The sequence below is a fragment of the Kribbella polygonati genome, from assembly GCF_050320105.1.
Classification (GTDB): domain Bacteria; phylum Actinomycetota; class Actinomycetes; order Propionibacteriales; family Kribbellaceae; genus Kribbella.
In genome coordinates, this window is the sequence record NZ_CP190129.1 from 4843407 (window position 1) to 4956460 (window position 113054).

The 113054-nt window shown below is 69.5% G+C and carries 107 protein-coding genes (2 of these 107 cut by a window edge); 48 read left to right on the plus strand and 59 right to left on the minus strand.

Annotation, left to right across the window (positions count from 1 at the left end; translation table 11 throughout):
- Nucleotides 1-95, minus strand: the 5' portion of a protein-coding gene (locus ACQHIV_RS22960) for a DUF4129 domain-containing protein (protein WP_427885044.1). The gene continues 622 nt to the left of window position 1, outside the view; only the first 95 of its 717 coding nucleotides appear in the window; the start codon lies at nucleotides 93-95; its stop codon lies beyond the left edge, outside the window.
- Between the two features lie 17 nt (nucleotides 96-112).
- Nucleotides 113-1321 (minus strand): GNAT family N-acetyltransferase, encoded by a 1209-nt coding sequence (locus ACQHIV_RS22965; RefSeq protein WP_427885045.1) that lies wholly within the window; start codon nucleotides 1319-1321, stop codon nucleotides 113-115.
- 86 nt (nucleotides 1322-1407) lie between these two features.
- Here ACQHIV_RS22965 and ACQHIV_RS22970 point away from each other — a divergent pair, with 86 nt between their 5' ends.
- Both ACQHIV_RS22970 and ACQHIV_RS22975 read left to right on the plus strand, forming a co-directional pair.
- Nucleotides 1408-1800 carry a hypothetical protein gene (locus ACQHIV_RS22970; RefSeq protein ID WP_427885046.1) on the plus strand — a complete coding sequence of 131 codons (393 nt, stop codon included), beginning with the start codon at nucleotides 1408-1410 and terminating at the stop codon, nucleotides 1798-1800.
- 55 nt (nucleotides 1801-1855) lie between these two features.
- A complete protein-coding gene (locus tag ACQHIV_RS22975) occupies nucleotides 1856-2929 on the plus strand; it encodes a CobW family GTP-binding protein (RefSeq protein WP_427885047.1) in 1074 nt (357 codons plus the stop codon).
- On the opposite strand, the gene ACQHIV_RS22980 is transcribed toward ACQHIV_RS22975, so the two are convergent.
- From ACQHIV_RS22980 to ACQHIV_RS22995, 4 genes are all read right to left on the minus strand, one after another.
- A complete protein-coding gene (locus ACQHIV_RS22980) occupies nucleotides 2926-3615 on the minus strand; it encodes a maleylpyruvate isomerase N-terminal domain-containing protein (protein WP_427885048.1) in 690 nt (229 codons plus the stop codon). The two genes, ACQHIV_RS22975 and ACQHIV_RS22980, sit on opposite strands and share 4 nt — an antisense overlap.
- A 247-nt stretch (nucleotides 3616-3862) precedes the next feature.
- Nucleotides 3863-4639, minus strand: a complete 777-nt coding sequence (locus tag ACQHIV_RS22985; RefSeq protein ID WP_427885049.1) for an HpcH/HpaI aldolase family protein — start codon at nucleotides 4637-4639, stop codon at nucleotides 3863-3865.
- 14 nt (nucleotides 4640-4653) lie between these two features.
- Nucleotides 4654-6183 carry an acyl-CoA carboxylase subunit beta gene (locus tag ACQHIV_RS22990; protein WP_427885050.1) on the minus strand — a complete coding sequence of 510 codons (1530 nt, stop codon included), beginning with the start codon at nucleotides 6181-6183 and terminating at the stop codon, nucleotides 4654-4656.
- Nucleotides 6184-6190: 7 nt separating this feature from the next.
- Nucleotides 6191-7354 (minus strand): acyl-CoA dehydrogenase family protein, encoded by a 1164-nt coding sequence (locus ACQHIV_RS22995; RefSeq protein WP_427885051.1) that lies wholly within the window; start codon nucleotides 7352-7354, stop codon nucleotides 6191-6193.
- 52 nt (nucleotides 7355-7406) lie between these two features.
- On the opposite strand from ACQHIV_RS22995, the gene ACQHIV_RS23000 reads away from it, so the two are divergent.
- Complete coding sequence (locus ACQHIV_RS23000; RefSeq protein ID WP_427885052.1) at nucleotides 7407-7826, plus strand: MerR family transcriptional regulator; 420 nt, start codon at nucleotides 7407-7409, stop codon at nucleotides 7824-7826.
- Here ACQHIV_RS23000 and ACQHIV_RS23005 read toward each other — a convergent pair.
- From ACQHIV_RS23005 to ACQHIV_RS23045, 9 genes are all read right to left on the minus strand, one after another.
- Nucleotides 7794-8963: a hypothetical protein gene (locus ACQHIV_RS23005; protein WP_427885053.1), complete on the minus strand. Its 1170-nt coding sequence runs from the start codon at nucleotides 8961-8963 to the stop codon at nucleotides 7794-7796. The two genes, ACQHIV_RS23000 and ACQHIV_RS23005, sit on opposite strands and share 33 nt — an antisense overlap.
- Nucleotides 8964-9084: 121 nt before the next feature.
- Nucleotides 9085-9513 (minus strand): SRPBCC family protein, encoded by a 429-nt coding sequence (locus tag ACQHIV_RS23010; protein WP_427885054.1) that lies wholly within the window; start codon nucleotides 9511-9513, stop codon nucleotides 9085-9087.
- A gap of 17 nt (nucleotides 9514-9530) precedes the next feature.
- Nucleotides 9531-9764 (minus strand): DUF5652 family protein, encoded by a 234-nt coding sequence (locus tag ACQHIV_RS23015; RefSeq protein ID WP_427885055.1) that lies wholly within the window; start codon nucleotides 9762-9764, stop codon nucleotides 9531-9533.
- A gap of 41 nt (nucleotides 9765-9805) precedes the next feature.
- Nucleotides 9806-10510 carry a sirohydrochlorin chelatase gene (locus tag ACQHIV_RS23020; RefSeq protein WP_427885056.1) on the minus strand — a complete coding sequence of 235 codons (705 nt, stop codon included), beginning with the start codon at nucleotides 10508-10510 and terminating at the stop codon, nucleotides 9806-9808.
- Nucleotides 10507-11631 (minus strand): uroporphyrinogen-III synthase, encoded by a 1125-nt coding sequence (locus ACQHIV_RS23025; RefSeq protein ID WP_427885057.1) that lies wholly within the window; start codon nucleotides 11629-11631, stop codon nucleotides 10507-10509. The genes ACQHIV_RS23020 and ACQHIV_RS23025 overlap by 4 nt, the downstream gene beginning before the upstream one ends.
- On the minus strand, nucleotides 11624-11941 hold the full coding sequence (gene nirD / locus ACQHIV_RS23030; RefSeq protein ID WP_427885058.1) for a nitrite reductase small subunit NirD: 318 nt from the start codon (nucleotides 11939-11941) through the stop codon (nucleotides 11624-11626). Before nirD ends, ACQHIV_RS23025 begins: the two co-directional genes overlap by 8 nt.
- Nucleotides 11938-16089: a nitrite reductase large subunit NirB gene (nirB, locus tag ACQHIV_RS23035; RefSeq protein WP_427885059.1), complete on the minus strand. Its 4152-nt coding sequence runs from the start codon at nucleotides 16087-16089 to the stop codon at nucleotides 11938-11940. The genes nirD and nirB overlap by 4 nt, the downstream gene beginning before the upstream one ends.
- Nucleotides 16086-18206, minus strand: coding sequence for a molybdopterin oxidoreductase family protein (locus ACQHIV_RS23040; RefSeq protein ID WP_427885060.1), 2121 nt, complete (start codon nucleotides 18204-18206; stop codon nucleotides 16086-16088). Before ACQHIV_RS23040 ends, nirB begins: the two co-directional genes overlap by 4 nt.
- Entirely contained in the window at nucleotides 18203-19570 is a 1368-nt protein-coding gene (locus tag ACQHIV_RS23045) for an MFS transporter (RefSeq protein ID WP_427885061.1), read from the minus strand. The genes ACQHIV_RS23040 and ACQHIV_RS23045 overlap by 4 nt, the downstream gene beginning before the upstream one ends.
- Nucleotides 19571-19718: 148 nt before the next feature.
- Between ACQHIV_RS23045 and ACQHIV_RS23050 the strand changes: the two genes are divergently transcribed.
- Complete coding sequence (locus ACQHIV_RS23050) at nucleotides 19719-21836, plus strand: MMPL family transporter (RefSeq protein WP_427885062.1); 2118 nt, start codon at nucleotides 19719-19721, stop codon at nucleotides 21834-21836.
- Nucleotides 21837-21846: 10 nt separating this feature from the next.
- Entirely contained in the window at nucleotides 21847-22287 is a 441-nt protein-coding gene (locus ACQHIV_RS23055; RefSeq protein ID WP_427885063.1) for a YdeI/OmpD-associated family protein, read from the plus strand.
- On the opposite strand, the gene ACQHIV_RS23060 is transcribed toward ACQHIV_RS23055, so the two are convergent.
- Nucleotides 22274-25273, minus strand: a complete 3000-nt coding sequence (locus tag ACQHIV_RS23060) for a helix-turn-helix transcriptional regulator (RefSeq protein ID WP_427885064.1) — start codon at nucleotides 25271-25273, stop codon at nucleotides 22274-22276. The genes ACQHIV_RS23055 and ACQHIV_RS23060 overlap by 14 nt on opposite strands.
- A gap of 97 nt (nucleotides 25274-25370) precedes the next feature.
- Here ACQHIV_RS23060 and ACQHIV_RS23065 point away from each other — a divergent pair, with 97 nt between their 5' ends.
- The gene (locus ACQHIV_RS23065) at nucleotides 25371-26807 is read left to right on the plus strand and encodes an Nramp family divalent metal transporter (RefSeq protein ID WP_427885065.1); all 1437 of its coding nucleotides are present in this window, start codon (nucleotides 25371-25373) and stop codon (nucleotides 26805-26807) included.
- On the opposite strand, the gene ACQHIV_RS23070 is transcribed toward ACQHIV_RS23065, so the two are convergent.
- The 3 genes from ACQHIV_RS23070 to ACQHIV_RS23080 form a co-directional block, all read right to left on the minus strand.
- Entirely contained in the window at nucleotides 26794-27567 is a 774-nt protein-coding gene (locus tag ACQHIV_RS23070; protein WP_427885066.1) for a hypothetical protein, read from the minus strand. The genes ACQHIV_RS23065 and ACQHIV_RS23070 overlap by 14 nt on opposite strands.
- Before the next feature lie 99 nt (nucleotides 27568-27666).
- Nucleotides 27667-30012 (minus strand): ATP-binding protein, encoded by a 2346-nt coding sequence (locus ACQHIV_RS23075; RefSeq protein WP_427885067.1) that lies wholly within the window; start codon nucleotides 30010-30012, stop codon nucleotides 27667-27669.
- A complete protein-coding gene (locus ACQHIV_RS23080; protein WP_427885068.1) occupies nucleotides 30005-30934 on the minus strand; it encodes an SMP-30/gluconolactonase/LRE family protein in 930 nt (309 codons plus the stop codon). The genes ACQHIV_RS23075 and ACQHIV_RS23080 overlap by 8 nt, the downstream gene beginning before the upstream one ends.
- Nucleotides 30935-31052: 118 nt before the next feature.
- Here ACQHIV_RS23080 and ACQHIV_RS23085 point away from each other — a divergent pair, with 118 nt between their 5' ends.
- Complete coding sequence (locus ACQHIV_RS23085) at nucleotides 31053-32426, plus strand: three-helix bundle dimerization domain-containing protein (protein ID WP_427885069.1); 1374 nt, start codon at nucleotides 31053-31055, stop codon at nucleotides 32424-32426.
- Here the strand turns inward: ACQHIV_RS23085 and ACQHIV_RS23090 are convergent.
- A complete protein-coding gene (locus ACQHIV_RS23090; RefSeq protein ID WP_427885070.1) occupies nucleotides 32417-33319 on the minus strand; it encodes an SMP-30/gluconolactonase/LRE family protein in 903 nt (300 codons plus the stop codon). The genes ACQHIV_RS23085 and ACQHIV_RS23090 overlap by 10 nt on opposite strands.
- A gap of 76 nt (nucleotides 33320-33395) precedes the next feature.
- Between ACQHIV_RS23090 and ACQHIV_RS23095 the strand changes: the two genes are divergently transcribed.
- Together ACQHIV_RS23095 and ACQHIV_RS23100 are read left to right on the plus strand one after the other, a co-directional pair.
- Nucleotides 33396-33830, plus strand: coding sequence for an Lrp/AsnC family transcriptional regulator (locus ACQHIV_RS23095; RefSeq protein WP_427885071.1), 435 nt, complete (start codon nucleotides 33396-33398; stop codon nucleotides 33828-33830).
- A gap of 64 nt (nucleotides 33831-33894) precedes the next feature.
- Entirely contained in the window at nucleotides 33895-35667 is a 1773-nt protein-coding gene (locus ACQHIV_RS23100) for an acetyl/propionyl/methylcrotonyl-CoA carboxylase subunit alpha (protein ID WP_427885072.1), read from the plus strand.
- A gap of 679 nt (nucleotides 35668-36346) precedes the next feature.
- Here ACQHIV_RS23100 and ACQHIV_RS23105 read toward each other — a convergent pair.
- Nucleotides 36347-38203 (minus strand): DUF222 domain-containing protein, encoded by a 1857-nt coding sequence (locus ACQHIV_RS23105; RefSeq protein ID WP_427885073.1) that lies wholly within the window; start codon nucleotides 38201-38203, stop codon nucleotides 36347-36349.
- A 357-nt stretch (nucleotides 38204-38560) separates the two neighbouring features.
- Between ACQHIV_RS23105 and ACQHIV_RS23110 the strand changes: the two genes are divergently transcribed.
- The 3 genes from ACQHIV_RS23110 to ACQHIV_RS23120 all read left to right on the plus strand — a co-directional run bounded on the left by ACQHIV_RS23110 (nucleotide 38561) and on the right by ACQHIV_RS23120 (nucleotide 42573).
- Nucleotides 38561-39034 (plus strand): NUDIX domain-containing protein, encoded by a 474-nt coding sequence (locus ACQHIV_RS23110; protein ID WP_427885074.1) that lies wholly within the window; start codon nucleotides 38561-38563, stop codon nucleotides 39032-39034.
- Between the two features lie 772 nt (nucleotides 39035-39806).
- Nucleotides 39807-41714, plus strand: coding sequence for a CASTOR/POLLUX-related putative ion channel (locus ACQHIV_RS23115; RefSeq protein WP_427885075.1), 1908 nt, complete (start codon nucleotides 39807-39809; stop codon nucleotides 41712-41714).
- A gap of 13 nt (nucleotides 41715-41727) precedes the next feature.
- Entirely contained in the window at nucleotides 41728-42573 is an 846-nt protein-coding gene (locus tag ACQHIV_RS23120; RefSeq protein ID WP_427885076.1) for a peptidylprolyl isomerase, read from the plus strand.
- Here ACQHIV_RS23120 and ACQHIV_RS23125 read toward each other — a convergent pair.
- The 3 genes from ACQHIV_RS23125 to ACQHIV_RS23135 form a co-directional block, all read right to left on the minus strand.
- On the minus strand, nucleotides 42570-43664 hold the full coding sequence (locus ACQHIV_RS23125) for a glycoside hydrolase family 76 protein (protein WP_427885077.1): 1095 nt from the start codon (nucleotides 43662-43664) through the stop codon (nucleotides 42570-42572). The two genes, ACQHIV_RS23120 and ACQHIV_RS23125, sit on opposite strands and share 4 nt — an antisense overlap.
- 190 nt (nucleotides 43665-43854) lie before the next feature.
- Nucleotides 43855-45033 (minus strand): SpoIID/LytB domain-containing protein, encoded by a 1179-nt coding sequence (locus tag ACQHIV_RS23130; protein ID WP_427885078.1) that lies wholly within the window; start codon nucleotides 45031-45033, stop codon nucleotides 43855-43857.
- Nucleotides 45030-46397: an N-acetylmuramoyl-L-alanine amidase gene (locus ACQHIV_RS23135; RefSeq protein ID WP_427885079.1), complete on the minus strand. Its 1368-nt coding sequence runs from the start codon at nucleotides 46395-46397 to the stop codon at nucleotides 45030-45032. Before ACQHIV_RS23135 ends, ACQHIV_RS23130 begins: the two co-directional genes overlap by 4 nt.
- 161 nt (nucleotides 46398-46558) lie before the next feature.
- Here ACQHIV_RS23135 and ACQHIV_RS23140 point away from each other — a divergent pair, with 161 nt between their 5' ends.
- Entirely contained in the window at nucleotides 46559-47401 is an 843-nt protein-coding gene (locus ACQHIV_RS23140; protein ID WP_427885080.1) for a hypothetical protein, read from the plus strand.
- 51 nt (nucleotides 47402-47452) lie between these two features.
- Here ACQHIV_RS23140 and ACQHIV_RS23145 read toward each other — a convergent pair whose 3' ends face one another.
- Both ACQHIV_RS23145 and ACQHIV_RS23150 read right to left on the minus strand, forming a co-directional pair.
- Entirely contained in the window at nucleotides 47453-48364 is a 912-nt protein-coding gene (locus tag ACQHIV_RS23145; protein ID WP_427885081.1) for a hypothetical protein, read from the minus strand.
- Between the two features lie 7 nt (nucleotides 48365-48371).
- Nucleotides 48372-49232: a hypothetical protein gene (locus ACQHIV_RS23150; protein WP_427885082.1), complete on the minus strand. Its 861-nt coding sequence runs from the start codon at nucleotides 49230-49232 to the stop codon at nucleotides 48372-48374.
- 103 nt (nucleotides 49233-49335) lie between these two features.
- Between ACQHIV_RS23150 and ACQHIV_RS23155 the strand changes: the two genes are divergently transcribed.
- The gene (locus tag ACQHIV_RS23155) at nucleotides 49336-50226 is read left to right on the plus strand and encodes a hypothetical protein (protein WP_427885083.1); all 891 of its coding nucleotides are present in this window, start codon (nucleotides 49336-49338) and stop codon (nucleotides 50224-50226) included.
- 1 nt (nucleotide 50227) lies between these two features.
- Here the strand turns inward: ACQHIV_RS23155 and ACQHIV_RS23160 are convergent, their stop codons facing one another.
- Nucleotides 50228-51607, minus strand: coding sequence for an NAD(P)H-quinone dehydrogenase (locus ACQHIV_RS23160; protein WP_427885084.1), 1380 nt, complete (start codon nucleotides 51605-51607; stop codon nucleotides 50228-50230).
- A gap of 31 nt (nucleotides 51608-51638) precedes the next feature.
- Between ACQHIV_RS23160 and ACQHIV_RS23165 the strand changes: the two genes are divergently transcribed.
- The gene (locus ACQHIV_RS23165) at nucleotides 51639-52100 is read left to right on the plus strand and encodes a gamma-glutamylcyclotransferase (protein ID WP_427885085.1); all 462 of its coding nucleotides are present in this window, start codon (nucleotides 51639-51641) and stop codon (nucleotides 52098-52100) included.
- A gap of 9 nt (nucleotides 52101-52109) precedes the next feature.
- The gene (locus tag ACQHIV_RS23170) at nucleotides 52110-53732 is read left to right on the plus strand and encodes a phospho-sugar mutase (protein WP_427885086.1); all 1623 of its coding nucleotides are present in this window, start codon (nucleotides 52110-52112) and stop codon (nucleotides 53730-53732) included.
- Nucleotides 53733-53762: 30 nt separating this feature from the next.
- On the opposite strand, the gene ACQHIV_RS23175 is transcribed toward ACQHIV_RS23170, so the two are convergent.
- The 4 genes from ACQHIV_RS23175 to ACQHIV_RS23190 all read right to left on the minus strand — a co-directional run bounded on the left by ACQHIV_RS23175 (nucleotide 53763) and on the right by ACQHIV_RS23190 (nucleotide 56905).
- Nucleotides 53763-54212, minus strand: a complete 450-nt coding sequence (locus ACQHIV_RS23175; protein ID WP_427885087.1) for a hypothetical protein — start codon at nucleotides 54210-54212, stop codon at nucleotides 53763-53765.
- A 174-nt stretch (nucleotides 54213-54386) separates the two neighbouring features.
- Nucleotides 54387-55310, minus strand: coding sequence for a neutral zinc metallopeptidase (locus ACQHIV_RS23180; RefSeq protein ID WP_427885088.1), 924 nt, complete (start codon nucleotides 55308-55310; stop codon nucleotides 54387-54389).
- A 157-nt stretch (nucleotides 55311-55467) separates the two neighbouring features.
- On the minus strand, nucleotides 55468-56340 hold the full coding sequence (locus ACQHIV_RS23185; RefSeq protein WP_427885089.1) for an alpha/beta hydrolase: 873 nt from the start codon (nucleotides 56338-56340) through the stop codon (nucleotides 55468-55470).
- Between the two features lie 4 nt (nucleotides 56341-56344).
- On the minus strand, nucleotides 56345-56905 hold the full coding sequence (locus tag ACQHIV_RS23190) for a PH domain-containing protein (RefSeq protein WP_427885090.1): 561 nt from the start codon (nucleotides 56903-56905) through the stop codon (nucleotides 56345-56347).
- Between the two features lie 46 nt (nucleotides 56906-56951).
- On the opposite strand from ACQHIV_RS23190, the gene deoC reads away from it, so the two are divergent.
- The 5 genes from deoC to ACQHIV_RS23215 are packed head-to-tail and all read left to right on the plus strand — an operon-like array spanning nucleotide 56952 to nucleotide 62485.
- Entirely contained in the window at nucleotides 56952-57920 is a 969-nt protein-coding gene (gene deoC, locus ACQHIV_RS23195; RefSeq protein WP_427885091.1) for a deoxyribose-phosphate aldolase, read from the plus strand.
- Between the two features lie 5 nt (nucleotides 57921-57925).
- On the plus strand, nucleotides 57926-59362 hold the full coding sequence (locus ACQHIV_RS23200; protein ID WP_427885092.1) for an aldehyde dehydrogenase family protein: 1437 nt from the start codon (nucleotides 57926-57928) through the stop codon (nucleotides 59360-59362).
- A gap of 19 nt (nucleotides 59363-59381) precedes the next feature.
- Complete coding sequence (locus ACQHIV_RS23205; RefSeq protein ID WP_427885093.1) at nucleotides 59382-60227, plus strand: aldehyde dehydrogenase family protein; 846 nt, start codon at nucleotides 59382-59384, stop codon at nucleotides 60225-60227.
- A 3-nt stretch (nucleotides 60228-60230) separates the two neighbouring features.
- Complete coding sequence (locus ACQHIV_RS23210; RefSeq protein WP_427885094.1) at nucleotides 60231-61244, plus strand: S66 family peptidase; 1014 nt, start codon at nucleotides 60231-60233, stop codon at nucleotides 61242-61244.
- 56 nt (nucleotides 61245-61300) lie between these two features.
- A complete protein-coding gene (locus ACQHIV_RS23215) occupies nucleotides 61301-62485 on the plus strand; it encodes a phospholipase D-like domain-containing protein (protein WP_427885095.1) in 1185 nt (394 codons plus the stop codon).
- Here the strand turns inward: ACQHIV_RS23215 and ACQHIV_RS23220 are convergent.
- Together ACQHIV_RS23220 and ACQHIV_RS23225 are read right to left on the minus strand one after the other, a co-directional pair.
- Nucleotides 62478-63071 (minus strand): hypothetical protein, encoded by a 594-nt coding sequence (locus ACQHIV_RS23220; RefSeq protein WP_427885096.1) that lies wholly within the window; start codon nucleotides 63069-63071, stop codon nucleotides 62478-62480. The genes ACQHIV_RS23215 and ACQHIV_RS23220 overlap by 8 nt on opposite strands.
- A 17-nt stretch (nucleotides 63072-63088) precedes the next feature.
- Entirely contained in the window at nucleotides 63089-64096 is a 1008-nt protein-coding gene (locus ACQHIV_RS23225) for a serine/threonine-protein kinase (RefSeq protein WP_427885097.1), read from the minus strand.
- A 160-nt stretch (nucleotides 64097-64256) separates the two neighbouring features.
- Between ACQHIV_RS23225 and ACQHIV_RS23230 the strand changes: the two genes are divergently transcribed.
- A complete protein-coding gene (locus ACQHIV_RS23230) occupies nucleotides 64257-64796 on the plus strand; it encodes an RNA polymerase sigma factor (protein ID WP_427885098.1) in 540 nt (179 codons plus the stop codon).
- 148 nt (nucleotides 64797-64944) lie between these two features.
- Here the strand turns inward: ACQHIV_RS23230 and ACQHIV_RS23235 are convergent, their stop codons facing one another.
- Nucleotides 64945-65310, minus strand: coding sequence for a hypothetical protein (locus tag ACQHIV_RS23235; RefSeq protein WP_427885099.1), 366 nt, complete (start codon nucleotides 65308-65310; stop codon nucleotides 64945-64947).
- On the minus strand, nucleotides 65307-66188 hold the full coding sequence (locus ACQHIV_RS23240; protein WP_427885100.1) for a LysR family transcriptional regulator: 882 nt from the start codon (nucleotides 66186-66188) through the stop codon (nucleotides 65307-65309). Before ACQHIV_RS23240 ends, ACQHIV_RS23235 begins: the two co-directional genes overlap by 4 nt.
- An 82-nt stretch (nucleotides 66189-66270) precedes the next feature.
- On the opposite strand from ACQHIV_RS23240, the gene ACQHIV_RS23245 reads away from it, so the two are divergent.
- Both ACQHIV_RS23245 and ACQHIV_RS23250 read left to right on the plus strand, forming a co-directional pair.
- Nucleotides 66271-67014 carry a sulfite exporter TauE/SafE family protein gene (locus tag ACQHIV_RS23245; protein ID WP_427885101.1) on the plus strand — a complete coding sequence of 248 codons (744 nt, stop codon included), beginning with the start codon at nucleotides 66271-66273 and terminating at the stop codon, nucleotides 67012-67014.
- Nucleotides 67011-67268, plus strand: a complete 258-nt coding sequence (locus ACQHIV_RS23250; protein ID WP_427885102.1) for a hypothetical protein — start codon at nucleotides 67011-67013, stop codon at nucleotides 67266-67268. The genes ACQHIV_RS23245 and ACQHIV_RS23250 overlap by 4 nt, the downstream gene beginning before the upstream one ends.
- Here the strand turns inward: ACQHIV_RS23250 and ACQHIV_RS23255 are convergent.
- The gene (locus tag ACQHIV_RS23255) at nucleotides 67252-67752 is read right to left on the minus strand and encodes a YkvA family protein (protein WP_427885103.1); all 501 of its coding nucleotides are present in this window, start codon (nucleotides 67750-67752) and stop codon (nucleotides 67252-67254) included. The genes ACQHIV_RS23250 and ACQHIV_RS23255 overlap by 17 nt on opposite strands.
- 21 nt (nucleotides 67753-67773) lie before the next feature.
- Nucleotides 67774-68607 (minus strand): aldo/keto reductase, encoded by an 834-nt coding sequence (locus tag ACQHIV_RS23260; RefSeq protein WP_427885104.1) that lies wholly within the window; start codon nucleotides 68605-68607, stop codon nucleotides 67774-67776.
- Between the two features lie 55 nt (nucleotides 68608-68662).
- On the opposite strand from ACQHIV_RS23260, the gene ACQHIV_RS23265 reads away from it, so the two are divergent.
- From ACQHIV_RS23265 to ACQHIV_RS23275, 3 genes are read left to right on the plus strand one after another with little or no spacing between them, the layout of a single operon-like run.
- A complete protein-coding gene (locus ACQHIV_RS23265) occupies nucleotides 68663-69706 on the plus strand; it encodes a DUF5937 family protein (protein WP_427885105.1) in 1044 nt (347 codons plus the stop codon).
- 48 nt (nucleotides 69707-69754) lie between these two features.
- Nucleotides 69755-70177 (plus strand): SRPBCC family protein, encoded by a 423-nt coding sequence (locus ACQHIV_RS23270; RefSeq protein ID WP_427885106.1) that lies wholly within the window; start codon nucleotides 69755-69757, stop codon nucleotides 70175-70177.
- Nucleotides 70174-70605: a MarR family winged helix-turn-helix transcriptional regulator gene (locus ACQHIV_RS23275; RefSeq protein ID WP_427885107.1), complete on the plus strand. Its 432-nt coding sequence runs from the start codon at nucleotides 70174-70176 to the stop codon at nucleotides 70603-70605. Before ACQHIV_RS23270 ends, ACQHIV_RS23275 begins: the two co-directional genes overlap by 4 nt.
- Here ACQHIV_RS23275 and xylB read toward each other — a convergent pair.
- Genes xylB through ACQHIV_RS23300 form a run of 5 tightly spaced genes read right to left on the minus strand, consistent with a single transcriptional unit; the run spans nucleotide 70602 to nucleotide 76685 of the window.
- Nucleotides 70602-72044, minus strand: coding sequence for a xylulokinase (xylB, locus tag ACQHIV_RS23280; protein WP_427885108.1), 1443 nt, complete (start codon nucleotides 72042-72044; stop codon nucleotides 70602-70604). The genes ACQHIV_RS23275 and xylB overlap by 4 nt on opposite strands.
- 9 nt (nucleotides 72045-72053) lie before the next feature.
- The gene (locus ACQHIV_RS23285; protein WP_427885109.1) at nucleotides 72054-73511 is read right to left on the minus strand and encodes a mannitol dehydrogenase family protein; all 1458 of its coding nucleotides are present in this window, start codon (nucleotides 73509-73511) and stop codon (nucleotides 72054-72056) included.
- Nucleotides 73508-74353, minus strand: coding sequence for a carbohydrate ABC transporter permease (locus ACQHIV_RS23290; RefSeq protein WP_427885110.1), 846 nt, complete (start codon nucleotides 74351-74353; stop codon nucleotides 73508-73510). Before ACQHIV_RS23290 ends, ACQHIV_RS23285 begins: the two co-directional genes overlap by 4 nt.
- Complete coding sequence (locus tag ACQHIV_RS23295; RefSeq protein ID WP_427885111.1) at nucleotides 74350-75312, minus strand: carbohydrate ABC transporter permease; 963 nt, start codon at nucleotides 75310-75312, stop codon at nucleotides 74350-74352. The genes ACQHIV_RS23290 and ACQHIV_RS23295 overlap by 4 nt, the downstream gene beginning before the upstream one ends.
- Nucleotides 75313-75317: 5 nt before the next feature.
- On the minus strand, nucleotides 75318-76685 hold the full coding sequence (locus tag ACQHIV_RS23300; protein WP_427885112.1) for an ABC transporter substrate-binding protein: 1368 nt from the start codon (nucleotides 76683-76685) through the stop codon (nucleotides 75318-75320).
- Between the two features lie 126 nt (nucleotides 76686-76811).
- Here ACQHIV_RS23300 and ACQHIV_RS23305 point away from each other — a divergent pair, with 126 nt between their 5' ends.
- Both ACQHIV_RS23305 and ACQHIV_RS23310 read left to right on the plus strand, forming a co-directional pair.
- Nucleotides 76812-77759, plus strand: a complete 948-nt coding sequence (locus ACQHIV_RS23305; RefSeq protein WP_427885113.1) for a sugar-binding transcriptional regulator — start codon at nucleotides 76812-76814, stop codon at nucleotides 77757-77759.
- Between the two features lie 6 nt (nucleotides 77760-77765).
- The gene (locus ACQHIV_RS23310) at nucleotides 77766-78554 is read left to right on the plus strand and encodes a phosphotransferase (RefSeq protein WP_427885114.1); all 789 of its coding nucleotides are present in this window, start codon (nucleotides 77766-77768) and stop codon (nucleotides 78552-78554) included.
- On the opposite strand, the gene ACQHIV_RS23315 is transcribed toward ACQHIV_RS23310, so the two are convergent.
- Both ACQHIV_RS23315 and ACQHIV_RS23320 read right to left on the minus strand, forming a co-directional pair.
- Nucleotides 78508-78939, minus strand: a complete 432-nt coding sequence (locus ACQHIV_RS23315; RefSeq protein WP_427885115.1) for a hypothetical protein — start codon at nucleotides 78937-78939, stop codon at nucleotides 78508-78510. The genes ACQHIV_RS23310 and ACQHIV_RS23315 overlap by 47 nt on opposite strands.
- A gap of 31 nt (nucleotides 78940-78970) precedes the next feature.
- Complete coding sequence (locus ACQHIV_RS23320) at nucleotides 78971-79390, minus strand: hypothetical protein (RefSeq protein WP_427885116.1); 420 nt, start codon at nucleotides 79388-79390, stop codon at nucleotides 78971-78973.
- Between the two features lie 60 nt (nucleotides 79391-79450).
- Between ACQHIV_RS23320 and ACQHIV_RS23325 the strand changes: the two genes are divergently transcribed.
- Nucleotides 79451-80050 carry a uridine kinase family protein gene (locus ACQHIV_RS23325; protein ID WP_427885117.1) on the plus strand — a complete coding sequence of 200 codons (600 nt, stop codon included), beginning with the start codon at nucleotides 79451-79453 and terminating at the stop codon, nucleotides 80048-80050.
- A gap of 97 nt (nucleotides 80051-80147) precedes the next feature.
- Entirely contained in the window at nucleotides 80148-80810 is a 663-nt protein-coding gene (locus ACQHIV_RS23330; protein ID WP_427885118.1) for a hypothetical protein, read from the plus strand.
- A gap of 432 nt (nucleotides 80811-81242) precedes the next feature.
- Here ACQHIV_RS23330 and ACQHIV_RS23335 read toward each other — a convergent pair whose 3' ends face one another.
- The 6 genes from ACQHIV_RS23335 to ACQHIV_RS23360 form a co-directional block, all read right to left on the minus strand.
- Nucleotides 81243-82520, minus strand: coding sequence for a thymidine phosphorylase (locus ACQHIV_RS23335; protein WP_427885119.1), 1278 nt, complete (start codon nucleotides 82518-82520; stop codon nucleotides 81243-81245).
- A 3-nt stretch (nucleotides 82521-82523) separates the two neighbouring features.
- Nucleotides 82524-82913 carry a cytidine deaminase gene (locus ACQHIV_RS23340; RefSeq protein WP_427885120.1) on the minus strand — a complete coding sequence of 130 codons (390 nt, stop codon included), beginning with the start codon at nucleotides 82911-82913 and terminating at the stop codon, nucleotides 82524-82526.
- Nucleotides 82914-82968: 55 nt separating this feature from the next.
- Nucleotides 82969-84270: an ABC transporter permease gene (locus ACQHIV_RS23345; protein WP_427885121.1), complete on the minus strand. Its 1302-nt coding sequence runs from the start codon at nucleotides 84268-84270 to the stop codon at nucleotides 82969-82971.
- Nucleotides 84267-85466: an ABC transporter permease gene (locus tag ACQHIV_RS23350; protein ID WP_427885122.1), complete on the minus strand. Its 1200-nt coding sequence runs from the start codon at nucleotides 85464-85466 to the stop codon at nucleotides 84267-84269. The genes ACQHIV_RS23345 and ACQHIV_RS23350 overlap by 4 nt, the downstream gene beginning before the upstream one ends.
- The gene (locus tag ACQHIV_RS23355; RefSeq protein WP_427885123.1) at nucleotides 85466-87016 is read right to left on the minus strand and encodes an ABC transporter ATP-binding protein; all 1551 of its coding nucleotides are present in this window, start codon (nucleotides 87014-87016) and stop codon (nucleotides 85466-85468) included. Before ACQHIV_RS23355 ends, ACQHIV_RS23350 begins: the two co-directional genes overlap by 1 nt.
- A gap of 93 nt (nucleotides 87017-87109) precedes the next feature.
- On the minus strand, nucleotides 87110-88189 hold the full coding sequence (locus ACQHIV_RS23360) for a BMP family lipoprotein (protein WP_427885124.1): 1080 nt from the start codon (nucleotides 88187-88189) through the stop codon (nucleotides 87110-87112).
- Between the two features lie 264 nt (nucleotides 88190-88453).
- On the opposite strand from ACQHIV_RS23360, the gene ACQHIV_RS23365 reads away from it, so the two are divergent.
- The 5 genes from ACQHIV_RS23365 to ACQHIV_RS23385 all read left to right on the plus strand — a co-directional run bounded on the left by ACQHIV_RS23365 (nucleotide 88454) and on the right by ACQHIV_RS23385 (nucleotide 92532).
- Nucleotides 88454-89635: an amidohydrolase gene (locus ACQHIV_RS23365; RefSeq protein ID WP_427885125.1), complete on the plus strand. Its 1182-nt coding sequence runs from the start codon at nucleotides 88454-88456 to the stop codon at nucleotides 89633-89635.
- A gap of 279 nt (nucleotides 89636-89914) precedes the next feature.
- Nucleotides 89915-91177 (plus strand): hypothetical protein, encoded by a 1263-nt coding sequence (locus ACQHIV_RS23370; protein ID WP_427885126.1) that lies wholly within the window; start codon nucleotides 89915-89917, stop codon nucleotides 91175-91177.
- A complete protein-coding gene (locus ACQHIV_RS23375; RefSeq protein ID WP_427885127.1) occupies nucleotides 91174-91782 on the plus strand; it encodes a hypothetical protein in 609 nt (202 codons plus the stop codon). Before ACQHIV_RS23370 ends, ACQHIV_RS23375 begins: the two co-directional genes overlap by 4 nt.
- 88 nt (nucleotides 91783-91870) lie before the next feature.
- Nucleotides 91871-92155 (plus strand): hypothetical protein, encoded by a 285-nt coding sequence (locus tag ACQHIV_RS23380; protein ID WP_427885128.1) that lies wholly within the window; start codon nucleotides 91871-91873, stop codon nucleotides 92153-92155.
- Complete coding sequence (locus ACQHIV_RS23385) at nucleotides 92152-92532, plus strand: PIN domain-containing protein (RefSeq protein ID WP_427885129.1); 381 nt, start codon at nucleotides 92152-92154, stop codon at nucleotides 92530-92532. The genes ACQHIV_RS23380 and ACQHIV_RS23385 overlap by 4 nt, the downstream gene beginning before the upstream one ends.
- Before the next feature lie 390 nt (nucleotides 92533-92922).
- Here the strand turns inward: ACQHIV_RS23385 and ACQHIV_RS23390 are convergent, their stop codons facing one another.
- Nucleotides 92923-94497 (minus strand): acyl-CoA mutase large subunit family protein, encoded by a 1575-nt coding sequence (locus ACQHIV_RS23390; protein WP_427885130.1) that lies wholly within the window; start codon nucleotides 94495-94497, stop codon nucleotides 92923-92925.
- Between the two features lie 181 nt (nucleotides 94498-94678).
- Between ACQHIV_RS23390 and ACQHIV_RS23395 the strand changes: the two genes are divergently transcribed.
- The gene (locus ACQHIV_RS23395; protein WP_427885131.1) at nucleotides 94679-95593 is read left to right on the plus strand and encodes a hypothetical protein; all 915 of its coding nucleotides are present in this window, start codon (nucleotides 94679-94681) and stop codon (nucleotides 95591-95593) included.
- A gap of 2 nt (nucleotides 95594-95595) precedes the next feature.
- Here ACQHIV_RS23395 and ACQHIV_RS23400 read toward each other — a convergent pair whose 3' ends face one another.
- The 3 genes from ACQHIV_RS23400 to ACQHIV_RS23410 are packed head-to-tail and all read right to left on the minus strand — an operon-like array spanning nucleotide 95596 to nucleotide 99134.
- Nucleotides 95596-96813, minus strand: coding sequence for a hypothetical protein (locus ACQHIV_RS23400; RefSeq protein WP_427885132.1), 1218 nt, complete (start codon nucleotides 96811-96813; stop codon nucleotides 95596-95598).
- Nucleotides 96814-96843: 30 nt separating this feature from the next.
- Nucleotides 96844-97527, minus strand: coding sequence for a response regulator transcription factor (locus tag ACQHIV_RS23405; RefSeq protein ID WP_427885133.1), 684 nt, complete (start codon nucleotides 97525-97527; stop codon nucleotides 96844-96846).
- Nucleotides 97524-99134 carry an ATP-binding protein gene (locus ACQHIV_RS23410; RefSeq protein WP_427885134.1) on the minus strand — a complete coding sequence of 537 codons (1611 nt, stop codon included), beginning with the start codon at nucleotides 99132-99134 and terminating at the stop codon, nucleotides 97524-97526. The genes ACQHIV_RS23405 and ACQHIV_RS23410 overlap by 4 nt, the downstream gene beginning before the upstream one ends.
- 159 nt (nucleotides 99135-99293) lie before the next feature.
- On the opposite strand from ACQHIV_RS23410, the gene ACQHIV_RS23415 reads away from it, so the two are divergent.
- From ACQHIV_RS23415 to ACQHIV_RS23435, 5 genes are all read left to right on the plus strand, one after another.
- The gene (locus ACQHIV_RS23415) at nucleotides 99294-100100 is read left to right on the plus strand and encodes an ABC transporter ATP-binding protein (RefSeq protein ID WP_427885135.1); all 807 of its coding nucleotides are present in this window, start codon (nucleotides 99294-99296) and stop codon (nucleotides 100098-100100) included.
- Nucleotides 100097-100918 carry an ABC transporter permease gene (locus ACQHIV_RS23420; RefSeq protein WP_427885136.1) on the plus strand — a complete coding sequence of 274 codons (822 nt, stop codon included), beginning with the start codon at nucleotides 100097-100099 and terminating at the stop codon, nucleotides 100916-100918. Before ACQHIV_RS23415 ends, ACQHIV_RS23420 begins: the two co-directional genes overlap by 4 nt.
- Nucleotides 100919-100944: 26 nt before the next feature.
- Nucleotides 100945-102012, plus strand: a complete 1068-nt coding sequence (locus ACQHIV_RS23425) for an ABC transporter substrate-binding protein (RefSeq protein ID WP_427885137.1) — start codon at nucleotides 100945-100947, stop codon at nucleotides 102010-102012.
- A 125-nt stretch (nucleotides 102013-102137) separates the two neighbouring features.
- Entirely contained in the window at nucleotides 102138-103262 is a 1125-nt protein-coding gene (locus tag ACQHIV_RS23430) for a glycosyltransferase family 4 protein (protein WP_427885138.1), read from the plus strand.
- Entirely contained in the window at nucleotides 103259-104458 is a 1200-nt protein-coding gene (locus ACQHIV_RS23435) for a glycosyltransferase (protein ID WP_427885139.1), read from the plus strand. The genes ACQHIV_RS23430 and ACQHIV_RS23435 overlap by 4 nt, the downstream gene beginning before the upstream one ends.
- A 108-nt stretch (nucleotides 104459-104566) precedes the next feature.
- Here the strand turns inward: ACQHIV_RS23435 and ACQHIV_RS23440 are convergent, their stop codons facing one another.
- Nucleotides 104567-105397, minus strand: a complete 831-nt coding sequence (locus tag ACQHIV_RS23440) for an MBL fold metallo-hydrolase (RefSeq protein WP_427885140.1) — start codon at nucleotides 105395-105397, stop codon at nucleotides 104567-104569.
- 188 nt (nucleotides 105398-105585) lie between these two features.
- Here ACQHIV_RS23440 and sdhC point away from each other — a divergent pair, with 188 nt between their 5' ends.
- The 5 genes from sdhC (at nucleotide 105586) to ACQHIV_RS23465 (ending at nucleotide 110080) form a co-directional block, all read left to right on the plus strand.
- The gene (gene sdhC, locus ACQHIV_RS23445; RefSeq protein ID WP_380192218.1) at nucleotides 105586-105963 is read left to right on the plus strand and encodes a succinate dehydrogenase, cytochrome b556 subunit; all 378 of its coding nucleotides are present in this window, start codon (nucleotides 105586-105588) and stop codon (nucleotides 105961-105963) included.
- 1 nt (nucleotide 105964) lies between these two features.
- Nucleotides 105965-106381, plus strand: coding sequence for a succinate dehydrogenase hydrophobic membrane anchor subunit (locus tag ACQHIV_RS23450; RefSeq protein ID WP_427885141.1), 417 nt, complete (start codon nucleotides 105965-105967; stop codon nucleotides 106379-106381).
- 10 nt (nucleotides 106382-106391) lie between these two features.
- A complete protein-coding gene (gene sdhA / locus ACQHIV_RS23455; RefSeq protein WP_427885142.1) occupies nucleotides 106392-108134 on the plus strand; it encodes a succinate dehydrogenase flavoprotein subunit in 1743 nt (580 codons plus the stop codon).
- Nucleotides 108134-108838: a succinate dehydrogenase iron-sulfur subunit gene (locus tag ACQHIV_RS23460; protein ID WP_427885143.1), complete on the plus strand. Its 705-nt coding sequence runs from the start codon at nucleotides 108134-108136 to the stop codon at nucleotides 108836-108838. Before sdhA ends, ACQHIV_RS23460 begins: the two co-directional genes overlap by 1 nt.
- 129 nt (nucleotides 108839-108967) lie before the next feature.
- Nucleotides 108968-110080, plus strand: a complete 1113-nt coding sequence (locus ACQHIV_RS23465) for a WD40/YVTN/BNR-like repeat-containing protein (RefSeq protein WP_427885144.1) — start codon at nucleotides 108968-108970, stop codon at nucleotides 110078-110080.
- 5 nt (nucleotides 110081-110085) lie between these two features.
- Here the strand turns inward: ACQHIV_RS23465 and ACQHIV_RS23470 are convergent, their stop codons facing one another.
- Entirely contained in the window at nucleotides 110086-110499 is a 414-nt protein-coding gene (locus ACQHIV_RS23470) for a DUF2000 family protein (RefSeq protein WP_427885145.1), read from the minus strand.
- A gap of 129 nt (nucleotides 110500-110628) precedes the next feature.
- Nucleotides 110629-111456: a M55 family metallopeptidase gene (locus tag ACQHIV_RS23475; protein ID WP_427885146.1), complete on the minus strand. Its 828-nt coding sequence runs from the start codon at nucleotides 111454-111456 to the stop codon at nucleotides 110629-110631.
- Between the two features lie 23 nt (nucleotides 111457-111479).
- Between ACQHIV_RS23475 and ACQHIV_RS23480 the strand changes: the two genes are divergently transcribed.
- Nucleotides 111480-112334 carry an AraC family transcriptional regulator gene (locus tag ACQHIV_RS23480; protein ID WP_427885147.1) on the plus strand — a complete coding sequence of 285 codons (855 nt, stop codon included), beginning with the start codon at nucleotides 111480-111482 and terminating at the stop codon, nucleotides 112332-112334.
- On the opposite strand, the gene ACQHIV_RS23485 is transcribed toward ACQHIV_RS23480, so the two are convergent.
- Entirely contained in the window at nucleotides 112306-112536 is a 231-nt protein-coding gene (locus tag ACQHIV_RS23485) for an SCO4848 family membrane protein (protein WP_427885148.1), read from the minus strand. The genes ACQHIV_RS23480 and ACQHIV_RS23485 overlap by 29 nt on opposite strands.
- On the minus strand, nucleotides 112537-113054 hold the end of the coding sequence (locus ACQHIV_RS23490; protein WP_427885149.1) for an AAA family ATPase. The gene runs 2245 nt beyond the window's last position; the window shows 518 of its 2763 coding nt (coding positions 2246-2763); the start codon falls outside the window, past its right edge; it ends in the stop codon at nucleotides 112537-112539.

The window sequence follows — 113054 nt, forward strand, 5'->3', positions numbered from 1 at the left end:
CCGCTCGCCGACGCCAGCACGACGAAGCCCGCCACCACGATCCCCACGAACACCACGACGGCCGCCGCGAGCGCACCCCTACGCTGCGTCTGCATCTCGGCAGGTTACCCCTTCAGAAGGCTGTGTCGAGGAACGGAAGCCAGGTTGTGGAAAACGCTTGCGAGGTCGCGGCCAGTGCGCCCGGGGTGTGTTCGGCGACCAGGCCCGCCCGGCCGAGCCGCGCGAGCGACGGCCGGCCGAGGTACACAGCACCCAGATCGCGTACGTCGAGCGTGAGGTCGGCGTCCCGCTGGACCTGCTCACAGGACGCGCCGTCCGGACCGCCGGACAGATGCCAGCGGCCCGCGTTCCAGGGCAGGAACTCGTCGACGACCTCGATCACCACGTCGAGGTCCCGCGCGTACGTGCGCCCCGCCAGCGCGCGGCCGACGTCGACCGGCCGCAGCCACAGCCCGTCCCGCGTGATCGCGCCCGGCGCCCGCGGGTCGAGCAGCAGGTCCAGCAGCGGGTCGTCGGACGCGAGCATCTCGCAGTGCGTCTCGCTGAGCAGGTCCGGCTCGAGCAGGTACCGCCAGAGCGCGGCGTGCGCCGCCAGGTCGACAGCGTGCACCCGCAGTACGTCGACGTACCCCTTCTGCGCCCGCTTCGTCCGGTAGTGCGCGTAGCCGACGAGCTCACCGTCCCGCTCGGCGACGACGCAGCGGATCTTCGACGCGTTCGCGATGTCGCTGACGACGGTCGGGCTGATCGTGTACTGCTGCCACTTCTCGTTGTGCTGGAACATCCCGGGCCGCTCGAGCGCGAGCTTGTTCCGCAGCTCCGCGCAGCGCGCCAGGCTCTCCTGGGCGTCGACGTACCGGATCCGTACGTCGTCGATGCCCGCCACCGGGCGCAGCCCGCGGGACGCCTTCGGTACGACGACCTCCTGATGCTCGGAGGCCAGCCCGTACCCGAACCGCGGGTAGATCACCGGCTCGCTCGCGGTCAGCGTCGCCAGCGGCTCGCCCGCCTCGTGCACGTCGGTCAACTGCGCGCGCATCAGGTCCCGCAGGATCCCGCGCCGCCGGTGCGTCGCCCGTACGCCGACCATCGTCACGCCCGCCGACGGCAACTGCCCGCCCGGCACCGTCATCAGCTGCGAGAACGTCCCGGTATGCCCGACCAGCTGCCCGTCCTCACTCGCGACGATGCTCCGCTGCTGCTCCCAGATCCCCCGCTCGGATTCGTACTGCTCGTCGGTCCACGGCGCGGAGAACGCCATGTCCAGCAGCTCCAGCAACTCGGCCCACTCGCCGGTGAACTTCCCGATCTCGATCGCCATGTTCCTTACCTACCAGAAGATCGCGACAGGAAGCGGTCAGCCGGGACTGGTCCCGGCTCGATCAGGGCAGGCTGCACTGTATGTCGATGCGTGAGGACGGTATGCCGGTCATCACCGCGGACGGGGTGTTCCGGTTCGCGCTCGGCACCTTCCTGACCTTCGCCTCACTGACGACGGCGTTGTGGATCGCACGTACCCACCTGCATCACCGGCCGACGTGGCCGGTCGCCGTCGGGACAGGCCTCGGCGCCGCGCTGTTGTGCCTCGGCCTGCTGTGGAACCGGAGCTGGTTCGGTCCGTTCTTCGTCGATCTGCTGATCGCCGCCGGCCTGATCGTGGCCGGCGTCTTCGCCCTCAAGGAGGTGGGGGAATCGGCGAAGCAGACCCCGGGCAGCCACCTGTTCCTCTGGATCCTGCTGGGCGCGGACTTCGTCGGCTTCCTGCTCGTCTACAGCCTCGGCAACTACCCCGACGACTGACCGGGACACGCCAGCACCCCTGGACTGATGAAAACCGTTTTCATATACTGAGGGGATGACCGCCCGAGCGAGAACTCCGTTGTCCTTGTTGGTGGGGCTTTCCGCGACCCTGCGGGAGCCTGTCCTGGAGGCGATGACCGACGCGACCACCGTGGTCGTCGAGGTGGACCAGGACGAGCTCCCCGGTCGCGGCGTACTGTCCTGGCGCGTGCATGACCGGTCCGGGCCGATCGACGCCGGTGAGTTCACGGTCGGCGACGACTGCGGAGCGTGCCAACTGATCGAGTCGCTGGTGCCGTTGCTGGAGACGCTCGTCGAGCGCGCGCACTGGGACCACATCGTGCTCGCGGCGCCACCGGCGATGGAGGCGCGGCCACTGGTCAGCACGCTGGTCTCGGTGCTGCCGGAGATCGTCGTCGACACCGTCACCTGTGTCGTCGACGCCGTACTGCTGGTCGCGCAGCTGTCCGGCGACGAGTTGCTCGCCGAGCGCGGCCTGGCGCTCGGGCTGCCGGACCGGCGCAACGTCGCGGAACTGACCGCGCGCCAGATCGAGTACGCCGACGTATGCGTGCTGGCGAACGCGCATCGCAGTACGGCGGTGGTCCGGCTCGAACACCTGCTGGAGCATCTGAACCCGCGGACGTCGGTGGTGACGGCGGGTGCGTCCGGCGTACCGGGCGGACCGGTGGCGCGGACCGGGCGGTTCGATTTCGACGCGGCCGAGGCGTGGGCGGGTGAGCTCGCGACCTCGGACCGCGTGCAGCCGAGCGACGACGGCGTGACGACGGTGCTGTGGCGGTCGACGCGGCCGCTGCACCCGGCCCGGTTGAACGACGCGCTCGAGGACATCGTCGACGGCGTCGTCCGCAGCCGCGGCGTGGTCTGGCTGGCGAACCGCCCGACCCAGCGGGTGCGCTGGGAGTCCGCCGGCTACAGCGCCTCGCTCGGGATGCTCGGCGAATGGTCGGACACCGAGCACCTGGCCGAATGCACGGTGGTCGCCACCGGCATGGGCCTCGACCCCGCCCGCCTGCAGGCCGTCCTCGACGCCTGCCTACTCACCGAGTCCGAACTCGCCAGCCTCGACTGGAGCGACCTCGAGGACCCGTTCGACGGAGTGTTCTAACCCAGCAGCGGGAGCCGCTTGGCGTGTGGGCCGAGCATGTCGTGGTCGGACTCGTCCAGCGGCACCCGCCCGGTGGCCTTCAGCACGTACGTCATGGTGTCCCACGCGATCACGTCCCACGCCTCCGGGCCGAACAGCCCGTCCAGCGTGCGCGCGGTGACCTGCAGCGCCTCCGGGTCCGGCTCCGGCGCGGCCGGCAGGCCGACGGTCAGGTCGAGGTGGTGGACCGTTGCCTCGAGCACCAAGGTGGCGACGAAGTCGGTGGCGCGCAGGACGTGGCCCTGGGTCTCGACCCGGTGGCCCTTCGTGGCCAGCCCGACGGACGCCGCGCGGACGGCCGCCTCGGACAGCTCCCGCCAGTGCTGCACGAGCATCGCGGGCTTCCGGTACGCCGAGGCGACGGTCCGCACGAAGCTGGTGTCGCCCTGCGGCGGTACGTCGGTCCAGTAGCTGACGAAGTCCCGGTCCGGCTCGGCCACGGCCGGGCTGGCGAACGCGGTCAGCGCCCGCTCCGCGTCGTACAGCAGGTGGACCAGCAGTGGACCGACAGGCATCCCCGGGCAGCGGGTCTCACGCGCGAAGTCCGCGTCGTTCAGCCCCTGCACGGTCTCGGTCAGCCGCCCGTACGCCCGCCCGAGCGTCGCCGCCAGCCCCAGCGGCAACGCGCCGCGCTCGGGTGCCCTCATCCTGCCCTCCTCGATGTGCTCTGTCTGAACTTAACCCGACTTCGCACCGAGGTGTTCCGGACCTGCCCCACTCATCAACCTGCGCAGGCAGCCCATCGCCGCGACCGGCGGAGCGTGAACCACACCGGCGTCAGTTGGTTGGTGAGTGGTGGCGGATCGCCAGGCCATCACAATTGCGGCCTCGCCGCGGCCGTGAGCGGGGACCGCCAGGGTTTTGATGGATTGTGATGGCGTGGAGATCCGCCTGCTACGACCGGGCCGTGTTCAGGTGCGCTGCGGCGATCGCCTCGAGGTGGCTGAGGTCGGAGGCGACCGTGGCGAAGGTGTAGCCCTGGGCCAGGCGCCGCTTGGCCGACTCGCCGTCGAAGGTGTGGATGCCGGCTGCCACGCCTGCCTCGCGGGCCGTCCGCGCGATCAGCTCGAGCGCCTCCTCGAACGGCCCGTCCACGTCCGGGTCCCCCGGGAACCGCGCACCCAGGGCGATGCTGAGGTCCGACGGACCGACGTACACGCCGTCCAGACCGGGCGTCGCGCAGATCTCCGCGACGTTCTGCAGCCCCAGCGGCGTCTCGATCATCGCCAGTACGACCGTCGCCTCGTTGCTGTCCGCCGGCACCGGGCCGATCCGCAGCGCGGCCCGCATCGGCCCGAACGACCGCGCGCCCACCGGCGGGTACTTCGCCGCCCGGACCGCCCGCGCCACGTCCGCCGCGGTGTCGATCAGCGGCACGATCACCCCAGCCGCCCCGGCGTCCAGCGCGCGCCCGATCGGCGTCGCGTCGTTCGCCTCGACCCGCACCAGCCCGACCGACGGCCGCGGCCCGATCGACGACCCCGCGTCGATCGCGAGCAGCCCGTTCACGAGGCCCTGGTACCCGATCAGCCCGTGCTGCCCGTCGAGCACCACGTAGTCGTACCCGAGCCGCCCGATCCGCTCGGCGGCGGCCGGCGAGTCCAGCGTGATCCAGTACCCCACGAGCTGCTCACGAGCCCGGACCCTCAACGCGAAATCGTTTGCACTCATGGCCCGGACACTATCTACACGGGTGGAACGCCGTGCCGCCGGTGCGAGAACGTCCGGTCCTTGGACTGCGCCGCCGCGAGCCGGGCGATCAGGTCGGCGCGCAGGTCCTCCGGTTCCACGATCGCGTCGATCACCAGGTCGGCGGCCAGCCGCAGGATGTCGATGTCGGTCTCGTACTCCTCGCGGAGCTTCGCGACGTACTCGACCCGGTCGCCCTCGTCGGCGATCTCCTGGATCTTGTTGTAGTACACGGCGTTGATCGCCGCCTCCGGACCCATCACCGCGATCTTCGCGGTCGGCAGCGCGATGCACGCGTCGGGCGAGAAGCCCGGCCCGCACATCGCGTACAGCCCGGCGCCGTACGCCTTCCGGACGATCACCGACACCGTCGGAACGGTCGCCTCGGACACCGCGGTGATCATCTTCGCGCCGTGCCGGATGATCCCGGCCCGCTCCACCTCGCTGCCGATCATGAAGCCCGGTACGTCGCACAGGTACACGAGCGGCACGTTGAATGCGTCGCACAGCCAGATGAACCGCGCGGCCTTGTCGGCGGAGTCGACGAACAGTACGCCGCCCTTCACCGCCGGCTGGTTCGCGACGATCCCGACCACCTGGCCCGCGAGCAGCCCGAACCCGACGACCAGCTCCGGCGCGTACGCCGGCTTGATCTCGAAGAACGTGTCCGCGTCGAGGACCGCGTCGATCACGTCGTGGATGTCGAACCCGACGCTCTCCTCGGCCGGCACCAGGTCGCGGGTGAAGTCGCGGCCCGCCTCGGAGGCGTCGTACGACGGGGGCCGCGAACGCCACGAGCCGGGCAGGTAGGAGAAGTACTGCTTGGCGAGCTCGATCGCCTCGGTGTCGTCGGACGCGAGCAGGTCGCCGCAGCCGGAGACGCTGGTGTGCATCCGGGCGCCGCCCATCTCCTCCAGCGTGACCTTCTCGCCGACCACCATCTCGGCCATCCGGGGCGAGCCCAGGTACATCGACGCGTTGCCGTCGACCATGATCACGATGTCGCAGAACGCCGGGATGTACGCGCCGCCCGCGGCCGACGGCCCGAACAGGCAGCAGATCTGCGGGACCTTGCCGGACAGCGCGACCTGGTTGTGGAAGATCCGCCCGGCGCCGCGGCGGCCCGGGAACAGCTCGACCTGGTCGGTGATCCGGGCGCCGGCCGAGTCGATCAGCCAGAAGATCGGCAGCTCGTCGCGGAGCGCGACCTCGGTGATCCGGACGATCTTCTCGACCGTCCGGGCGCCCCAGGAGCCGGCCTTCACGGTCGGGTCGTTCGCGACCAGCAGCGCCGGCCGGCCGTCGACGAGCGCGCGGCCGGTGACCACGCCGTCCGCGGGCAGGCCCGGGTTCAGCGCGTTCGCGAGCTGCGCGTCCTCGACGAAGCTGCCCTCGTCGACGAGCAGCGCGATCCGGTCCCGGACGTACAACTTGTTCTGACTGTCCAGCTTCGCCTTGGCCTTCTCCGGCGGGGAGAGCGTGGCCTCGCGGGCGACCTTGACCTCGGTCCAGTGGTCGTGCGTCATACCTGCATCATTCCACCGGGAGACCGAGGGACCGGGCGATCAGCATCCGCTGCACCTCCGACGTACCCTCGCCGATCTCCAGGATCTTCGCGTCACGGTAGAACCGGGTGACCGGGTACTCCTCCATGAAGCCGTAGCCGCCGAACACCTGGGTCGCGATCCGGGTCGCGGTCACCGCCGACTCGGTCGCGTACAGCTTCGCGACCGCGGCGGCCTGCTTGAACTCCTGCATCGGCGCCCCGGCGTCCTTCAGCGCGGCGGCCCGGTAGACGAGCAGCTCCGCGGCGTCGGCCATCACCTTGAGGTCGGCGATCTGGAACGCGACCCCCTGCTTGCGGCCGATCGGTACGCCGAACGTCTGCCGCTCCCCGGCGTACTGCGTGGACATCTCCAGACAGGCCCGGATACAGCCGAGCGCGACCGCGCCGATCGCGACCCGACCGTCGTCGAGCGTCGCGAGGAACTGGCCGAACCCCTTGCCGCGCTGCCCGAGCAGGTTCGCCTCGGGGACCCGGCAGTTCACGAACGACAGCGGGTGCGTGTCGGACGCGTGCCAGCCGAGCTTGTCGTACGCCGCTTCCGCGGTGAACCCCGGCGTACCGGTCGGGACGATGATCGTGGAGATCTCCGGCTTGCCGTCCGCGCGCTCACCGGTGCGGGCGGTGACCGTGACGACGGACGTGATGGACGAGCCGGAGTTCGTGATGAACTGCTTCGAGCCGTCGATCACCCACTCGCCGTTGTCGAGGACGGCGCGGGTCTTGGTGGCGCCGGCGTCCGACCCGGACTCCGGCTCGGTCAGCCCGAACCCGGCCAGCTTGCGGCCCGCGACGAGGTCCGGCAGCCAGGACGCCTTCTGCTCGTCGGTGCCGAACGTCAGGATCGGGTTGATCCCGAGCCCGACCGCGGCCTCCAGCGTGATCCCCATCGACTGGTCGACCCGGGAGATCTCCTCGATCGCGACACACAGACTGGTGAAGTCGCCACCGGCGCCGCCGTACTCCTCGGGCGCCGTCAGCCCGAACAGCCCGAGCTGCCCCATCTTGTGCACGACCTCGACCGGGAAGTAGTGCTTCCGGTCCCACTCCGCCGCGTGCGGCGCGATCTCCGCCTCGGCAAAGTCCCGAACACTCCGCCGGAACTCCTGATGCTCCGCCGACAACTCGAACATGCGCGCTCCTCCGTGCTTGACGCTTACGTAAACGTAAAGCAAGCTGGGCGGCATGCACAATAGCCACGTGCAGACCTGGTCGATCGCGGAACTGGCCGCCGAGTACGACGTCACGCTGCGCACGATCCGCTTCTACGAGGACCGCGGCCTGCTCACCCCCGAACGCCGCGGCACCACCCGCGTCTACCACCCCCGCGACCGCATCCGCCTGGCCCTGATCCTGCGCGGCAAACGCCTCGGCTTCTCCCTCGACGAAATCGCCAAGATCGTCGACATGTACGACGCCGAACCCGGCGAGGAAGGCCAACTCGTCTACCTCCTCGACCAGATCACCCACCGCCGCCAAGAACTCGAACAACGCCGCCACGACATCGAACAAACCCTCCAAGACCTAGCCGAAGTAGAAGCCCGCTGCCACACCGACCTACAGGCCCTCCGGTCACGTGCGCACGACCAAGCGACCGGAACCTAGGCCGACCACGAAGGTCCCGGGCTCGTCGATGCCGACCCCGTTCAGCGCCCACCGCCCACCCACCGGCACCGCGTGCTGCAGCACCAGCCTGGCGACGTGAGGTCCCACTGCGGCGCGATAGTCGACCAGCACCGCATCCCCGGCAGTCGGGCCGGCAGAGGTGCCGACGTCAACTGCTTCCGGACACAGCGACCGAGCCAGCCGCCGCCTCGCGCGCGAGGAGTACTCGTCGTTCGCGATCTCGGCGAGCACATCGTGGAAGAACCGCGAGAGTTCCGCGCCGCCGACCGCGATCCAGTGCTCGATCAACCGGCGGAACGCGGCCTCGCGCCGCCAGCGAAGCGAACCGGCCGCGAGCACAGCGGATCCGGCTCCTTGGAAGGCCTGAGCGATCCGGTGGACCGGGATGACGTCGGCGTACGACGGGTAGCGGACCATCCGGATCTCGAGCATCGCGCGCTGCAGAACCACCGCGGCGAGTGCCGCCGTACCGCGGATCGGGCCCACATCGGGATCCGGCGGGCGAGCAGGCCGCGCCACCGGAACCTGCGCGTCGGCGGCCTTCCCGGCCGAGGACAGGTGCCACCAAGAGTCGTCGATCCAGGCGCGCGCCCGATCGGCACGCAGTACGCCGGTCTCGCCGACCGTCAGCGCGTCTCCGAAGGCGATCCCGACGGAGTCGCCGAGGTCGAACCGCAGCTCGTCGATGCCCTCGAAGCGCAGATCGAGCGCGGCTGCCCCCGCCTCGCCGTCGTCGATCTCGAAGCGCCGGTCGACGGAGACCGCAAGAGCCCCGGCCAGGCGGCCGGCCGAACGCTCGACCAGGAGGCCCTGGATCTGCGCGGAGGCCAGGTCGTAGTCGCCCGAGATCTGCTCCGCGACCGCGGGCGTCAGGGGAACCTGCGCCGGGCGCACCAGGCCGGCATAGTCGCGGAAGACGCCTCCCGGGGCAGAGGAAGCCGGCAACGTCAGCTGGCATCCGGCGGCGGCCGCCTGCTCGAGTACCCAATGCCGACGCTCAGCTCCCAGGTCGGCCATCCATCGGATACCGGACTCGGACAGCTCGGTACGCCGTACGCCGCGGGCGACCGCCGCGCCGACGAAGGGCCTGGTGTTGTTGTCCCAGACGTCGGACACCTGGACGATGAGCGGGCGGTCGAACGTGCGGGCATCCGCGGAGGCGTCGGCGATCAGCGCGAAGGACCGGTCGAGCAGAGCAGCGAAGAGCTCCGGCGTCAGGGCGTTCAGAAGGCGTCATTCAGCTTTCGAGGATCTGTTTGGCGCGGTCGAGGGCGGCTACTTCGGAGTTCATGGACTGTTGGACGGGTTTGGTCATCAGGAGTTTCTTCAGGCCGGTGAGTTCGGCGGTGAGTTTGAAGGTGACTTCGGTGCCTTCGTCGGTTGGGGTGAAGTGGTAGTCGCCGGTGGGGCGGACCGGGCCGGCGGTGACTTCGAAGGCCAGGTGGGTGTCGGGTTCGTACGCCGTGACCCGGTAGTCCGACGGGATCGCCCGGCCGGCGGGGCCGGCGATGCGTTGGTGGTAGGTCATGCCGGGGCCGATCGGGCCGGTGCGGGTGATCTCCTTGACGGCGGGGCGCCACTGGGGGTCGTTCTCGCCGTCGGCGAAGTACGCGAACACGTCTGCCGGTTGCCGGTTGATCCGGACCGTGTGGACAGCCTCAGGCATGATGCCCCCAAGAACCCCTAGTCGGACTTGCGCCGCCCGAACAGCCAGTACGCGATCGGCGCGGCGCCGACCGAGTTGAACACCGTCAGGAACACCGCCCACACGGGCTTCGGTCCCCGTACCTGAGCGGACGGGCGGCGGGCCAGGTCCGCCAGCGCGACGGCCTTCAGTACCGTCTCGGCCACCGCCCCGGCCACGATCAGCCGCTGCTTCCCGGGGCTCAGCTCGTCCCACTTCGGTCTCCCGTTCACCCCTCCACGATGCTCCCCCGGCACCCGACAAGCAAGCACCGTCACACCGTCAGGTACTCCCCGTGCCGTGCCTGTCCGACGGCCGCGGCGGCTTCGTCGTAGCGGCGGAGGGCGAGGGTTGCGAGGCGGGGGTCGGGGGCGAGGGGCGGAGTGACTGGGTGGGGTCCGGCGTGGCGCTGGACGAGGGTGTTGAAGAAGCCGGGGGCCAGGAGGTACGTCGCGATCGCGAGCCGGCCGGGGGTGCGGTCCAGTACGGCGGGGAGGCGGTCGCCGGAGCCGGAGATGTAGCCGACGTGGACCGGGCGGTCGACGCGGTGGGCGAGGAGGGCGGCGGTGGTTTCGCAGTCGGCGTGCGCGCGGGGGTCGGACGAGCCTGCTGCTGCCAGGACTACCTGGTCGATCTGTGCGAGGTCGCCGAGGCGGTCGGCGAGGATCTCCACGAGCACGGGGTCGGGGCCGAGGGCGGCGGCCGCGTGGACGCGCCCCGGGTAGCGCCGGGCCTCGGCGGCGACGTCGACGTACACGTGGTAGCCGGAGCTCAGCAGGAGCGGTACGACGACCGCCTGGTCGACGTCCCTCGTGATGCGATGGACGAGCTCCGGCAAAACAGGTGCCACGAGATCCACGTACCCAAGCGAAACCGCAACCCCCGACCGCTGCCGCGCCACCTGCCGAACAACCTCACGAACAGCCCCAAGACCAACCGGATCAGCCGTCCCATGCGCCACCGCAACAAGGTCGGTCATGTGGGGACTCCGGCTGGTTCGACGGCTAGGCGGTAGCCGCGGCGGACTACTGTGCGGACCAGTTCGGGGCGGCCGATTGCGGTGCGGAGGCGGTTGACGGTGACTTCTACCGCGTGGACGTCCTCCGCGCCTGGCAGCACCGCCAGCAGCTCCGGGCGCGACACCACGTCCCCGCCGGCAGCCACCAGCGCGGCAAGCACCGCGCGCGGCCCAGGGCCCAACGGCAGTACGACGCCGTCCAGCACCGCCGCACCCCCGCGAATCACCAGCTGCCCGAACTCCGTCTCGATCGACCGCAGGTTGTCGTCGGTGAGCCGATCCGTGACGATCCGGATCAACGCCCCCAGCCGGAACCGATCCGGTACCAGCGGCTCCAACCCCAGCGCCACGAACGGCCCCGCCGTCACCGGCCCGACGCACGCGTTCAGCACCCGCCCGGTCCGCAGCGCCGCCACCAACTCGTCGTACTGACCGTTCAGCGCCGCCGCGTCCAGCATCGCCTGCGCCCCGGGCGCCGACGTGTGGACGACGGCATCGACAGTCCCCCCGCACAACTGCGAGATCATCCGCTCGACCACCACCGCGTCCGGTGCCGGCCCCCACCGGTACACCTCCAGCCCGCGCACCGAAGCACCTGCCGACCGCAGCGCGTCCTGCAACGCCGGATCCGACAACCCGTGCAGCTGTACGACGATCTTCCGCCCGCCGACGCCCTGCGCCCGGAGCCACTCGACGACCTCGGCCGTGGTCTCGGACCGCGCCGACCAGTGCTCGACCAGCCCGGCCGCCCGGATCGCGCCGCGCGCCTTCGGGCCGCGGGCCAGGATCCGCGCCTGCTCGAGCGTACCGAGCAGCTCCGCCGCGAGGCCCGCGGTGTCGGCCGCCTCGATCCACCCGCGGAACCCGACCGCGGTCGTCACCACCACGTCGTCCGGCGGGTTCGCGATCACCCGCCGGGTCGCCTCGAGCAAAGCGTGGTCGTCGGCGACCGGCACGATCTGCAGCGTCGGCGCATGCAGCACCTTCGCGCCGCGGCGTTCGAACGACGCGATCAGGTCCTCCGCGCGCCGGTGCGCGGTGACCGCGATCGTGCACCCGCTGAGCGGACCGCTCCTAGTCACCCGAACCCACCACAACCTGACCGTCGCGCACCGTCGCCGGGTAGACCGGCAACGACACCGCCGGATCGTCCAGGCACGCCCCGGTGCGCAGGTCGAAGACCTGCTTGAACATCGGCGACGCCACCGTCGGTACGTCGCCGCGGCTGCCGACGATGCCCCGCGACATCACGTTCGCCCCGCTGTACGGGTCCTGGTTGCCGATGGCAAACACCTCCCCGGCGTGGGTGCGGAACAGCGCGATCTGTACGTCGCCGAGCAGCGCGGCGACGCCCCGCTCCGGCAACAGTACGTCGAAGGCGCAGATTCTCATCGCCGTACCTCCAATCGGGGGCCGGCCAGCAGCACCGGCTCCAGTTGCCCGCGTTCGGCCGGGGTGGCCGGACGCGGCTGGTTGCGCTCGACGACGTACCGCAGGTCCGCGTCGGGCTGGTCGGGCGCGTTCACGAACGACACGAACCGGGCCAGCTTGTCCGGGTCGTCCAGCGTCGCGCGCCACTCGTCGACGTAGGAGTCGACGTGCCGCGCCATCGCGGCGTCCAGGTCGGCGGCGATGCCGAGGCTGTCGTCCAGTACGACGTCCCGCACCTGGTCGAGGCCGATCTCCCGCAGCCACACCGACGTCCGCTGCAACCGGTCGCCGGTGCGGATGTAGTACATGAGGAACCGGTCCACGGTCCGGAACAGCTCCTCGTCGGTCAGGTCGGAGGCGAGCAGCTCGGCGTGCCGGGGCGTCATCCCGCCGTTGCCGCCGACGTACAGGTTCCAGCCCTTCTCGGTCGCGATCACGCCGACGTCCTTGCCGCGCGCCTCGGCGCACTCCCGCGCGCAGCCGGAGACGCCGAGCTTGAGCTTGTGCGGCGAGCGCAGCCCGCGGTACCGGAGCTCCAGCGCGATCGCCATACCGACCGAGTCCTGCACGCCGTACCGGCACCAGGTCGAGCCGACGCAGGACTTCACGGTCCGCAGCGCCTTGCCGTACGCGTGCCCGGACTCGAAGCCCGCGTCCACCAGCCGCTTCCAGATCGCCGGTAGTTGCTCGATCCGCGCCCCGAACAGGTCGACCCGCTGCCCGCCGGTGATCTTCGTGTACAGCCCGAAGTCCCGCGCCACCTCGCCGATCGTGATCAGCCCCTCCGGCGTGATCTCACCACCGGGGATCCGCGGTACGACGGAGTACGTGCCGTCCTTCTGCATGTTCGCCATCACGTGGTCGTTGGTGTCCTGCAGCGTCGCGCGTTCGCCGTCCAGGACGTGCCCGGCCGGGTCGATGCTGGCCAGGATCGACGCCACCACGGGCTTGCAGATGTCGCAGCCGCGACCGGTGCCGTGCCGCTCGACGATCTCGCTGAACGTGCGCAGCTCGGTGACCCGGACCGCGTCGAACAGCTCGGCGCGGGACAGCGCGAAGTGTTCGCAGAGCGCCTTGCTGACCTCGACGCCGGCCTTCGTCAGCTCGGTGTTCAGGAGGTTCTTGACGATCGGCAGGCAGGAACCGCACGACGTACCGGCCTTGGTCCTGCCGCACACCGACTTGATGTCGGTGCAGCCCTCGTCCCTCACCGCACAACGGATCGTGCCCGCGGACACGTTGTTGCACGAGCAGACCGGCGCGTCGTCGGGCAGCTCGAGCTGGGCTGGTGCCGCTCCTTCGGGCAGCAGGAACGCGGCCGGGTCGGCGCCGAGTTCGCGGCCGACCATCGGGCGGAGTCCGGAGTACGCCGACGCGTCGCCGACCAGGATGCCGCCGAGCAGCGTACGGGCGTCATCGGACAGCACGAGCTTCTTGTAGACACCGGCCACCGGGTCGGCGTACACGATGTCGAGCGCGCCCTCCGTCGTACCGAAGGCGTCGCCGAAGCTCGCGACGTCGACGCCGAGCAGCTTCAGCTTCGTCGACGTGTCGGCGCCGGGGAACGTCGCGGCGCCGCCGAGCAGCCGGTCCGCGACGATCTCGGCCATCGTGTACCCGGGCGCGATCAGGCCCCACACGCGGCCCTCGATGCACGCGACCTCGCCGATCGCCCAGACGCCCGGGACCGACGTACGGCAGGCCTCGTCGACGACCACGCCGCCGCGCTCGCCGATCTCCAGCCCGGCCTCCCGGCCGAGCTCGTCGCGCGGCCGGACGCCGGTCGCGAACACCACCACGTCCGCCGGCAGATCGGGGCCGTCGGCAACAGCCATCGCGCGGGCCGCGCCCTGGGTGGTGAGTTTCACCCGCTGGCAGGCGGTTTCGGTGAGTACTTCGACGTCGAGGCCGGCGATCAGCCGGGACAGCGCGGCACCACCGCCTTCGTCGACCTGCAACGGCATCAGCCGCGGAGCGAACTCGACCACCTTCGTCGCCGCACCCAGCGCCCGGAGCGCGCCGGCCGCCTCCAGCCCGAGCAGACCGCCGCCGACGACCACACCACTGACCTGGCGGCCTTCGCTCTTCAGCCGCTCGACGTACACGCGCAGCGCGGCGACGTCGTCCACGGTCCGGTAGACGAAGCAGCCCTGGGCGTCGTTGTTCTTCACCGGCGGCACGAACGCGGACGAGCCGGTCGCGAGGACGAGTTCGTCGTACGCCACCTGCTCGCCGCGGGTCGTGGTGACGGTCCTCGCGGTCGTGTCGATCGCGGTGATCCGCACGCCCTTGCGGAGGTTCACCGCCGGGTCGTCCCACAGGTCCGGGTCGCCGAGCGACAGGTCCTGCGGGTCGCGGCCGGAGAAGTAGCTGGTGAGGGCGACCCGGTCGTACGGGAGCCGCGGCTCCTCGGCGTACACGGTGATCCGGTACTCGACGCCGGTGTCGCGCTGCCGGAGCGCCTCGACCAGGCGGTGGGCGACCATACCCCCGCCGACCACCACCACGTGCTTGGCCTTGTTCAGCTCTGCCATCGTCGCCCTCCTGCTCGGGACGGGTTCGGTCTCGCCGCGCCGGAAGCGGTCGAGAAGTTCGCCGACGGCGCCGGTGCAGCTCCCGCACCCGGTCGTCGCCCGCGTCGTGGCGGCGATGCCGGCGACACTGTCGGCTCCCCCACGCCAGGCCGCCTCGATCGCGACCCTGGTGACGCCGTTGCACCTGCACACGGCCGGCACCCTCTTCGTCGGTACTTCGTTGGCCCCACCAAGCAACCCGTCCGCCACGACGGGCGTCCCCCGATCCGCCAGCAACACCAACTCAGCGGCCACCTCCGGAGCCCCCACCACCACAGCAGCCCGCACCACCCCGTCCCGCAAGACGGCCCGCACATACCTACTCTCATCCTCCAGCCGCACCACCTCCCCCACCGCACCCTTGTCCCCCATCACCAACACATCCAGCCCACCAGCAGTAACCCGCACAACCTCCACCCCGGCACGGGCTGGGGACGCTGCCCGGGCGACCGCCGGAGCAGGAGCCGGCGCCACCGCCGGAGCAGGAGTCGGCGACGCTGCCGGGGCAGGTGCCAGGGGCGCTGCCGGGGCAGGTGCGACCGCCGGAGCGGGAGCCGAGAACGCTGTCGGGGCAGGCGCCGGGGGCGCTGCTGCCGGAGCAGGTGCCGGGGCAGGTACCGGGGGCGCTGCTTGGGCGGCTGTCTGGCCGGGGGGATACACAGCACCCGCCGTGGGGGCGGCCGCGGCCGTGGGGGCGGCTCCCGCCGCGTGCAGGTGGTTCGCTAGGAGTTCTGCTTGTTCCCACGCGGACGCTACCGTTCCGGTTACGCCGTGTGGGGGTTCGGCGCAGTCGCCGATGGCGTGGGTGGTGGGGTCGTCGGGGGTGGTGAAGGTTTCGTCTACGACGATGCCGGTGCGGACGGTCAGGCCGGTGGCCAGTTCGGTGCGGGGCTGGACCCCGCAGGCGAGCACGAGAAGGTCGCCGTAGACCGGGTGTCCGCTTTCCAACCGCAGGGCGTGGAAGCGGCCGCCCTTCAGCTGGGTCCCGGCGAGCTGCGTGTTGAGCAGGACCTCGACACCAAGGCGGCGTACCGCCCGCGTCACGCGGCGACCAGCTGACGGGCGGACCGTCTTGTCCAGCAGCGTTTCGCCGTCGTGGACGAGCGTGACCGCGACCCCGCGCTCCCGCAGAGCACAAGCCGTCTCCACCCCCAGCACCCCACCCCCGACCACAACCGCCCGCCGTGCCGCACCGGCCGCCGAAACCACCGCACGCGCGTCCTCCACGGACCGCAACACCAGCCCGCCCTCGACCCCGCCCGGTACCACCGGCGCCGCGCCGGTCGCGAACACCAACCGGTCGTACGGATACCCGACACCGTCGTCCCCGGCCACAACCCGCCGTACCCGATCCACCGCGACCGCACCCACCACCGGCTCGTTGCCGACAGCAACGTCAGCCCGGCCGGCCACGTACTCGGTCAGCCGCGACCGGTTGTACGACGGCTCGTCCCCCAGCACGGTCACGTCGTACGACGGCAACAACTCGGCCAGCCGCCGCCCCGCCATCCCGCCGCCGATGATCACCACCTTCATGCCGGCACCCCCGTCGCACCGAGCTCGGCCGCCGTCACCCGCACCGCGCACGCCTTGAACTCCGGCATCCCCGACACCGGGTCGAGTGCGTCGTTCGTCAGCTCGTTGACCGCCTCCACCCCACCGAAGTGGAACGGTACGAAAACGGTGTCCGGCCGTACGTCGGACGTGATCCGGGCCGGCAGCACCATCGATCCGCGCGCGGTCCGCAACCGGACCGGCCGACCGTCACCGATCCCGAGCTGCGCCGCCACTCGCGGGTGGAGCTCCGCGAACACCTCCGGCTCCGCCGCCGCCAGCTCCGGCACCCGCCGCGTCTGCGCCCCGCTCTGGTAGTGCTGCAACAACCGCCCGGTCACCAGGTAGAGCGGTGCCTCCCCGTCAAGGTCGTCCGCGACCGGCCGATGATCAACCGGTACGACGTGCGCCCGCCCGTCCGCCGTCGCGAACCCGTCCGCGAACAACCGCGGCGTGCCCGGATGCCCCTCGGCCGGCACCGGCCAGAACAGTTCCTCGCCCGCGTCCAGCCGCTCCCAGGTGATCCCGGAGTAGTCGGCCTTTCCGCCCGCACTGGCCCGCCGCAGCTCCTCGAACACCTCCGCCGGATCCGTCGAGAACCCCGCCACGCCGAGCCTCTCGGCGATCCCCGCGAACACCGCGAGATCGCTCCGCACCTCCCCCGGCGCATCCACCGCCGCCCGCCGCCGCAACACCCGCCCCTCGAGCGACGTCATCGTCCCGTCTTCCTCAGCCCACTGCGTCACAGGAAACACCACGTCTGCAAGCAACGCAGTCTCGGACGGCACTACATCCGCAACCACCAGCAGTTCAAGGGAAGTCAGCCGGTCCCGCACCGAGGAAAGATTCGGCGCCGACACCAACAGATTGCTGCCATGTACGAACAACGCCAGCGGGCCACCCGCCGTACCGAGCGAGTCGATCAACTCAACCGCACTCTTCCCGGCGCGAGGCAACTCCCCCTCAGCAACACCCCAGACCTCTGCAACGTACGTACGCGCTGCTGGGTCCTCAATGCTCCGATAACCAGGCAGCTGATCCGCCTTCTGCCCGTGCTCCCGCCCGCCCTGCCCGTTCCCCTGCCCGGTAATACACCCGTACCCACTCCCCACCCGCCCAGGCAGCCCGAGCGCCAACGCGAGGTTGATACAAGCGGTAACGGTGTCCGTCCCTTTGCTGTGCTGCTCAGCCCCACGCCCGGTGAGGATGTACGCACCAGCGCCACCATGCACCGGAGCAGCCGCGGCCAGCACCCGGGCGGTCTGACGGATCGTGGCGGCGGGCACACCAGTGACCCGCTCAGCCCGCTCGGGCCACCAAGAGGCAGTAGAACGAATCAACAAGTCAGGATCATCGACCCGATCGCCCAGGAATGCGGTGTCTGCGAGGTTCTCCTGTAGTACTACGTGGGTTAGGGCGAGCACTAAGGCCAGGTCTGTGCCGGGGGTTGGTTGTAGGTGGATACCGTTGCCGTCGTCGGTGAGGCCTGCGGTGGCTGAGTGGCGCGGGTCGACGACCAGAAGTCCACCCGCGTCTCGTGCGCCCTGCAGATGCGCCACTGCCGGCGGCATCGTCTCCGCGATATTGCTGCCCACCAGCAGTACGGCGCCCGCGCCGCCGAGGTCCGCGAGCGGAAACGGCAGCCCCCGGTCGATCCCGAACGCCCGGTTCGTCGCGGCCGCCGCGGACGACATACAGAACCGGCCGTTGTAGTCCACGTTCGCGGTCCGCAGCGCGACCCGTGCGAACTTCCCGAGCGCGTACGCCTTCTCGTTGGTCAGACCACCGCCACCGAACACCGCCACCGCGTCGGAACCGTGCGCGGCCTGCAACGCCTTCACCCGATCGGCCACGAAATCCAGCGCGGCGGACCAACTGGTCTGCTCCAGTTCGCCCGCGGCGTTGCGGACGAGCGGCACGGTCAGCCGGTCCGGCACCGTGAGTACGTCGGCAGCCGTCCAGCCCTTGCGGCACAGCCCGCCCCGATTGGTGGGGAAGGCGCGCGGCCGCACCTCCACTGCACCCGGCCGGTCGGCCGGGTGCAGCGTGGTGGCGCACTGCAGAGCGCAGTACGGGCAGTGGGTCGGGACTGCTGTCATACGCGCTCCTGGCTGAGCGGTCCGCCCTTGCGCAGGTAGCAGAAGTACGTCACGACGAGGCACACCACGTAGAACCCGCAGAACACGTAGAGCGCCGGGATCAGCGACCCGAAATGGCTCGTCGACATCGCGAAGCCCCGCGGTACCAGGAAGCCGCCGTACGCACCGACCGCCGACGCGATCCCGATGCAGGCCGCCGCCTCGCGCCGCGCCCGGCCCGGGTCCTCGGCCGTCGTCAGCCGGAACACCGCCGGGATCATCCGGTACGTCGACCCGTTCGCGATCCCGCTGGCCACGAACAGCACCAGGAAACTCGCCAGGAACGCCGGAAAGCTCTCCGCCTTGAGAGCGAAGATCGCGGAGACAATTCCGAGCCCCATCACCACGAACGAGCAGACGGTCACCCACGCGCCGCCGACCCGGTCGGCCAGCTTGCCGCCGAACGGCCGCGCGACCGACCCGACCAGCGCGCCCAGGAACGCGTAGTGCGCCGGCGTGACGTCCGGGAACGTGGTCTTGATCAGCAGCGGGAACGCCGCCCCGAACCCGATGAACGACCCGAACGTCCCGATGTACAGGAACGAGATCACCCACGTGTGCGGCCGCTTCGCCGCGGCGACCGACGTACGGAACGACGAGTTCGCCACCGACAGGTTGGCCATCGCCTTCCAGGCCCAGACCGCGGCCAGCACGATCAGCGGCAGCCACATCAGGCCGGACCGGTTCAGCGTCAGGCCGGCCCCGGCGACGATCACGATCGGCACCAGCAGCTGGACCACCGCGACCCCGAGGTTGCCGCCGGCCGCGTTCACGCCGAGCGCGAAACCCTTCCCTTTCTCCGGGTAGAAGAACGAGATGTTCGTCATGCTGCTGGCGAAGTTCCCGCCGCCGACGCCGGCGGTCGCCGCGACCAGCGCCATCAGCCAGAACGGCGTGTGCGGCTGCGTCATGAAGTACGACAACCCCGCGGTCGGGATCAGCAGCAGCAGCGCGGAGACCGTGGTCCAGTTCCGCCCGCCGAACCGCGGTACGGCGAACGTGTACGGCAGCCGCAGTGTCGCGCCGACCAGGCTCGGCAGCGCGACCAGCCAGAACAGCTGGTCCGTGCTGTAGGTGAAGCCGGCCTTCGGCATCGACACCACGACGATGCTCCACAGCTGCCACACCGAGAAACCGAGGAACTCCGCGAAGATCGACGGCCACAGGTTCCGGCGGGCGACCGTACGGCCCTTCCCGGCCCAGAAGCCGGCGTCCTCGGGATCCCAGACGTCGATCCAGCGCCCGCGTCGCGGGGCCTCGACCGTGCCGACCGCGCCACTTGCCTCGCGGGTGGCGACAGTCGCCTGTCCTGCCTCGAGCGTCATCGCATGTCTCCGATCATCCGGCCTCATCGATTAGGCCTGGACGTTATGACCGGGGTGTTTCCGCGTAGTCATCTTGTTGTTACGCCGCCGAAACGGCTCCCGCACACCCCTGACCTGGTGCTGAGAGATTCCGGGTACTGTGCGCAACGTGAACCGGTGGAGATGGAGGGCGGGGATCGCCGCCGTACTGATCGTCTGGCTCGTGCTCGGCGCCGTCGGCGGGCCCGCCGTCGGCAAGCTCAGCGAGGTCCAGCAGAACGACAACGCCAACTTCCTCCCGAAGAAGGCCGAGTCCACCCTGGTCGCGAACGAGGCGGCCAAGTTCGTCGACTCCAAGGCGCTGCCGTACTTCGTCCTGATCGAACGCGACACCCCGATCACGACCGCGGACCAAGCCACGGTGACCGCGTTCGTGGCCGGCCTCCCGGCGCTCGGCCTCGGGGACGGCAAGAAGCTCGGCGACTACCTGGTCGCCCCGGTCGGGACCGCGCGGCCGTCCGACGACCACAAGGCCCTGCTGCTCACCGTGCAGATCGACGGCGACCGCGCCGACGAGGTCGTCGGCCAGGGCGAGACCGTGCTGTACGCCGTGGCGAAGGCGCTCCGGGCGGACATCAAGGACTCGCTGACGCCGGCCGGGCTGCAGGTGTACGTCACCGGTCCGGGCGGGGTGTTCGCGGACTTCGTGGTCGCGTTCAGCGGGATCGACGGGATCCTGCTCGGCGTCGCGCTCGCGGTCGTGTTCGTGATCCTGCTGATCGTGTACCGCAGCCCGATCCTGCCGATCGCCGTACTGCTGACCGCGGTGTTCGGGCTCGCCCTGGCCGCCTCGGTGGTGTATCCGCTGGCGAAGCACGGCGTACTGCAGCTGAACGGGCAGAGTCAGGGCATCCTGTTCATCCTGGTCGTCGGCGCCTCGACGGACTACGCGCTGCTGCTCGTCTCCCGTTACAAGGAGGAACTGCACGACTACGAGAGCAAGTACCAGGCGATGCGGGTGGCGTGGCGGGCGGCGATCGAGCCGATCGCGGCGAGCGCGGCGACCGTCATCCTCGGGCTGCTCTGCCTGCTGCTCTCCCGGCTCGGCAGTACGAAGGGGCTCGGCCCGGTCGGTGCGCTCGGGATCGCCGGTGCGTTCGTCGCGGCGATGACGTTCCTGCCCGCGATCCTGCTCGCGTTCGGGCGGCGGATCTTCTGGCCGTCGATTCCGCGCGTCGACCACGTGCACTCCCGCGACCAGGTCGGCGGGCGCCGGCTCTGGGGCCGGGTGTCCGGCCTGGTCGGGCGGCGTTCGCGGCGGGTCTGGGCGATCAGCGCGCTGGCGCTGCTGGCCTGCGCGGCGTTCCTGCCGACGTTCAAGGCGAGCGGTACGTCGCAGGAGGACCTGTTCCTGAACAAGGTCGAGTCGGTCACCGGCCAGGAGCAGCTCGCCAAGCACTTCGACGCCGGCGCCGGTACGCCGGTGGAGATCCTCACCCCGGTGGCGCTCGCGGACCGGGTGGTGCAGGCCGCCACGAAGGTCGACGGTGTCGGCGCCGCCTCCGCCTCGATCGCTCCCGGCGTACCGCCGAAGGTTGTCGACGGCAAGGTGATGGTCCAGGCGACGCTGAAGATCCCGGCCGACTCGCCGGACGCCACCAAGATCGTCAAGCACCTGCGGGCGGACCTCGACTCGATCAGCCCGCAGATTCTGGTCGGCGGCAACACCGCGATCAACCTGGACGTCCTGGACGCGGCGCAGCGCGACCTCAAGGTGATCATCCCGACGATCCTCGCGGTCATCTTCGTGGTCCTGATGCTGCTGCTCCGGTCGCTGGTCGCCGCCGTCCTGCTGGTGATCGCGAACGTGCTGTCGTTCGGCGCCACGGTCGGGGTGAGCGCGCTGATGTTCAACCACGTGTTCAAGTTCCCGGGCGCGGACCCCGGGATCCCGCTGTACGCCTTCGTGTTCCTGGTTGCCCTGGGCATCGACTACTCGATCTTCCTGATGACCCGGGTCCGCGAGGAGTCCCAGGAACAAGGCACCAGACCGGGCATCCTGGTCGGCCTCGCCGTCACCGGCGGCGTGATCACGTCCGCGGGCGTGGTCCTCGCGGCGACGTTCTCGGCGCTGGCGGTGCTCCCGATCCTCTTCCTGGTGCAGATCGCGTTCATGGTCGCGTTCGGCGTACTCCTCGACACCACCGTGGTCCGGTCCTTGCTCGTCCCGTCCCTGGCGCACGACATCGGCAAGAAGGTCTGGTGGCCCAGCAAACTGGCGTCCTAGGCTGCTGAGCATGGAGACGTTCGAGGGCAGCATCCAGGTGAACGACGGCGGCGGCGCCTGGCTCGAGGTCCCCGCCGCGGTCGTCGACGCGCTGGGCGGCGGCGGCCGGATCCCGGTGCGGGCGACGTTCGACGGGGTCGCTTATCGCGGGTCGATCGCGTCGATGGGCGGGTGTATGGCGCTGGGGATCCTGAAGACCATCCGCGCGGAGCTGGGCAAGGGCGACGGGGATCGGGTGACCGTGACCGTCGAGCGCGACGCCGGCGAGCGGACGGTCGAGGTACCGGAGGATCTCGCGGCGGCGCTCGCCGAGGCCGGGGTGCGGGAGGCGTTCGACGGGTTGAGCTTCAGCCATCGGCGGGAGCACGTGAACGCGATCAACGACGCGAAGAAGCCCGAGACCCGGCAGCGCCGGATCGCCAAGACGGTGGAGATGGTCACGCCTTCCTGAGCGACGCCAGTTCGGTGCGGTTGGCGACGCCGAGTTTGGTGTAGACGTGGGCCAGGTGGGTCTTGACGGTGCCGCGGCTCATGAACAGGCGTTCGCCGATCTCCGGGTTGCTGAGGCCCTCGACCGCCAGCGCGACGACCTGTTCCTCGGTCGGGGTGAGGCTGGCCCAGCCCGACGACGGCCGGCCGCGGGTTCCTCTGGTACGGCGGGCATACGCGACGGCCTCGTCCACCGTGAGTGCCGCCTCGTCCGACAGCGGCAGCTCAGGATGATCGGCCGGTACGCCGAGGCCGATCTGCTCGCGCGCCGCCGCCGCAGCGCGCGCCAGGCGGGCGCCGTCCGCGGGGCGGTTGGTGTGATTCGCCAGCAGCGCAAGGGATTCCAGGCTGTCGATGACGTACGTCCGCAGACCGTGGTCGACGCGGATCGTCAACGCCTCGTGGATCAGCTCGGCCGCCTTGTCCGGCTGCTCGGCGATCGCGCTCCGGCCGAGCTGATCGAGAGCTTCCGCCAGGATCCGCGGCAGGTTGTACGAACGCGCGAGATCGGCGGCACGCTCGAGCAGATCGGTCGCGTCCTGACCCAGGGCACGCTGAGCGGCGGCAACCGTCGGCAGCAGCATCGCGGGCGCGAACGTCCCAGCGAGCGGACTGTCCGGCGCGGTCTCCCGGGCGAGCCATTCCACGGCAGCGTCGTACTCGCCGGTCCAGAGCGAGATCACGCTCATCACCTGCCCGAGATTCGGTACGACGGACCCCGCGGTCTCGGCCAGTTCCAGCAGTGGCCGCATCAACGCGCGCGCCTCGTCGGCCCGGCCTACCCGCACCAGGACGGAGGCGAGCTGGGCACGCGCTGAGCCGACGCGGTGGAAGTCGGCGAGCGGCTCCGCCGCGGCGAGAGCGCGTTCGGCGAGCTCGACGGCCTTCAGCGGTTGGCCGGTGGACATCAGGCTCTCGGACCACGTGGTGAGGACGGTCGACGCGATCCCGCGTTCGCCGCTGCTGATCAGCCCGGCGGCCGCGCGATCCAGCAACGGATGCAGGTCCTCGTGGCGGTCCCACAACGCGAGCAGCACGCACTGCAGGCCGACGTTCGCGTTCCTCGCATGCTCGTTGCCGATCCGGTCGGCCAGCCGCACACCCTCGACCGTCAGGTCCCACGCCTTCTGCAGGTCGGTGAAGAACTCGCCGACGGCAACCATCGCGAGGAACAGCGAGCGCAGCCGGTCGTCGCCCAGCTCGGTCGCCAGGTCGAGCCCGCGCCCGGCAGCGTCGTACCCGAACGGATCGACGGTGTCGGCGACGGTCGCGTACCCGTAGTACAAACGGGCCTGCAGCACCGTCCGGTCGTCCGGGGCGCGGTCGATCGCGCGCCGCAGGTAGCCGATGCCCTCGGTCCCGGTCGCCTGCAGGTTCCACAGCCAGCGGAGCGCCGCGGCGAGCCGGCGCCCGCGGTCCGGATCGTCGGCGGCCAGACCGTGTTCGAGCGCCGTACGGAAGTTCTCCCGGTCGGGCTCGATCAGCGTCCGCCAGGCGTCCCGATCGCTGTCCAGCAAGGGTTCCGCGTCCTCGGCGACCCGCAGGTAGTGGTCGAGGTGCCGATCGCGGACGTCGCCGGTCTGCCGGGCGGCGGCGTACTCGCGGATCGTCTCGAGCAGCCGGTACCGCCCGTCCTCCGCAACGACAAGCGATTTGTCGACAAGCCGCGCCAGGACACTCGGTACGGCGCCGCTCACCGCCGCCGCGGCCGCCAGCGTGAACCCGCCCGCGAACACGCCCAGCCGGCGGAACACCTGCCGGTCGTCCTCGTCCAGCAGGTCGTAGCTCCAGTCGATCGACGCCGCCAGCGTCCGCTGCCGCGCCGCGACTCCCCGCACGTTCTTCGTCAACAGCCCGAACCGGTCCTCCAGCCCGGCCTCGATCTGCGTCGGCGTCAACGTCCGGCCCCACGCGGCGGCGAGCTCCAGCGCCAGCGGGATCCCGTCCAGCCGTTCACAGATCGCCCGTACGGCGCGCTCGACCTCCGGCGCACCGGCGGGCGCGTCCGAGCGTTCGAGGAAGAGCGTCCGGGCTTCGTCGGGTGAGAGGGCGGGGACCCGCCAGACGGCCTCGCCCGGGAGATCGAGGGGTTCGCGGCTGGTGGCGAGGATCGTGAGTTCGGGACAACCGGTCTGCAGGGCCGTGACGAACTCGGCCACGCCGTCGACGATCTGCTCGCAGTTGTCCAGGCAGATCAGCGCCTGCCGGTGCCGCAACTGCCCGATCAGCAGGCGATCGCCCGGTTCGACGAGCAGGCCGACCGCGCCCGCCACCGCCTCCGGAATCTGGGCGCTGTCGGTCACCGCCGACAGGTCCACCCACCACACGCCGTCGGTCCACCGTTCCGCCAGCTGCGCGGCGGTCTGCGCGGCCAGGCGGGTCTTCCCGCTGCCGCCCGGGCCGGTCAGCGTCACGAGCCGACTCCCGGCCAGCTGCGTCCGGAGCGCGGCGACCTGCGTCGTACGGCCGACGAAGCTGGTGAACATCACCGGCAGGTTGTTCGGCACCAGGTCGAGCGACCGTAACGGCTCCGCGGTCGGCGTGAGCTCGAAGATCCGCTCGGCCGACCCCAGATCCTGCAACCGGTGGACGCCGAGATCGATGCCGCCGTCCACCATCGCCGCCGTGGTTGCGGTGAGCAACGTTTGACCGGGGTTGGCGATCGCCAGCAGTTGCTCGGCATGCCGGACCGCCGGTCCGGCCGCGATCCCTGTGTGCACGGCGATCCGGAGCAGCTCGCCCGCCGGCACCAGCGCGGCCGCCTCCCGAAGCGCCTCGGCGGCCTCGATCGCCTCGTCCGCGGACGCGTACACGAGCACCGGCCACCCGGCGTCCCGCCGTACCAGCTGCTCCCCCGGCAGTTCGGCGGCCAGACCCGCCAGCCGGGCGTACGCCGGTGCGCTGGCGGCACCGGCGTACGACGCGGTCAGTACTGTTACCCCACCCATGCGCGCCAGTCTGCCATCGGACTGTGTCGGGTCGCCGTTGTCGACTGTATACGTTACCCTCCGGAACCAGGGGGGTTCGAAAGAGTGAGGAGCCCTGATGACGGACACCGCACCCACCGACCACGGACACTTCGCGCTACCGACCAAGAACCTGCCCGCACCGCAGGTCCGCGACCTTCCCGAGCCGCCCGCGAACACCTGGAAGATCATCGGCCCCGGCATGGTCGGCGCCGGCGTCGGGCTGGCCTCCGGCGAGTTCATCCTCTGGCCGTACATCTCCAGCCAGGTCGGCCTGGTGTTCCTCTGGGGCGCCGTCGTCGGCGTGGTCGTCCAGTGGTTCCTGAACATGGAGATCGAGCGGTACACGCTGGCCACTGGTGAGACAGCGTTGACCGGCTTCAACCGGTACGGGAAGCACTGGGGCCTGTTCTTCGCGATCATGACGTACTTCGCGAACCTCTGGCCGGGCTGGGCGACCAGCTCCGCGAGCATGCTGACGTACCTGTTCGGCGGCGGCGACCCGCGCTGGATCGCGATCGTGATGCTGCTGGTGATCGGCGCGATCCTGACCTTCGCGCCGGTCGTCTACGTGATGCTGGAACGGCTGATCGCGGTGAAGATCGCGGCCGTCGCGCTGCTCGTCGTGCTCGCGCTGGTGTTCGCGATCCGCGGCAAGACGTACGGCGCGCTCGGCCACGCGGTGACGCAGCCGCAGTTCCCGGCCGAGCAGCTCGGGTTCGCGCTGGTGATGGGCGCGATCGCGTACGCCGGAGCCGGCGGCGGGCAGAACCTCGTGCAGAGCAACTGGATCCGCGACAAGGGCTTCGGGATGGGCGTGCACGTCCCGCGGCTGACGTCACCGGTGACCGGCGAGACCGAGGCCGACCCGAACGCCAACGGCTACACGTTCCCCACCGACGACGCGAACCTGGCCCGCTGGCGGCGCTGGTGGCGGTTCGCGAACATCGAACAGGCAGCGACGTTCGTGGCGATCACCGTGGTCACGATCGCGTTCACGTCGATGCTCGCGCACGCCACGCTGTTCGGGAATCCCGGCGTACAGAACAGCATCAGCTTCCTGAAGATCGAGGGTACGACGCTGCAGACGGTCGTCGGCGGCTGGTTCGGGTACCTGTTCTGGGCGGTCGGCGCGTTCTCGCTGTTCGCCGCGGCGGCCGGGATCGTCGACTACACGTCCCGGCTCGCCTCCGACATGATCAAGGCCCGGTACCTGCGGACGTCGAGGATCACCGAGTCCAAGCTCTACTTCTGGCTGGTCTGGGGCCTCGTTGCCTTCGGCATCATCGTGCTGCTGGCCGGCCTCACCCAGCCGCTGGTCCTGCTGGTCATCTCGGCCTGCACCGCCGGCACGATGATGTTCGTCTACTCCGGCCTGCTCTGGTGGATGAACTCCCGGGCCCTCCCCGACGCCATCCGCATCACCACGTCCCGCACCGCCGTACTCCTCTTCTCCTTCCTGGCCTTCGGTTTCCTGGCGGTCTTCACCGCCATCGACCAGGTCAAGAAGCTCTGAGGAACGCGACGACCGCCTCCTCGGCAGCAGTACGCCGTACCACCTGATCGCCACGCACTTTCCGATACACGTCGACGGCCGCCCGCAACGCCAGCAGGCAGTCGTCGGCGTCGGCGGTCGCGACCGTGGCACGCAACTCCGGCACCAGTTCAGGGGCAAGCATCTCGAGCCGCCGCACCCCGGCCGGACGCTCCGTCCGACCGAGCGTCGCCAAGGGCGCGATCGCGGACCCGCGCAGCGCACCAAGAGCTTCGATCGCCTCGAACAACTCGCCCCGCGCGATCTTCACCGCGGTGTAGTGCACCCAGACCCAGAACCGGTCCTCGATCCACTGCGCATCCGGCTGCGGCCAGGAGGCCTCGGAGTCCGCCCGCACCTTGTCCACGGTGTCGTCCCGCTGCCACAACACCACACCGTCCTCGACCCGCGTCCGCCACCCGTCCGGCGTCACGAACTTGAGGTCCACGTGCACCACCGGCGGCCCGTACAGTGCGATCAGCAGCCGCGGCTCACCGACATGCTCACCACTGAAGCTCGCCAGCAACGGCCCAACCCGCGCCGCAAACTCCGCGGCCTCGGCCAGACACGCCGGCTGCCCCTCCTCCGTACACACCAGCACCAGATCAAGATCCGAATACTCGTCACTAACGCCCGAGGCAACCGACCCGCCGGCCACCACCGCCAGCACCCGCGGATCCTTCACCGCCTCACCCAGCACGCCGTCCGCCACTCGCCGGAGATGCTCCGGAATCATGCTCACCAGTCCTCCCAGGATCAGGCCAGCAGACCACCATCCCACACCGGCCAGATCCCAGGCGAACGAATTACCGCCGCGGTAGGCCGAGGCGCCGACGAGCTCTCAAGAAGCTGTGAGCCCGTCGACCAATTTGCGGAGCTCCGGGACCTCCGGCGCTCCGTGACGAACAGCAAGTTCCAGCGCACGCTGCCACTCGGCACCGGCTGCGCGCGAACTGCCAGCCAGCTGTAACACGTCTCCCAAGTACTTGCGCACGCGCGCCTCGGCCTGCCAGTTCCCCTCGACCGTCTCAAGCGCGGACCGAAGGCACTCCTCTGCCGGTTCCAGTGCGCCCAGCCCGAGGTGGATCCGCCCAAGCTCCTCAAGCGCCTCGGCGATCGCGAACACATTGCCGAAGTCGACGGCAAACCGGTGGCACTCGGTTGCCCAGGCAAGCGCCTCCCGGAGCCGGCCGTCCTCGCGATAGGAGACGACCATCTGTTGCAGGTTGTAGTGCCGGACACTCGGATGAGCGTCCTTTCGCATCACCTCCAGAACACGCTCGAACTCGCGGTCCTGGTCGTCCCACCGTCCCTGCTTGCCGGCCACCCGCCCCAGCACGGCCCGCGCGTCGACCTCGCCTTCCTCGTCGCCCCGTCGCAGCGAAGCCTCCATGCCGATCTGGGCGGCCGCAACCGCCTCGTCGTACCGGCCCGCGTTCGTCAAGTAGTCCGCCAGGAACGTCTGGGAGTACGACCACTGCTCCTCGTACAGCCATGCCTCGGGAATGCTCAAAGAAAGGCGCATTTGTTCGACGGCTTCGTCGTACCTGCCCATGCTGTTGTAGTAGACCGACAGATCGAAGTGCAGGAACACGGCAGCAATCGGATCCTGGACGGTTTCCTCCGCCACCAGGCCTACGTGGCATAACGCCACCGCGTCCGAGTAGCGGCGTCTGCGAGTGAGATATGGCTTGATCCCGGTCGCGATCTTTGCGACGACGGAACGCTCAGCATTCGAACCTTGCGCTGCACGGTGGGCTGCGCCGATGATCTCCTCGATCTCCAGGTCGTACCAAGCTGACAACTCCGGGTAGGACAGTTCCTCGGCATCCGCTGTCCAGCTCTCGTCACTCCAGCTAGTCGTCAGCGGTCCCAGCCCGCGGAGCACTCGTCCTCGCCACACCATCGCCAGATAGAACCTCAGAACACGCCCCCGCGCGGCTGACAGGTCCGCTTCAGTAGTGAGCTCAGCCGTCGTGTCCCGGACATAACTGCGGATCAAGTCGTGCATGCGGTAACGGCGCGGAGACGGTGACTCGAGGAGGTGCAGGTCGACGAGACGTTCCAGCCGGTCCTCGGTCTCGGCGACCGGGCGGTCGAGAAGGCGGGCCGCGACCCGCACATCGAGTTCGTCTCCTTCGAACAGCCCGAGCAGCCGGAGTGTGCCGGCCTCGGCATCTGTCATCGCGGCCAAGGAGGCTTCGATACTTGCGCGTACGTCGAGATCACCGAGCGCCAACTCGTCGAGGCGGCGGCGGCTCGACTTCAGAAGCCGCGCGAAGTCCGCGACGCTCCATGACGGCTCCGCGGCGAGGCGGGCGCCCGCAATCCGCAGCGCCAGCGGTAGGCCGCCACACAGCCGTACGACGACTGCCGAGTGCAGCGGATCCGCGGCGATCCTGCCGTCGCCGACGATGTGGTCCAGCATCTTCACCGCATCGTTGCCCGGAAGCGTGTCGAGGGCGAGGTGGGCGGCGCCAGGCAGGCCAATCAGCGCTCGTCTGCTGGTGATCAGTACCGCACAAGTCGATGTCCCCGGCAACAAAGGCAATACCTGGGGCACACTCGCCGCATTGTCCAGGAAGACGAACAGACGACGCCCGGCCACTGCAGAGCGATACCGGGCCGCCAGTTCGTCGACACTCTCCGAACCCGTCACCTGCAGCCCGAGCGCGTCCATCAGCCGGCCGAGCGCTTCCGCCGCGGTCATCGGCGCGCCAGGCCCGAACCCGCGCAGGTTCACGTACAGCTGACCGTCCGTGAACTGATCTGCGAGGCGGTGCCCGACATGGATACCGAGTGCCGTCTTGCCGACACCACCCATGCCGGCGATCGCTGATACCACAACCACCCCTTGGCGGATCTCGGCCGCCCGGAACAACTTCTCTACCTGATCAACCTGCTCGTCGCGGCCGGCGAAGTCCTGCAGGTCGTCCGGCAGCTGTTCCGGAATCCCCTTCGATGCTTTGATCTTGGTGCCCGCCGCGACCAGTTCGGCGCGCTCGGCGTCCGTCAGGCCGAGACCGCTGGCAAGCAACGCCATCGTCTGCGGGCGTGGGTGCCGTCGGCGACCTGCCTCGAGGGTCTTGATCGCCTCGACGCTGACACCCGATGCCTCCGCCAGCTTTTCCTGGGACAAGCCGGCGGTCCGGCGGAAGGTCCGCAGTACGGCTCCGAACTCAGACACGGGGTCCGTAGGCCTCGGGGGCGCCGTTGGTGGTGGTGAAGAGGGAGTAGACGGAGGTGGTCGCGGTGAGGAACAGGCGGTTGCGTTTCGGGCCGCCCCAGGTGAGGTTGCTGACGGTTTCGGGGACCAGGAGTTTGCCGAGGAGGGTGCCGTCGGAGTGGTAGATGTGGACGCCGTCGGCGGCCGAGGCCCAGATCCGGCCCTGGGTGTCGAGGCGGATGCCGTCGAAGATGCCGTTGCCGCACTCGGCGAACAGGTCGCCGCCGGAGAGCCGGTCGCCGTCGACGGTGAAGACGCGGATCGTCGCCTCCTCGGAGTCGGTGATGTAGAGCAACGACTCGTCGAGCGAGAAGGCCAGGCCGTTCGGGCGGTTGAAGTCGTCGGCGACGCGGGTCAGTACGCCGTCCGGTGCGACCCGGTAGACGTGACAGCCACCGGTCTCGATCTCGCCCTTGTACCCCTCGTAGTCGGAGTCGATGCCGTACGCCGGGTCCGTGAACCAGACGGATCCGTCGCGCTTGACGACGACGTCGTTCGGGCTGTTCAGGCGCTTGCCGTCGTACTCGTGGGCGAGCACGGTGATGCCGCCGTGGTGCTCGGTGCGGGTCACGCGCCGGTTGCCGTGTTCGCAGCTGACCAGGCGGCCCTCGGTGTCGCGGGTGTGGCCGTTGGTGTTACCGGCCGGGTGCCGGAAGACCGACACCTGGTACGACGTCTCGTCCCAGCGCAGGATGCGGTCGTTCGGGATGTCGCTCCAGAGCAGGTACCGGCCGGCCGGTGAGTACACCGGGCCTTCAACCCAGCGCCCGCCGGTCCACAACCGCTCGAGCCGGCTGTCGCCGCGGATGCCCGCGAACCGGTCGTCCAGCTTCTCCCAGACCGCCGGGGCGGTGCCTGCCAACGGCTCGAGAATTCCGGTCATCTCGTCTCCTCCTGGTTGGACCTCTGGGACGGAAGGATATGCGTGGCGCCGCCGACGGGGGCTTCAGGTCCGGCGCCGTCCAAGTGACCGTGGAGACATCCTCTTGAAGCTTGACACCGTGCGTGAAGAGAAGGCGATCGAGAACCTCACCAGCAGGCTCACCTCGACCTTCGCCGACATCCATACTCCCGAAGACATCGAGACCGCGATCCGTACCGCCCGCGAGTCCTTCGCCGGCGACCCGGTCCGCGACTATGTACCGATCCTGATCGAACGAATGGTCAAGGAAGAGCTCACCCCCAGGCCCGAGGCCGCACCGGAGACCGACGGCGCCGCTCAGTGGACCAGACCTCCTTCCGGTACGGCGATTGCCGCCGCGGCCCCGCGCCGCCGGATCCCGATCGCCATCCCCGCCGCCGTCGCCGGCGTGCTCGTCCTCGCGACGGTCGCGACCGTGATCGTGGTCCGCAACGGGAACGACGCGCAGGCGAAGTCCGGGCTCGTCACCGTCAGCGGCGTGATCGGCTCCGAGAAGCGCGCGTACTTCGAGGACCCCGACGTCAAGGCAGCGCTCGCCAAGCACGGGTTCGAGGTGAAGGTCGACACCGCGGGGTCGCGGGAGATCGCCACCTCGGTCGACCTGAGCAAGTACGACTTCGCGTTCCCGTCCAGCAGTACGGCGGCCGAGCGGATCCTGCAGCCGACGGCCGGCCGCCCCGCCGTGAGCGGGAAGAAGTACTCGGTGTTCTCGTCGCCGATGGCGATCGCGACGTACCAGCCGATCGTCGACCTGCTGTCGGCCACCGGGATCGCCCGCAAGGTCAACGGCACCTGGTACTTCGACGTCCGCAAGTACGTCGACCTCGCGAAGGCGAACTGGCGCTGGACGAACATCCGCGGCAACACGACGTACCCGGTGAACAAGCGGATCCTGATCACCACCACCGACCCGCGCACCTCGAACTCGGCGGCGATGTTCCTGTCGATCGTCACGTACGTTGCCAACCACAACACTGTGGTCCAGAGCGCTGCGGACGAGCAGAAGGTGCTGCCGCTGGTCGCGCCGCTGTTCGTGAACCAGGGCTACACCGACAACTCCAGCGAGGGCCCGTTCGACGACTACCTGTCGCTCGGCATGGGCAAGTCGCCGATGGTGAACATCTACGAGGCGCAGTTCGTCGAGGCCGCGGTCGAGCACAAGCTCAAGCCGGGCATGGTGCTCATGTACCCGTCGCCGACCGTGCAGTCCAAGCACACGCTCGTCTCACTGAACGCGAACGGCGAGAAGCTCGGCGAACTGCTCTCGACCGACCCCGACCTGCAGCAACTCGCGGCCCGGCACGGTTTCCGGACCGCGGACGAGACCCAGTTCGCGAACGTCGTCAACCAGCGCAACATCCCGGTCGCGAGGGACGTCCTCGACGTCGCGGACACCCCGACGTACGACACCCTCGAACGACTCCTGGACGCGGTGTCGAAGTCCTACCGCTGAACGTTCGTCAGCCAGGACCACAGCGTCGTGGTCGCGGTGACGAACAACCGGTTGCCCTTCGGGCCGCCGAACGTCAGGTTGGACACGACATCCGGTAGCAGCAGCTTGCCGATCAGCGTGCCGTCCGGGTCGAAGCAGTGCACGCCCTCGTGCGTCGCCGCCCAGACCCGGCCGGTGCTGTCCAGCCGGATGCCGTCGAACATGCCCGCCGTACAGGGTGCGAACACCTCGCCGCCGGTCAGCTTGTCCCCGTCGACGTCGAAGCGGCGGATGTGCCTGCCCGGTGTGTCCACGACGTACAGTTGCGACTCGTCGCGGGAGAAGGCGAGACCGTTCGGCCGGATGAAGTCGTCCGCGACCACGGTCAGCGTGCCGTCCGGGTCGATCCGGTAGACGTGGCAGCCGTCGAGCTCCTGCGCGGCGGCGTACCCCTCGTAGTTCGACGTGATCCCGTACGGCGGGTCCGTGAACCAGATCGACCCGTCGCTGCGCTCGACCACGTCGTTCGGGCTGTTGAGCCGGCGACCCTCGAGGTGCGAGGCGAGGACGGTCAGACTGCCGTCGTACTCCGTCCGGACGACGCGACGGTCGCCCTGCGAGCAGCTGATCAGCCGTCCGGCGCGGTCGATCGTGTTGCCGTTCACGGAGCCGGACGGCTGCCGGAACACGCTGACCTGCCCGGACAGCTCGTCCCAGCGGAGCATCCGGTCGTTCGGGATGTCACTGAACACCAGGCAGCGCCAGGCAGCGGAGTACGCCGGTCCTTCGAGCCAGCGGCCGCCGTCGTAGAGGCATTCGAGGTACTCATCACCCGCGACGGTCCGGAAACGGTCGTCGAGAACCACCAGCTCGGCCCGGAGCCGCGGCGGCGCGGCGTTGATCGTGACTGTCATGCTCTGAATGTAGTCTGGCCATAGACCAGCTGAACAGAATGAGATTTGGTTTGTGACCCAGATGACCATAGATGATGTGGACCGCCGTCTGATCGCCGCATTGCAGGAGGACGCCGGCCAGTCGTACGCCGCGCTCGGCGAAACGGTCGGGCTGTCCGCCGGTTCGGCGCATGAACGGGTCCGGAAACTGAAGACCGCGGGCGTGATCCGGCGGACGACCGTCGACGTCGACCCGGCCGCGGTCGGCCTCGGCGTGCTGGCGTTCGTCCTGCTGGAATCCGGCGCCTGGATGGGCGACGAGCCGACGATGGTGGCGTTGCGGAAGATCCCGGCGGTCGAGGAGGCACACATCATCGCCGGTCCGGCGTCGGTGCTGGTGAAGGTGCGAACGGCAACCACCGAGGACCTGCAGGCGACCCTCCGCGCGCTCCACCAGGTGGACGGCGTGACCAGTACGCAGACAGTCGTGGTGCTGGAGACGTTCTTCGAGAAACGACCCAGCGTGGTGTGACCAACACCCTGCACCCCTGACGGCTGGTTGACCCTAGACTCGGGCCAGCCGAAGGGAGTCAGCTGTGTCCGACAGCAAGCAGATCACCAAGGTGCTGGTCGCGAACCGGGGCGAGATCGCCGTCCGGGTCGTCCGGGCCGCCGCCGACGCGGGGATCGCCAGCGTCGCCGTGTACGCCGACCAGGACCGGGACGCGCTGTTCGTCCGGCTCGCCGACGAGGCGTACGCGCTCGACGGGTCGACACCGGCCGACTCCTACCTGAACATCGGCAAGATCCTGGACGTCGCGGCCCGCTCCGGCGCGGACGCGGTCCACCCGGGCTACGGCTTCCTGGCCGAGAACGCCGACTTCGCGCAGGCCGTCCTGGACGCGGGCCTGATCTGGATCGGCCCGCCGCCGTCGGCGATCGACTCGCTCGGCGACAAGGTCAAGGCCCGGCACATCGCGGAACGGGTCGGCGCCCCGCAGGTCCCCGGTACGCCGGACCCGGTCGCGGACGCGTCCGAAGTGGTCGCGTTCGCGGAGCAGTACGGCCTGCCGATCGCGATCAAGGCGGCGTACGGCGGTGGCGGCCGCGGGATGAAGGTCGCGCGGACCATGGAGGAGATCCCGGAGCTGTTCGAGTCCGCGACCCGGGAGGCCGTGAGCGCCTTCGGGCGCGGCGAGTGCTTCGTCGAGCGGTACCTGGACAAGCCGCGGCACGTCGAGACGCAGTGCCTGGCCGATGCCCACGGCAACGTTGTGGTGGTGTCGACGCGGGACTGCTCGCTGCAGCGCCGGTACCAGAAGCTGGTCGAGGAGGCGCCGGCTCCCTTCCTGTCGGACGAGCAGCTTTCGCTGCTGTACTCGTCCTCGAAGAAGATCCTGCGCGAGGCCGGGTACGTCGGCGCCGGGACGTGCGAGTTCCTGGTCGGGCAGGACGGGCTGATCTCGTTCCTCGAGGTGAACACCCGCCTGCAGGTCGAGCACCCGGTCTCCGAGGAGGTCACCGGGCTGGACCTGGTCCGGGAGATGTTCCGGATCGCTCAGGGCGAGGCCTTGGGGTACGACGACCCGGTTGTGTCGGGGCATTCGATCGAGTTCCGGATCAATGCCGAGGACGGCGGGCGCGGGTTCCTCCCGGCCCCGGGGACGTTGCTGCGCTGGCATGCACCGTCGGGTCCCGGCGTACGGCTGGACGGCGGGTACGACCAGGGCGAGACCGTGCCGGGCGCGTTCGACTCGCTGGTCGCGAAGCTGATCGTCACCGGACGGGACCGGACGCAGGCGCTGGAGCGCTCGCGGCGGGCGCTGCGCGAATTCGTCGTCGAGGGCATGCCGACGGTGATCCCGTTCCACGCCTCGGTGGTGTCCGATCCGGCGTTCGTCGGTACGGACGGATTCCAGGTGCACACGCGGTGGATCGAGACCGAGTACGACAACCAGCTCACGCCGTACGACGGCCCGACCGCCGAGGCCCCCGAGGACACCGAGCGGGAGAAGGTCACGGTCGAGGTCGGCGGCAAGCGGATCGAGGTCGTGCTACCGGGCGGCCTGGGCGGGATCGCCCCCGCGGCCGGCGCGGCCGGCAAGAAGAAGCCGACCCGTCGCGCGGGCGGCACGAAGAGCTCCGCGGCGTCGGGTGACTCGCTGACGTCGCCGATGCAAGGCACCATCGTCAAGATCGCCGTCGAGGAGGGCGCCACCGTCGCCGAGGGCGACCTGATCGTGGTCCTCGAGGCGATGAAGATGGAGCAGCCACTGAACGCCCACAAATCCGGCACCATCACCGGCCTGACCGCCGAGGTAGGCGCCACGGTCGCAGCCGGCGCCACCATCTGCGAAATCAAGGACTGACCCCCAGGACGCCGCCGGCAACGGCTCTGGTGACGCTGTGGGTGACGCGCGCGGATGACGCCGTGGATGACGCGCGTGGATGACGCGCGTGGATGACGCCGTGGGTGACGCCGCCGGTGCTGCTGCGTCCAGTCCGGTGCCGGGATCGACGCGGTCGCGTTCGACTGTGAGGATCCGGACGGGCTCGGCCAGTTCTGGGCAGGCGCCGCTCGGCGCTGACCTGCGCCCAACCGACGACGGCGTCACCGCCTGACGGCCCGGCAGCGGCGTCGCCTTTCACCTCGTAAGGATGAGCAGTAACGCCGAGTCCGACCAACTCGATAACGCTGGCGGGGGGAGATATGGGCGAGGGGGACAAGCCGGACGGCTCCTGGGAGTTCGGCAGAGGGCTGACCGCCGTCGGCGCCATCGGTGGCGTTTTGTTCTAGCTGGACGTCGACCAACAGCCGCTGAGCGATACCGGGTGGCTTGGGCTGGCGTTCATCGGCTGCCTGCTGACCGTTGTCGGCGCGGTGTTCACGCTGCGCGGCGTCGTCGGGACACTCAGGACTTTGGCGGAAGGTGCTTGACCTGGGGGCAGCGGGTAGCGGGTAGTTGCCGAGTCGTTCGGCGCGGTGTCGCCTTCGCGATCAGCACAAGGACCGTGGACAGACCAGTCTGCCGTCCGCTGGGGCTCAGGTCAGATGGTGATGAAGGCCGGCGGATCGGTAGCGGGGGTGGTCGGCGCGTGCTCGCCCCAGACCGCGAAGCGAGCCGCGGCGGTCAGGGTCGCGTCGTCGGCCTTCCAGCGGCTGGTCCGGGCGGCGGGCACGGGTGTAGTGCCGCAGGGGTCGTCTGGCGGCTGATTGGGTCCGGCCTGTCGGGGTCTGCTGTCGGGTGTGGTGTCGGGTGTGGTGTCGGGTGTGGTGTCGGGTGTGGTGTCGGGTGTGGTGTCGGGTGTGGTGTCGGGTGTGGTGTCGGGTGTGGTGTCGGGTGTGGTGTCGGGTGTGGTGTCGGGTGTGGTGTCGGGTGTGCAGTCGGGGTACTTAGGCGAGGCGGCCACCGCACCTGGTGGCTCGGGTGCGGGCGGGATGCCGCCGGATGGCTGATCAGCTCGGACGGTGGTTGCAGCGGCTGGCCGGGTCGAGCGGGCATCGGTACGTCGCGCGGGATAGTCGCCCGTAGGTTGGGCAGAGTCGACCTCTGCGGGTCGCGCAAGGAAGTCGCCCGTAGGTTGGGCAGGCTCCGCCTCTGCAGCTCGCGGTGGGTATGTGGCCGCGGGTCGGATGTGTGCGGCGGCTGGTTGGGCTGAGCCTGTCGCTGCGGGTTGGGTGAGGTGAGGGCCTGGTGGCTGGACGGCGCACACAACGGTGGGGTCGGCCCAGGCTGGGCGGGCTACCTGGACCTTGCCGTCGGTGATGGTGATGCGCCAGCGGCCGTTGTGCAGGTCTACGTGGTGACGGCGGCACAGCAACGCCAGGTTGTTGAGGGCGGTGGGTCCGCCGTCCAGCCACGAGGTCAAATGGTGGGCGTCGCACATCACCGGCGGCGCCGCACACACCACACACCTCCGGTCCCGGGCCACCAGCGCGTGCCGGATGTGCCTGGTGACCAGGCGCTCACGGCGCCCGACGTCCAGCGGTTCGGACTTCGACCCGAGCACCAGCGGGATCACGTTCGCATCGCACGCCAGGCGCCGGATGGTGGCCGCGGACAGGTCGTCGCCATACACGGTCTGGCCGGTCGCGTGCGCGGTCGCCGACCTCAGGTCGTCCAGGTCGATCGTCACGGTGATGTTCGCCTTCGCGCCGTGGCCCGCGGTGTCGGTGTCCCACGCGTTCGACGCGACCGTCAACGCGGCGGTCAGGGCGTCGGCCTGGCGCTTGTCGCGAGGGCGCGGGTCATGCTCACCGTCGACGGTCTTGTGCGGGCGGGCACCAGCGTGCACGATCGCGCGGAGGAGTTCGGCGTTCTCGTTGGCGAGGTAGCCGCGGATCTTCACGCCGTTCTCGGCGGTGCTCAGGGTGAGGGATTCGCGGGCGTAGGCTTTGTGCTCGTCGGGTTCGGGGCCGTCGGCGTCGATCCGGTCGCACAGGTGCTTGGCCGCGGCCCGCAGCTCTTGCGGGGTGTGGGTGGGGACGAGCCCGACCAGTTGCTGCTCGGTGACGTCGAGGGTTTCGACCGGGACCCGGTCACGGACGCGTTCGAGTTCGGTGATGATCGCGGCCGCGTGGCCGGTCTGCAGCTGGTGAACCGTGCCGTCGGCCGACACGACACCGTCGGCGAGGGCGGTGTCCACGGCCTGGTACTTGGGCAGGGCGCGGGCCACGCGGACGTCGCGCGAGACCTCGGCACGGTCGCGGCGGTGGCGGACGGTGAGGAGTTCGACGGTGTCGCGGGCGCCGACTTCCTCGGGCACGCCGTCGGCCTCGCAGCGGGCGATGAGTTGCAACTCGACGGATCGCAGGCGGACGATCTCGGCACGGACCTCGTCCAGGGCAGGCAGCACCTCATGGTTGCCGATAGCAACCACTGTCCGTCCGCCGAGAATGCCCATGAACAGACTCTAGCTGGCGGGTCCGACAGATTTCAAAGCCTGGAAGCCCTTATTTTTAAGGGAATTTGTTATCCACAGATTTGCGGCCAGCTGTCGGTTGTGGTCGTCGGTCGGCTGTGGAAATCTCTGGTTGAGCAGCGCGGCTTCACGGAATCTCTGGCTCTCGGGCCAGAGGCCGGAGGCGGGTCTCCGATGCCAGGAGCTCTCACCCCGCTCGTCCAGAAGACCTCTACCCTGTCTCGACACCAGCACGCTAACGGGCACTACACCCTCAGCTGCGAAGCCGGCAATGGCCGCGACCTACCGCGAGTCGTTCGACGCCGTGTGGGACCAAGCCACCCCGCTAGCGTGAGTAGCATGGTACGCACCGACTATTACGACGACCCCGGCGCGCCAGAGCCGAACTCGCTGGTCTTTGCAGCATCCGCGGTCATCACCGACGACGACGGACGGGTTCTCCTGATCCGTCGAGCCGATTCCGACAACTGGGCCCTGCTCGGTGGCGCACTCGATCCCGGAGAGTCCATCAGCGACTGCGCCGTGCGCGAGGTTCGCGAGCAGACCGGACTCGATGTTGAGGTCACCGGAATGGTCGGCACCTACACCGATCCACGCCACGTCATCGCATACTCCGATGGTGAGGTCAGACAGCAGTTCAACGTCTGCCTCACTGCACGCACCGTCGGCGGATCGCTCATGCGCTCAGACGAGTCCACCGACATCGATTACATCGATCCAGCTCGGTTGAATGCTTTGCGGATCCACCCCACGCACCTCCTGCGGCTGACGCACTTCCTCGACTCCAGCCGCAGCCAGCCGTATCTCGGCTGAGTCCCCCACGCTGGCTCGGCCCGCGTCTTCGTGCCCTTCCTCGGCCCGCTCCGCAGCACGTCAACGGCCGCGCAGCACGCGGGAGAGCAGTCCTCCGCACAACGACCGCCGGGCGTCGGACGCCCGCTGACGGTCCACTGCAGGCTTGAAACAGCCGCCGCGATACGGCGACCTTTCCACCCACACCACGCACCACGCTCCCCGCGCCGGCACCCCCGCCCGGCAACCACCCGACGCGCACCCGCCTAAGGCGGCAAAAGGCAGCCGCCGCGAAGCGGTGACCTTTCCACAACCGTCCCCGCGCCGGGGCGTCCGCTCCGCACCACCCCACGCGCACCCGCCGAAGGCGCAACAGACAGTCGCCGCGAAGCGGCGACCTTTCCACCCGTGCCAGGTAACACCCGTACCCGCGCCGGGGCGCCCACTCCGCACCACCCCGAGCGCACCCCCCGAAGGCGGCAACAGACAGTCGCCGCGAAGCGGCGACCCTTCCACCCACACCACACACCACGCTCCTCGCGCCGGCACCCCCGCCCGGCAACCACCCGCGCACCCGCCGAAGGCGGCAACGGACAGCCGCCGCGAAGCGGTGGCCTTTCCAGCCGTGCTGGGTAACACCTGTACCCGCGCCGGGGCGTCCATTCCGCACCACCCCACGCGCAGCCGCCGGAGGCGGTGACGGGCGGCCGGCGCGAAGGGTGTCCGTTTGCGGTGTTCTTTCACCTTCGGCGTGGCATAGTGCGCTGGTTGGGTTGGACGTGAGGAGCGGGGTATGTGGCGGGATCGGGCTCGGTACTGGTTCGACAGCACGATGTCGCGGGGTACGCCGGCGTTGATCGCCTGGCTGGGGTTTGCCTCGGCGGTGCTGGTGCTGGTGATGTCGTTGCTGGTGATCTGGCTGGTGCCCAGGGATGTCGTCCAGCACGGGGGCTGGGCGGACATGTTCTGGGTGACGCTGATGCGGGCGATCGACACGGGTACGGTCGCCGGCGACAGCGGGAGTCCGTTGTTCCTGTTCTTGATGCTGCTGATCACGATCGGCGGGATCTTCGTGGTGAGTGCGTTCATCGGAGTCATCACGACAGGGCTGGACGGGAAGATCGAGGATCTGCGGAAGGGGCGGTCGCGGGTTGTCGAGCGGGGGCACACGGTGGTGCTCGGGTGGTCGGAGCAGGTGTTCACGGTGGTCGCCGAGCTGGTGCAGGCGAACCAGGACCAGCGCCGTACCTGTGTCGCGATCCTCGCCGACAAGGACAAGGTGGAGATGGAGGACGAGCTGCGCGCCCGGATCGGTGATCACGGGAAGACCGTGGTGGTGTGCCGGACCGGGAATCCATTGCGGCCGGCCGATCTCGACCTGGTGAACCTGTCGGCGGCCAGTTCGGTGATGGTGTTGCCGCCGGCGACCGAGGACGCGGACATCCAGGTGATCAAGATCCTGCTCGCGCTCGGTGAGCGGGCCCGGAAGGCCGACGGGCCGCATGTGGTGGCGGCGTTGCGAGAGTCGGACAACCTGGCGGCGGCGCAGCTCGCCGGTGGGCCGCGGGCGGAGCTGATCGGCGGGGACGATCTCGCCGTACGGCTGATCGTGCAGGCGCACCGGCAGTCCGGGTTGTCGGCGGTGTGCATGGAGTTGCTGTCGTTCAGCGGCAACGAGTTCTACCTGCGCGGCGATCCGGCCGCGGTGGGGCAGCCGTTCGGGGAGGTCAGCCGGACGTACGACCGTGGCGTCCTGGTGGGCATCCGGTACGTCGACGGGCGGGTCGTGCTGAACCCGTCCGTCGACACCGTCGTCGCGGCCGGCGACGAGCTGATCCTGCTCGCCGAGGACGAGGCGCTGATCCGCCGCTCCACCACCCCGGCACGGATCGTCGAGGACGCGATCGCGGTGTGCACCGAGCCCGAGCCGTGCCCGGCCCGGACCCTGATGATCGGCTGGAACAAGCGCGCCCCGAAGATCCTCGACCTGCTCGACGACTTCGCCACCGGCGGCTCGCACCTGCAGATCGCCGGCGCCGACGAGCCCCGGCCCGCGACGTACCAGAACCTGACCATCGGTACGACGACCTGCGACCCGACGAACCGCGCCGCCCTGGAGGCGCTGGACGTCAGCAGCTACCAGCACGTGATCATCCTGGCCGGGGACAACCTCGACGAGCAGCAGGCGGACGCCCGTACGTTGCTGACCCTGCTGCACATCCGGGACCTCGAGCAGCGGCTGAACGCGCCGTACTCGATCGTCAGCGAGATCAACGACGACGCGAACCGGGAGATCGCGCAGGTCACCGAGGCCGATGACTTCGTGGTCAGCGAGAAGCTGATCAGCCTGCTGCTCACCCAGCTCAGCCAGAACCTGCACCTCGCCGAGATCTTCACCGAGCTGCTCGGGCCGGAGGGCGCGGAGATCTACCTGAAGCCGGCCGCGGACTACGTCGTACCGGGCACCGCGGCGACCTTCGCGACCGTCGCGGAGGCTGCCCGCCGGCGGGGCGAGACCGCGATCGGGTACCGGGTCGCGAGCGGGTTCCACCGGGCGCCGCGGTACGGCGTCACACTGAACCCGCCGCGGGACGCCGAGCTGACGCTGACAGCTAACGATCGGGTAATCGTGCTCGCAGACCTCGGATTGACAGACAGTTCTCAGGTTGACGCTGTAGGTTCCGTCCAGGCATCCGGTTGAGGAGGGTTACTGCATGTCCAAGAAGACCCACCAGCAGCAGCTGGCGGCGCGCAAGGCCAAGCGACAGGAAGAGCGGGCCGCGGAGCACCGGCGGCAGCGCCGGAACCTCGCGGTCACCGTGGCGTCGGTCGTGACGGTGGTCGTGGTCGTCGTCGGGGCGTTCGTGGTCTTCGGCGGCGGTGACGAGAAACCGGCGGCCGCCCCGTCGGTGGCCGCGGAGAACAAACCCGCCAGTATCCCGACCGCGATGTTCCCGGCCCCGAAGCGGGCGACGCCGCTGGCCGCCGAGGTGAACTGCACGTACAAGAAGAGCGCCGAGCCGGCCGCGAAGAAGGTGAACCTGCCGGCCGACGGCAAGACGAAGGCGTCCGGTACGTCGAAGGTCAGCCTGGACACGTCGATCGGCGACCTGCAGCTGACCCTGGACAGCGCGCTCGCGCCGTGTGCGGTGAAGAACTTCTTGAGCCTGGTCGGGCAGAAGTATTTCGACAACACCAAGTGCCACCGGCTGACCGTCGGCGAAGGGCTACAGGTGCTGCAGTGTGGCGACCCGACCGGTACTGGCTCCGGCGGGCCTGGGTACAGCTTCGCGGACGAGGTCTACCCGACGCTGAAGTACGGCCGCGGGATGCTGGCGATGGCGAACTCCGGGCCGAACACGAACGGCAGCCAGTTCTTCATCGTGTACGGCGACGCCTCCGGGCTGACCGCGCAGTACACGGCGTTCGGGACGATCGACGAGCCGAGCCTGAAGCTGATCGACAAGGTCGCGGAGGCCGGCGTCACGCCCCAGAACAGCCCGCAGGACGGGACGCCGGTCACTCCGGTCGACATCAAGACCGCGACAGCTGCTGCCTAGGCGAGCAGGCCGTAGCGGGACCGGGGCCACGCCAGGAGGGCGTGGACCTGGGTGATACCGGACTGCTGCAGGAGCTCCACCGTGCCCTCGCGGAACTTGTACAGGTTGGTCGCGGGGTCACGGGTGGTGTTCCAGTTGTAGTCGGCGTACGACTGCATCGCCTCGCGGTAGCGCGGATCCGGGCTGACCGAGTCCAGGATCAGCAGGTTCTTGAACCAGATCGAGTTGAACGCGGCGCCTTGTTTGGCGAGCATCTCGGGCGTGTTGTAGAACGCCAGCGACGCGCTCGCGACCGACTTCGCCTCCCGCAGGTACCGGGCGTCACCCGTTGCCTTGAACAACAGCACCCCGGCGCCGAGCATCACGCCCTGGTTGTAGCTCCACTGCGTCTTCTCGACGTTCCCGGCCAGGTCGATGTGGTCCCAGTAGAGACCGTTCGGCGCCAGCATGCAGGTCTGCGCCCACTGGTACATCTTCTTGGCCCACGTCAGGTACGACGCGTCGTGGGTCAGCAGGTACAGGTGCGCGCCGAGCTCCGCACCTGGGCCGTTCGACACCGTGTTGCGGTCGTGGCTCCACGGCGCCTGGGTCCAGTACACGCCGCCCGCGCACGGGTGCGACGGGTCCGTGTCCCAGCCGTGCACGACCAGCGCGAAGATGTCCTTGGCACGCGCGAGCGCGGCAGCGTCGCCGGTCCGCTTGTACCGCTGGATCATGTTCAGGCCGATCCACTCGTTGTCGTCGTAGAACTTGTCGCCGCCCTGCCCGTTCGGCGGCCGGACGTACGAGTCGTAACCGGTCGGCGTGGTTCCCGAGTTCCAGTAGAACCCGTACGCCGCGACCCGGCGGTCCGCCTCCGCGGAACCTGCCCGGCCCGCGCCGGGCACCCCGGCCAGGTCCTCGGCCGCGATCGCCGCCTGCGAGTACGGCCAGACGTACGAGTACGCGTTGGACTGGGTGTTCGGGTACTCCTCGAGGAGCAGCCCGCGGCCGGCGTCGAAGTACGTGTTGATGGCGTCGTACGACGCCCTGGCCCGCGCCGCCGCGACGGGGTCGGTGCCGAGCGCGTCCCCGGCACTGGCCGTGGACATGTTCAGCGCTCCGAGGGTCGCGACCGCGAGCATTCCCGCGGCGAGACGTGTTGATATACCAAGCTTTCTGCGCATCGACCTGCTCCTCCTGGGCGGTGGTTGACAGCGATGTCACGTTCTAACCGGCGCATGGAGGGCCCGTCAATGGTTCAGCCACCGGCTCTTCGGCGGCTCTAGTTGGCATATCAAGTCAGCGGGCCGGGAAGCTGATCCAGGACGAGCGCAGGTGCAGCCCGATCCGGACCTGGTCGGCGGTCAGCACCCGGGACCCGCGCGACCCGACCGCCTGCACGGTGAGCGCCCGCCCGCCGCCCGGGCCGACCCCGGTCCGCTTCAGCACCCGGACGTACCGGATCGACCCGACGTCGAAGACCGCCTGCATCTCACCGGCGGTCCGGGTCACCCGCCAGGTGACGTTCGGGTTCCCGTTCCGCGGGTAGGCGTCCCAGCCGTCCACCTTGGTCAGCTGGTACGGCGCGTCGCCGGCCGCCGTCGCCCCGCCGTTCGACGAGGAGAACTCCGCGATGATCGGCCTGCCGCCGTACAGCCGGATCTGCCCGGCGGTGGCGGCGATCGCGTTGTTCGTCGACGTCACCTCGTCGTCGTACCCGCCGTACACCTGGCAGGAGATGGTGTCGCACAGGTCGTACGCCCTCGCCGTCGCGCGGCTCCGGTGGTACACCGAATAGGTGCGTGCGGCAACGGCCTGGGCCTGGAGCGCGGCCGGCCGCCAGCTGGTCACGGCTTCCCGCGGTACGACGCCGCGCAGGTAGTACTCGAGTGGCAGCACGTTCACGGTGTCGAGGTGCGCCCCGGACACGTCGACCGCCCGCAGCGCGCCGCGGTACCGGCGTACCGCGCCGCTCGGCAGCACCAGCCCGATCACCGCGGCACCCTCGAACTGCGCCATCCCGGTGAACGTCTTGTACAGCGTCCATTTCTTGGTCGTCGCGTTGTACGAGCTGAGCGTGGTGCCGTGCTCGCCGTTCGGGTCGATCGACCACTGGTTGATCGTGGATGCCTTCGGCAACGGATAGACCTTGCCGGTGGCGAACGAGCGGACCGCGAGCCCGTTCACCACGCCGACCCGGACACCGTCGGTGGTGTCGGCGCTGATCAGCACCCTGATGCTGCCGGTCGCCTTCCCGGTGGTCGTCCCCGGGTAGTAGAAGTCGAGGATCTGTTTCACCGACTTCCCGGCCAGCGCGGCCCCCTGGGCGCCGTACTGCGACAGCCCGCGCCCGTGCCCGAACCCGCGTCCCGTGATCGCGGTGTCCGGTACGGCGGCCGGTGTGATCTCGCGGGCGTGTGCGGTCGTGCTCACCAGTGTCGACGACAGCACGACCGCCGCGATCACCCGTTTTCTCATAGATCCCTCCCGTAGACGACCTGCACCTGCCGGACGCGGCGGTCCCAGACCAGCCAGCCGCGCTGGAACTTCTGCCGGACCCCGCGGTGCACCTGGTACGCGTCGGTGATCGGCAGCCCGAGCCGCGCGCTCCCCGCGCCGAGCAACCGGTACCGGGTACGGAACGCGCCGGCGGTCGAATGCGGGCCGGTGGCAACGGAGTAGAAGACGTCCCGGGTGGCGAAGTACGTCGCCCGCCCGGTCCGCGTCGGGTGCTCGCCCCAGAACGGCTGCCCGATGTTCCGGAAACCCAGCTTCCTTGCGTACAGATAGATCGGGGTCGCGAAACTGCCGCCCATCAAGGCGTTCACGCGCTGCCGCAACCAGGGAAGCTGCTTGTACAGCTCGGTCCCCGGACAGTCCGTCGCCTTCGTGTCCCGGTGCCCGGAGACCGTGTGCAGACTCTTCCCGTCGAGCCGGATCGTTGCCGAGGGCGACCGGTAGTTGGCGTCCAGCTTCCAGGCGAGCACCCGCGCGGTCGCCTCGAGCATCGCCGCCGGCGGGGTGGTCTTGTCGTAGTTCCCGATCACCGCGACCCCGAACGAGTTCGCGTTGTACGACGCGGTGTGCGCGCCGAGCACCGGCAGTTGCGCCCCGCCCGCGCGCCCCTCGAAGATCCGGCCGAACCGGTCGACGAGGAAGTTGTACCCGAGGTCGCACCAGCCGCGGCTCTTCACGTGGTACGCGTACATCGCCCGCACCATCCCCGCGACGTCGGTCCGGCTGTAGTCGTTGCGGTCCGCGGTGTGGTGCACGAACGCCCCCAGCACCGTCGTCGTGTACTTCGGCCGCGCGCACGATGCCCCGTTGTAGGTCCGCAGCCGCTCGTCGGCGCCCCACCGGCGCCGGCTGACCATCAACGGCATCGGGTACGGCGACGCACTGGATGTAGGGCCGACGCCAGGTTCATCGGCGTCCGTGCTCAGGACGCCCGGTTGGATCAACACGACCTTCGCACCGGAAACCGGCGTACCGGAAGCACTGATCGCACTGGCCTGGACGCCGGTGGCATTTCCTACCCATAACGGTTCGGTGCCCGCGCGCTGAATTCCTTCGGTATCCAATGGATCGGGCCCGTGGTCGTCCTCGACCGGTAACGATTGCCAATCGGTCCATTTCCCGTTCTGCTGCACCCGGACCTTCGCGGTCACGTTCCGCACACCTTCCGGCCAGGTGATGCCGACCGTTCCGTACGGCGCGGTGCGGGCCTGGACGGAGGGTCCGTCAAGGGAAATCTCCTGGTAGGAGGGGTCGTCGGGGGGTTGCAGCGGGACCAGTGCGGACGCGGTCAGCACGAGCGGGAGCAGTCGCGCGGTCTTGCCCATAGGCGGCCTTCCGGCGGGGTCGGGACAGACGCTGGGCGGCGCGCTCCTCGATTATGCGTCGCCGGTGACCGCTTTCCCGGGATTGCGTCACCCTGCGTGGCGGCCGCCGCCTTGAGGCATTCGATAGGGTTGGCGGAAAGGACCCCCGAGAGAGGCCCGTCATGGAATTCATCCTGATCATCGCGGTCGTGGTGATCGCGGGGCTGGCGTACAACTCCTACCGCCGGACCCAGCTGCAGAACAAGAAGCAGCACGAGATCACCGCCGCCGAGCTCGACGCGGTCAAGCGGACCGCCGACGAGGACATCACCCGCTTCGGCGAGGAACTGCAGGACCTCGACCTGGAGATGGTCGGCAAGGACCTCGGTGACGGCGCGCGGCAGGACTACCAGCGCGCCCTGGACTCCTACGAGTCCGCCAAGCAGGCGGTCGGTCAGGTGACCCAGGCCGACCAGATCAAGCACGTGATCGAGATCCTCGAGGACGGCCGGTACGCCGCCGCGTGCGTGAAGGCCCGGGTGAACGGCGAGCCGCTGCCGCAGCGCCGCCCCGCCTGCTTCTTCAACCCGCAGCACGGCCCGTCGGTCGTCGACGTGATGTGGTCGCCGCCGGGCGGCGCCCCGCGCGAGGTGCCGGCCTGTGCGGCCGACGCGGAGCGGGTCCGGGCCGGCGCCGAGCCGGACGTCCGCAAGGTCATGGTCGGCCCGCAGCGGGTTCCCTACTGGGAGGCCGGCCCGGCGTACTCGCCGTACGCACAAGGCCTGTTCGGCGGCGTCGGCGGCGTACTCACCGGCATGTTCATCGGCACCGCGCTCGGTGGCATGTTCTCGGGCGGCGGGTACGGCGACTACGCGGCCGGCTACCAGGACGGCATGGCCGACGGCGACAACGGGGACAACGGCGGTGACAACGGCGACTTCGGCGACGGAGGCGGCGACGGCGGGGACGGCGGCGGCTTCGACTTCGGCGACTTCGGCGGCGGAGACTTCGGCGGCGACTTCTAGGACACACCAGGGCCCCGGTGACCGGACGGTCACCGGGGCCCTGTCATGCACTCATTCGCCGAACAGCGGCGGGTTGCCCTCGGCGGTGTTCAGGAAGTAGACCGAGTCCTTGAAGGAGCCGGGGATCTTGCCCAGGCCGCGGATCACGGTCGCCGCACCGTTGGCGTGCCCAACGGCATACAGGTAGGCCGACCCGCTGTCCTTGTCGACCGCGGCGAGCAGGGTGCTCTGGGTCCCGCACTTCTCCGCGACCAGGTACTCGAAGCCCTGCCAGGTCGAGGTCCGGACCTTCTTCACGATCGGCGCCTGCTTGATGTTCGCCGGCACGTGGATCGTGTACAGCGCACCCCCGTAGGTGTTGGCCAGGAAGGTGTCGTACGTCGCGGTCTCGCTGATCAGCGTCATCGTCTTGACCGCCGAGTAGCCGGTGTACCGCGAGGACAGCTTGTGGTCGGCGTCGTACCGGTAGAGCACGCCGTCGCCGCGCAGCTTGTACGAAGCGCCGCGCACGGTCCTGCCGCCGTAGAAGGTGTCGTCGATCGCCTTGTATCCGTTGTACCCGCCACCGGCCGCCTTGACCGAGGTGAACGGCTTGCCGGTCGAGTCAATCCCGTACGCGCCGTGGTACAGCGTCGAGTTCAGGATCGCGTCGCCGTACCAGGAGGCCTCGCCGGCGATGCCGATCGTCTCGGTCCAGGTGGACATCACCTTCGCGGATCCGGCCGGGAACAGGTGCGGCCCGGTCGACCGCTTGGCGGTGATCGGCGAGCCCGCGGTGACGTCGGTGTTCGCCAGGTCGCCGCCGGACGTGACCGAGCCCAGCCAGAGCCGGCAGGCCGCGGTCGCGCCGGTGGCCGTGGTGGTCGACGCCGTGGCCGCGGTCGCCGGACCGGCGGACGCGACGGCGGCGCCGCCGAGCAGGAAGGCCGAAGCCGCCGCGGCGGCTGTGCGCTTGAATCTCATCAGGGACTTACTCTCCGTTTCGGTTGGGGGCGTCGTCGAGCACCCAGCGAGCGATCACCGGGTCCTTGTAGGTGCCGGGGACCTTCCCCAGGCCTTTGATGACGACGGCGCCGTGGCTGACCGCGTAGAGGTACGCGGTGCCGGTGTCCTTGTCGATTGCGGTCAGGAGGGTGCTCTGGGTGCCGCAGCGCTCGGCGACGAGCGTCTCGAAGCCCTGCCAGGTCGAGCTCCGGATCTTCTTCACCGTCGGCTGCAGCCGGGTGTCGGCCGGGATGTGGATCGTGTAGAGCGCACCGCCGCGGGTGGTGGCCAGGAACGTGTCGTACGTCTTGGTCTCGCTGATCAGCGTCATCGCCTTCACGGACCCGAAACCGGGGTACTGGCGGACGTTCTTCCAGCTCGTCCAGCGGAACAGCACGCCGTCGTTGCGCAGCCCGTACCGCGCGATCCGGGTCGCCGGCGAGCCGTACGTCGCCTGCTCGAACATCGTGAACCGGTCCCACCCGCCGCCGACCGGGTTCGGGTACTCGTACAGCTCCCCGGTCATCTCGTCGTACCCCCAGGACACCTGGTAGAGCCGGGAGCCCATCACGACGAAGCCGTCGTTCGAGCCGGAGTCCCAGCGCCAGCTCGAGGTGAGCCGGACGGCGCCGGGCGTGAACAGGTGCGGGCCCGCGACGGTCTTCGCGGTCGGCGGGTTCGTGGCGGTGATCGTGATGTTCGGCGCGTCGCCGCGGCTCGTCACCGGTTCGAGCTGGACCTTGCATGTGGGCGTCGGAGCGGAGGTCGGGGCGGCGTGCGCCGGGACGGTCGCGAAGGCGCCGAGCAGCACGGCGGTCGCGGCGGTGGCGCGTTTCAGGCTCTTCACAACCTGCACGATGCGGTCTCGACCGGAAAAGTTACCCGCAACTTTCCCGGCGCCGGTGGTATCGAGGTGAGCGAGACACCTTTCCGGAAAGGACCTGTCCGACATGAGCCTGACCCGAACCTCCGCGGTCGCGGCGTCCGCCGTACTGATGGGCGCGCTGGCAACAGGGCCGGCTGCCGCGGCTCCCGCTGCCACTACCGCGGCCTGCACGATGACCGTCGGATCCGTCACCGCCGGGGGCGACATCGGCTACTCCACCATCACCGCCGGCTCGCCGATCAGCGCGAAGCAGTCCACCGGCGTGCACATGTTCACGCCCGGCATCACCAAGCTGAGCACGACCTGGGTACGCAACCCGAAGTCGTCGGGCGGCGACCTCGCGTCCGGCGAGGTGATGCTGAACACGAACCTGTACAGCGCCTGGTACGGCACCGACAAGACCGGGAGGCCGATCTCCGGCTTCAGCAATTCCGACAAGAACTACCAGGGCTACACGTACGACGAGAACGTGTCGGACCGCTCCGACGGGGTCGTCGACTACACGTACCGGCTGCGCAGCGACGGGGCGCTCTACCGGCTGCAGTGGCACTGGACGGACTTCCCGTACACCACGAACACCCGCTTCGACGGCTTCTCCGCCGTGAAGACGATGGCGCTGATCAGCGCGACCCCGACGTACGACACCTTCCTCGCGAACACGCGCGGCGGGGCGCTCTACACGATCCACATCCCGCACGCGGCCGGCAAACAGCCGATCGTGAAGAAGATCCGTACGTCGACCTGGCAGACGTTCGAGTCACTGGTCGCCCAGCGGTGCGGCGCCCAGAGCACGCTGCTCACCGCGATCGACAAGGACACCGGCACCGCCTACCTGTACGCGGTCAGCCACGGCGCCACGGTCATCAAGGGCCTGGGCAAGGTCCCAGGCACCTACAAGGACCCCGTCTACTACCTCTACACCTCGACGGGCGTCCCACCGCTGTACGGCGAATGAGTCAGTTGCGGAGGTGGAGCCGGCGGGCCGCCTCCGCGACCGAGCCGGAGATCGACGGGTAGACGGTGAACGACTGGGCCACCTGGTCGACCGTGAGCCGGGCGCCGACGGCCAGCGAGATCGGGTGGATCAGCTCGCTGGCCCGCGGCGCCACCACCACGCCGCCGACGACGATGCCCGTGTTCGGCAGGCAGAAGAGCTTCACGAAACCGTCCCGGACGCCCTGCATCTTGGCGCGGGCGTTGTCGGACAGCGGCACCTTGACGACCAGCGCCGTACTGCCGCCGGCGTCCACGACCGTCTGGGTGAGGCCGACGGTGGCGATCTCGGGCGCGGTGAAGACGTTCGCGGACACCGTTGACTGGTCCAACGGTGTGACGGCGTCGCCGAGCGCGTGCGCCATCGCGATCCGGCCCTGCATCGCGGCCACCGAGGCCAGCATCAGTACGCCGGTGCAGTCGCCGGCCGCGTACACCCCGCGGGCCGTGGTCCGGGACACCCGGTCGACCTGGACGAACCCGCCGTCGGTGAGCGACACGCCCGACTCGACCAGGTTCAGGTCGTCGGTGTTCGGCAGCGACCCGACCGCGAGCAGCGCGTGCGACCCTTCGACCTTCCGGCCGTCGGTCAGCGTCACCACGACACCATCACCGGACCGCTTCACCGACTCCGCCCGGGACTTGCTCAGCACGGTCAGCCCGCGGCGCTTGAACACGTCCTCCAGTACGGCGGCCGCGTCGGCGTCCTCCCCCGGCAGCACCCGGTCCCGGGACGACACGAGGACGACGTCGCTGCCGAGCGCGTCGTACGCGCTGGCGAACTCCGCACCGGTGACACCGGACCCGACCACGATCAGCCGCTCCGGGAGCTCCTCGAGCTCGTAGACCTGCTCCCAGGTGAGGATCCGCTCGCCGTCCGGCTCGGACCCCTTGAGGATGCGCGGCCTTGCCCCGGTGGCGATCAGCACCACGTCGGCGTCCAGCCGCTCGTCGCCGACCACCACGGTCTCCGGGCCGTCCATCCGGCCGCGGCCCTGGATCACCCGCACCTTGTCCCGGTCCAGCCGGCGGCTGATCCCGGAGGACTGGGCGGCGGCCAGCGCCTTCACCCGTTTGTTGACGACGGAGAGATCGACACGCACGGAGTTCGCGGGATCGTCGTCCCCGTCGTCCAGCCTCACTCCCAGCTCGCCGGCCTCCTCCACCTCGGTCATCACCTCCGCGGTGGCGATCAGGGTTTTGCTGGGTACACAGTCGGTGAGCACGGCAGAACCGCCGATCCCGTCGGAATCGACGACCGTCACCTCCGCCCCTAACTGGGCGGCCGCACTGGCCGCTTCGTACCCGCCTGGACCGCCTCCGATGATCACAACTCGCGCCACGGGAGGCCATTCTTCCGTATCCTGTTTTTCCGTGACCCTGTACGCCGCGTTTGCGTCGAATCTGGACCCGAACCTGATGGCCGAGCGGTGCCCGTACTCTCCCCTGCGCGGGACCGGCTGGATCACCGGCTGGCGGCTCACCTTCGGCGGCGAGGAGCTCGGCTGGGAGGGCGCGATGGCGACCGTGGTCGAGGACCCGGCCGACTCCGCCAACCAGGTCTTCGTCGCGCTGTACGACGTGCACCCGAAGGACGTCGAGCGGCTCGACGAGTGGGAATGGATCGACCAGGACGTCTACAGCAAGATCCAGGTCCGGGTGCAGACCCTGGACGGCGAGCAGCTGGCCTGGATGTACGTGCTGAACGCCTACGAGGGCGGCCTGCCCTCGGCCCGCTACCTGGGCATCCTCGCCGAGGCCGCCGAGGCAGCCGGCGCCCCCGACGACTACGTGGCGGACATCCGGTCCAGGCCGTGCCAGTCGTCGGGTCATTAGAGTGCCCATGTGAACCAAGACCTGAAGGCAGCGGCCGAGGCCTGGCTGCGTGAGGACCCCGACCCCGACACCCGCGCGGAGCTCACCCGGCTCCTGGACGCCGGGGCCACCGACGAGCTGGCCGACCGCTTCTCCGGCACCCTGGAGTTCGGTACGGCGGGCCTGCGCGGAGCCGTCGGCGCCGGCCCGAACCGGATGAACCGGGTGGTCGTGATCCGCGCCGCCGCCGGACTCGCGGCGTACCTGAAGGCGAAGGGCCTGACCGACGGCCCGGTGCTGATCGGGTACGACGCCCGGCACAAGTCGGACGTGTTCGCGCAGGACACCGCGGCGGTGATCCGCGGCGCCGGGCTGGACGCCGTACTGCTGGACCGGCCGGCCCCGACGCCGGTGGTCGCGTTCGGGATCCGGCACCTGCACGCGGTCGCCGGGGTGGTCGTGACCGCGTCCCACAACCCGCCGCAGGACAACGGGTACAAGGTCTACCTGGGCGACGGCTCGCAGATCGTGCCGCCTGCGGACGCCGAGATCGCGGCCGCCATCGCCGCCGTCGGCCCGCTGGCCGAGGTACCGCGCGGCGACGACTGGCAGACCGCCGGGGACGACCTGCTGGACGCGTACCTGGACCGGATCGCCCAGCTCGTGCCCGCGGACGCGCCGCGGGAGCTGAAGGTCGCCTACACCCCGCTGCACGGCGTCGGCCGGACCCTCGTCGAGGCGGCCGTCGCGCGGGCCGGGTTCGCCGTACCGCGGGTGGTCCCGGCCCAGGCCGACCCGGACCCGGACTTCCCGACCGTCTCGTTCCCGAACCCGGAGGAGCCCGGCGCGATCGACGCCGCTCTGGACCTGGCCCGGGAGATCGGCGCGGACATCGCGGTCGCGAACGACCCGGACGCGGACCGGTGCGCGGTCGCCGTACCGGACGTCGACGGGTGGCGGATGCTGCGCGGTGACGAGCTGGGCTCGCTGCTCGGTGAGTTCCTGCTGCCCGGATCGGACGGGGTGGCCGCCTGCTCGATCGTGTCCTCGTCCCTGCTCGGCAAGATCGCGGCGTCCTACGGCGTCCGGTACGTCGAGACACTGACCGGATTCAAGTGGATCGGCCGGGTACCGGAGCTGGTGTTCGGGTACGAGGAGGCCCTCGGGTACTGCGTGGACCCGGACGCGGTGAAGGACAAGGACGGCGTGTCGACGCTGATCCGGGTGCTGCAGCTCGCGGCCCGGGCGAAGGCGGCGGGACGGACCCTGGTGGACCTGCTGGACGACCTCGCGGTCAAGCACGGCCTGCACGCGACCGACCAGCTGTCGGCGCGGGTCGACGACCTGTCGCTGATCGCGCAGGCGATGGACCGGCTGCGCGCGACACCGCCGACGACGCTCGGGGCGTACAGCGTGCAGCGGATCGACGACCTCGGCCAGGGGTCGGAGTCGTTGCCGCCGACGGACGGCCTGCGGTACACGCTGTCCGACGGCGCACGCGTGGTCGTGCGCCCGTCAGGTACCGAGCCGAAGCTCAAGTGCTACCTCGAGGTGGTCGTACCGGTGACCACGGACGTGGCCGCGGCACGGGTCGAGGCAGCGGGCGCGTTGGCAGCCATCAAGACAGATCTGGCTGCCGCGGCAGCTATCTGAGCCGGAACACCTGGCGGGTGGTTCCGGGGGTCAGCGAGCGGCTGCGGCAGCCTCGGCGGCCTCGGCGTGCAGAGAGCTCTGCAGCGACGAGTGCAGGATGCGGAGCGTGCTGGTCGACTGCATCAGCGCGTCCCGCTCGTCCGGGTTCCGGTTCGCCAGCGCGGCGATGTCGTTGATGGCGGCCTCGATCCGGGCGATCCGGTCGGCGACCGTACCCTCCTGGCTGCTGGCCTTGCGGATCGCGTCGGACGTGACCGTCCAGACGTCCTCCTTGTCGTTGGTCCGCCGGGACATGTCCACCATCTGGCTGAGCGCCGCGAGGTCGTGGTCGACCTGGGTGCGCTCCACCGGCGTGGTGATCCCGACGGTCGCCTGGCGCAGCCGGGTGACGTGCCCGGACAGCTCCGACCAGGTGGACCGGCCACTCTTGATCTTGTCCAGCACCTTCGCGTACTCGGTGTTGAACTCGTCGTAGTTCACTCTGACTCCTGCCGTTCGACGATCGACTCAGAACTCTAGGGCCTCTGCGTCAGGAACAAGTAACCACACGATCGCAGATCGTGCAGGTGTCGCCAAAACGCAACAGCCGCCCGGTACGCCAACGCGTACCGGGCGGCTGAGTTACGTGCTGCGAGTCGTCAGCTCACGCCTGGATCAGGCGACGTACGCGGACGAGGCGCGGAAGGTGTTGCAGTTGCCGGCGACGGTGTAGCTGTGCCGCGCGTTGAAACCGGCGGTCACCCAGAACGCGTGGTTCTTCAGCGAACCGTGGTCCCGCGCGCCACCCGGCTGGTCACCGCTGTGGCTGACCACCCAGTTGTACTGGGTCATGAAGCCGCCGCTGAACGGGTAGTTGCGCTTGTTCGCGCCGTCCACGGCACCGCCCAGGCAGGACGCCTGCAGCTCCCGACGCCGGCTCTCCTCGAGCCGCGCGGCGTTGGTGCTGAACGCGGCCGAACGCTGCCAGGACGCGTTCAGGATGCCGGTCAGCCACTGCACGTTGTGACCGTACTCGTGCGACAGCGTGAAGGTCGCGTAGGCCCGGGCGAAGGTCGGGCTCTGCTGGTTCCAGTAGTTGATGATCTGGTACGCCGGGATGTAGATCCAGGCCTTGCCGTTGGTGCCGCAGAAGAACGCGGTGTCGGTGACCACACCACACGGCGAGTTGACCGTGCGGTTGTTGTGCACGACCAGCTTCGGAGCGAACTTGTACGCGGCGCCGGCCTGCTTCAGCGGCAGCGCCCAGGAGCCGTACAGGCACTTGTACAGGTTGTTCTCGTAGGCCACGACGCCCGCGAACGTGCGCAGGGAGACGTTCAGCTCCTTGCACTTCGACGTCGGGATGGCGCCGGTCTTGTACAGCCGGTTGTACTGCACCACGTTCGTCAGCGACGCCTTCGTGGTTACCGCATCACCAGCGGGCGGGTTGCCCTTCACCAGCGCCGTGCCGTCGATCAGCATGTTCGGCGTCGCGGTCGCGGCGGTCGCGGCCGTGGTCGCCGTGCTGGAGGTCTGCGCGGCCTGGGCGTTCGGCAGTGCCAGGGCGGCGAGGCCGGCCAGGGCACCGACCGTGGCCACGCCACGCAGGGTGTAACGGGAGAGGTTGACCATGAGCTCCACTCTCGATGTGTCTTAGGGACCTGTTGAGCCAATCCTGGAGTGCACAGGGGTTCACCAGGGCTTGAACACGGGCTCTGACGCAGCGATTCGCGCCACAGTTCCGCTGAGTTGCTTCTCAGCCCGCAAGTTTCGCACCCAGGAATCGCAACTGGTCAGGCAGCATGCGCCGCCAGTAGCCGCCGGTGTGCAGACCGGGCTGTTGGCCGCCGTCCGCATGCAGCTCGGTGCGCAGGTCGTGGGCGGCTCCTGCGAACGGATCGTCCCGCCCACAGTCGATCCGGATCGCCGCACCCTGGAAACTGGTTGCCCTACCCAGCACCTGGTTGTTCTCGAAGTCCGTCTCGCTGTCGAACGCGCCCGCTTGTACGTCGGCGTACCGGTGCCAGAGCGCGGGACTCATCGCACCGACCGCGACCGGCCGGACCTTGCGCTGCAGCACCTGGAGCAGGGCGCCGTACCCGCCCATCGACCAGCCGAGCACGCCGTACCGGCCGGTCGCCAAACCACGGGCCGCGAGCAACGGAAACAGCTCCTGCTCGATCATCGCGCCCGGGTCGGTGCCGTCGGCGCGGCGGTGCCAGTAGCTGTCCCGCCCGCCGTCGACGGTCGCGATCGCGTACGGCGGCGTACCGGATCGGACCGCGGCGGTCAGGTAGCGGTCCATGCCGAGGTCGTTGACCGCGGCGCGGTGGTCGCCGCCACGCCCGTGCAGGGCGAGGACGACCGGCAGCCGGGCGCCCGCGGCGTACCCGTCCGGATAGACGACGCTGTAGCCGACCTCGGTACGGCGGGCCTTGGACGCGAAGGTCCCGGAGACGACCGGCCCCGCGGGTACGTCGGGGACCACGCCGTCCGGGCCGGTGAGCCCGAGCAGTTCGTGCACCCGGCCGCGACCGGGGACGGCACCGGTCTCCAGGGCGGTGACTCCGGCGACGGCGGCGACCGCGGCGGCCGCACCGGTACGGAAGAACGTCCTGCGGGTCAGCAACGGATCAACGCAGGATCGCCGCGACGACGGCGATCACAGCCAGGACGGCAAGCACGATCAGCTCCGGACGGGCCCAGGCGGTGACCACGTCGCCCTCGGACCTCCCGGCATACTGCTCCATGTGGCTCTCGATCCGGTTGACCACGATGTCGGCCTTGGAGATCGAACTGTCCGCGGCGAGCTTGCGGCCGCCGACCCTTTGCTTGCGAAGATCGCGCATGACCAGTTGGACGCCGGGCGCACGGTAACGGTTCGCGTCGGTGTGCACGCGGAGCAGATCGGTGACGTCGGCGCCGGTCACCTTCGACCACGGGATCCGGTGGTCGCGCAGGTGGTTGCGGAGCAGCAGGTGCTCCGGGTCCAAAGTCACCGACGGGCGCATCAGGCCGACGTACGCCAGCACCATGAAGATCGCGATGATGCTGCCGACCAGCACTCCGGTCGCGGTCCGCCACTCCAGGATCACGTCGAGCAGCCCGAGCGCCCCGATCACCAGCACGATGGTCCCGGTGATCCGGTTGGACGCGGACAGGTACTGCTCGCTCTCCGGCGATTTCGACTTCACCAGCACAACGTAACCGGCGCTCAGAATCGGCACTAGACTGCCGTGGGTGACCACACTCGACAGCGGGCTCGACAGGGACGTCGACGCCCTGGCCGACGTGACCTCGTCCGAGGACCGGCTGCGCCGGTTCCTGCTCGGGCTGCCGGGCGTCGACCAGGTCGGCGCGGAGGCCCGTGCCGCCACCCTGAGCACCCGGTCGATCAAGACCACCGCCAAGCAGTACGCGCTGGACCTGGCGATCTCGATGATCGACCTGACCACGCTCGAGGGCCAGGACACCCCAGGCAAGGTGCGGGCCCTGTGCGCGAAGGCGAAACGGCCCGACCCGGCCGACCCGAGCGCGCCCCAGGTGGCCGCGGTCTGTGTGTACCCGGACCTGGTCGCGACCGCGAAGCGCGAACTGGAGGGCTCCGGGATCAACGTCGCGAGTGTCGCGACCGCCTTCCCCAGCGGCCGTTCCAGCCTGGCGATCAAGGTCCAGGACACCAAGGACGCGGTCGCGGCCGGCGCCGACGAGGTCGACATGGTGATCGACCGCGGCGCGTTCCTGTCCGGGCGGTACGCGATGGTCTTCGACGAGATCGCCGCGATCCGCGAGGCCGCGGGTGACGCACATCTCAAGGTGATCCTGGAGACCGGCGAGCTGGTCACCTACGACAACGTCCGGCGGGCGTCCTGGCTGGCGATGCTGGCCGGCGCCGACTTCATCAAGACCTCCACCGGCAAGGTGTCCCCCGCGGCCACGCTGCCGGTGACGCTGGTGATGCTGGAGGCGGTCCGCGACTACCACGAGGCCACCGGGCTGCACATCGGCGTCAAGCCGGCCGGCGGCATCCGGACCTCCAAGGACGCGATCAAGTACCTGGTCACCGTCAACGAGACGGCCGGACCGGACTGGCTGGACCCGGAACTGTTCCGCTTCGGCGCCTCCAGCCTGCTGAACGACCTGCTGATGCAACGCACCAAGCTGGCCACCGGGCACTACCCGGGCCCCGACTACTTCACCTTGGACTGACAGGCATGAGCAGATTCGAGTACGCACCCGCACCGGAATCGCGGGCCATCGTCGACATCAGGTCGTCGTACGGGCTGTTCGTCAACGGCCAGTTCACCGACGCGACCGACGGCAAGCCGTTCAAGACCGTGTCGCCCGCCTCGGAAGAGGTGCTGGCCGAGGTCAGCGAGGCCGGGCCGGCGGACGTCGACAAGGCGGTGCGCGCGGCGCGGAAGGCCTTCGACAAGGTCTGGGGCCCGATGGCGGGTCGCGACCGGGCGAAGTACCTGTTCCGGATCGCGCGGCTGATCCAGGAGCGCTCGCGCGAACTCGCCGTGCTGGAGTCGCTGGACAACGGGAAGCCGATCCGCGAGTCGCGTGACGTCGACATCCCGTTGGTCGCCGCGCACTTCTTCTACTACGCGGGCTGGGCCGACAAGCTCGCGTACGCCGGGGTGGGCGACGACCCGCAGCCCTGGGGCGTCGCGGGCCAGGTGATCCCGTGGAACTTCCCGATGCTGATGCTGGCCTGGAAGATCGCGCCGGCGCTTGCCGCGGGCAACACCGTCGTACTGAAGCCGGCCGAGACCACCCCGCTGACCGCGCTGGCGTTCGCGGAGATCTGCCAGCAGGCGGACCTGCCGCCGGGTGTGGTCAACATCGTCACCGGCGCGGGCCGGACCGGTCAGGCGCTGGTCGAGCACCCGGACGTCGACAAGGTCGCGTTCACCGGGTCGACAGCGGTCGGCCGCGCGATCGCGAAGTCGGTCGCCGGGACGCACAAGGCGGTCACGCTGGAGCTCGGCGGCAAGGCGGCGAACATCGTCTTCGAGGACGCCCCGATCGACCAGACCGTCGAGGGCATCGTCAACGGCATCTTCTTCAACCAGGGCCACGTCTGCTGCGCCGGTTCGCGGCTCCTGGTCCAGGAGAGCGTGTACGACGAGGTTCTCGGCCGGCTGAAGCGCCGGATGGAGACGCTGCGCGTCGGCGACCCGCTGGACAAGAACACCGACATCGGCGCGATCAACTCGGCCGCCCAGCTGGCGAAGATCCGCGAGCTGTCGCAGATCGGCGAGGACGAGGGCGCCGAGCGCTGGTCGCCGGAGTGCGAGCTGCCGCCGCAGGGGTTCTGGTTCCCGCCGACCGTGTTCACGGGCGTCTCGCAGGCGCACCGGATCGCCCGCGAGGAGATCTTCGGGCCGGTCCTGTCGGTGCTGACGTTCCGCACCCCGGCCGAGGCGGTCGAGAAGGCGAACAACACCCCGTTCGGGCTGTCCGCGGGGATCTGGACCGACAAGGGCTCCCGGATCCTCTGGATGGCGAACCAGCTGCGCGCGGGCGTGGTCTGGGCGAACACGTTCAACCGCTTCGACCCGACCTCGCCGTTCGGCGGCTACAAGGAGTCGGGCTACGGCCGCGAGGGCGGTCGCCACGGTCTGGAGGCCTACCTTGCCCACTAAAGAGACCCCTAGGCTGGAAGTGCGGAAGACCTACAAGCTCTACATCGGCGGCGCCTTCCCACGCAGCGAATCGGGCCGGTCGTACGTCGTGAACAATGCCAAGGGCAAGTTCCTCGCGAACGCGTCGCAGGCCTCCCGCAAGGACGCCCGGGACGCGGTCGTCGCGGCCCGGAAGGCGTTCGGCGGCTGGCATGCGCGGACGGCGTACAACCGCGGCCAGGTGCTGTACCGGATCGCCGAGGTGATGGAGGGGCGGCACCAGCAGTTCAGCGCCGAGGTCTCCGCCGGCGAAGGCCTGTCGATCTCGAAGGCGCGCGCCGTCGTGGACGAGGCGATCGACCGCTGGGTCTGGTACGCCGGCTGGGCCGACAAGATCGCCCAGGTGGTCGGCTCGTCGAACCCGGTGGCCGGCCCGTACTTCGACTTCTCGTTGCCCGAGGCAACCGGTGTGGTCGCCGTGCTGGCCCCGCAGGACTCGTCGCTGCTCGGGCTGACCAGCGTGATCGCGCCCGCGATCGTGTCCGGCAACACGGTGGTCGCGGTGTCGTCGTACGAGCGCCCGCTGCCGGCCGTGACGCTGGGCGAGGTGATGGCGACGTCCGACGTACCGGGTGGGGTGGTGAACCTGCTGACCGGGTCCGCGTCCGAGATCGGGCCGTGGCTGGCGTCGCACCAGGACGTGAACGCGATCGACCTGTGCGGCATCGAGGACCCGGAGGAGGCGACCGCCCTCGAGGTCGCCGCGGCCGACAACCTCAAGCGGGTCCGCCGTCCCGCCGAGGAGGACTGGTCCGCGGACCAGGGGCTGTCGCGGCTCACGCAGTACCTCGAACTGAAGACCGTGTGGCATCCGATCGGGGTCTGATCCGTGCTGAAGGAAGGTGACCGGGTCGCGATCGTCTCGCCGTCCCGAGGGCTGCCGGAGATCTTCCCGGGGCCGTACGAGCTGGGGCTGCGCCGGTTGCGCGAGGACTTCGGGCTGGACCCGGTCGAGTACCCGACGACGCGCCGGATGGGAAGCACCCCGGCGGAACGCGCGGCGGATCTGCACGCGGCCTGGTCGGATCCGTCGATCCGCGCGGTGATCGCGACCATCGGCGGGGACGACCAGATCACGGTCCTGAAGCATCTCGACCCGGCCGTGCTGCAGGCCGACCCGAAGCCGTTCTTCGGGTACAGCGACAACACGAACCTGCTCAACTTCCTTTATTCGCTGGGGTTACCGGGCTACTACGGCGGCAGCGTGATGGTGCAGTTCGGCCGCGGCGGCGCGATGCACCCGGACACCGAGCGGTCGCTGCGGGCGGCACTGTTCACCGGCGGCGAGTTCGACCTGACGCCGGCGATCGGGTGGACGGACCTCGACCACGACTGGAACGTCCCGGCGAACCTGGAGACCGAGCCGGAGCTGTTCCCGGGCACCGGCTGGCTGTGGAGCGGTACCCGCGAGGTGACCGGGAAGCTCTGGGGCGGCTGCCTCGAGATCCTCGACTTCCAGCTGTCCGCGAACCGCTGGATGCTGCCGGCCTCGTCGTACGGCGGCGTGCTGTTCGGCGAGACCAGCGAGGAGATGCCGTCCGCGGAGACGGTGTACCGGATCCTCCGGAACATGGGCGAACGCGGCCTCCTCGAACGCTTCGACGCCGTCCTGTGGGGCCGCCCGAAGTCGCGGTCCCTGGGCCAGGAACTGTCGCCGGACCAGTCGGTCGCCTACGTCACCGACCAGTACCTCGCCGTCGACCGAGCCCTCACGGAATACAACCCGAACGCCGTGCTGGTGAAGGGCCTCGACATCGGGCACACCGATCCGATGCTGACCCTCCCGTACGGCGGCCAGGTCCGGATCGACCCGTCGGCGGAACGCATCACGGTCACCTACTGACCTCTGTACAGTTGAGGGCGAAAACCTTTAACTGCCCGCGCCCCCGGGAGGTCAGAATGGTTCACCGCCGCTTGTCCCTCGTCCTGGCGACCATACTCACCGCGGTCGCCGGTCTTGCCGCACCACCGGCCGCCTACGCGGGCCAGGCGCCCGTCACCATCACGATCGGCTCCTCCGAAGTCGACCTGACGTTCAACGACCCGGTCGATCACAACGGCCAGGACGTCGCCCAACTGGACAAGATGATCGCGCTGTTCAACGGCGCACCAGCCGGCTCCGAAGTGCGCATCGCGCTGTACAGCATCACGGCGAACGTCGTGTACGACGCGATCAAGGCGGCCGTCGACCGCGGCGTGCACGTGTACGTGGTGCACAACGGCGAGGACAAGAACTCCACCGACGACTCGCCGGCCGCGCTGGCAAGCCTGCTCGGGGCCAACCACCACTGGTGCGACCACGGCAGCAGCACCCTCGCGTACGGCGGTGGTTGTCTGTCGAACTCCAGCACCGGGCTGATGCATGCGAAGTACATGCTCTTCTCGCAGACCACGGATGCCACCGGCGCGCCGCGGTCCTGGGTGACGTGGTTCGGGTCGCCGAACATGACGTACGCCTCCGGCGCGAACCTGTTCAACAACTCGTTCACCGTCTACGGCGACAAGACCTTGTACGACAACTTCTACAACCAGCAGTGGCTGCCGCAGTGGCAGGAGAACACCTACGCGGGCAACGACTTCTACGACGCCGCGACACCCCGCGGGTACTTCGGTTCGGCCGCCTCGCACGTGCAGGTCTATTCGTCGCCGGAACAGGACACCGACCTGGTCGTGAACCGGCTCAGCTACATCACCGCGGACGCGGACTGCCGGATCCGGGTCATGGAGGCGTCGATCAACGACACCCGCTCGGCGGTCGTCGACGAACTGATCTCGTTGCACAGCGGCGGTTGCAAGGTGTGGGTCGACATCGGCGACATCCAGAGCGGGTCGCTGAGCAAGCTCAAGTCGGCAGGTATCCCGGTACACCAGTCGCCGGTGCACGACAAGGCGATCATCGTGTCGTCCCGGTACGCCGGGTCCAGCGCCGTACGGCCGATCGTGTTCACGGGGTCGCACAACCTCACCGCGTCCGCCCTGCGGTACAACGACGAACTGCTGGTGAAGGTCGAGGACAGCCAGCCGATGTACGACGCGTTCTACGCCCACTTCAACGACGCCTACAACACGGGTGCTGCTATGTGACAGCGGTACGGGTGAGCGCCGGGTTCGGGTCGGGGTAGCAGGCGACCGGGGCTGTGGTGCTGAGGAACTTCCATTTGATCTTGGCCTGAAAGGTGAGGCCGGGGTCGTCGTAGCTGGTGCCTTTGAGTTTGGTTTCGATGGTGCCTTTGCCGCCCGCGCGCAGGCGAACGCTGAGCGTCGGCAGCTGGAAGGTCGCACCGCCGGGGATCGGGCCGGATACCTTGAGAACTGCGGTGTTTCCCTCCAACTGAACAGATGGAGTGGAGTTGAGGCCTGAGCCGCCGGTCAGGGTTGCGCTGAGGTAGGCGGAGTTGGCCGGGACCGGTATGCGCAGCGTCAGGTCGCGGACTTCCTGGAGTTTGAAGCCTTTGACCTCGGTCGGGAGGGTGCCCTGCTGGGAGTGGACGGCGATCGTGAAACGGGTGTTGGCCGCGACCGTTGCCGGGGCCTGCGCGTCGACTGCCTGGCGGAGGGAGAGCGTGTGGCGGCCGAATCTGGTGTCGGCTCGGCAGGCATAGGTGGCTGCCGGCTGATCGGCAGGCGAGAGTAAGGCGAGGATCACCACAAGACTGCGGTAAGTAGCCATATGACTACTCTATGCAGTCATCTCCCGTAGAGGAACCATCCGCCGGCACCCGCCGCGACGAACACCACGGGGAGGGCCAGGAGGAACCAGCGGCGTCGGCGGCGACGGCGTACGGGCGGATCGGTGGCGACCGTGGTGTCCAGGTCGTCCTCGGTGATGGTGGTCCGCTCGCCCGCCCGGACCGGGGCCTCCTGCTCCAGTCGGTACGCCTCGGCCTCCAGGCGGTCGGCGAGGGTGTCGGCGCGGTCCCAGCGGTCGGCGACCCGGTACGCGAGGGTCCGTGCGAAGACGTCGTCGAGCTGGCCGACCGAGTCGTGCAGCAGCGGGCGGAGGGTGTCCGGCGGGAGGTCCGGGTCGCGGTTCAGTACGTCGCCGATCGAGGACGCGGAGTACGGCGGATGCCCGGTGAGCAGCGCGTACGTGACCGCGCCGACCGCGTAGATGTCGGCGCGTTCGTCGAACCCGCCGTCGCCGCGGCCCTGCTCCGGCGCCATGTACGACGGCGTACCGACGGCCTGGGTGAGGCCGGACGCCTCGGCGGCACGCTTCGCCAGGCCGAGGTCGGCGAGCACGATCCGGTGCGTGCCGCCGCCGGCCTCGTCGCCCGGGCGGAGCAGCAGGTTCGCCGGGGTGACGTCGCGGTGTACGACGCCCTCGCCGTGCAGCGCGGCGACCGCTCGGGCCAGGTCGGCGCCCCACCAGAGCGCGTCGACCGCGTCCAGCCGGCCCTGCCGCAGTACGTCGGCCAGCGTGCCGCCGCCGACGTAGTCCATCACGAAGTACGGGCGTCCGTCGTCGAGCTTGCCCAGGTCGAACACCCGCACCACGCGGTCGCTCGAGATCCGGCGCATCAACCGCGCCTCGGACAGGAAGCGTTCCCGCACGTCGGCCCGTGACGCCCAGTTGTCCGCCAGCACCTTGACGGCGACGTCGACGTCCAGGTCGTCGTCGTACCCCCGCCAGACGGTCGCGAACGCACCCGCGCCGATCTTGTCCCGTAACCGGTACCGCCCGATGACATCCATCCCCGCTATTGTCGGTCACAACCAAGCTCAAGAGGGGGAGCATGACGGTATTGATGCCACGCCTCCGGCGCGGCGGGTCATGGGGCTGGTGCTCCCGGTCTTCCCTCGTCGCTCCGGTCGCTTCGCTCCCGCCGCTCCTCAGTCCAGACCGGGAGGCCCCATGACCGAGGAGTTGGAAGAACTCGCGTCCCGTGCGGCAGCCGGTGACCAGACGGTGCTTCCACAACTTCTGCAGGCGATCCGGCCGCAGGTGCAGCGGCGGGTGGCCAAGTTCCTGCCGTACCGGGAGGACGCCGAGGAGGCGGTCCAGGACACGCTGCTGCAGGTGGCGAACAAGGTGCACACGTTCCGCGGCACCGGCAGCTTCGCCGGCTGGGTGACGATCGTGGCGACCAACCAGGCGCGCCAGACCTACCGTTCGCTGAAGCGCCGCTCGGTCGAGCAGTCCGCCGAGGTCCTCCCCGAGTCCGTCGACCCGCGCACCACCTCGGTGATCGCCGGCTCCCGCCTCGACCTCCTCGAAGCCCTCGAAGCCCTCGAGTCCAGCCACCCCCAACTCGTCCAGCCCCTGGTCCTCCGCGACCTCGGCGCCCTCTCGTACGCCGAAATCGCCGACGAACTGGACGTCCCCCTCGGCACCGTCAAAGCCCGCATCCACCAAGCCCGCAAGGCCGTCGCCGAACGCCTAACCGTCCGCTGAGGGTGCGTACGGCGGCCCCCGCTCCCCGTCGCCCGGAGCACGCCCCGCCTGAGCCGGCGGATCGCCAGGCCATCACAATCTGCGCGGCATCGACGCCTGCACGCTCGGCGCGCGGGCGGATCGCCAATTGTGATGGCCTGGGCGTCCGCTACTCCCTCCGCGCCGTCGTCGCCGCCAGGGCGGCGACGGCGCGTACCTCGTCGTACGGGGTGGTTTCCAGGACCTGGGTGATCAGCGCGAGGTCCCCCGGCTCGGCGAGGGTGGTGAGGACGTTGAGGGCGCTCACGTGGTCGAAGGCGGCGGTGATGTCGGCGCCCGCTTCGACCGGCGGGTGGGACAGGATGTCGAGGGCGACCCGGCGTACGTCGGCGGCCAGCGGCTCCAGCGGGTTGCCGCCGCTGAGTTGGGTGTACGCCGCGGCGACCTGGTACATGTTCAGCGCGCGGCACACCGTCGGCGCGTTCGGGCTGTGCAGCAAGGCCTCGAACGCCTGCAAGGGGATGTCCGCACTCATGCCTGAACGCTAGCCGCCGCGTGCAGATGCTCTGCCAGCAGGTACGCCGCCTCCGGCGCGTCGGTCGCGTAGCAGACCAGATGATGCCGCGTCGACCACGCGTCCTGCAGCGGGCAGATGTCCACCTCGGCGCTCGGGTCGACAGCCCGACGCGGTACGACGGCCAACCCGGCCCCGGCCGTCGCGAGGGTGATCAACGCGTGCAACGTCGGCACCAACGTGCGGTACCGCGGCGCCGGCGCGTGCGGCCCGAGCCGGTCGTCCATCCACTGGCTGAGCGGCGAGTTCCGGTCCAGGCCCACCAGCGGGTGCTCCGCGACCTCGGCGTACGCGATCGACGCCCGTCCCGACAGCGTGCCGCCGGCCTGGCCGATCACGACCAGGGAGTCGTCGGCGAGCGGCTCGGTGCGCAGCGGGGTCGGCTCGTCGTCGAGGATCACGCCGAGGTCGGCCTCGCCGGCCGCGAGCAGGCGGACCATCCGGACGGTACGCCGCTCGCGCACGTTCACGTCGTACTCCGGATGGTCACGGAGGAACGTGGCGAGCGCGAGCGGGACCAGCTGGTGCATCGCGGACCCGCCGGCGACCAGGCGGATCGGGGCCGAGCTCGGGACGGCGTACGACGCGACCGCGCTGTCCAGGCGGGTCGTCTCGGCCAGCACCTCGCGGGCGTGCCGGGCCAGCGTGGCGCCCGCCGGGGTCAGCCGGACGCCGCGCCGCTCGCGGACCAGCAGCGGTACGCCGGCCTGCGCTTCGAGCGCTCTGACCCGCGCACTGGCCGAAGGCAGACTGAGGTGCATCACTCGCGCCCCGGCGGTGATCGAGCCTTCCGCCGCGACGTGGGTGAACAGCCGGAGATCGTCGAGGTCGTACCGCATGTCTCCAGCCTACGTCTCAGACTGAGGCTGGCTACGGGGATCGCGCATTGTGGAGTGTCCGCGGAACCCGGATGCTCGAAGGGTGCTGCTGATCCTGCTGGCCGGTGTCGCGGCCGGCGCCCTTAACGCCGTCGGCGGCGGCGGGAGCTTCGTGGCGCTCGCCGCCCTGGTCGGCGCCGGGATGCCGCCGGTGACCGCGAACGCGACCACCACCGTCGCGCTGCTGCCCGGGAACGCGACGAGTGCCTGGGTCTACCGCCGCGAGATCGAAGGCTTCCACGCGCCGTCTCCGCTGCGACTGACGCTGGCCAGCGTATGCGGCGGCGCGCTCGGGGCCGGACTCCTACTCGTTCTGCCGGCCGCATCTTTCGACAGGGCGGTGCCGTGGTTGCTGGCGTTCGCGACGCTGGTTCTGGCCTTCGGCAAACGGCTCACCGCGGCGCTCAGACTGGGCCGGCCAGGCCCGGCCGCGATCCTGGTGGGGCAGTTCCTGCTGGCGATCTACGGTGGGTACTTCGGTGGCGCGGTCGGGCTGATGATGCTCGCCTTCTGGACCGCGACGACCACGCTCGACCCGGCGCGCGGGAACCCGCTGCGGGTGATCCAGGTCGCCGCGGTCTACCTGACGGCGGCGGTGATCTTCGTGTTCGCGGCCGACGTACTGGCGCAGCCGCTGCAGCTGGTGGCGATGCTCGCGGGCGCGATGATCGGCGGGTACGCCGGGGCACACGTGGTGCGGCGGCTGCCGGCAGGCGTACTGCGGGGGCTCGTGCTGAGCACCGCTGTACTGATGACCGGGCTGTTCTTCGTGCGGGCGTTCGGATGAACCGGGCGCGGGTCGCGATGGCGTACCAGGCCTGCGAGGTCGCGGACCTGGCGGCCGGGGTCGCGGCGCTGGACGATCCGGCGGAGGCCGCGGCGCAGGCCGCGCGGGTGCTCGCGGCCGCTCAGGAACTGGTTGCCGCGGCCAACCGTCTCGGCGGCCGCGGTACGCCGACGGACGCGCTGCAGCTGTTCGCGTACGAGCATCCCGAGGAGGCGGCCGAGGACGTCGCGGACTGGCTCAGCCGCCGTCCGTAGCCCGGCGACCCCGCGGCGGAGGTTCTTGCGGGAGCTGCTCGCGTTGCTTGCGCAGGTAGAGACCGGTGGCGGTCGAGACGCTGGTGAGCAGCCACATGAACACGCCGGCGTCGTCGGTGACACCAATGATCGGGAGCAGGTCCGGGATGATGTCGATCGGCGAGACCAGGTAGACGATCGCGAGCAGCCAGAGGAAGGTCCGGTTGCGCGGCAGGTCGGTGTAGGCACCCCGGCGTACGTCGCGGAGCAGCCGGGGCAGGGCTCGCGCGCGTTCGAGGACGTTGCCGACCGGGACCGGTTCGCCGCGCGCGAGCTTCCGGCGGCGGACGGCGCGTCGGCGGAGTACGCCGAGCGCGCCGAGGCCGGCGCCGATCACCAGCAGCCCCGCCCCGACGCCCACGGCGGGCAGCCCGGCGACGTCGCCGTCGCGGAACAGCAACGTCAGCAGCCCGATCAGCCCGAGCACCCCACCGATGTAGACCATTCCCCCACTGTAGAGGGCAGTTCAGCCGACGGGGCTCAACGCAGCGAGCCGGGCGAGGTGGTCCGGGGTGAGTTTCACCGAAGCAGCCGCGACGTTCTCCTCCAGGTGTTCGAGCGAGCTCGTGCCCGGGATCGGCAGCATCACCGGGGACCGATGGAGCAGCCAGGCGAGCGACAACTGGGCGGCGGTGGCCCCGAGTTCGGCGGCGATCATGCCGAGCAGCTGGGAGCCGGCGTGCTCACCGTGTGCGATCGGCACCCACGGGACGAACGCGATCCCCTCGGCGGTGCAGTAGTCGAGGACCGCCTCGTGCTTGCGGTCGGTGAGGTTGTAGCGGTTCTGCACGCTCACCACGTCGACGTACCGCCGGGCCTCGACCAGCTGCTCGACCGACACCTCGGACAGGCCGACGTGCCGCACCTTGCCCTCGGCAACCAGTCCGGCGAGCGCGGCGAGCTGGTCGGCGTACGGTACGGCGGGGTCGACGCGGTGCAGCTGGAGGAGGTCGATGCGCTCGACCCGGAGCCGCCGCAGCGACAGCTCGGTCGCCTGCCGGAGGTACTCGGGCCGTCCGCACGGGACCCACTCGCGCGGCGACGGGCGGGTGTGGCCGACCTTGGTGGCGATCAGTACGCCGTCGTACGGATGGAGTGCTTCGGCGAGCAGTTCCTCGTTGGCGCCGACGCCGTACGCGTCGGCGGTGTCGATGAAGTCGACCCCGAGTTCGACGGCGCGCCGGGCGACCCGGATCGCCTCCGCGCGGTCGGCGGCCGGGCGGTACCCGGTCAGCCGCATCGCGCCGAAGCCGAGCCGGTGGACGTCGAGTTCGCCGATTTTCAGACGGTTGTGGTTCATGCCGACAGGGTCCGGCCGGCGGCCGGCGTACCGGAAATGATTTAGGCTGAGCTGAATGCTGACGCTGACCTTCACCGTGGCCGACCTGGCCCGGACGCGGCTCGCGATGTCCCCCTTGTGGGAGGTCGTGGCGAGTGTCCGGCTGCTCCGGACGGGGCGGCCGCATCCGTTCCATCGCGAGTGGGTGACCGCGGTACGGCGGCGGCTCGACGGGGTGGAGCTGGGGCTGCTGTTCGACCTGGTGGATCCGGCCGTGTGGTACCTCGCGGACTTCCTGACGCCTGCGCCGAACAGTCCGGTGCCGGACCTGGAGACCGACCTCGGGGCGCTCCGCCGGGTGCCGCCCGAGCAGGTGCGGGCCGATCTCGACGTCCTCGCGTACGCCCGCCGTACGCCGCTCGGGTCGCTGGCCGAGGCCCGGATGCCGCGGCGGCTGCGCAGACCCCGACCCGACGAGCTGCCGTCCGCGGCGGTCGCCGAGCTGTACGCCGACCCGGCGGGCGGGACGGTGGAGCTGGCGGCGCAGGTCGAGCGGTACTGGGAGCTGGCGATCGCGCCGTACTGGGGCCGGATCCGCGCGCTCCTCGACGGCGACCTGCTGTACCGCGGCCGCCGCCTGGGCCAGGCGGGTCCGGCCGGGCTGTTCGAGGACCTCGCGACCGGCGTCACGTGGCGGGACGGCGTACTGTCCGTCCGCCACCGCCGGTTCCACGGCGACCGGCGGCTCACCGGCGAGGGCCTGCTGCTCATTCCGTCGGCGTTCGTCTGGCCGACCGTGTACTCGAGCACGATCCCGCCGTGGCAACCCACGCTCACCTACCCGGCGCGCGGCATGGCAACGCTGTGGACCACCTCCCCCACCACGCCGGCCGGCCTTGCGGGTGTTCTGGGCCGGTCCCGCGCGACGCTCCTCGTCCACCTGGACAGCCCACGGTCGACCACCGAGCTGTCCAGCCGCACGGGCCTCACCCCCGGCGGCACCTCCCAGCATCTGACCGCGTTACGCCAGGCCGGTCTGGTCAGCTCGCATCGCGTCGGCCGCGTCGTGCTGTACGCGCGGACGCCGGCGGCGGAGGCGGTGCTCGACGCGAGCCGTTGACTGTTGTCGTGACGACAATTACTGTTGTCACGACAACAGGAGGCCGGAATGTACGAGATCACAACGGAAACGGTCATCGGCGGTGACAGCACGGCGCTCTGGCGGGTGGTGACGGACGTCGCGCGCTGGCCGGAGTGGGATCCGCACGAGGATGTCGCGCGGCTCGACGGCGAGTTCGCGGTCGGGACCACCGGATGGGTGAAACAGAAGGGCAATCCGGGGGCCGCGTTCACGCTGACCGAGGTGGTGCCGGAGCGCCGATGGGCCAGCGAGTGCACATTGCCGGGCGGCAAGCTGTGGGGGTCGAACGAGTACGAGCAACTGCCCGGCGGGAAGATCCGCTGCACGCGGACGGTCCGGGTCACCGGGCCGCTGGTGCCGCTGTTCCGGTTCTACTTCGGGCGCCGGATGCGGCGGGACTTCTTCCGTACGTGGTCCGCTCTCGAGGCACGCGCCGCGGCGGTCGTATGAGTGCCGACGTACCGGACGGGCCGCTCGCGTCGCCTGGGTTCTGGCTGCATCACGCCGCGTTGCGCTGGCGGGCCGAGCTGGATCGCCGGCTGCGAGACGTCGGGCTGACGCCGACGCAGTTCCTGCTGCTGGCGTCCACCGGGTGGGTCGAGCACACGCAGGGCGCGCCGACCCAGCAGCAGGTCGCCGAGACCGCGGGCGCCGACCGGATGATGACCTCGAAGGTCGTGAAGACCCTCGAGGACCGCGGCCTGCTCCGGCGTACGGCGGACCCGGCGGACGCCCGCGCGTACCGGCTGCAGCTCACGCCGGCGGGCCGCCGTACCGCCCGCAAGGCGATCGCCGTCGCCCAGGCGCTGGACGAGGAACTGTTCGGCGAGGCGCCCGCCGCGGTGCGCGCCACCCTGCGGCGGATCGCCGAGTCCTAGCGGTTGTACGGCTGGGAGAGAAGCGGGCGGGTGTTGGTGAGGACCTGCTCGTAGTTGGCGCGGATGGTGGTCGCGTCGACGGTGACGGGCGGCTCCGGCTTGCCGAGCGGGATGTTCCAGGTGGGCGGGGTCGCGGCGCCGGAGAGGGCCCAGGCGGCTTGGCGGGCGGCTCCGAGGGCGACGTACTCGGCCGGTTCGGGGAGGACGACCTCGGCGCCGAGAAGGGCCGGGGCGAGGGCCTGTACGGCGCGGGAGCGGGCGCCGCCGCCCAGGAGGAGGACGCGCTGGACGGGGACGTTCTGCTCGCGGAGGGCGTCGACGGCGTCGGCCAGGCCGCAGAGCAGGCCCTCGACGGCGGCGCGGGCCATGGTCGCCGGCTGCATCGTGGCGCGGGTCAGGCCGTAGATCAGGCCGGTGGAGTGCGGGAGGTCCGGCGTACGTTCGCCGTCCAGGAACGGGAGCAGGACCAGGCCGTTGCTGCCCGGCGAGGTGATCGCGGCCTCGTCGAAGGCCGGGAGGTCCAGGCCGAGCATCTCGGCGGTCGCGGACATCACCCGGGCCGCGTTGAGGGTGCAGACGAGTGGGAGGTACTCGCCGGTCGCGTCGGCGAAGGCGGCGACCAGGCCGGTCGCGTCCTTGGTCGGGTGCGCCGAGCGGGCGAACGCCGTACCGCTGGTCCCGAGCGAGACCGCGACGTCGCCCGGCTGGAGGTCCAGGCCGAGGGCCGCGGCCGCGTTGTCCCCGGTGCCGGCCGCGATCGCCGCACCGAACGCCGTCTGCCCGACGATCTCCGCCGGCCCCGCGACCCGCGGCAGCTGCAGCTGCCGCCCGAACGCGAGCTCGACCAGGTCCGTCCGGTAACTGTCCGAGGTCGGCGCCCACCAGCCGGTCCCGGAAACATCTCCCCGATCGGTGGTGATCCCCTCGATCCCCGACCGATCAGCGGCCAGCTTGTGGGTCATCCAGTCGTGCGGCAACACCACAGCAGCAGCCCGCCGCACAGCCTCCCGCCGTACGTCGTTCGCCGCCGCCTCGTCGCGCATCCAGCGGAGCTTGGTGACGGTGAAGGACGGGACGGGGACCGAGCCGATCGCGTCGGCCCAGGCCTCGGGGCCGCCCAGTTCGGCGATCAGTTCGGTGGTGGCGTCGGCTGAGCTGGTGTCGTTCCAGAGGACGGCGGGGTGGACGACCTCGCCGGACTCGTCGAGGAGGACCATGCCGTGCTGCTGGCCGCCGACCGCGATCGCCTGGACGCCGTCGAGCAGGCCGTCGGACGCGGTCTCCCACGCCTTCCACCACTCGGCCGGATCCACCTGCGTGGCGTCGGGATGCGGCGCCCGGCCTTCGCGGACGACAGCACCGGTCTCGGCGTCGCACACCAGAACTTTGGTCGCCTGCGTGGAGCAGTCCACCCCGGCGACCAGCCTCAGCTCAGTCATGCCCCCACACTAGAGTGCTTCCAAGGTACGGCGGGCGCCGATCTCGTGCAGCGACCGCAGGGCAGCCCTGTACGGCGTCGTGAACCGCTCGTCGGACGCCAGGTCCCCGAACAGGTCCGGGTCCGAGATGAACACCAGCGGATCCTCCCGGTTGTGCTGGGCCCGCTCGACCAGCTTGTCGCGCAGCCGGTCGACGACCTCGATCGGCTCACCCTGCTCGTCGACGGCCTCGGCGTACCGCGCCCACGACGCGACCACGAGCACCGACCGCTTGATCTCCCGCCCGGCGGCGAGCTGCTCGCGGACCACCGGCAGCAGCCACTTCGGGATCCGGTCCGAGCTCTCCGCGCACAGCCGCGCCAGCGTGTCCCGTACCTCGGGGTTCGCGAACCGCTCGATCAGCTGGTGCTTGTACCGGTCCAGGTCCACCCCGGGCACCGGCGGCAACGTCGGCGTACCCTCGTCGTCCATGTAGCCGAGCAGGAAGTCGACGAACAGCTTGTCCTGACACACCTCGTGCGCGTACCGGTAGCCGGCGAGGAACCCGAGGTACGCCAGCGCCTGGTGCGACGCGTTCAGCAGCCGCAGCTTCATCAACTCGTACGGCTCGACGTCGTCGACGATCTGGACGCCGACATCCTCGTACGGCGGCCGCACCCCGCCGAACGAGTCCTCCAGCACCCACTGCGTGAACGGCTCGCAGACGACCGGCCAGCCGTCCTCGACGCCGAACCGCTCGGCCAGCGCGGCCCGGTCCGCGTCGGTGGTGACCGGCGTGATCCGGTCGACCATGCAGTTCGGGAACCGCACCTCGTTCTCGAGGAAGTCCGCCATGCCGGTGTCCTGCAACCGTGCGAACCCGGCGATCATCTTGCGCGCGACATGCCCATTGCCGGGGATGTTGTCGCAGGACATCACGGTGAACGGCGGTACGCCGGCCGCCCGGCGCCGGCGCAGCGCCTCGACGATGAACCCGAACGCACTCCCCGGCGTCGCCCCCGGTACGAGGTCCGCGGCCAGTGCCGGATCCGACGCGTCCAGTTCGCCCGTCACCTGGTTGACGTGGTACCCGCCCTCGGTGATCGTCAACGAGACGATCCGCGTCGCCGGATCGGTCATCCGCTCCAGCACCGCCTCGGCCGAGTCGGGCGCGAACAGGTAGTCGACGATCGACCCGATCACCCGAGGCTCGAGGGTCCCGTCCGGATGCTTGACGACCAACGTGTAGAGACAGTCCTGGGCGGACATCACCTCCGCCATCCGTTGGTCGTTCGGCAGCACCCCGACACCGACGATGCCCCAGTCGAGCGCCTTCCCCTCGGACATCAACCGGTCGAGGTACATCGCCTGGTGCGCCCGGTGGAACCCGCCGACCCCGAAGTGCACGATCCCCGGCGTCACCGCCGTACGGTCGTAGCTGGGGGCAACGATCTGCAGGGACTCGAGGGTGGTTGCGGACAACTTCACTTGACCGCCCCCAGCGACAGGCCCTGGACGAGTTTGTCCTGCGCGGCGAACCCGGCGATCAGCACCGGCAGCGACACCACGATGGACGCGGCACAGACTTTGGCGAGGAACAATCCTTGACTGGTCACGAACCCAGTCAAGAACACCGGAGCCGTCTGCGCCACTGTGCCGGTCAGCACACGGGCGAACAACAGCTCGTTCCAGCTGAAGATGAAGCAGATCAGCGCGGCCGAGGCGATCCCCGGTGTGACCACCGGTGCAACGACCGACCGGAGTGTCCTGGTCAGCGAGGCGCCGTCCACCGACGCCGCCTCGAGGATCTCCACCGGCACCTCGGACAGGAAGCTGCGCAGCATCCAGACCGCGATCGGCAGGTTCATCGAGGTGTACAGGATGATCAGCAGCCAGATGTTGTCCAGGAACCCGACCGACTGCGCGAACAGGTAGATCGGCAGCAGCCCGGCCACCACCGGCAGCATCTTGGTGGACAGGAAGAAGAACAGCACATCCGTCCATTTGCGAACCGGCCGGATCGACAGCGCGTACGCCGCCGGGAACGCGAGCAGGATGACCAGCGCCGTGGACAGGACGCTCGCGGTCAGCGAGTTCGCGATCGACGGCCACGGACCGGTACTGAAGAACGAGCGGTACCCGTCCAGGGTCAGCGGCGCCGCGACGTCCGGCGGGTTCTTCGCGGCGTTCTCCTCGGAGTGGAACGAGGTGAGCAGCATCCACAGCACCGGCAGCACGAACAGGATCCCGACGATCCACGCGACGCCGCTCAGGACGAAGCCACCACCACGGTTCTTCTTGCCGGTGACGATCGTGACCTGACCGCTCATCGTCCGGTCTCCTCTCGGAACAGGGTCGACACCGAGCGCAGTGCGAAGGTCGCGATCGCGATCGTGCCGATCACCACGATCACGCCGGCCGCGGACGCCCGCCCGTAGTCGTGCGCGGTGTAGAAGGTCTGGTAGATCGTGTACGGGAGGTTCGCCGTACCGAGGCCGCCGGAGGTGATCGTGAAGACCGCGTCGAAGTTCTGGACGACGTAGATCGACCCGAGCAGCGCGGACAGCTCCAGGTACTGGCGCAGATGCGGCAGCGTCATGTAGCGGAAGATCTCCCACTGGTTCGCGCCGTCGATCCCGGCCGCCTCGATCACGTCCAGCGGCCGGCTCTGCAGCCCGGCCAGCAGGATCAGCATCATGAACGGCGTCCACTGCCAGACCAGCGCGAAGATGATCGACCACAACGGCTGGTTGCTGATCCAGTCCGGCTGTGGCGCGTTGGCGCCGAAGAGCCACTTCAGCACGCCGTTGAACAGCCCGTACGTCGGGTTGTAGAGCGCGTGCTTCCACAGCAGCGCGGCCGCGACCGGGACCACCAGGAACGGCGTGATCATCATCGTCCGGACGGCACCGCGGCCGCGGAACTTCCGGTCCAGCAGCAGTGCGATCAGCAGCCCGAGGACCAGGCTGATCAGGACGACGCCCGCGGTCAGCAGGATCGTCACGAAGATCGCGTTCCGGGTGTTGGAGTCGGTCAGCACCCGGCGGAAGTTCGCGAACCCGGCGAACCCGCGCTCGTCCGGGTAGTACGCGTTCCAGTCCATGAACGACACCACGATCGTCACCACGAACGGCAACTGGGTGACGACGATCATGAAGATCAGCGCCGGCAGCAACGGCGCGCGGCGCGCCCAGTCGCCGGCCCTGCGCATCATTGCGCCCTCCGAACCAGGCCGCGCGGCGTGCCGCTTCGGCCGGGCCTGGGTGTCAGCTTTTGCGTCGACGGACATGACCGTCACCCCTTCCCCAGCCGCGAGCGATACCGCTCGGCGACGTCGTCTGCCAGTTTCTGCCCGTGTTTCAGCGCGTCGTCGACGCTGGTCTTCCCAGCGATCGCCGAACTCACGTCCTGACTGACCTGGGTCCCGAGGTCCGGGAACTCCGGGATGTCGACGAACTGGATCCCCGGCGCCGGCCGCGGCTGGGCCCCCGGGTTGTTCGGGTCGGCGTGCTCGATCGCGCTCTTGGTCGGCTCCGCGAACGCGGCCGCCTCCTTCAGGTACTGCGGGTTCTCGTACGTCGAGGCCCGCTTGCCGGCCGGAACGTTGGACCAGCCAACCTTCTGGCCGACCAGGTTCTCGTAGTCCTTGCCGGACGCCCAGGAGATGAACTTCCAGGCGTCGTCCTTCTTCTTCGAGGCTTCCTGGATACCCCAGGCCCAGGCGTACAGCCAGCCGGAGCTGTCGGTCTTCACGACCGGTGCCGGGGCGTAGCCCATCTTGCCCTTCACCGGCGAGTTCGGCGCCTCGAGCGAGCCGGCCGCCGAGGTCGCGTCGTACCACATCGCGACGTTGCTCTGGATGGTGTTGTTCAGGCACTCGGTGAAGCCGGCCTGCGGTGCGCCCGCCTCACCGTGCGCGCGGACGAGGTCGACGTAGAACTTGGTCGCCTCGGTGAACTCCGGCGAGTTCACCTGCGGCTGCCAGTCCTTGGTGAACCAGGTGCCGCCGAAGGTGTTCACGACCGTGGTGAGCGGGGCGAACAGCTGGCCCCAGCCGGGCTGGCCGCGCAGGCAGATGCCGCGCATCCCGGGTTGTGCGTTGTCGACCTTCGCCGCGATGTCCGCGACCTGCTGCCAGGTCGGCTTCGCCGGCATCGTGACGCCCTTGGACGCCAGGATGTCCTTGCGGTACATCAGGAACGACGACTCGCCGTAGAACGGTTCGCCGTAGATCTTGCCGTCGTCCGCGGTCATCGACTGGGTCATCGGCTTCAGGATGTCGCTCTGGTCGAACGACGGGTCCTTCGCGATGTAGTCCGACAACGGCGCGATCCACTTGGACTTCGCGTAGATCGGGATCTCGAAGTTGCTCACCGACGCGACGTCGTACTGACCGGCCTGGCTGGAGAACTCCTGGCTGATCTTGTCCCGGACGTCGTTCTCCGGCAGCACGGTGAAGTTCACCTTGATGCCGGTCTGCTTGGTGAAGTTGTCGGCGGTCAGCTTCTGCAGGTCCACCATCTGCGGGTTGTTCACCATCAGCACGTTGATGCTGTCCGCACCCCCGCCACCGACCCCGCCACCCCAGCCCGCACACCCGGTGACCGCGGTCATCACCAGCGCGACCCCGGCCACTCCGATGCGTTTGCGCCTAGTCAGCACTTCTGCCTCCGCTCATTTGAGCACACCTCCGCTCACACCTTGAGTAGACCGGTAAGCCACTTGACCTGTCAAGGGTCTGTGCAACACTTGGGTGCGGTGGTGCTCATATGAGCGGGGAGGCGTTTGATGGAGACCCTGGGGCCGGCACAGCTGGTGCTGACCGCGTCGATCGCGCGGCGGTACTACGTCGACGGACGGTCGAAGGTGGAGATCGCCGACGAGTTCCGGCTCAGCCGGTTCAAAGTCGCGCGGTTGCTCGACCAGGCGCGCAGCAGCGGGCTGGTACGGATCGAGATCAGCCACCCGGGCGCCATCGACCTGGATCTGTCCGCCCGCCTGCAGGAGTCACTCGGACTGCGCCGCGCGATCGTCGTCGACACCCCCGAGGTGGACGAGCCGGCGCTGCGCACCCAGCTCGGGAAGGCCGCCGCGGACCTGCTCACCGAGATCGTTACCCCCGACGACGTCCTCGGGCTGGCCTGGGCGCGGGCCGTCACCGCGATGACCGAGCAACTCACGTCGCTCGCCCCGGTGCCCGTCGTACAGCTCACCGGCGCGCTCACCCGCCCGGACGTCGAGGCCAACTCGGTCGAGCTGGTCCGGCACACCGCGCGGCTGTCGGGCGGTCCGGCGTACCTGTTCTATGCGCCGCTCGTGGTGCCGGACGCGGCCACGGCGCGGGCGTTGCGGCAGCAGCCGGAGGTCGCCGAGGCGATCAGCCACTTCGACTCGGTGTCGAAGGCGGTCGTCGGGCTCGGGTCGTGGGACGCCGGGCAGTCGACGCTGTACGACGCGATGGACGAGAAGGCCTGCGAACAGCTCCAGCGGCGCGGCGTGGTGGCCGACATCTCCGGCGTCTTCGTGGACGCGGACGGGGTCGCCGTACAGAGCCGGGTCACCGACCGGGTGATCGCGATCAACGCCGAGCAGATGGGCAAGATCGACGAGGTGATCGCGATCCCGTACGGGCTCGCGAAGGTGGACGCGGTCCGCGCCGCCGTCCGCAGCGGGCTGGTGAACGCGATCGTTACCCACGCACCCCTGGCGAAGGCGCTGCTCGGCGAGACAAACTAGCCCGCGATGCCTGACGAGACATTGCTGCTCGGCGGGACTGCGAACCGCGGGTTCGTCGTGCGGGTCGGAGACACCGTCCGACGACCGCTGCGCGCCAGTAGTACGGCGACCCACGCGCTGCTGGAGCACCTCGAACGGGTCGGCTTCGACGGCGCGCCACGGCTGCTGGGCGTCGACGAGCAGGGACGCGAGGTGCTGTCGTACCTGCCCGGCGAGACGGTGCAGGCGCCGTACCCGGCGTGGTCGATGACGGACGCGGCGCTGGACAGCGTCGCCGCACTGCTGCGGGAGTATCACCAGGCGGTGGAGGACTTCCGGCCGGCCGGTCTGGAGTGGGCCGAGCCGGTGCCCGCCGACTACGTGAACGGCCTGATCAGCCACAACGACCCGAACCTCGACAACGTGGTCTTCCGGGAGGGCACCGCGGTCGCCCTCATCGACTTCGACCTCGCCGGCCCCGGGTCGGCGCTGTGGGACGTCGCCACCGCCGTACGCCTGTGGGCCCCACTGCGCCCCGACGCGGACATCCACGACGTACGCCGAGGCCGCTCACTCCAGCGTTTCCGCCGCTTCGCCGACGCCTACGGGCTGACCGAACCAGACCGCCGACGCCTCGTTGACGCCGCCGCCGACAACCACATCTGGTGCATGGACTACGTCCGCCGCGGCGCCGAATCCGGCCACCCCTGGTTCCACCAACGCTGGACCACCGGCGAAGCAGAACTCACGGACCGCACCAACACCTGGTTCAAGACCCAGTCCCGGGCCCTCCACCGGGCACTCCTCGAGAACTAGCAGCCTCCGCACGCCCCTCGTAGTACTTCTCCTGCAGTCGCTTGATGGAGTGTGGGATGAACATGATCACCGGGTTCGGGAACGTCGCGATTCTGCCCATGTCACTCAGCAGCAGCGCGACGAACATCGCCCCAATCAGGCCGACCACCACCATCCAGCCTCTCCGGCAGATCCACGGTCCCTCGTCGGCGACCAGCCCACGCCGAGTCACCGCGCCGACCCCGAACAGCACTCCGGTGAGTGCGAACAACACCGCAACCACCGCCAGGAACCACGGCTCCCCGACGGCGTAGTCGCCGTGCCCCGAGTAGACCAGCCCAGCGCAGACCAACTCACCAACGGCGATCAACGCGTAGAACGCGGCACCCAACTTCATCTTCGGCATGTCTGGGGAACCGACGGCACCAACACCTGGTTCAAGACTCATGCCGAGGCTCTCCAGAGCTAACAGCAGCCTCCGCACGCCCCTCGTAGTACTTCACCTGCAGCCGCTTGATCCATCCTGGGATGAAGATCGCCGAAGCAGTCGGGTACGGCGCACCCCACTCGGACTCACCCAGGAACGCCACCACGATCCCAGCGCCTACGAGGGCAAGCACAACGATCCAGCCCTGGCGGCAGATTCGGGGGCCGTCGTCGGACACCAACCCGCGCCGGGTGACCGCCCCAACGCCGAACAGCACCCCGGTCAGCAGCAGCACCGCCGAGATCGCGACCTGGTACCAGCGGTCGGCAGCGGCGTACGTGCCGTAACCCCGGAAGACCGCTCCGGCGGACACCACCCAACCGACCGCGACCAGCGCGTACACGACCGCACCCAGCTTGAGCTTCGGCATACCTGGTTATCGCCGGGGGTGGATTGGCTGTTACTGCACGAAGTGGAAGAGAATGTGCGGGTGCGTTCACGGGTGGTGTTGCTGGCTGGGCCTTCGGGGGCCGGGAAGTCGCGGCTTGCGGAGCAGGTCGGGCTTCCCGTCGTACGGCTGGACGACTTCTACCGTGACGGTGACGACGAGGCGATGCCGCGCTCCCCGCTCGGGATCGTCGACTGGGACGACCCACGCTCCTGGGACGGCGAGCGGGCGGTCGCGGCGCTCGAGCAGTTGTGTACGACGGGATCCGCCGAACTCCCGATCTACGACATCGCCGCCGACGGCACCGTCGGTCACCGTCCGGTCAACCTCGGCGACGCTCCGCTGATCGTTGCCGAGGGCATCTTCGCCGACCAGATCACCGGCGCACTGCGGGATCGCGGCCTGCTGGCGGCGGCGATCTGCGTGTACCACCACCGAATCGTCACGTTCGCGCGCCGCTTCCAGCGGGACCTCCGCGAGCACCGCAAACCTCCGCTGACATTGCTGCGTCGCGGTCTGTTGCTGCTCCGTGACGACCCCCAGGTGGTGGCGCGCTGCGTCGCCGCCGGCTGCGAACCCCTGCACCCGAAGGCGGCCCGGGCCCGGATCGAGACCCTTCTCACCACGACTGCCTCGTCGTGAAGACAAGATTGTTCGCCTGAAGTTAACCAACTTCTGTTGGTATCGGTGCCGATCATCGGATGCACTCGGGGGGCGAGTGGCCGAACGGAGAGGGACCGTGACACGGAATGCTGCCGGAGTTGCCGTTGCAGTAACCGCGCTGCTGCTGGGTGTGACGGCCTGTGGTAACGACGGGGGTACGTCGGCCAGCGCTGCCGAGACCCCGGCCGCGAAGCACTCGGCCCTCACCGGTACGGCGGACAAGACCGCGAAGAGCGCCCTCGCCGACCTGGTCGTGCTGCCCGGCGGGTACGTCGCCGACCCCGGCAACCCCACCGGCGCGTTCACGGCGACGTCGTACCTGAACACCTGGTCCGCCGACCCGGCGCTGGACCGCGCGCTGCTGCTGAACGCCGGCTTCGTCGAGGGCTACCGGGCGACCCGGCTCAGCCCCGACAAGAAGAAGCGCTTCACCGTCCAACTGTTCAAGACCGGCTCCGCCGCGAAGGCCCAGGCCCTGCAGAACGGCCTGTGGACGCAAGACACCCACGACCACCCGTTCGCCGTCCCGGACGCCCTCTCCGACGCGAACGTCGAGTACGACGGCGGCACCGACCAGTCCGTCGCCACCGCCGAGGCCAGCCTCGCGATCGGCACCACAGTCGTCGAACTCACCGTCCGCGAAGCCGCCTCCCTCGGCACAACACTCACCCCTGACACCGCGCTGATCACCACCCTCGCCAAGGACCAACGCACCCGCCTGACCGCCCCCTCCAACTGAGGGTCGCCCACTGGCGGCGGCAGTTCTTCGTGCTGATGCTGGTGGTTCAGCTCGCCTGGCGTACGTACCCCGTATAGCTCACAGCCAGGCGTGTTGCTGGCCGCGACGGGCGTCGGGTGGATGGTGGCGGGGCTGTCCCCGGCGGACGACGCTGCCGCTCACCTAGGTCGCAGGACCCGGCCCGGACGTCGTCGACGAGAATCTGCACGTGGTCAGTGGCGCGTTCCCGATCTTCGCGTTCGGCAATCTCGCGGTGCTGCTGGCCGGTCTGCTTCGGGACGCCGCGCCGCGATGCGTGCGGTGGTACGGCGCCGCGCTCGGTGGGCTCGAGCTGGACGCGGTGGTTCTGCATTTCACCCGGCGCGGGGTGGGCGTCGGCGGTGTGGAGCGGGTGACCGCCTTCGCCCTTCCCAGGTGGCTGATTCTCGGCGGTCAGGCGGTGATGCGGTCGATCACCAGTGGGCCTGGTCGGTGGGAGTCGGCGACTGCGATGGCGTCGGTCAGGGACTCCAGGGCGCGGTCGATCCGGGTCGGGTCGTCCGTGTGCAAGGTGAGGAGCGGTTGGCCCTCCCGGATGTGATCGCCTGGTTTGGCGTGCATTTCCACGCCGGCGACCGCGGACACCGGGTCCTCCTTGCGCGCGCGGCCCGCGCCGAGGCGCCACGCGGCCACGCCGACCGCGAGGGCGTCCAGCTTGGAGAGTACGCCGGAAGCCGGAGCCGGTACGACGTGCTGCTCGGGCGCGACCGGGAGTACGGCGGACGGGTCGCCGCCCTGGGCCGAGATCATCGCCCGCCAGGCGTCCATCGCCGTACCGTCGCGCAGCTTCTCCGCCGGGTCGACGCCGGTGACGCCGGCCGCGGCGAGCATCTCGTTGGCGAGGGCAACGGTCAGTTCGACCACGTCGGCGGGGCCGCCGCCGGCGAGGACCTCGACGGACTCGCGCACTTCCAGGGCGTTTCCGGCGGTCAGGCCGAGCGGGACCGACATGTCGGTGAGCAAGGCAACGGTCCTCACGCCGGCGTCCGTGCCCAGGGCAACCATCGTCTCGGCCAGTTCGCGGGCGTCGGCGAGGTCCTTCATGAACGCGCCGGAGCCGACCTTCACGTCGAGCACCAGCGCGCCGGTACCCTCGGCGATCTTCTTGCTCATGATCGAGCTGGCGATCAGCGGGATCGCTTCGACGGTGCCGGTCACGTCGCGCAGCGCGTACAGCTTCTTGTCCGCGGGCGCCAGGCCGTCGCCGGCGGCGCAGATCACCGCGCCGACGTCCTCCAACTGCCGCATCAGCTCGTCGTTGGAGAGCGCGGCGCGCCAGCCGGGGATCGACTCGAGCTTGTCCAGGGTGCCGCCGGTGTGGCCGAGGCCGCGGCCGGACAGCTGCGGTACGGCGACCCCGCAGGCCGCGACCAACGGTGCCAGCGGCAACGTGATCTTGTCGCCGACGCCGCCGGTCGAGTGCTTGTCGGCCGTCGGCCGGGACAGCTTGCCGAAGTCCATCCGTTCGCCGGACGCGATCATCGCGGCGGTCCAGCGGGCGATCTCGCGGCGGTTCATGCCGTTCAGCAGGATCGCCATCGCGAGCGCGGACATCTGCTCGTCGGCGACGTCGCCCTTGGTGTAGGCGTCGATCACCCAGTCGATCTGGCCGTCGCTCAGCTCGCCCCGGTCGCGCTTGGTACGGATCACGTCCACAGCGTCGAAGCTCATGACTTACTCCTCCAGGTTGTACGGCCCGAACGCGTCGGGCAACAGCTCACGCAGCGGCCGCAGCCCGGACCGCGTCTCGAGCACCAGGTCGGGCCCGCCGTTCTCGAACAACAACTGCCGGCACCGCCCGCACGGCGACAGCACCTCGCCGCGATGATCCACACAGGTGAACGCGACCAGCCGCCCGCCGCCCGTCCGGTGCAGGTCCGACACCAGACCGCACTCGGCACACAGCGTCAACCCGTACGACGCGTTCTCCACGTTGCACCCGGCAACAACCCGCCCGTCGTCGACATACGCCGCCGCCCCCACCCGATACCCGGAGTACGGCACATACGCCCGGCGCATCACTTCCACAGCCGCCTGCCGCAGTACCTCCCAGTCGACATCCACCCGCCCAGCATCCGATCCGGGCTTGGAGCCGGGCGGCTCGCCGGGTGGGGTCGTGTTATTCGGTGACGTAGGGTTCACCGTCGGCCTTTGGGGCTCTTACTCGGCCGACTAGGCCGGCTACGGCGATGATGGTGGCGACGTACGGCGCCATCAGCAGCAGGGAGCCGGGGATCGGGGTCTGGATGATCTGCAGCTGGGACTGCAGCTGGGTCGCGAAGCCGAAGAAGAGCGCGGCGACGGTTGCGCCGATCGGGTGCCAGCGGCCCATGATCAACGCCGCCAGCGCGATGAACCCGTTGCCCGCGGTCATCTCCTTGCTGAAGGACCCGGCGTACCCGACGGTGAAGAACGCGCCGCCGAGCCCGGCCAGCACGCCGGCCGCGAGGACCGCGGAGTACCGGGTCCGCTTGACCTTGATGCCGACCGTGTCGGCCGCCTTCGGGTGTTCGCCGACCGCGCGGATCCGGAGACCCCAGCGGGTCTCGAAGAGCACGAACGTGACCACCGCGACCGCCAGGTACATCAGGTACACGAGGATCGTCTGCCGGAACAGGATCGGCCCGATGAACGGGATGTCCCCCAGCCCGGGGATCTTGATCGCGGACAGTACGACGGGTGTGTTGAGCTGATCCGCCTTCGGCTGCATGAACTGGTCGAACAGGAACCCGGTGATACCGGTCGCGAACACCACCAGCACGACACCGAGCACGACTTGGTTGACCAGGTACTTGATCGAGAACACCGCCAGCAGCGCCGCCATCAGCACGCCGGTCGCGGCCGCCGCGACGAGCGCCGCCGCCCCGCTGTGCGTCGTACTGGACACCAGAGCCGCGGTGAACGCGCCGACCAGGAACTGGCCCTCGATCGCGATGTTGATGACCCCGGCCCGCTCGCACATCACGCCGGCCAGCGCACCGAGGATCAGCGGGGTCGCGAAGTTCAGCGTGCCCTGGAACTGGTTCGCCAGCGGGAAGGTCTTCCCGGCCGATGCCCAGCACAGGAACGCGCCGATGAAGCAGATCCCGAGGATCGCCGCCAGCCAGCCGGCTGCTCGCGGCGGGACCCGACGGCGGACGGACGGTACGACGTACGCGACCGCGGCCGCCGTACCGAGGATGCCGAGGATCAGGCCGACCGGCTGCGCGGGCAGCCCGAGCAGGTTGTGCTGCAGGTCGCCGGACACCAGCTGGAACGTCGCCTTGCCGCTCTTCGTGAAGATCGCCAGGCCGAGGCCGATCAAGGCGAACACCAGCATCACGCCGCCGACCCGCTGCCGGCGAGTCCGCTCGGCCGGCCCCTCGATGATCTCCGGCTTCGGCGCGGCAGCCGGTACCGCGTCGGGAGTTGTCTCGGTCATCCGTTCCAGCCTTTCGCGAGCACTGCGCCGGCGCCGCGGTCCTTCGGCAGGAAGCGGAAGACCGAGCGCACCAGCGCCGGAGCCGCGACGAACAGCACGATCACGGCCTGCAGGACAGTGGTCAGGGTCAACGGCGTCTGGGTGATCAGCTGCATCTGCAGACCGCCCGCGTTCAGCGCGCCGAACAGCAGGCCGGCCAGCACGGTGCCGATCGGCGTACCGCGACCGAGCAGCGCGACCGTGATCGCGTCGAACCCGACCGAGGCCGCGACTCCGTCGGTCAGCGGCAGGTCGGTGCCGAGTACCTGCTGGACGCCGGCCAGCCCGGCCAGCGCGCCGGCTACGACCATCGCGATCACGTACGCCCGGCCGACCGACATGCCGGCGGTCCGGGAGGCGTCCGCGTTCGCGCCGACCGCGCGCAGCTCGAAGCCGATCGTCGAGCGGTTCAGCAGCCACCAGACGAACACCGCCGCCAGCAGCGCGAGCACGAACCCGAGGTGCAGGCGGGTGCCGCCGAACTTCGGGAACTGCGCGTTCGCGTCGACGATCGGGGAGATCGGGTCGGTCCGCCCCGGCCGCTGGAACGTCTTCGTGGTCAGCAGCCACTGCAGCAGGTAGAGCGCGACGTAGTTCAGCATGATCGTCACGATCACCTCGTGGGCGCCGGTGCGGGCCTTCAGCAGGCCGACCACACCGCCCATCAGCGCACCGCCGACCAGGCCGGCGACGATCGCGACGATCAGGTGCAGGACCGGCGGCAGGTGCCAGGCGAACCCGACGTACCCCGCGAGGATCGCGCCGCCGATCAGCTGGCCCTGGGCGCCGATGTTGAACAGCCCGGTCCGGAACGCCAGCGACACCGCCAGGCCGCCGCAGATCAGCGGTGTTGCCTGGGTCAACGACTCGCTGATCGGCGTGACGCCGCCGAGCGCGCCGGACAGCAGCGCCCGGTACGCGTTGCCGACCGCGCTGCCGGCCGCGGAGATGGTGTCCATCGGCGCGGCGCCGAAGTACCCGGCCGCCTTCTGGACCTGCTGGTCGCCGATGATGATCAGGATCGCCCCGACCACCAGCGCCAGCACGATCGCGCTCAGCGACACCAGTCCCTGGACGACCCACGACGGCAGCCCGGAACGGGCCGGTTCCCCCTTGGCCGGCGCGGGCGCGGGCGCGGCCGTTGTCTCAGTGCTCATCAGATGGTTCCCAACGTGGTCGGGTTCTCGATCGCCGTCTCGTGTGCCTCGGACCTGGAGGCGCCGGCCATCATCAGGCCGAGCTCGTCGCGGGGCGTGTCGGCCGGTACGACGCCGACCACCTGGCCGCGGTACATCACCGCGACCCGGTCCGCCAGCGCGGCGATCTCGTCGAGTTCGGTGGAGACGATCAGGACCGCCGTACCGTGGTCGCGTTCCTCGACGATCCGGTTGTGCAGGAACTCGATCGAGCCGACGTCCACGCCGCGGGTCGGCTGCGAGGCGACCAGCAGCTTCAGCGGGCGGGACAGCTCGCGGGCCAGCACCACCTTCTGCTGGTTGCCGCCGGACAGCGACGACACCGGCAGGCCGATGCCCTGCGTACGGATGTCGAACTCCTGCACCCGGGCGGTCGCGTTCTTGTCGATCTCGTCGGTCCGCAGCGCCAGCCCGTTGCCGAACGGCGCCTCCCGGAACAGGTCCAGGATCAGGTTCTCGGCGACCGTGAACGAGCCGACGAAGCCGTCGTGGGCGCGGTCCTCCGGGACGTACCCGATGCCGGCGTCGAGCCGGTGCCGGGTGGACTTCGCGGTCAGGTCGGCGCCGTCGAGGAAGATCTGGCCGGCCGCGATCGGCGTCAGCCCGAGCAGCGCCTCGGTGAGCTCGGTCTGGCCGTTGCCCTGGACACCGGCCACCGCGAGGATCTCTCCGGCCCGGACCTCCAGGTCCACGTTGTCGACGGCGGTGAACCCGCGCTCGTCGATCACGGTCAGCCCGGTGACCCGCAGTACCGTCTCCTTCGGCTCCGCCGGGGCCTTGTCCACCACCAGGTCGACCGCCCGGCCGACCATCAGCTCGGCGAGCTCCTCCTCGGACGCCGACGGCTCGGCCTGGCCGACCACCTTGCCGCGGCGGATCACGGTGATCTTGTCCGCGATCGCCTTGACCTCTTTGAGCTTGTGGGTGATGAAGACGATCGACGTACCGCTCTCCTTGAGCTGCCGCATCACGTCGATCAGGTCGTCGATCTCGGCCGGGGTGAGGACGGCGGTCGGCTCGTCCAGGATCAGTACCCGGGCGTCGTTGGCGAGCGCCTTGAGGATCTCCACGCGCTGCTGGACGCCGACCGGGATGTCCTCGACCATCGCCTCCGGGTCGACCGCGAGGCCGTACCGGTCGGACAGCTCGGTGACCCGGCTGTGCGCCTTCTTCCGGTCCAGTACGCCGGCGCCGCGGGTGGTCTCGCGGCCGAGCATGACGTTCTCGGCGACGGTGAACACCGGGACCAGCGTGAAGTGCTGATGGACCATGCCGATGCCGTGCCGGATCGCGTCGCTGGGCGAGGTGATCCGGACCTTCTCGCCGTCGATCACGATCTCGCCCGAGTCGGGCTGCAGCAGCCCGTAGAGCATGTTCATCAGGGTGCTCTTGCCGGCCCCGTTCTCACCGAGCAGGCAATGGATCTCGCCCGGCTCGATCACCAGGTCGATGTGGTCGTTGGCGACCAGGGAGCCGAAACTCTTGGTCAGCCCGGAGAGCTCGAGATGCATGCGCAGCCTTCCCTTCAGACGGCGAGCCAGGGAGGCACGACCTTGTGGGTCTGCCTACCTGGCTCGCACCGTACTACGCAAAAGTGTGGCGGATCAGGACGCCTTGGGCTGGACCTTCGACTCGATGACGATCTTGCCGCTGATGATGTCGGCCTTGATCGTGTCCAGCTCCGACTTCACGTCGGCCGGGATCTTGCTGTCGAAGTCGTGGAACGGCGCGATCGCCGTACCGCCGTTCTGCAGCGTCCCGGTGAACTGGGTGTTGTCGAACTTGTTGTCGAGGACCGACAGGACCGCGTCCTTCACGGCCACGTCCATGCCCTTCTCGACGCTGCTCAGCAGGGTCGAGCAGTACTCCGCGGCGCTCACGCAGCCGTCGGTGTCGACCCAGATCGCGTTGACCTTGCCGTTGCTGGCCTTGGCCGCCTGCAGGCCGCCGAGACCCGACGGGCCGGCTACCGGGAACAGGATATCCGCGCCCTGGGTGATCAGGTTCTGCGCGTTGTTCTGGCCCTTGGCCTTGTCCTCGAAGTCGCCCGTGAACAGGCCCTTCTGCTTCTGGTCGTCCCAGCCGAGCACCTGGACGTTCTTGCTCTTCTGCTGGTTGTAGTAGCGCACGCCCTGGGCGAAGCCGTCCATGAAGATGGTGACGGTCGGGATCTGCAGACCACCGAACGTACCGACCTTGCCGGACTTGGTCATCGCGGCGGCCAGGTAGCCGGCCTGGAAGCTGGTCTGCGCGGTGTTGAACAGCAGCGGCTTCAGGTTGGCGATCGGGGCCTTCGGCGCCGAGTCGACGATCGCGAACTTGATGTTCGGGTTCGCCTTGGCGGCCGCCTCGGTGGCGTCCTCGAGCTTGAAGCCGACGGCGACGATGACGTTGCACTTGGCACTGACCATCGCGGTCATGTTCGTCGTGTAGTCGTTGTCCGACTTCGACTCGGCCTTGACCTCAGTGAGGCCCTTCTCCTTGACCGCGTCCTGCAGACCCTTGTAGGAGGTCTGGTTGAACGACTTGTCGTCGAAGCCCCCCGAGTCGGAGACCATGCAGGCCTTGAAGTTCTTGTTGGCGTCACTGCCGCTCGAGCTGTTGTCGGTCGGCTTGCTGCCACAAGCGGCGACGGCGAGCGTCAGCACGCCCACGATCGCCGTTCCCCGCACGTACTTCTTCACCGGACGTCTCCTTCGTCGACCAGAATCCTTTAACCGGCACGCCTTCCCCCACGTACCATCCGCAGACTATAGGGCGCGGCCCGTCTTTCTTTGAACGTCGAGCAGGCCTCGATACCGGAAAGTGACCGGCGTTTCCGTCACATTTCGACAACTTATCCGGCACGGTCACGGGCTGCTGTGCCCAGATCACGGTGCGCACGCTCCGTGGTTACGCTCACGTTCCGTGGTCGGCGCGCTGGGTGAACGGGATGGCACAATCGCGGGATGAGTCATCAGCTGCTGGTCGCGGACGTCCTGGCGCGGGTCGAGTCGGTGCGCGAGGACATGGTCGCCGTACGCCGTGACCTGCACGCCCACCCCGAGCTCGGATGGCACGAGGTACGGACGACCGAGCTGCTGGAGAAGGCCCTGATCGCGGCCGGGCTCACGCCGCGGGTGCTGCCGACCGGTACCGGGCTGATCTGCGACATCGGCGCGGGCGACACCTGCGTCGCCCTGCGCGCCGACATCGACGCGCTGCCGGTGCCGGACGGTGTGGAGGCGCCGTGGCGGTCGCTCGTCGACGGGGTGGCGCACGCGTGCGGGCACGACGTACACACGTCCGCGCTGCTCGGCGCCGCGCTGGTACTCGCCGGGATGGCCCGCGACGGGCAGCTGGACCGGCGCGTCCGGGTGATCTTCCAGCCGGCCGAGGAGGTCATGCCCGGCGGCGCGCTCGGCGTGATCGCCGCGGGCGGGCTGGACGGCGTACGGCGGATCTACGGCCTGCACTGCGACCCCCGGCTCCAGGTCGGTCAGGTCGGCCTCCGCGTCGGGGCACTCACCGCGGCGGCCGACAAGATCCTCGTACGACTCACCGGACCGGGCGGCCACACGTCCCGGCCGCACCTGACCGCGGACCTCGTCTACTCGCTCGCCACCCTGGTGTCGGAACTACCCGCCGCCCTGTCGCGCCGCGTCGACCCGCGCGCCGGCATGTCGCTCGTCTGGGGTCGCATCACCTCCGGCTCCGCCGCCAACGCCATCCCCTCCCGCGGCGAGGCCGAAGGCACCCTGCGGTGCCTGGACGCCAACGCCTGGCGCCTCGCCGAGGAGCTCATCCCGACACTCGCCGCGCAACTGGTCACGCCGTACGGCGTCGAGGTCGACGTCGAGGTCACCCACGGCGTACCGCCCGTCATGAACGACACCACCGCGATCAGCGTCCTCCAGAACGCCGTACAGCAGACCCTCGGCACCAGCGCCGTAGCCCCCACCGACCAAAGCCTCGGCGGCGAAGACTTCGCCTGGTACCTCGAACACGTCCCCGGCGCCATGGCCCGCCTCGGCGTCCGCCCACCCACCCAAGAAACCGCCGCCGACCTCCACACCCCCGGCTTCACCCCCTCCGAAGAAGCCATCACCCTAGGCACCACAATCCTCACCTCCACAGCCCTCCTGGACTAACAAAGCCCACCCGCGAAAGGACACCGCTCCGCGGCGGCTGTCTTTTGCCGCCTCTGGCGGGGTGCGCGGTAGGTACTGCCGCGCGAAGGTACTGGCGCCGGAGACTGCACCAGCGCCTTGGCGGCGATCCGCTGCAGCGCGGCCTCCCCCGCCCAGCGTCCGGCCCCACGCCGAAGAGTGCGGGCGAGGACCTGAGCGAACAGTACGCTTCGTGACGAAGGAACTACCTTCAGCCGAACTTGCCTGCTGTTCTCGCCGACGTCTGAACAGGGAGACTACGTGTCCGAGCTGCGAGGCCGTCGCAGCGGAGACGACCCAAGCGACGAGCACAGCCCCGCCGACCTCGGCGAACCCGACAGCCGAGCTGCCCAACCATCCCGGCCTGCAGACGGCGACATGCACAGCCCAGCGGCAAACCGAGACGCCGCCCGCTCATCAGACGAGCCCAAGACCGAGGACCGCAGGTTGACCGCCCAAGAGAAGCTCGAGCGGCACCTCGACACGCTCTACTGGCCCGGCTACTCCAACTGGTCTGCAACCGATCAAGACGACTCGGTCGACCAGCAGGCCACCACGGACGCACCCGCCATCAAGCCATCAGAGCCCGCGGCAAGACAACACGACAGCCAAGCATCCAGCGACCCTCGTACCGTCGACAAGCCCGCAAGTCCTGAGCCGGAGCCACGCGAAAGATCCGAAAAGGACGACCCGTTCGTCGCCTTCTCTCCAGAACAAAGAGAACGACTGCTGCGAGACGACACCGTGGCCCGCCTCCAATACCTGAATGACCCCGACGACGCCTCCGAATCGCAGGAACGCCCGGCAGCCACACCCGATCCCGATACTTCCCCCGACCGCGGCGCCAGGCCGCCGGTCGACGCCAACCCCACTGACGATTCTGAAGAACAGGCCGCGCAATCGGCAGACAACCCCATGTCCGGCCCTGCCGATCCTTCTGGCACCGAGACCTCGGCGGGCGCCGACCACGAGTTCGTCGACCATTCGTCTCCGGCTGAGATGGATCAGTATCGCCGGATCCGCAAAGCCGACGACCTCGACGCTCTCGCCGACAGCAGCGGTTTGCCGTACGAGGTGATCCACGAGGCCAAACAGCACCTGTTCATGCGCGAGCACGACGTGGCACTCGGCCCCGGAGACATCCGCCACGGGTATTTCAGGCCTGACGCGATCTACGGGGACCTTTGGGAGCGCGTCTCCTCGGGCTCCGAATTGACGGCAGAGAACCGAGCGCAGTTCTGGTCACTGGTGGCACACGAGTACGTCGAATCGAAACTCATGGAAGCCGGCCTGCCGTATCTGTCTGCCGAACCAGGGGCTTGGGGCGAGGGGAACAGAGCGGAATTCCTCGCCGCATATCCGTCGGCACACAACACGGCGCCGCTGAGCACGCAATCGCAAGTCAAGGATCTGCTGCGGCATTGGACGACGTTGGGACTCCCGAGGGACAACCTCCGGGTGGCGCCTGATCTCTCGAATCTGGACGATGTCGTACGAGTAGCCAAGGAAGGACTGGGCCTGTGACGGACACGGCAGCATGCGAGCGACTGCTGGCTCGGCTGGTGGAGGCCGGCTGGGACGACGAGGACGCGGAGGATCGGCATGCCGCGTCTCGGGGGCAGTTGGCAGTCGAGTACTTGCGGCGGATGGCGGTCTGGGCGGACACGTTAGGGGTGCCCGCACAGTGGCCGTTCTTCGACCTGGCAGTGGTGTTCGATCGTGCGGTCGAGACCGATCCGGTCTGGGTGCAGCGGCTCGAGTCCGAGAGCGGACATGAGTTGTGGGAGATGTCGCGGAAGATCGTTCCGGACATGTTCCGCTGGGCGGCCCTGGGTGATCGTCCGCGGCAGCGGTTCCCTGACCTCGACGATCCGTACGAGCCCCTGATCCAGCTGTTCGAACGCGGCGGCGAGATCTGGCCCGGCCACGGCTCGATCGAGTTCTACCTGGGCTCGGTGCCGTACCGCGGCATCGCCGACCGGCTGTCGCAGCCGCCGCTGCCGATCGACCCGGCAACGCTCGACGCCCTGGACGAGGCCTATCGGATCAAAGCGGAAGAGTCCGTCGCAGAAGCGGCCGCCCGACGTGCCCAGCGAGCAGCTGAACAGACTCAGCGGCCGCCGAAATGATCCCGCCGCTCCAGGTTGGCCCTCTGCTGGAGTTGGGGCGAGCCGTGCGGGCTGGTATCCGGTGGTGGGAGTTGAGTAGGATGATGGTGTGACTGATAAGGACAAGCTCTCGGTGACGGTGGATCCCGATGTTGCGGCTGCTGCTCGGGCCGCTGTGTCCTCGGGGCGGGCCGGCAGTGTCAGTGCCTGGGTGAACCAGGCACTACATCGTCAGGTCGATCACGAGCGCCGGCTGGACGGGCTGGAGCGGTTCGTCGCGGCGTACGAGGCGGAGAACGGCATCATCACCGATGAGGAGATGTCGGACGCGGCCCGCTCGGCGCGGGCCGGAGCGATTGTTGTCCGGGGCAAGCGTTCGCACGGCGCCGCATGACGCTGGTGTTCGACGCCGGTGCGTTCGTTGCTGCCGAGCGTGGAGATCGGCAGGTGATGGCGCTCTTGAAGGCGGAGTTGCTGGCCGGGCGTACGCCGGTTACTCATGGTGGCGTGGTGGGCCAGATCTGGCGGGGCGGGCAGGGGCGTCAGGTGCCGGTCGCTCGCTTGCTCGATGGCGTGGAGGTAGTACCGCTCGACGACGAGCTTGGTCGGCAGGCGGGCGTGCTGCTCAGGCACACAGGCGGGCGCGATGTCATCGATGCCGCCGTGGTGCTGCTCGCACGTGACGGGGACACGATCCTCACCTCGGATCCCGGCGACCTGGCATCGCTGGCCGCCGAGGCCGACATCCATCTCGAACTCGCGAACGTCTGATCGGCGGGCCGGCTCGGGTAACCAGGGCGACGACCGTCGCCTGAACTCCGACGCGTCAGCGCCGTGCGGGGTGATACGCGCGCCACGGGCAGCCGATCGTACAAGCCCGCCTCGACGGTATCGCCGTCGTGGTCACGCAGGCGTCTCCGTTCTACGCCCACCCATCCAGCAGCCCTCCACGGCACCCGGCGCCAGCACCTCCGCCCGGTGATACCAGCCCGCGCACCCGCCGAAGGCGGCAACAAACAGCCGCCGCGCAGCGGTGACCGCTCCGCCTGCACCACCGTCAAGCCCGTCACCACAACACACGGCGCCACCACCCGGCCCGGCAACACCTCCCTGCGCACCCGCCGAAGGCGGCAACAGACAGCCGCCGCGGAGCGGTGTCGATTAGAAGGTGTCGGCGGGGACGTAGGAGCCCCAGACTTCGCGGAGGGTGTTGGAGACTTCGCCTACGGTGGCTTGGGATTTTAGGGCTTGTTTCATCGGGTAGAGGCAGTTTTCGTTGCCTTGGGCAGCTTTTTTGAGGGCGGCCAGGGCTTCGTCGACGGCTGCTTGGTCGCGGGTGGCGCGGAGGGTCTTCAGGCGGGCTACCTGCTGGGCTTCGATGGCGGGGTCGACGCGGAGGGGTTCGTACGGTTCCTCGTCGGCGATCGTGAACTTGTTCATGCCGACGACGACCCGCTCGACGGAGTCGATCTGCTGGGCGATGCGGTACGCCGAGCGTTCGATCTCCTGTTTCTGGAAGCCTTGCTCGATCGCGGCGACGGCGCCGCCGTACTCCTCGACCTGTTCCATCAAGGAGACCGCGGCGGCCTCGACCTCGTCGGTGAGGGACTCGACGACGTACGAGCCGGCGAAGGGGTCCACGGTCGCGGTCACGTCGGTCTCGTAGGCGAGGACCTGCTGGGTGCGGAGCGCGAGGCGGGCCGCCTTCTCGGTCGGGAGGGCGATCGCCTCGTCGTACGAGTTGGTGTGCAGGGACTGGGTGCCGCCGAGGACCGCGGCGAGGCCCTGGATCGCGACCCGGACGAGGTTGACCTCGGGCTGCTGGGCGGTCAGCTGTACGCCGGCCGTCTGGGTGTGGAAGCGCAGCATCAGAGACTTGGGGTTGCGCGCGCCGAACTCGTCCCGCATCACCCGCGCCCAGATCCGCCGTGCGGCGCGGAACTTCGCCACCTCCTCGAGGAGCGTCGTACGCGCGACGAAGAAGAACGACAGCCGTGGCGCGAACTCGTCCACCTCGAGCCCGGAAGCGACCGCGGCCCGCACGTACTCGATCCCGTTCGCCAGCGTGAAGGCGATCTCCTGCGCGGGCGTCGCACCGGCCTCGGCCATGTGGTACCCGGAGATCGAGATCGTGTTCCACTTCGGCAACTCGGCGTGGCAGTACGCGAAGATGTCGCTGATCAGCCGCAGCGACTCCTTCGGCGGGTAGATGTAGGTGCCGCGGGCGATGTACTCCTTCAGTACGTCGTTCTGGATCGTGCCGGTCAGCTTGTCACCGGAGACGCCCTGCTCCTCGGCCACCAACTGGTACAGCAGCAACAGCACGGATCCGGGCGCGTTGATCGTCATCGACGTCGACACCTGGTCCAGCGGGATCTTGTCGAACAGCACCCGCATGTCGTCGATCGAGTCGATCGCCACGCCGACCTTGCCGACCTCACCGTGGGCGATCGGGGCGTCGGAGTCGTACCCCATCTGGGTCGGCAGGTCGAACGCCACCGACAGCCCCATCGTGCCGTGGTCGATCAGCTGGTGGTACCGCTGGTTCGACTCGGCCGCGGTGCCGAACCCGGCGTACTGGCGCATCGTCCAGGGCCGCTGGGTGTACATCGTCGGGTACACGCCCCGGGTGTACGGGTACTGCCCGGGCGCACCGAGCTTGGCCGCCGGGTCGAACCCGTCCAGCGGCTCGTACACCGGCGCGAACTCGAACCCCGACTCGCTGCGATGACTCATCCCCCCAAGGTATTCCGAACCACCGCCCGACTGGTATGCACCAGCGCACGTCGCCCGTGTGTGCTCCAGCACACGCCTGCGATGGATTCCACCTCCCTCCACGAAAGGCCGCCCGATGTCGCAGCACGCTCCGAGCCCCACCTCCCCGCGTCGCGCGGTCTGACCGTTCGTGCTCGCCGGTGTGCTGGCTGTCCTGCTCGTCGGAGGCGCCGCGACGTTCTTCCTCGGACGGCGGGACGCCCCGACCGCGGCCGTCTCGCCCGACTCGGTGCAGACACTCGCCGACGGGGTCTCGGTAGGCGGCACGACGACCGGCGCGGCGAAGACGCTCGCCGACACGTTGACCGCGCGCGGGCTCGAGTGCAGTGTGCGGTTCACCAGCGCGAACGGCGGCCACGCCGGCTGCTTCGCGGCGGTGAACGGTGCGTCGGTCGCGGTCGTGTACCAGTATCAGCCGGACGGCGCGGTCAACGCGCTGACGATCAACGTGGAGGCCAAGGGTGAGACCGCGCCGACGCTCCAGGCAGTAACCGCGGCGGTCGGCCAGGTCGTGTTCCCGAAGGACCTCCCCGGGTTGATGTCCACGCTGCGCAACAGCTGGGGCGGCGCGCTGGAGGCGAGCTGGGGCAAGTACGAGATTGTCGGCCGCGGAGCGAAGACGGTGCTGAACGCCGAGAAGTTCGGCAACAAGCAACTCGCCATCCCGTCGCTGCACCTCGACACCACCGAGACCGAGTTCGCGGATGCGCTGACCGCCGACGGATACACCTGCGCGGCCGATCACCAGACCTGCCAGCGCAAGCCCGGCCTCGCGCTCAAGTTCTCCGGACCGGACGACGGCGGCCTCACCTACCTCGTCACCACAGCGGCTGCCGGCGCCGAGACCGGCAAGGCGTTCGAAGAACTGCGCGGCACCGTCTTCGGGCATCTCCGCGGCGCCGCGGTCGCACCCGTGCAGGAGTGGATCGGCCGGAACCTCGACGGCCGGTCGCACATCGCGTATGTCGCGGGCTGGCGGGTGAGCCTCGAGGTCTCACCCGCGAAGCAGACCCGGCTGACCCTGTTCAACGAGTGGTTCTTCCTGCAGATGACCTGAACTCATTTCCGGAACGTGAGTGCCTGCGGGGACAGGTGTTCGTGGACGTCGCAGGCCAGGTCGGTGAGGGTGTCGGCGAGGGACTGGTCGGTGAGGCGGCCGTAGGTCATGACGCAGAGTTGGGCCTGGCGGGCGGATTGGAAGATGAAGTGGGCCCGCTGTGCGCGCTTGTCGTTGGTGAGGAAGGCGGTCATCGGCGGTGTCAGCACGACCTTGGCGAAGTCCGGGCGGGGCGTGCCGGTGGCGAAGAGGGCGTCGTACGCCGGGTCTCCGGTCAGGTACTCGTCGTCGAAGCGCGCGATCATCCCGGGCGGTGCGAGTGCCTTCGGGACCGTCATGCATTCGGGCCACGTCGTCGGTACGTCGATCTTCACGCAGACGGCCCACCGGTGCTGCCGCCACAGCGTGGTGACGTGTTCGTACCGCTCGAGGTGGTACCCGCGGTGGTCGAGCTTCTGCAGGAACGCGATCGCCCCGCTCGGCGACTCCCCCAGCAGCGCCGGCGGCGCCGTCGAGATCGGACCGTCGCCCGGGCCGCCGCCCTCCAGCGCGAACGCCGGGATCAGTTCGAGCAGCCGGCCCGCGAAGTCCGCGAGCGCGCCGAGCTCCGGCGGGGCGCTCACCTTCCCGTCCCGCCAGACGACCAGCGTGGCGCCGTCGATCCGGAAGTGCGGCGGCTCCGGGTCGTCCAGCAGCAGCTCCATCACCTGCGGGGTCACGACGTCCGAGGCGAACTTCCGGTCCTCGCCCTGGACCCGGAACCGCTCGTTGAACCGCCCGCTCTCGAACTCGATCCCGTGCCCGCGGACCACGTCCTCCGGCGCGGAACGGCGTACCGTCAGCGCCGGCAACGCGCTCGGCAGCTCGACGACGGCGGCCGCGCAGATCCCGCTCCGCAGGCCGCTCGACCCGGTCGACGACGACTGCGGCAGATCAGGCGTGTAGTACCAGCTGAACTGCATCAACAGCCCCGGCCGGCCCGCGATCGTGTTGCCGGACAACAGGTCCTGTACGTCGTGGCTGGTCCCCTGATCGAACGGCGTACCGCGAAAGCGGTCCAGCAGCCCGTCCGACCCGGTCGTGTACCGCCAGCCGTTCCGCGTCCCCCACCAGCTGATCAGGTTCTTGTCGCGGTCCCGTTCGCTCGCCCGGCTGCCCCACCACCACAGCAGCGCGCCGAGCACGACCACTACCGCGACCACGATCCCCAGAGTTCGCATACGACCAACCAAGCACAGCCCGGGTGCGAGTCAGCGGAGCTGGGCGGAATAGCGGTGTTCGGGACGTCCGGTGGCTCCGTACGCGAGGTCGAGCTCAACCAGGCCCCGCTGGACCAGGATGGCCAGGTACCGCTGCGCGGTGGGCCGGCTGACCCCGAGCGTCTCCGCCACGTCCGCCGCGCTGACGGAGGTCGCCGCCCGGGCCACCGTGTCGAGCACCCGCGCCATCGTGGCCGGCAGGCGGCGCCGTTGGCGGGCGTCGGCCGCCGGTGAGCGGAGCATGCTGTACAGCGTGTCGACGGTGTCCTGGTCAGCCTCCCGGGTCTCGCTCAACCGGAGCCGCCAGTGCTGGTACGCCTCGAGCTGCTCGCGCAACGCCGGAAACGCGAACGGCTTCACCAGGTAGTAGATCGCGCCCAGCTGGATCGCCGCCCGGACCGACTCGATGTCGCGGGCAGCGGTGATCAGGATGAAGTCCGGTACTCCGGTCTCGGCAGGTTCGGCGGCGAGCTGCCGAACGAGGTCGAGACCGGTCCGGTCCGGCAGGTACATGTCGAGGAGCAGCAGGTCCGGCGCGACCGCACGGATCGACTCGTACGCCTCGGCCGCCGAGTGCGCCTCGCCGACCACGACGAAACCCGGGACCTTCGCGACGCTCCGGGCGTGCGCGTGCGCGACGTGGAAGTCGTCGTCCACGATCAGGGTCCGGATCACGACACCGTCTCCTTCGCCCTGGTCCACAGCGGCAGCCGTACCTCGAACCTGGCGCCGGCCGGCGACGTCGCGGTGATCGTCCCGCCGGCCCGTCGTACCAGCCGGTGGACGAGCGCGAGGCCGACGCCGCGCCGCATCCCGCCGTCGCGCGGTTCCTTGGTGGAGTACCCGTCCACGAACACGTCGTCCAGCCGGTCCGCGGGGATCCCCGGGCCGGTGTCGGAGACGACCAGGTGGACATCGGAGGTGCTGCCGTCCAGCTCCACCGTCACCCGTCCGCGTGGGTGCGACGACGCCGCCGCACCGGACACGGCATCGACGGCGTTGTCGATCAGGTTGCCCAGCACGGTCAGGAGTGGCGTGTAGTCGAGGTCGCCGGCCGGCAGTTCGCTGCCCGGGGTGAGGCGTACCTCGACGTCCCGCTCGGCCGCCACCGTCGTCTTCGCGATCAGCAGCGCCGCGACCACCGGTGGCCCGATCCGGGACCGGACGACGTCCGCCGCCAGCGACGACTCCCCGATCACCTCCTCGGCGTACGCCGTCGCCTCCTCGACCTCGCCGATGCCGAGCAGCACCGACAGGACGTGCAGGCGGTTCGAGTACTCGTGCTCCTGCGCCCGCAGCGCCGTGGTCAGGGCTTCCACCGAGTCGAGCTGGCGAACCAGGGCCTCGAGCTCGGTCCGGTCCCGGATCGTCACCACCCAGCCCGCGTTCCGGCCGGCCACGATCACCGGCATCCGGTTCAGCACCAGAAGATTGTTGTCCGTGACAACCACCATGTCGCTGCCCGCCACCGCGCCGGACAGCAGGTCCCGCAGCCGTCCCGCCGGGACGAGTTCCGGGAGCCGTTGGCCGAGCTGTGCGGCCGGGAGGTCCAGCAGCCGCCGGGCCTCGTCGTTCAGCACGTTCACCCGGCCGTCCGGGTCGAAGGCGATCACGCCTTCGCGGATGCCGTGCAGCATCGCCTCGCGCTCCTGCACCAGCCCGACGATCTCGGCGGGTTCGAGGCCGAAGGTGACCCGCTTGATCGCGTGCGCCAGGATCAGCGACGCGGCCACACCGATCGCCAGCACCAGTGCGGTGTAGAAGACGACCGGCCAGACGACCTGGCCGACCCGGGCCGAGACATCGCTCTCCCGGATACCGACCGACACCTCGCCGATCGGCGCACCGGCCGCGTTCCGCACCGGGACCCGGGCGTTCGCCGACCGGCCCAGGCTGCCGTTGTCAACGCCCGTGTGGACCTTGCCGTCGAGGGCCACCACGGGCTCCTCGACCCGCTGCCCGATCAGGGCGGCGATCGGATGCGTGTACCGCACCCCGTCCGCGCCGATGACGACGACGTACGACGCCCCCGTGTCGGCCACCACGTGATCGGCGGCCGCACGCAGTTCGGCCCGTACGCCGGGGTCGGTCATCGCCTGCGCGACCAGCGGCAGGTCCGCCACCGAGGTGGCGATGCCGGCGGCCCGTTCCTCGGCGTTCCGGTCGGCCGTCTCCCGCGTCACCGACACGTACAGCGCCAGCCCCGCCGCCATCGTCAGCCCGACGATCGCGAGGACGGCAAGCAGTATCCGGGACGCCAGGGTGGCCCGTTGGAATCTCACGTTCCACCTTCCTTCCGGCGGCTGCGATCACCCCAGAGTGGCTGAGAAGAACGCACAAAACCACGGCTATCGCGACTAACTTGCGCAACGCGGACAAGGGTTCCGGCCGTTGCCGCCTGCTTCCTAGTGTGACGCCACTCACGACTGAAGGAGCAGACCATGACGGCCATCGAGCTTCGCGGGGTGACCAAACGGTTCCGCACCGCCGACGGCGGAACCTACACCGCGCTGAAGGATCTGGACCTGACCGTGGCCGACGGCGAGTTCTGCGCCGTCGTCGGTCCGACGGGTTGCGGCAAGTCCACCACGCTGACGCTGGTGTCCGGGCTGGAGGAGCCGTCGGCGGGCGAGGTACTGGTGGAGGGCCGGACGGTGACCGGGATCGCCCCCACGACCGGCTTCGTCTTCCAGCAGGACGCGGTGTTCCCGTGGAAGAACGTGCTGGACAACGTCGCCGCGGGACCGCTCTTCCGCGGCACCCCGAAGGGCGAGGCGCGGTCCCGCGCCCGGGACTGGCTGCGCCGGGTCGGGCTGGCCGGGTTCGAGGACCGGTACCCGCACCAGTTGTCCGGCGGTATGCGCAAGCGGGTGGCGCTGGCCCAGTCGCTGATCAATCAGCCCCGGATCCTGCTGATGGACGAGCCGTTCAGCGCCCTCGACGTACAGACCCGTTCGATCATGTCGACCGAACTGCTGTCGTTGTGGGACCAGACCAAGCCTGCCGTCATCTTCGTCACGCACGACCTGGAGGAGGCGATCGCGCTCGCCGACAAGGTCGTCGTACTCACGGCCGGTCCGGGCACGGTGAAGGCCGAGTTCGCCATCGACCTGCCGCGGCCGCGGGTCGTCCAGGAGATCCGGTTCGATCCCCGGTTCGTGGCGCTGTACGGGCACATCTGGGAAGCCCTGCGCGCCGAGGTCGCGGAGGCGTACGCCCGCAGTACCGCGATCGAGGTGGCAGCGTGACCCGCCGGCGGCCGTGGACGCCGCGGCGCCGGCTGGTCCTCGCGCTTCGGATCGGCGTGCTCGTGCTCTGGCTCGGCGGCTGGGAGGTCGCCGCGCGCACCAAGCTGATCGACCCGTTCTTCTTCGGCCAGCCGAGCGCGGTGTGGTCGCAGATCGTCACCTGGGTCACCCAGGGTACGGCGCAGGGCAGCCTCGGCGAGCAGATCTTCGTGACGATGGAGGAAGCCGTGATCGGCTTCGTCATCGGTGTACTGGCCGGCGTCGTGGCCGGGATCGCGCTCGGCCGGAGCCGGCTGCTCGCGGACGTACTGGCGCCGTACATCAAGGTGATGAACTCGATCCCGCGGATCGTGCTGGGCTCGCTGTTCCTGGTGGCGTTCGGGCTCGGCCTCACCTCGAAGGTGCTGCTGGTGATCGTGCTCGTCTTCTTCGGCGTGTTCTTCAACGCGTTCCAGGGCACGCGGGAGGTCGACCGCAACCTGCTGGCCAACGCGCGGCAACTGGGCGCGTCCCGCTGGCAGGTCACCCGCCAGGTCGTGCTGCCGTCGGCCTTCACCTGGATCCTGGCCAGCCTGCACGTCAGCTTCGGCTTCGCGATCATCGGCGCGATCGTCGGCGAGTTCCTGGGCGCCGAACGCGGCCTCGGGATGCTGATCAAGACGGCCCAGGGCAACTTCAACCAGAGCGGCGTACTGGCCTGCATGGTCCTGATGGCCGTGGTCGCGCTGCTCGCCGAATTCCTGATCACCCGGCTGGAGCGGCGGCTGCTGCGCTGGCGCCCCGCGCAGCACGGCGACACCGAGCTCGCCGCGGCCTGAACCACCCACCACAGAAGGAGAAAGTCATGAAATCACGTACCGCGGTGGTCACCTCGATCGCGTGCGCCGTCGCACTCGGCCTGGCCGGCTGCGCCAACAACGCCCAGGGCGGCTCCGGACAGGTGGTCGCCGGATCCAGCTCCAGCGCCAGCGGCGAGAAGGTCACGATCATGGTCGGCGGACTGGACAAGCAGATCTACCTGCCGTTCATGCTGGCCAAGCAACTCGGGTACTACGACAAGGCGGGCGTCAACGTCAGCCTGATCGGCGAAGGCGCCGGCGTCGACGCCACCACCGAGATGATGGCCGGCAAGGTCCAGGGAACCGGCGGGTTCTACGACCACACGATCGCGCTGCGCGCCCAGGACCAGAGTGCCGAGTCGGTCGTGTCGATGCTGCAGGTTCCCGGCGAGGTCGAGCTGTGCCGATCGGATCTGAAGGGCACGGTGAACAGCCCCAAGGACTGGAAAGGCAGGCATCTCGGCATCACCGACGTCGGCTCGTCGACCGACTTCCTCACCCAGTACCTCGGTACCCAGAACGGCATCGACCCGTCCCAGACGACCCGGATCGGCGTCCAGGCGGGCAACACGTTCATCGCGGCCATGCAGCACAAGCAGATCGACTGCGGCATGACCACCGAGCCCACGGTGTCGAAGCTGCTCGCCGACGGGACGGCGTACATCATCGAGGACATGCGGACCGCGGCCGGCGCGAAGCAGTCGCTCGGTGGCACCTATCCCGCCACCTCGCTGTACATGCAGACGAGCTGGGTGCAGTCGCACAAGGACGTCGTACAGAAGCTGGTCAACGCGTACGTCGCCACGCTGAAGTGGATCCAGACTCACACGGCCGCCCAGATCGCGGACATGATGCCGCCGGACTACTACGCCGGCGTGGGCAAGGCGTCGTACACGGCGGCGCTGAACAGCGAGAAGGGCATCTTCAACCCGACCGGCATCATGCCTGCCGACGGCCCGAAGACCTGCCTGGCCGTACTGGGAGCCTTCAACCCCAAGGTCAAGGGCAAGGCGATCGACCTGACGAAGACGTACACCAACGAGTTCGTCCAGGCGGCGCAGCCCCTCAGCTGACCTGGATCGGCCGCCGGGTGGTCACCAAGTGGCCACCCGGCGGCCCTTGAGCTGTCGACAGGGCATCGACGCCGTGTCACGAGAGTGTCGCCCAGGGTTCATGAGCGGTGAGGAACCTTCGAAGTGTGCGAATCGTGATGGTGGCCGAGACCTTCCTGCCGCAGATCAATGGCGTGGCGAACACGGCGCGCCACGTCGCCGACCGGCTCCGCGCCCGCGGGCACGACCTGCTGATCATCGCCCCCGGACCCGGCCCCGACACGTACGGCGACGTCCCTGTGCTGCGCGCCCGGAGCTTCCGGACGCCCGGCTACAAGGAGTACCCGGTCGGCCTGCCGGATCCGTCGATCGAGCGCGCGATGGCCGACTTCCGGCCGGACCTCGTGCACCTCGCGTCGCCGTTCATCATCGGCGCGTACGGACTGCGCGCGGCGCGCAGACTCGGCGTACCGACGGTCGCCATCTTCCAGACCGACATCGCCGGCTTCGCCCGCCAGTACCCCTGGTACGCCGCCGCGGACCGGGGCATCTGGCGCTGGGTGACCCGCACGCACTCCCGCGCCGACCGCACGCTCGCACCGTCGACCTCGGCCGTCGACGCGCTGGTGCAGCGCGGCGTCCCGCGGGTCCACCGGTGGGGCCGCGGCGTCAACCTCGACCTCTTCGACCCATCGCACCGGGACTCCCAGTGGCGCCGGGAGATCTCGCCGGACGGCAAGCCGATCGTCGGGTACGTCGGCCGGCTGGCCGCGGAGAAGAAGGTCCGGCGGCTCGCGGAACTGACCGACCTGGACTGCCGGATCGTCGTCGTCGGCGACGGGCCGGACCGCGCGTCGCTGGAGAACGCGTTGCCGACGGCAACCTTCCTCGGAATGCGCCGGGGCGCCGACCTGGCCTCGATCTTCGCCGGCCTGGACGTCTTCGTCCACACCGGTGAGCACGAGACGTTCTGCCAGACGATCCAGGAGGCGCAGGCCTCCGGCGTCGCCACCGTCGGCCCGGCCGCGGGCGGCCCGCTCGACCTGATCCACCCCGGCGAGAACGGCCTGCTGTTCGAACCCGGCAAGCCCGGATCGCTGCGGGACGCCGTGAAGACGTTGCTCGACCACCCGACGGCCCGCGGCCGGATGGCGGCGAGCGGCCTGCAGCGGGTCCAGTCGCGGACCTGGCCGGCCGTCGTCGACGACCTCGTCGACCGGCACTACGCCGAGGTACTCCGGGACGCCGCCGCCGTACGGCGGGTCGCATGAGTCGGCTCCGGATCGCCCAGCTGGCGAACTTCGTCGGGCCGACGTCCGGCGGGATGCGGACCGCGATCGAGCACGTCGGCCAGGGGTACGTCGAGGCCGGCGCCGACCGGATCGTGATCACGCCGGGCGAGAAGGACGTGGTGGTCGAGACCGAGCTCGGCACCGTGGTCCGGGTGAAGGCGCCGAAGGTGAGCGGCGGGTACCGGCTGATCACCAACCCGTGGACCGTGATCGACATCCTGAAGAAGTTCCAGCCGACGACGGTCGAGATCTCCGACAAGTCGACGCTGCTCCCGGTCGCCCGCTGGGCCAAGCGCAACGACATCGGCACGGTCCTGTTCAGCCACGAACGCCTGGATGCGATGCTCGCGCTCGGCGCCGCGCGGCCCGGTCAGCTCGGCGGGAACGACGTACTGCGGCCCGGCCGGATGCTCGGCGACCGTCAGCTTCGGTGGGGCGCTGACGGGGTGAAGTACAGCCAGCTCGGCGTCGTCGCCACCGTGTCCGCGCTGTACAAGATCCTCGGCCGGACGTACGACGCCGTCGTGGTGACGTCGCGGTACGCCGCCGCCGAGTTCGACGAGGTGACGACGCCGCTGGTGCGGATCCCGCTCGGGGTCGACCTGGACACGTTCCACCCGTCGCTGGGCGCGCCGGCCGACGACGGCGTACTGAAGCTCGTGCACGCCGGGCGGTTGTCCCGGGAGAAGAGCCCGCACCTCGCGGTCGCCACCGCGGCCGAGCTGCACCGCCGCGGCGTGAACCTGCGGATGGACGTGTACGGCACCGGCCCGCACCTCGACGAGCTGCTCGAGATCGCGGGCGACGCCCCCGTCCACTTCCACGGGTACGTCGACGGCCGCCGTACCCTCGCCAAGCACCTCGCCGAGGCCGACATCGCGCTCTCCGTCTGCCCCGGCGAAACCTTCGGCCTGGCCGTCCTGGAGGCGCTCGCCGCCGGCACCCCGGTCGTCACCGCGAACACCGGCGGCGCCCGCGAACTCGTCGACGAGACCTGCGGCCGCTGGGCCCCCGCCAACCCCTCGGACCTCGCCGACGCCGTCCTCTCCCTCGCCGCCCACCCCGGCCGCCGTCCCGCGGCCCGCCGCCGGGCGGAGCTCTACACCTGGCAAACCTGCACCAACCGGATGCTCACCCTCCACAACCGGCTGGCTCAGGGGCGGCTCGCGGCCTGAGCGGTACCGAACGACAGGAGGTGTCGGCTGCTCGTCGCACTTCCGGCGCCTGACTGAGTCTGCGCTTCACCCCGGAAGGCCAACACCTCCTGTCGTTCGGTACCCGTCTCACGTCAGGTGGTCGTAGTCGCCCCTGACCCAAGCGGCATGACGGTCGGCTGAGCGGCGGACGACCGCCTTGGCGTCGGTGGGGATGGAGGCGCCGAAGTTGTTGTAGAGGCGGTCGTAGTCGAACGGGTCCAGGGAGCGGGCGACCCGGTCGACGACGGCGCCGGAGAGCGGGATCCGGTTCGGGTAGCTGCGCATGAAGCTGACCGAGGTACGGTCCGGGTTGGCGAAGATCGTGTCGCCGGACAGGATCACTCCCTTGCCGTCGGCACCGTTCGCCCAGTGCACGACCGCGCTGCCGGGAAAGTGGCCGCCGGGTTGCAGGACGGTCACGCCGGGTAGCGGGGTGAGTTGCCCGGACCAGGTCCGGATCACCTCGTCCTGGCGGGCCACCCACTCCTTGTCGGCCTCCGCGACGTACACCGGTACGTTTCCGAGGCGGTGGCTCCACTCGACCTGGACGCCGTACATGTGCGGGTGGCTGGCGATGATCGCGACCACCTCGCCGAGCTCGCGGACCCGGCGTACGGCGTCGTCGTCGACGTAGCCGATCGGGTCCCAGAGCAGGTTTCCGGCGGTCGTTGTCAACAGCATCGACTGCTGGCCGATGCCGATCGGCGGCTTGGAGCGGAGGCCGTACAGGCCGGGCTCGACCTCGTCGATCGTGACCTCGGTACCGGCCAGTTCGCCGAGCGTGGTCCAGTGCTGCCCGTCGGCCGGTACCCACTGCCGTTCGTCGGCGCAGATCGCGCACACCTCGACCTGCTCGGAGTGCTCGACCGCACAGGTCGCACAGATCCAGAAACTCACCGTGTTCTCCTCGTTCGTCATACGCAAAGCCAACGAACTCAAGTCAAGTTGAAGTCAAGCCGTCCGTCGAGGGCCACTCGCGTCCCGGACGGATGGGCCATCGACGCGACGGATCTCACACCTGTGAAGACCTTTCGGCCCTTACGGCGGGATTAGCATCGAACCGACCTGGATTTCGCCAGGTTCTCGGGTCCGATCGGAGGACGGGTTTGCCCAGCAAACCAGCCGGCACGCTCTACCGCGGCCGGGAGGGCATGTGGTCATGGGTCGCGCACCGGATCACCGGCGTCGGGATCTTCTTCTTCCTGCTGGTGCACGTGCTGGACACCGCACTCGTCCGGGTCTCGCCGCACGCCTACAACGAGGTGATCGGCACCTACAAGAACCCGGTCATCGGTCTCCTCGAGGTCGGGCTGGTGGCGGCGATCCTGTTCCACGCGTTCAACGGCATCCGGCTGATCCTGGTGGACTTCTGGGCCAAGGGCCCGCGTTACCAGCGGCAGCTGATGATCGGTGTGCTGGTGCTCTGGGTGGTCCTGTTCGTGCCGTTCGTCATCCGTCACCTCTCGCACGTCTTCGGAGGCTGACATGACCGACATCGCCGCACCGCGGACCAGCAGCCGCCGCTCCAACTTCGAGCTGTACAGCTGGCTGTTCATGCGGCTGTCCGGGCTCGCCCTGGTGATCCTGGTGCTCGGGCACCTGTTCGTGAACCTGATGCTCGGCGGCGGGATCACCGCGCTGGACTTCGGGTTCGTGGCCGGCAAGTGGGCCAACCCGCTCTGGCAGGTCTGGGACCTGCTGATGCTGTGGCTGGCCATGCTGCACGGCTCGAACGGCCTGCGCACGATCATCAACGACTACGCCGAGAAGGACCAGACCCGGTTCTGGCTGAAGGCCCTGCTGATCACGGCCGCGATCGTGGTCGTGGTTTTCGGCACCCTGGTGATCTTCACCTTCGACCCCTGCCTCGACCCCAACTCCACGTTGTCGGTCTGCAAATAGTAAGGACGTCATGCAGGTCCATCAGTACGACGTAATCATCGTCGGCGCGGGCGGCGCCGGTATGCGCGCGGCCCTCGAGTCCAGCAAGCGCACCCGGACCGCCGTACTCACCAAGCTCTACCCGACCCGCTCCCACACCGGCGCGGCCCAGGGCGGCATGTGCGCCGCGCTGGCGAACGTCGAGGAGGACAACTGGGAGTGGCACACCTTCGACACGGTCAAGGGCGGTGACTTCCTGGTCGACCAGGACGCGGCCGAGGTGATGTGCAAGGAGGCCGTGGACGCGGTCCTCGACCTGGAGAAGATGGGGCTGCCGTTCAACCGGACCGCCGAGGGCAAGATCGACCAGCGGTTCTTCGGCGGCCACACCCGCAACCACGGCGAGGCCGTCGTACGGCGCTCCTGCTTCGCGGCCGACCGTACCGGCCACATGATCCTGCAGACGCTCTACCAGCAGTGCATCAAGCAGAACGTCGAGTTCTTCAACGAGTACTACGTTCTCGACCTGCTGATGACCGACGGCAAGGCGAGCGGCGTGGTCGCGTACGAGCTGGCCACCGGCGAGCTGCACGTGTTCTCGGCGAAGTCCGTGATCTTCGCGTCCGGCGGCTTCGGCAAGGTGTTCCGGACCACGTCCAACGCGCACACGCTGACCGGCGACGGCATGGGCATCGTGTGGCGCAAGGGCCTGCCGCTGGAGGACATGGAGTTCTTCCAGTTCCACCCGACCGGCCTGGCCGGGCTCGGCGTACTGCTGTCGGAGGCGGCCCGTGGTGAGGGCGGCATCCTGCGGAACAAGGACAACGAGCGGTTCATGGAGCGGTACGCGCCGACCGTGAAGGACCTGGCGCCGCGGGACATGGTCGCCCGCGCGATGGCGAACGAGGTCCGCGAGGGCCGCGGCTGCGGGCCGGACGGCGCGTACGTGATGCTCGACCTGACCCACCTGGAGCCGGCGCACATCGACGCGAAGCTCCCCGACATCACCGAGTTCGCGCGTACCTACCTGGGCGTGGAGCCGTACACCGAGCAGATCCCGGTGTTCCCGACCGCGCACTACGCGATGGGCGGCATCCCGACCAACATCAAGGGCGAGGCGCTGGCCGACAACGAAGCGGTGATCCCCGGCCTGTACGCCGCGGGCGAGGTCGCCTGCGTCTCCGTCCACGGCGCGAACCGGCTGGGTACGAACTCGCTGCTGGACATCAACGTGTTCGGGCGGCGCGCCGGCATCGCGGCCGCGGAGTACGCCGAGACCGCCTCCTTCGAGGAGCTTCCCGAGGACCCGTCTGCGTACGTCGTCGACCTGGTCGAGGGACTGCGGAACTCGACCGGCGAGGAGCGGATCGCCGCGATCCGGTCCGACCTGCAGGCCACGATGGACCTGAACGCGCAGGTGTACCGGACCGAGGGCTCGCTCAAGCAGGCGCTCACCGACATCGAGGCGCTCAAACTGCGCTACGCGAACGTGGCCGTCCAGGACAAGGGCAAGCGGTTCAACACCGACCTGCTCGAAGCCGTCGAGCTGGGCTTCCTGATCGACCTGGCCGAGGTGCTGGTCGTCGGGGCGCTGGCCCGCAAGGAGTCCCGCGGCGGGCACTTCCGCGAGGACTACGACAAGCGCGACGACGTGAACTTCATGCGGCACACGATGGCGTACCGCGAGGTCGACAGCGACGGCAACGAGACCATCCGGCTCGACTACAAACCGGTCGTGCAGACCCGCTACAAGCCGATGGAGCGCAAGTACTGATGGACGTCAAGGTCAAGATCCTCCGGTACAACCCCGAGGTCGTCGACGAGGCCGAGTGGAAGACGTACTCGGTCACGCTCGAGCCCACCGACCGGGTCCTCGACGCGCTGCACAAGATCAAGTGGGAGCAGGACGGCACGCTGACGTTCCGGCGGTCCTGCGCACACGGTGTCTGCGGCTCCGACGCGATGCGGATCAACGGCCGGAACCGGCTCGCCTGCAAGACCCTGATCAAGGACCTGAACCCGGAGAAGGAGATCACCGTCGAGCCGATCAAGGGGCTCGCGGTGCTCAAGGACCTGGTCGTCGACATGGACCCGTTCTTCGAGGCGTACCGCTCGGTGATGCCGTTCCTGATCACCGACGGTCACGAACCGACCCGGGAGCGGATCCAGTCGCAGGCCGACCGGGACCGCTTCGACGACACCACCAAGTGCATCCTGTGCGCGGCGTGTACGACGTCCTGCCCGGTGTTCTGGTCCGACGGGCAGTACTTCGGCCCGCAGGCGATCGTCGGCGCGCACCGGTTCATCTTCGACAGCCGCGACGAGGGCACCGAGCAGCGGCTGGAGATCCTGAACGACAAGGAAGGCGTCTGGCGCTGCCGGACCACCTTCAACTGCACCGAGGCCTGCCCGCGCGGCATCGAGGTCACGAAGGCGATCCAGGAAGTCAAGCGAGCGCTCATTTTCCGCCGGGTCTGAGCTTGCGCTCTGCTCACGGTAAGATTCTCCCGCCGACCTGACCCTGCCTTGCGGGGGAGATCTCTGCCTTGGGGGGTGACAGTGGAGCCGCGCCTGCGTGAGCTGTCCGACCGCTTCTACCGTCGCTCGGTGGAGCTGTTGGAGCGCTGCGGCCTGCCCCGGAGCATGCCGCCGTTCCTGGTCGTCGGGGTGCTCGCCGCGGTGACCTCGATCATCGTCGCGGTCCTGCACCTGTCCACCCCCGAGGCCGTCGCCGACAAGCCGTCCACGGTCCTGCCCGCGGTCGCCGGGCCGCCCGGCACCGCGGTGGTGAACTCGGTCCGCGCGCAGGTGCTGTCGATGACGATGGCCACCCGGAACCGCTGGGCCGCCGGCTGGTCCGACTGCACGACCGGCCCGGACTGCGAGTACGCCGCCGTACTCGACCGCGACGGTGCCCGCGCCACCGCACCCTCCTGGCCGGTGCCGTACGTCACCCTGCGGACCGGGACCGAGGCGTTCGCGGTCGCGCCGCCGGTCGAGGGCACGCTGGACGGCAGCGCGTCGATGATGTTCCGGCTGACATACGACGGCCCGCAGCTCACCAAGCTCCGGTACCGGGTGCCGACCACGACGTTCTCCCCGGGCGAGGTGCTGTCCGACCAGATCGTGCCGGGCCGGATCGTGGTCGTGAACCCGCAGGAGTCGACGGTCCGGATCCTCCAGGGCCGCGGTACCCGCTCGCCGGTCTGCGACGGCACCGGGCGGTGCTGGATGCTCAGCGGCGTCGCCCGTACCGACATCGTCTGGACCGACGACGGCGGCAACACCTGGGGTTCGCAGTCGCTCGACGCCAACAACCAGCTCGGCCGGCTCGCGGTCAGCCCCGACGGGCACACGCTGGTCAGTACGACGGTCGTCGTCACCGACACCGGGCAGCAGGTCACGAAGATGGCGATCTCCACGGACCGCGGCGAGCACTGGACCACGGTGCAGAACCCGCCGCCGAGCCTGAGCACCTCCCCGGTCGCGTTCGACGACGGCACGGCGCTGATGATCGGCGGTCCGGCCGGGGCGCGGCCGCGGATCTACCGGATCAGCGAGGGCGCGGCGAAGCTGAACGGCGGGTATCCGGGTGATCTGGCCGATCTGTCGGGCGACCAGCAGCTGCTGTACGGGCCGGAGGTGCCCAAGCGGCGTACGACGGGGGTCGTGCTGAGCACGGACAACGGCGCGACCTGGACGAAGTTCGTCCCTCGTTAGTCCGCTCAGTGGTGCTTGGTGGCGCCCTTGAGGGTTTTGTCGACGGCGTTCTTGGGCCCATAGACGGCGATACCGACCAGGTCGAGCTCCGCGGTGCGAACGGCCTTCACTGCGGCCCGGTTGTCGTGGTCGTTGCCGGTCGCGAACAGGTCCTGCGTGAACACCGAATGCTCGATGCCCCGGCCGAGGGTGCGCTCGTGCGCGGTCCTCATGAACTCCTTGGACCCCTCGAACACCATCACCGGCTGCCGGAACATCGGCAGATACCGCCTGCCGTCCGCGTCCTCGTAGGGCTCGCCGATCACCTCAGGGTGCGTGCCGGCAATCCCGCTCACGAGGAAGGCGGTCACGTTCAACCGCTGCCACATGGCCAGATCGTCCCGCAACAACACACCGATCTTCGTCTCGAACTTTTCCACAAGCCCAACGATGACGGCCCGGGACGCAGCCGGTCTTGTACGTTCTTAACCCCGTCGCGTACGTGGTGGTTGAGGCCGCTCCCCGGAAAGAAGCCAGCGCTCTACGGCGAAAAGGTTCCGCAAAGCCCCTCAGCAGTACGGCGGGTTCGACGTCACCGCCGTACACACGCGGAGGAACAGGTTGAACATCCGGTAGAGCTGGAGCATGTCGGCCCCCACCACAACCGTGCGGTCGTCGCGCCGGCTGACACCGGGGATCGCGGTCAGGTGAGACGCCACCGAGGCCGATTGCCAACGGACCGCGAGGGTCCGGACGGCGGCGTTCCGCTTCGCGATGTGCAGGTGCCGTAGGGCTTCGGTGGTGGTGGACTCGATGGCCTCGCGGGCTTCGGTGAGTGGGACCAGTTGGGCGGCGAAGCGGTCCTTGGCGTACTTCACCGCGACGGTGGCGACCGCGGGGTCCCACGCCTTCATCTCGTCGCAGGCGGTGTCGTCGCCGGTCAGCAGGGCGACCGGTACGCCGTGGGCCGCGGCGGCGGCGTGGAGGAGGCCTATTTCGCCGGTCGGGTGGTCGTCGAGCCAGATGTCTTCGATTTCGTGGCCCATGAAGCTGTGGCTGAGTACGCCGAGGACGCCGGCGCGGGCGTGGAAGCCGATGCAGAGGACGGCGTCGTGGTCGGGGGTCAGGCCTTCCATCATGCCCATCGGCTTCGGGCGGCCCTTGATCAGCAGGGCGCGGGGGTCGAGGAGGTCGGGCAGCAGGTTGCGCATCGGGCCGTGGGCGTCGTTGACCAGTACTTCGGTGGCGCCGGCGGCGTACGCGCCGCGGACGGCGGCGTTCACGTCCTCCGTCATCAGTACCCGGGAGCGTTCGTAGTCGCGGCCGGGTGGCTGGACGTCCTCCGCGTCGACGACTCCGGTGACGCCTTCCATGTCCGCACTCACGTAGACCTTCACCCCCAGAGCGTATGTTCTGAGTTATGAGCGGCGACGCCGAGGTACGGGCGTGGCGGCCCGGGGTGCCCGGGGTCGTCGAGGTGTTGCACGCGCATTTCCCGACCCACGCGTACCCGAGTCACACGCACGACGCCTGGACGGTGCTGATCGTCGACGAGGGCGCCGTACGGTACGACCTGGATCGGCACGAGCACGGGCTGGCGCAGGCGCAGGTGTCGCTGTTGCCGCCGCAGGTGCCGCACGACGGGCGGTCGGTGCGGCCGGAGGGGTTCCGGAAGCGGGTGCTGTACCTGGCGCCGGACCGGCTGGACGCGCGGCTGATCGGGGCGGCGGTCGATCAGCCGGAGTACGTCGACCCGCTGCTGCGGCACCGGATCCACCAGCTGCACGGCGTACTGCGGGACGGCCGGGAAGACCTGGAGGCACAAAGCCGACTGCTCTTCATCGAGGAGCGCCTCCAACAACACCTCACCCGCCAGGTCGGGGCGGCTGGCGCCGCCGGCCCGCCGGCGGAGGAAGGCGGGGCCGGGCGACGGCGCGACGCCGGTGTCGCGGGTCGCCGGTGGGACGGCGGTATCGCGGGTCAGCTACGGGAGCTGCTGGACGAACGGGTTGCCGAGGGGATCAGTCTGGAGGAGGCCGGGCGGATCATTCATGCGCATCCGGTGCACCTGGTGCGGGCGTTCAGCCGGGAGTACGGGATGCCGCCGCACCGGTATCTGACCGGGCGGCGGGTCGACCTCGCGCGGCGGTACCTGCTGGACGGGCGTCCGGCGGGCGAGGTGGCGGCGCTGGCCGGGTTCTACGACCAGTCGCACCTCAACCGGCACTTCAAGAAGGTGCTCGGCGTCACACCGACGCGTTTTGCGGCTTCTTAGCTTCCTTGTACGCGCGGACACCCCAGGTACCGAGCAGCGCCGCGATCAGGAAGTTCACGATGATCAGGATCGTGTGCGCCACGTAGTACCCGGTCGGGCGGTCCTCGGTGTCGATCAGCGCCTTGATGAAACGCGCGTACGTGACCACGTTCCAGGCGGCGATACCGAGCAGGACAACGGCGTGCTTGCGTTCGAGCTTCACTTAGCCATTGTGACCAGGCCGGTCCACCGTCCGGAGCAGCTGGGTCCGGTTGGCGACCCCGAAGCGCCGGTACAGGCGGGTCAGCTGGGACTCCACCGCCTTCACCGACAGGTACAGCGCGGCCGCGATCTCGCGGTTCGTCGACCCGTCGCGGACCATCGAGACGATCTGCTGCTCGTTGTCGGTCAGCTCCGACGGCTGCCGGCTCCGGCTCGGTACGTCGAGCCGCGCCAGCTCGGTCTCCGCGACCTCCCGCCAGCCGGGTGCGCCGTACGCCTCGAACTGCTCGATCGCGTCCAGGAACGCGGTCCGGGCGACCGAACGACGGCGGGCCTGGCGCGCGATCCGGCCGCGGGTCAGCTCGCCGCGCGCCAGGTCGAGCCGGTAGACCCGGTCCCCCGCCGTACCGAGGGACTTCTCCAGCAGCTCCAGCGCCGCGGCCGGGTCACCCTGCTTGGCGACCAGCAGCGCCTCGGCGCGGTCCAGGCCGAGCTTCACCACCACGCGGTCCAGGTTCT

Excerpts from the sequence above, each read along its gene's own strand:
- ACQHIV_RS22965 (WP_427885045.1), bottom strand. The coding sequence starts at position 1,321 with ATGGCGATCGAGATCGGGAAGTTCACCGGCGAGTGGGCCGAGTTGCTG.
- ACQHIV_RS22970 (WP_427885046.1), top strand. The coding sequence starts at position 1,408 with ATGCGTGAGGACGGTATGCCGGTCATCACCGCGGACGGGGTGTTCCGG.
- ACQHIV_RS22975 (WP_427885047.1), top strand. The coding sequence starts at position 1,856 with ATGACCGCCCGAGCGAGAACTCCGTTGTCCTTGTTGGTGGGGCTTTCC.
- ACQHIV_RS22980 (WP_427885048.1), bottom strand. The coding sequence starts at position 3,615 with ATGAGGGCACCCGAGCGCGGCGCGTTGCCGCTGGGGCTGGCGGCGACG.
- ACQHIV_RS22985 (WP_427885049.1), bottom strand. The coding sequence starts at position 4,639 with ATGAGTGCAAACGATTTCGCGTTGAGGGTCCGGGCTCGTGAGCAGCTC.
- ACQHIV_RS22990 (WP_427885050.1), bottom strand. The coding sequence starts at position 6,183 with ATGACGCACGACCACTGGACCGAGGTCAAGGTCGCCCGCGAGGCCACG.
- ACQHIV_RS22995 (WP_427885051.1), bottom strand. The coding sequence starts at position 7,354 with ATGTTCGAGTTGTCGGCGGAGCATCAGGAGTTCCGGCGGAGTGTTCGG.
- ACQHIV_RS23000 (WP_427885052.1), top strand. The coding sequence starts at position 7,407 with ATGCACAATAGCCACGTGCAGACCTGGTCGATCGCGGAACTGGCCGCC.
- ACQHIV_RS23010 (WP_427885054.1), bottom strand. The coding sequence starts at position 9,513 with ATGCCTGAGGCTGTCCACACGGTCCGGATCAACCGGCAACCGGCAGAC.
- ACQHIV_RS23020 (WP_427885056.1), bottom strand. The coding sequence starts at position 10,510 with ATGACCGACCTTGTTGCGGTGGCGCATGGGACGGCTGATCCGGTTGGT.
- nirD (WP_427885058.1), bottom strand. The coding sequence starts at position 11,941 with ATGAGAATCTGCGCCTTCGACGTACTGTTGCCGGAGCGGGGCGTCGCC.
- nirB (WP_427885059.1), bottom strand. The coding sequence starts at position 16,089 with ATGAAGGTGGTGATCATCGGCGGCGGGATGGCGGGGCGGCGGCTGGCC.
- ACQHIV_RS23040 (WP_427885060.1), bottom strand. The coding sequence starts at position 18,206 with ATGACAGCAGTCCCGACCCACTGCCCGTACTGCGCTCTGCAGTGCGCC.
- ACQHIV_RS23045 (WP_427885061.1), bottom strand. The coding sequence starts at position 19,570 with ATGACGCTCGAGGCAGGACAGGCGACTGTCGCCACCCGCGAGGCAAGT.
- ACQHIV_RS23055 (WP_427885063.1), top strand. The coding sequence starts at position 21,847 with ATGGAGACGTTCGAGGGCAGCATCCAGGTGAACGACGGCGGCGGCGCC.
- ACQHIV_RS23060 (WP_427885064.1), bottom strand. The coding sequence starts at position 25,273 with ATGGGTGGGGTAACAGTACTGACCGCGTCGTACGCCGGTGCCGCCAGC.
- ACQHIV_RS23065 (WP_427885065.1), top strand. The coding sequence starts at position 25,371 with ATGACGGACACCGCACCCACCGACCACGGACACTTCGCGCTACCGACC.
- ACQHIV_RS23080 (WP_427885068.1), bottom strand. The coding sequence starts at position 30,934 with ATGACCGGAATTCTCGAGCCGTTGGCAGGCACCGCCCCGGCGGTCTGG.
- ACQHIV_RS23090 (WP_427885070.1), bottom strand. The coding sequence starts at position 33,319 with ATGACAGTCACGATCAACGCCGCGCCGCCGCGGCTCCGGGCCGAGCTG.
- ACQHIV_RS23105 (WP_427885073.1), bottom strand. The coding sequence starts at position 38,203 with ATGGGCATTCTCGGCGGACGGACAGTGGTTGCTATCGGCAACCATGAG.
- ACQHIV_RS23110 (WP_427885074.1), top strand. The coding sequence starts at position 38,561 with ATGGTACGCACCGACTATTACGACGACCCCGGCGCGCCAGAGCCGAAC.
- ACQHIV_RS23115 (WP_427885075.1), top strand. The coding sequence starts at position 39,807 with ATGTGGCGGGATCGGGCTCGGTACTGGTTCGACAGCACGATGTCGCGG.
- ACQHIV_RS23120 (WP_427885076.1), top strand. The coding sequence starts at position 41,728 with ATGTCCAAGAAGACCCACCAGCAGCAGCTGGCGGCGCGCAAGGCCAAG.
- ACQHIV_RS23125 (WP_427885077.1), bottom strand. The coding sequence starts at position 43,664 with ATGTCCACGGCCAGTGCCGGGGACGCGCTCGGCACCGACCCCGTCGCG.
- ACQHIV_RS23130 (WP_427885078.1), bottom strand. The coding sequence starts at position 45,033 with ATGAGAAAACGGGTGATCGCGGCGGTCGTGCTGTCGTCGACACTGGTG.
- ACQHIV_RS23135 (WP_427885079.1), bottom strand. The coding sequence starts at position 46,397 with ATGGGCAAGACCGCGCGACTGCTCCCGCTCGTGCTGACCGCGTCCGCA.
- ACQHIV_RS23140 (WP_427885080.1), top strand. The coding sequence starts at position 46,559 with ATGGAATTCATCCTGATCATCGCGGTCGTGGTGATCGCGGGGCTGGCG.
- ACQHIV_RS23145 (WP_427885081.1), bottom strand. The coding sequence starts at position 48,364 with ATGAGATTCAAGCGCACAGCCGCCGCGGCGGCTTCGGCCTTCCTGCTC.
- ACQHIV_RS23155 (WP_427885083.1), top strand. The coding sequence starts at position 49,336 with ATGAGCCTGACCCGAACCTCCGCGGTCGCGGCGTCCGCCGTACTGATG.
- ACQHIV_RS23200 (WP_427885092.1), top strand. The coding sequence starts at position 57,926 with ATGAGCAGATTCGAGTACGCACCCGCACCGGAATCGCGGGCCATCGTC.
- ACQHIV_RS23215 (WP_427885095.1), top strand. The coding sequence starts at position 61,301 with ATGGTTCACCGCCGCTTGTCCCTCGTCCTGGCGACCATACTCACCGCG.
- ACQHIV_RS23220 (WP_427885096.1), bottom strand. The coding sequence starts at position 63,071 with ATGGCTACTTACCGCAGTCTTGTGGTGATCCTCGCCTTACTCTCGCCT.
- ACQHIV_RS23225 (WP_427885097.1), bottom strand. The coding sequence starts at position 64,096 with ATGGATGTCATCGGGCGGTACCGGTTACGGGACAAGATCGGCGCGGGT.
- ACQHIV_RS23230 (WP_427885098.1), top strand. The coding sequence starts at position 64,257 with ATGACCGAGGAGTTGGAAGAACTCGCGTCCCGTGCGGCAGCCGGTGAC.
- ACQHIV_RS23235 (WP_427885099.1), bottom strand. The coding sequence starts at position 65,310 with ATGAGTGCGGACATCCCCTTGCAGGCGTTCGAGGCCTTGCTGCACAGC.
- ACQHIV_RS23240 (WP_427885100.1), bottom strand. The coding sequence starts at position 66,188 with ATGCGGTACGACCTCGACGATCTCCGGCTGTTCACCCACGTCGCGGCG.
- ACQHIV_RS23250 (WP_427885102.1), top strand. The coding sequence starts at position 67,011 with ATGAACCGGGCGCGGGTCGCGATGGCGTACCAGGCCTGCGAGGTCGCG.
- ACQHIV_RS23255 (WP_427885103.1), bottom strand. The coding sequence starts at position 67,752 with ATGGTCTACATCGGTGGGGTGCTCGGGCTGATCGGGCTGCTGACGTTG.
- ACQHIV_RS23260 (WP_427885104.1), bottom strand. The coding sequence starts at position 68,607 with ATGAACCACAACCGTCTGAAAATCGGCGAACTCGACGTCCACCGGCTC.
- ACQHIV_RS23265 (WP_427885105.1), top strand. The coding sequence starts at position 68,663 with ATGCTGACGCTGACCTTCACCGTGGCCGACCTGGCCCGGACGCGGCTC.
- ACQHIV_RS23270 (WP_427885106.1), top strand. The coding sequence starts at position 69,755 with ATGTACGAGATCACAACGGAAACGGTCATCGGCGGTGACAGCACGGCG.
- ACQHIV_RS23275 (WP_427885107.1), top strand. The coding sequence starts at position 70,174 with ATGAGTGCCGACGTACCGGACGGGCCGCTCGCGTCGCCTGGGTTCTGG.
- xylB (WP_427885108.1), bottom strand. The coding sequence starts at position 72,044 with ATGACTGAGCTGAGGCTGGTCGCCGGGGTGGACTGCTCCACGCAGGCG.
- ACQHIV_RS23290 (WP_427885110.1), bottom strand. The coding sequence starts at position 74,353 with ATGAGCGGTCAGGTCACGATCGTCACCGGCAAGAAGAACCGTGGTGGT.
- ACQHIV_RS23295 (WP_427885111.1), bottom strand. The coding sequence starts at position 75,312 with ATGTCCGTCGACGCAAAAGCTGACACCCAGGCCCGGCCGAAGCGGCAC.
- ACQHIV_RS23305 (WP_427885113.1), top strand. The coding sequence starts at position 76,812 with ATGGAGACCCTGGGGCCGGCACAGCTGGTGCTGACCGCGTCGATCGCG.
- ACQHIV_RS23310 (WP_427885114.1), top strand. The coding sequence starts at position 77,766 with ATGCCTGACGAGACATTGCTGCTCGGCGGGACTGCGAACCGCGGGTTC.
- ACQHIV_RS23315 (WP_427885115.1), bottom strand. The coding sequence starts at position 78,939 with ATGCCGAAGATGAAGTTGGGTGCCGCGTTCTACGCGTTGATCGCCGTT.
- ACQHIV_RS23320 (WP_427885116.1), bottom strand. The coding sequence starts at position 79,390 with ATGCCGAAGCTCAAGCTGGGTGCGGTCGTGTACGCGCTGGTCGCGGTC.
- ACQHIV_RS23335 (WP_427885119.1), bottom strand. The coding sequence starts at position 82,520 with ATGAGCTTCGACGCTGTGGACGTGATCCGTACCAAGCGCGACCGGGGC.
- ACQHIV_RS23345 (WP_427885121.1), bottom strand. The coding sequence starts at position 84,270 with ATGACCGAGACAACTCCCGACGCGGTACCGGCTGCCGCGCCGAAGCCG.
- ACQHIV_RS23350 (WP_427885122.1), bottom strand. The coding sequence starts at position 85,466 with ATGAGCACTGAGACAACGGCCGCGCCCGCGCCCGCGCCGGCCAAGGGG.
- ACQHIV_RS23355 (WP_427885123.1), bottom strand. The coding sequence starts at position 87,016 with ATGCATCTCGAGCTCTCCGGGCTGACCAAGAGTTTCGGCTCCCTGGTC.
- ACQHIV_RS23365 (WP_427885125.1), top strand. The coding sequence starts at position 88,454 with ATGAGTCATCAGCTGCTGGTCGCGGACGTCCTGGCGCGGGTCGAGTCG.
- ACQHIV_RS23385 (WP_427885129.1), top strand. The coding sequence starts at position 92,152 with ATGACGCTGGTGTTCGACGCCGGTGCGTTCGTTGCTGCCGAGCGTGGA.
- ACQHIV_RS23390 (WP_427885130.1), bottom strand. The coding sequence starts at position 94,497 with ATGAGTCATCGCAGCGAGTCGGGGTTCGAGTTCGCGCCGGTGTACGAG.
- ACQHIV_RS23400 (WP_427885132.1), bottom strand. The coding sequence starts at position 96,813 with ATGCGAACTCTGGGGATCGTGGTCGCGGTAGTGGTCGTGCTCGGCGCG.
- ACQHIV_RS23415 (WP_427885135.1), top strand. The coding sequence starts at position 99,294 with ATGACGGCCATCGAGCTTCGCGGGGTGACCAAACGGTTCCGCACCGCC.
- ACQHIV_RS23425 (WP_427885137.1), top strand. The coding sequence starts at position 100,945 with ATGAAATCACGTACCGCGGTGGTCACCTCGATCGCGTGCGCCGTCGCA.
- ACQHIV_RS23435 (WP_427885139.1), top strand. The coding sequence starts at position 103,259 with ATGAGTCGGCTCCGGATCGCCCAGCTGGCGAACTTCGTCGGGCCGACG.
- ACQHIV_RS23440 (WP_427885140.1), bottom strand. The coding sequence starts at position 105,397 with ATGACGAACGAGGAGAACACGGTGAGTTTCTGGATCTGTGCGACCTGT.
- ACQHIV_RS23450 (WP_427885141.1), top strand. The coding sequence starts at position 105,965 with ATGACCGACATCGCCGCACCGCGGACCAGCAGCCGCCGCTCCAACTTC.
- sdhA (WP_427885142.1), top strand. The coding sequence starts at position 106,392 with ATGCAGGTCCATCAGTACGACGTAATCATCGTCGGCGCGGGCGGCGCC.
- ACQHIV_RS23460 (WP_427885143.1), top strand. The coding sequence starts at position 108,134 with ATGGACGTCAAGGTCAAGATCCTCCGGTACAACCCCGAGGTCGTCGAC.
- ACQHIV_RS23480 (WP_427885147.1), top strand. The coding sequence starts at position 111,480 with ATGAGCGGCGACGCCGAGGTACGGGCGTGGCGGCCCGGGGTGCCCGGG.